Raw genomic sequence first — 113,624 nt, forward strand, 5'->3', positions numbered from 1 at the left:
CGGATTTTTACTATACACCAGAAATCGCAGGGCGCGTGAGCGATTTAGTCGCAGCGTATCGCCTCTGCGGTCGCAACCATGCTTCAGCCTGCCGTGCATGACACTTCCTGGCGGACGAGGGTCAGCCGGCTTCAGGCTTTTCCTTGGCCAGCTGGATGTAATCGAGCGGCAGCTGGGTTGTGTACTTGATCTGCTCCATGGCAAACGACGAAGACACGTCCCGGATTTCGATCTTGGCGATCAGCCGCTTGTAAAACGCATCGTAGGCGGCAATATCGGGCACCACCACGCGCAAAAGGTAATCGACGTCACCGCTCATCCGGTAGAATTCCACCACCTCCGGAAACTCGGTAATCACCTCGGAAAACCGCTTGAGCCACTCATTCGAGTGGGAGTTGGTGCGGATCGACACGAACACCGTCACCTTGGCGTTGATCGCCGCTGGATCGAGCAGCGCCACGCGGCGCTTGATGACACCGTCTTCCTCCAGCTTCTGGATCCGCCGCCAGCACGGCGTTGTCGAAAGACCGACCTTCTTGGCGATTTCGGCCACCGCCAGGGTGGCGTCTTCCTGCAGCAGGCGTAGTATCTTGCGATCAAGGCGATCCATGGAAATCTCCGGAAACTGGATTGATCTCCCTGATATCGCGTCGCCAGCGCCTTCACAAAGAAAATTTTACCCCGAAAAGACAAATCGATGGTTTGTCATTTCTCTTTAGGGGGAGATTTCCCGTTTCACGATCCGTTTGAGTTCCGGCAGCAGCTCCGCCTCGAACCATGGGTTCTTGCGGATCCAGCCGCTGTTGCGCCAGGACGGGTGCGGCAACGGCATCACCGGACAGGATGTCTCGCTGCTCGCGAGGATGGATTTCCAGTTGCGCACGGTGTCGGTCAGCGACTTCTGCCTGAGTTTGCCCAGGTGCCAGGCATGCGCATATTGCCCGATCACCAGCACCAGCTTCAGCTGCGGCATGTGTTCCATCACCCGGGCCCGCCAGGCGGGCGCGCATTCACGCCGCGGCGGCAGGTCGCCGCCCTTTGCATCCAGGCCCGGGAAACAGAACCCCATCGGCACAATTGCGAACTTGGCCGGATCGTAGAACTGCGCTTCGTCCACCCCGAGCCAGTCCCGCAGCCGGTCGCCGGACGGATCGGTGAACGGCCTGCCGCTCTGGTGCACCCGCGTCCCCGGCGCCTGGCCTGCGATCAGGATCGAGGCACTGGACGAGGCAACACAGACCGGACGCGGCTCGTGCGGCAGCGCATTGGCCGGGCCACCGAGCGGTGCATCCCGGCAGATCCGGCAGGCCGCGATATCGGCCAGCAGCGCCGAAAGCGTTTGATCCGGATCACGGGCATCACCGGTGGCCACGCTCATCTGCCTGTCACACCTTCGCGCTCGGCCGCGACGAGACTGCCTGATACCAGCGCATCACGTTCGTCAGGTGCTCGGGACGCTCGATCCGCGCCGGCTTCATGAAGTCGATCCCGATCATGCCGGTGATATCGGCAATCGTGTAGCGGTCGCCCGCGATGAACTCGCGATCCGCCAGCTCCTTGTCCAGCATTTCCAGGAATTTCAACGCCTTGGGCCGGTTGATCTCACCCCATTCGGGAAGTTGCGGCACTTCCCATTCCTTCATCGCCGGATGGGTGTGGCGGAAAGCATTGGCAACAGCACTGAGAAAGATCAACTCCACCCGGCGGTTCCACATCTCCACAATGGCCTTGTCCTTGGCATCCGTGCCCATCAGCGGCGGTTCGGGATGAAGTTCCTCGAAGTAACGGCAGATCGCCACCGTTTCCGAGATCGCCGTGCCGTCATCGAGCACCAGCACCGGCAGCCGCTGCAGCGGGTTGAGCCGGGTGATTTCCTCCGACTTGTGGCCCAGCTGCCCCATGTCCACCGGCACCTTGTCCACCTCAATGCCCTTCTCGGCCAGGAACACGGTCACCCGGCGTGGATTGGGCGCGCGTCCGCCATCATAGAGTTTCATGCGATTTCCTCTCCCAAATAAATCCGATCAGACACCAAACAGCCGCCGCAGGAAAGCCGTCAGCCCCGACAAACCGGCATGCAGATCCTCGTCGAGCCCGCCGTGAACGGCGCGCCATTGCTTTGGCGCTTCGAAATCGCCGGCCCACAGCCCTGCCCGGTCCGATCTCGCCTCGGCTTCAGCAAGGGTGTAGTCGCCAAAGGCAATGGCATGACCCGATCGCACCATCGCCGCGTTGAGATCGACATTGCCCGCCCGGCAGCGCACCAGGTCCCGGCCATAGCGGTCAATACCCTCGCCCTTGCAGACAACCTCGGCGCCACCGATCAGACCTCTGAGATAGGAGGCGGATTCGGTTCCGCAACCATAGTCAAAGCCGTCCTTGCGGCAGCGTTGCGCGAGTTCCGGGGCATCGATCCCCTTGAGCCGCAGCCGCCGCTTGCCGAGCGCCAGGCTGTCGCCATCGACAACGCGCACCCGGCCGGAGATGTCCGTTGCCGTAAAATGGTCCATGCGCGCGGCAACCAGCGCGGCGCCGGCAACGAGCGTCACAGCGACGCAGATATCGACTATTTTGCGCCAGCGCGGGCGCCTTGATCTTGCTCGCCGTTTCGGGAATCTCATCGCCGCAGATGATCCTATTCATCCATTGGATTCAAGACGATTGATCCGGTTAGAGGTGAAAATGCAAACAGCTTCTTAAACTTTGGCGACTAGATTTTCAGTCCGAACCGGAGATATCGGAAGCACTGTGTCGACGCCCCAGACCATGACCGACAAAAACATTGTCGATCGTTCGCGCACCCACAAGAACGCGGCGGTCATGAAAGCCGTGCGTGCCACCCGCGAGCAATTGCAGCACGGGCGGGAAATTTCCCCGGCTTTCGACACCGAAATGCTCCGCCTGCACATCAATGCCGTACTGCAGGGCGCCGCCGCCCCGGCGGTTCTGGTGATCCTGGCCGCCGTGGGCGGACTGTGGTTCGACGATGCGCTGTGGCTGCTGGGCTGGGCGCTGCTGACCCTGGTGGTCTATGCCGGGCAGATCCTTATCGCCCGGCGCGCCTCGCGCGGGCACTGCAACGAGGAAACCGCGGGCATCTGGCGCAAGCGGTTCCTCGCTGCCTACGCGGTAATCGGCCTGACCTGGGCTCTGTTTGCCTATCAGCATTGCACCACCTGCCAGGGCGACACCTTCGTCTTTTACAAGTCCGCCGTCCTGCTGATCGCTCTCGCGGCGACGGCGATGACGACGTTTGCCTTGCGCTTTGCGTTCTATTTCGCGGCCGTTCCCGCCATCCTGGCGCTTGCGGCCCGCGCCTCCATCAGCCGCGATGTGGCCGATTTTTCCGCCTTCGCCATGATCTCGGCAGCGGCGCTGTTCTTTGCCTTCATGTCGCAACGGCTCTACAGCACCAACCTGAAGATGCTGAGCTACCAGACCGAGAAGGACGACCTGATCGCCGAACTCGAGGTCGCCAATTCGGTCTCGGACGAGGCACGCCGTCGCGCCGAGGAATCCAATCTCGCCAAGTCCCGCTTCCTGGCCTCCATGAGCCATGAGCTCAGAACCCCGCTCAACGCCATCCTCGGGTTTTCCGAAGTCATGTCGGGCGAGGTGCTCGGCCCCATGGAGAACCCGAGCTACAAGGAATATGTTGGCGACATCCACCGTTCCGGCCAGCATCTTCTCAATCTGATCAACGAGATCCTCGACCTGTCGCGCATCGAGGCGGGCCGATATGAGCTCAATGAGAATGCGCTTTCGCTTGCCGATATCGCCGAGGATTGCATCGGTCTTGTGCAGCTCAAGGCGCGCAGCAAGAACATCCGCATCATCGAGGCCTTCGAGGAAAACCTGCCGATGGTCTGGGCAGACGAGAAATCGATGCGCCAGGTGGTGCTCAATCTGCTGTCGAACGCGGTCAAGTTCACCCCGTCGGGCGGCGAAATCCGCGTCAAGCTCGGCTGGACCGCCGGCGGCGGGCAGTATCTCGCGATCAAGGACAATGGTCCCGGCATAGCCGAGGAGGAAATCCCGGTGGTGCTGTCAGCCTTCGGCCAGGGCTCTGTCGCCATCAAGAGCGCCGAACAGGGCACCGGGCTCGGCCTGCCCATCGTCCAGGCAATCCTGGCCAAGCACGGCGGCGAATTCGTGCTGAAGTCGAAATTGCGCGAGGGCACCGAGGGCATCGCCATTCTGCCGCGCAACCGCGTCCTCGAAAGCATGGCGCCGGTCGAAGGCGTATCGGGCGGCGCGGTCAGGAAGAAGCGGGCCTTCGCCTGAACGCAGATCCCGCCTCGGGCTGACCGGGTTTCATTCCTTGCCGGCAACACCTGCCTGGGCAAAGGTCGCCATGCCGGTATGGCATTGCGCCGCAGCCTTGACGATGCCGGCTGCCAGCGCCGCACCCGTGCCTTCGCCAAGCCGCATGCCGAGCGCCAGCAACGGTGTCTTGCCGAGCTTCTCGATGGCAGCCATGTGGCCGGGTTCGGCCGAAACATGGCCTATCAGGCAATGATCCAGCGCCGAAGGATTGGCCGCATGCAGCACCGCCGCCGCCGCCGTTGCCACATAGCCGTCGATCAGAACCGGGATTCGTTCCATCCGCGCGGCGAGAATTGCGCCGGCCATGGCCGCTATCTCGCGCCCGCCCAGACGCCGCAGCAATTCGAGCGGATCATCGAGGTGCGCCTTGTGCAGCGCCACGGACGTTTCGACGGCGGCAATCTTGCGCGCCAGCACTTCGCCTTCCGATCCGGTGCCGGGACCGACCCAGTCGACCGCCGAGCCGCCGTAAAGCCCGTAGAAGATTGCCGCCGCGATCGTGGTGTTGCCGATGCCCATTTCGCCGATGCACAACAGGTCGGTGCCGCCGGCGATCGCCTCCATGCCGAACGCCATCGTCGCCGCACAGGTGCGTTCGTCCATCGCCGCCTCGACGGAGATATCGCCCGTCGGCACTTCCAGCGCCAGGTCGAAGATCTTCAGCCCCAGGTCGTTGGCGACGCAAATCTGGTTGATGGCGGCACCTCCGGCGGCAAAATTCTCCACCATCTGTGCCGTCACCGAAGGCGGGAACGGTGACACGCCTTGCGCCGTCACGCCGTGGTTTCCGGCAAAGATCGCCACCAGCGGCCGCGTGACCTGCGGCGAGCGCCCGGTCCAGGCCGCCAGCCAGAAGGCGATCTCCTCAAGCCGCCCGAGTGCGCCTGCGGGTTTGGTCAGTTGCGAATCGCGCTCGCGCGCCACGGCGAGCGCCGACGTATCAGGCCCGGGCAGATTGCGCAGGAGTTCGCGAAAATCATCAAAAGGCAAACCGCTGGCACTCATTTTCTTCTCCAAAACTCTTCTGCGCATGACGCGCGACGTGGCCCGGTGTAATTGTCAAATCGCCCAAGGACAATAACGTTCGCGACATCGCGGGTCTTGACCCGAATAATGCCGCCGGCCGGAGACCGAAATGCAGATCAGCGATTATCTCGACGACATCGCCCGCGCCGCAGGCTTTCTCAGCCGCTTGCCGATGCCGGCGCGGCATTTCGAAGATCATGACGGCTCGCTGACCCGGGCCTCGGGCATGTTTCCAGCCGCGGGGTTGATCATAGGACTGTGCCCGGGTCTGGCCATCCTGATCCTGTCGGCGGTCAACGCCAATGCGGCGCTGGCCGCACTGCTGGCGCTGACGATTCTGATCGGCGTCACCGGCGCACTGCACGAGGACGGGCTGGCCGATTCCGCCGATTCTTTCGGCGCCCTCGGCGGACGCGAGCAGATGCTCGAGATCATGAAGGACAGCCGCATCGGAACCTACGGGGTTCTGGCACTGATGGTCAGTTTCGCGCTGCGCGCCCTCGCGCTGACCATCATCATCTCGGTGATCGGCGGATGGGGCGCCTTTCTGATGCTTCTTGGCGTTGCGGCGGCCTCCCGCGCAGCCATGGTCTGGCACTGGAGCGCCCTGCCCCCTGCCCGCCAGAACGGCGTCGCCGCCTCGGTCGGCGCCCCGGACGAAAGGGCGCGGAACCTGGCCCTCATCTCGGGCGCCATCATATACATGCTGTTTGTGACACTCGCGTCGGGTCTGATAACCGCAGCGCTTGGCCTTGCGCTCCTGGCAGCTGTAGCCCGCCAATGGACATCGATGGTGCGATCGAGACTGGGCGGCCACACCGGCGACACCATTGGCGCCACCCAGCAGGTCGGCGAGACTGTCTGCCTCACCGCCCTTGCCCTTTTGCTGTGAACGACCGATATAAAACGGCAAAGATGTCAGAAACCGAGCAAGATCGTCCATGAGCATAGAATCGCCCTGCATCCTGGTATGCTCGATCGACATGAAGACCGGATTTTGTTTCGGCTGCGGCCGAACCCGCGACGAGATCGCCGGCTGGATGGGCTACACGCCGGAGACACGACGCCGGCTCATGGCCGAGTTGCCCGAACGTCTCGAAACCGTGGAACGCAAGCCCCGGCGCGAGACCAGGCGGCAGCGCATGGCGCGCGAACGCCAGGATAGCTGAGAAATATGGTCTTCGTCCTCGCGCTGATCGGCGCCGCCCTCGCCGTCCTGATCTTCAATCACGAAACCGGCTTCAGTTTCGGCCTGCCCAACGACGATCTCGCGAGCCTCGTCTATCTCGGGCTGATTGGTGCCGTTGTCGGCGCCGGCGTGGTCGGCGCGCATCGCAACATCGGCGAAATGGTCCGGAACCTGATGATCTGGGTGGTGATGATCCTCGGCCTTGCCACCGGCTGGCTTTACCAGGACCAGGCCAGGGACATGGTCCTGCGCGTGGCCGGCGGGCTGGCGCCCGGGCGCCCCGTCACCGTATCGGACGAAAACGGTCAGGCCGTCCTGATCCGCAAATCGCTCAACGGGCATTTTCAGGCCGCCGGTGATGTCAATGGCCAGCCGGTGAACTTCCTCATCGACACCGGCGCCACCTCGATTGCGCTCTCGCATGACGATGCACTGCGCATCGGCTTCACCGATGCCGAGCTGAGCTACACGCTGATCATCAACACCGCCAACGGCCAGGCCCGCGCCGCACCGGTCCGGCTCGACACCGTGACAGTTGGCTCGGTGGTGCGGCGTGGACTGCGCGCCATGGTGGCCGAGCCGCAGCGCCTTGATCAAAGCCTGTTGGGAATGAACTTTATCTCTTCCTTAACCGCATTCGAGATGCGGCGGGACGAAGTCATTCTCCGCGACTAGTATTCCCCGAACTCAAAACCTGTTCGCAGCACGACGTCAGCAATTCAATTGCGGAAAGCCTCGGGCAAGCACGCCATGACAGATTCTCGGAAATTCCATCTTCATGAGGTGGATTCTCGTCAGTTTAACGGTTGTTTCGTTTGCTTTCCCGATCACAGGTTACATCATGATTAGCAGCTTTCAGTCCTATAATTTTTACACAAAAGACATCAACGAGACGCTCAGTCGCAAGGCTGCCGATCCGGTGATCAGCAGGGAACTGCAGTATTACCGCGACACGATCGGATCGATCACCAGCATCGACGAATTCCTTGCCAATGACAGGGTCTATGCCTACGCGATGAAAGCCTACGGGCTGGAGGAAATGAGCTATGCGAAAGCCTTCATCCGCAAGGTTCTGGAAAGCGATCTGAAGGATTCCGGCAGTTTCGCAAATCTTCTCACCGACACCAGGTACAAGACGCTTGCCGCGGCCTATGACTTCGGCAACACGAAAACATCCGAGATTGTTCAGACCCCCACCCAGATCGACAACCTGATCGGCACCTATGAGCAGACGATCGCGGACAACGACAGCCAGTTGAAGGCGGAGACCGCCTATTTCACTGCCGTGGCCCAGACCTTTACCAACGTCGACGACCTGTTCAAGAACACCCGTGCTCGCGATTACGTCTTCACCACGTTCGGCATTGACCCGGATACGTTCGATTACAACACGCTGAGAAGCGTGATCACCAGCGATATTGCTGATGCAGGCAGCTACATCAATTCCGTGATCGCTCCACAAGTCAACGACTGGATAACCCTTGTCGACGACCTCAACACACAGCTTGCCGACCCGACCAAAACGGCAGCCGAAAAGCAAAAGATCAACTATCTGATCACGCAGTATTCGAAGTCGATCGCCAAGGCCGACAACTTCTACAATCTGGCCGCATCGTTCAACTTCAATGCGGACGGTACGCTGGATCCCGGTGTCGAGCCGATGACCACCGCGCAGATGAAGCTGGTCACGGAATCCTATGTACTGTCGCAGCCAAGGCTCACATCCGCCGGAGCGCTGCTCAACAAGGAGTATTATGAAGACACGATTTCCAGCATCACCACGATCGATGAGCTTCTGGACAACACCCGCCTGAGCATCATGATGCTGACGGCCTACGGAATTCCGCTGACCACCAGCCGCGCCGATGTCAAATGGGCTCTGCAGCAGGACACATCCGATCTCAATGGGGAAATTTACACCAAGAGCGAAGAGATGATCGCGCTCGCCAAGGCCTTCAATTTTGAAAGCGATGGCACGATCACACCCGGCCTGGACATTCAGGACAGCGATCAGCTCTTCTTGACAACGGCCAATTACATCGACAGGTACAACGATGCCGACGATGAGGCCGATGCAGCGGCATTTGCGAAATACAAGCGCTATATCGGCCTTACCAGCAATCTCGACGATTTCCTGTCGGCCCAGCCTGCTGCGATCACCATCCGAGAGTTCGCATTGAAGGCTTTCAACATCTCACCCGACGAGGTCTCCATCTACAAGCTCAAGCAGGTGTTCACCAGCGATCCCTATGACCCGAAGAGCTATGTCAACACGATGAAGGATGACCGGTTCGTGAAACTGGCAAAGGCCTACAACTTTGCCGCCGACGGCAGCATCGGCCCGCCGCGCTATGCACAGTCGGAAAACGAGATCACACGAATCACCAAGGCTTACTACACCGCGGTGACCCGGCTGGATTCGAGCGAATCGTCCAAGGCCGCCGCCGAAGCTGAGGCTGTCTACTATCGCGACAAGTTGCAGACGCTTGAAACCGTCGACCAACTGCTGTCCGATGTGCGGCTGAAAAACGTGCTGCTTGTCGCCGAAGGCCTCAGGCCGGTCGATGTGAGTTCCGAAATGCTCAAGGCCGTGCTGATCTCGGACCTCGATGATCCTGATAGCTTTGCCAACCAGCAGACCGAGATCGGCTTCCAGAAGATTGCCGGGTCGTTCAATTTCGACGCAGACGGTTTCATCCGGACCAACTCCAGCCGGAGCGTGCAGAACGAGCGCGGACTGGTGGAAACCCAGCGCCTCTACCTGACCCAGGCGATCGAGGAAGAAGCCGGGACGGAAAGTCTGGGAGCCCGCCTCGCACTCTACTTCGAGCGGATGGCGCCGACGATCACCAGCAACTTCGACATCCTTGCCGACGACGCCCTGGCGCAATTCGTCCGCATAGCCTTCTCGATTTCCGCGGAAACGGCGAGCAGCGACATCGACAAGCAAAAGCAGATGCTCGACAGGTATCTGGACGTTGACGATCTGCTGGATCCGGAAAAAGTGGACACCCTGGTCCGGCGTTTCCTGGCTCTCTATGACATCGACAATGCCGCTCCCGATCCAATGCTGACGCTGATCAGCGGCAACACGTCGATCAGTTTCGAAACCGTGGCAACATTGGCGCAGCTTCGTACCAGCTTGTGACCCGACCGGGTGGCTGGGCCTGATCGGTCCGCTGACCATGCAGCAAAGAGCGTGTCTCCGGCCAATGCCGGGGACGCCGGTGCATGAGCATCATGTCAGACTGTAGAAGAATCTCACGGCGACGGACAGCATGAAGCAGCCGAACCCGATCTCCAGCTGCCGTTTGTCGAGCGCATGGGCGAAACGTACCCCCAGCGGCGCGATGAGGAGCGTGATCGGGATGATCAGCGCGACCACAAGCCAGTCGATATACCCGGTCGAATAAGGCGGGAGACCATCTGCCCCCCACCCTGCCCACATATAGCCGAACAGTCCCGGGATCGCGATCAGCACACCGACGCCCGCAGATGTCGCCACCGCCTGGTGCACCGGGCGGTCGTAGAGCGTCATGAAGGTGTTGTTGAGCACACCCCCGCCAATCCCCATCAACCCGGAGAGAAGCCCGATCAGCCAGCCGACGGTCGCTCTGACCGGATTTCCCGGCAACACGCTGCCCAGGCGCCAGCTCTGCCGGTTCAACAGCATTCGCAGACCAACCAGGATGGCGATGACCGCAAAGATGGCGCGCAGGCCGGCACTGGAGACCGAAGCCGCCACCACCGATGCGGAGACCACGCCCAGCGGCACTGGCAGGATCCAGCTGCGCAGCAACTGCTGATCCACAGCACCGCGTTTTCTGTGCGCCATGAAAGAACGGATCGAAGTCGGCACGATGATGGCGAGCGAGGTGCCGACCGACAGGTGCATCCGCACCGCGTCATCGATGTGAAGCAGGCCAAAGAGCTGATAGAACACCGGAACAAGGATCGCCCCGCCACCGATGCCGAACAGGCCCGCAAGAATCCCGGCCACGGCCCCGGCGCCGGCAAGGGCTGCCGCAAACCAGATCAAGTCCCCCATTGGTGGCATTCAAGCAATCCCTGTCCGGCGTTCCGCCGCCTGCCGGAACAAATTCCCTGATGCCTTTAGCTTATCCGGCAGACGTCATCAAACAGAGACATTCTTCGGGCAATGTCGAGACACGGCAGGGAGGCAATCATCCGGCCGTGTGGACTCCATGGGCCGGCTCCCCCCGCTTGTACGCCGGCCGCGTCGGGAGTTCTCCCGCTCCGGGTTGACGCCCCATCCCCCGGCAACGGGTTGAAGGCTGGCTTGTCCAGCCTTCTTTTTTTGTTCAGTCGCAATGCCTGTAGCCGGTCTTGCGCGCTCTCAGGTCAAAATGGAAATGATCCTTGTGATGAACGTCGCTGCCGGGCCCGAGAACGGTGGTGAAATATTTGCAGCTGTCGCTACGGATCGTCTTAAGCAGGCTTTTCTCGCGGAAGGAAAAGAACCCGGGCTTGCGCACCGAGATCGCCTGGCCGTTGTCGAGCGTGATCTTGCCGACATCGATGGCGTTGCCGGTTGCATGCTCGGACATCGGCGCACCGCGTTTGGAGTTCATCGTCCGGCAGGAATAGGATGACAGCTGGTTGATCGAGCTCACGCCGGAGAGGTAGCGAAGCCTCGCGGCAGGCGCCAGTTCGTTCTTCACCCACTGGGCGAACGCATCGGTGACCTGGCAGTTGAGCTTGGCCGCCGGCTTGATCCTGATGCCGCCCGAAAGCTCGGTCACTTCGACCGGATACGGGATCGAACAGCCCTTGCCGCTGTTGACCGCCGGAAGGTCGCGGTAGGTCACTCCAAGCCTTTTGAGCCGGTTGCGGCAGGCCTTCTCCGCCGCCGGCATGCCACCGGCCCACTGCGGCGCGCTCATCGGATTGCCGACCCGCGGCATCAGCCCGGCAACCTGCACCTGGGCGTCATCGGTGCGGTTGTCCTGAAACTGCCCGTCGGTACCAATCACCATTCCGTCTGATCCGCCATCGAGCGGATTGCCGGATGTCCCGGCAAGCTGCGGATTGTCGGTGCCGATCCCGGTCACGACCGGCTGCTCCATCCTGCCCTCGGGCAACGCCGACGTCATCTCGTTCATGTCCACCCCTGCCGAGACCGGGTAGGCAAGCACGTTCTGCATCGGCGCATCCGGACTGTTGGGAACGGTAGAATCGGATACATCGGCGAACATGGCCGGAGCAATCGGCGCGCTGGACATGATCACCGGCGCGGAAGGCTCGCTGCGGATCATCGGTGCCGCGGGCTCGATCGCCAGCAGATCCCCGGGAGGCGACATGTCGCCCGAACATCCGCCGGCGACGAGCGCGGTTGTCAGCGCCAGTCCGGCCATCGACGGCCGGCGGCGGCGGATTCTGGATACGGGAGGCAACATGGATTTCTCCGGGGATACGCAAAACTGACCCCGAGAATCTCACATAACGGTAAAGGAAGACTGATGTTGCGCGTTAACGTCTGGGGCAATATTGCGGCAAATGCAGTGCGGCGCGCCACCGGGCCTGGCCACTGCAGGCCGCATCGGGACGGTCATTCCGCCGTCATCCCCACATTCTCGCCGCCGCTCCCTTCAAAACAGTCCGGCGCCGGGGTAAACCTGACATCCCAATCAGGAGACGACGATGATCAGCCCGACCGGTGAATTGACTTTGCGGACACTGGCCATGCCGGCCGACGCCAACGCCGCCGGCGACATTTTCGGCGGCTGGGTGATGGCGCAGATGGACCTTGCCTGCGGCATCCGCGCCGCCGAGCGCGCCCGCGGCCGCGTGGTCACCGCAGCCGTCAACGAGATGTCGTTCGCCATGCCGGTCAAGATCGGCGACACGCTGTGCATCTACACCGACATCGTCAAGGTCGGCCGCACCTCGATGACGCTTCTGGTCGAGGCCTGGGCGCAGCGCTATCTCTCGCCGCAGATGGACAAGGTGACCAATGCCCTGTTCGTCATGGTGGCGCTTGATGCCAACAACAGGCCGACGCCGCTGCCGGCCGAGTGATCGCAGGAGCCAGATCACCTCAAGGCCAGCCTGAATCGGCTTTTCAGCTGCCCGATTCAATCCGGCAGCACCCGCGCTCAACCCACTGGGAAAAAACGACAAAAGCCAACCTGAAGAAGATCGGGACCTGATCCGGAAGGACCGTCAGCCGGCTTCACCAGAAGCCGCCTCGTCAGAAGCGGAGTCCAGCTGGTTCATTTCGTAAAGATAGAGCCGCGTCTTGCGCCGGTCGGCAAGCTCCCAGATCTCGGTAGCGTCGACACCCGGCACGGCAAAGCTGTTGGAGACCAGCAGGCTGCCAGGCTTCATCTCCCGCCTGACCTTCTCATAGAGCTGCGGCATCGGCTCGGGCGAGAGGAATGCGTAGACGATATCGTCATCCGAAATGTCGGCGGACCAGATATCCTGCCGCAGGATCTGGCCCCGTCGCTCAATTTTCGACAGCACAAAGGAAACAAACCAGACCATCGGCGCCGACTCCACGCCCCTCGCCTGCCTGCCCTCGCCGTCGAGCGCCCGGACGACGCCGCCAAGCCCCGAACCGAGATCAACGAAGCGATTGGCGCCGCGTTGCTGCATCAGCGACAACAGCGCCCCGGTCGTCAGCCGGTTTGTCAGATACAACGGCACCCGCTCGCGCGCGGTGTTGGAGAAAACCAGATAGAGCACGACAAACCCGATCCCGAACGGCCAGGCAGGCAGATCGCCTGCGTTGAGCGCAAGCATCAGCGCCCCAGGAAAGCAAAGACTGATCCAGACCCACCAGACCGGCAACCCGAGCAGCTTCGTCACAGCTGCGGCGACACCGCTCTGAACGATCAACCCACCCCAGAACAGACCGACTGCGTCGAGCCTGCCGGCCAGCATGGCACTCAACGCAAACACCACCACCCCTGCGGCAAGCTGCGCAAGGACGGCGCCGATGATCGGATAGGAGCGAATCGGGTTCATGCCGGGTCCTGTCGAGTGGCCTTGCGGCCATGGTTTCACATCAGGCGGCGGCCGTCAGATCGGTCGGATCGATAGCCTCAAAGGCAGCGGCGATCACCTCCGGGCCAGCACCCGGCCGCACCGCATCCGCCGACAGGATCTGCCGGAAACGCCGCGCGCCGCGAACCCCCTGGAACAATCCGATCATGTGCCGGGTGACGTGGATCAGACGACCGCCGGAAGCCAGGTGCGCTTCGGCATGGTCCATCATCGCCGCACAAACCGCGAGCCAGTCCACCTCGGCAACATCCATCCCGTAGATCTGCCTGTCGACGCCGGCAAGAAGAGAAGTGTTGTGGTAGGCGGCCCGGCCGAGCATGACGCCGTCGACATGATTCAGATGTTCAACGGCCTGATTCAGATCCGCAATACCGCCGTTTATCCCGATGAAAAGTTTAGGATAATCCTGCTTGAGACGATAGACCCGATCATAGTCGAGCGGCGGGATGTCGCGGTTTTCCTTGGGTGAAAGCCCCTCGAGCCAGGCCTTGCGGGCATGCACCCAGAGCGCATCCACCCCGGCATCCACGACCCGTGCCGCGAGATCCGAAAGGGCAATTTCCGGGTCCTGCTCGTCGACGCCGATCCGGCATTTGACGGTCACCGGCGTATCCGTCACGGCCTTCATCGCCGCCACGCACCGCGCCACCAGATCCGGCTCGCGCATCAGGCAGGCACCGAAAGCCCCCGACTGCACCCGGTCGGACGGACAGCCGACATTGAGGTTGATCTCGTCATAGCCGAAATCTGCCGCGATCCGCACCGCCTCGGCAAGCTTGTCCGGCTCCGATCCGCCAAGCTGCAAAGCCACCGGGTGCTCGCACGCGCCATAGCCGAGCAGCCGCTCCCGGTCACCATGGATGATCCCGTCGGCAACCACCATTTCGGTATAGAGCAGCGCATGCCGCGTGAGCTGACGATGCAGGAACCGGCAATGCCGGTCCGTCCAGTCGATCATAGGTGCGACGGCGAAACGCCGAGACGCGTCAATCTGAGATTTTCCTTCTTTTCTCACTACTTAGTCCACATCTCTCAAATTTACCCATGGCTCGTTTCGGCTCATTTCGCACCTTTTATCCGGAAAATACAACAAATGCTGTACCGATATGGGCACCATCGCAGAGCATTGACGCCAGGACGGGTCTGTAGCATGGCGCGCGCAAATTGTCATAAAGCGCGGCGGTAAGGCCGTCTGGCGTGAGCACAAGATCTTCAAGCTCCGGTCGACGGCCAACGCCTGGCTCAGCCAACGCGAAGATCGGCCCGGTCAGCCTGGCGCGCTTGAAGCCGCGCTCAAATCCAGGTCGAGTGGGAACCAGGACCCGACTCTCTCCAACGCGATGGATCTCTATCTCCGCGAAAGCAACAAGAAGATCGGCCGCACGAAAGCGCAAGCGCTCGGGAGCATCAAGGATTTCGATATCGCCGACAAAACATCTGCCTCGATCACAAGCGCCGATATTGTCGCGTTCGCGCGCGAGAAACTCGAGAGCGGAGTTCAGCCGCCAGACCGTCGTCAATTCCGATGCATCGGATCATTGCCTTCGCCATATTCCCACCCGCCGGCAGGAAGAGATCATCCGGATCACCAGGAAAGACCCAGCATTGATTTCCATTGAGAACTGCCCCGTTCCTTACTCGTTCGGTTTCGGTCACTTTTCAACCGGAAGAAGCACTCATAAAGCGATCACGACTACAGGCGTAGCGCAGCGTCGGACGAGGTTCTGGATGGTGCGAGGCCAGGCTAACACCAATGGCGCAGTTGGCGACAGCCTCCTCGTCCGCGGCCCTTACGGCGCGACACATCGAAGACGAGACCAGGCGCCAGGCGGCGCCTCGGCCGACATGAGCGCTATCGCCCGAGACGATCGGCAGGTGGCGAACGCGGTGACCTCTCTTCGTGCCGGCGTCGCACGAGACATCATAACGCACGTTTGGGCAGGGTATGCGCGTAAACGTCCGTGGCCAGCATGTGATCGTCCGCGCGCTGCAAGGCACGCACCGAAGCCGCCTTGTCACGATTGGCCAGCAGGCCGCAGAGCACCTCCGATATCGCGAGCGCGGGGGTGAGCGTGTGGAAAAAGCTGCCGTTCTCGACCGGGCACAGCAGGGCGGTGTCGCTAACGTTGACCAGTGGCGACACCGCGCTGTCGGTGACCGAGATCACCGACATGCCCTTGTCGCGCGCGACCTGCGCCAGCTTGAGCGTCTGCACCACATAGGGATTCAGGGAGACCACAAGGAGCGCGTCCTCCTCGGTCGCCCAGATCAGCGCATCACCGGCAGTATGGGCGGTCCCGTCGAGCAGCACCGCTTTGTCGCCGAGGAGCGAGAGCACATAGTGGAAGTGCCAGGCTACCGAATGGCTGGACCGCAGGCCGAGGACATAGATCCGTCGCGCCGCACTTAGCCGCTCGGCGGCCTCGGTGATCCGACCCAACATGTCGCCGACCGAAAGCTGAAGCAATTCCTGGCCCAGCCGTTCCAGCATGTCACGCGCCAGCGCGCTGGCTTCGAGATCGTCGCCCGTCTGCGCGGAAGCGCGGGCACGGGCGGCGAAACCGTCGTTGGGCTTGCGCATCGCATTGGCATGGTCGTCGCGGATCGCGTTGAAGCCGTCGTAGCCGAGGAACTTGGACAGGCGGGTCATCGTCGAAGGCTGGACCCCGGCCTTCGCCGCCAGCTCCCGCATCGAACTCAGCGCCACTTCACGCGGGTGATCGAGGATATGGCGCGCGGCTATCTGCAACTTGCCCGGCATGGAATCGAAACGGGCGATAATTCGGTCTCTGGCGCTTTCGTGTTGCAACAAACGTTTTACCCTCTCGTGCAGCCTCTGCGCAACTTAGCACCGGTTACGTCGATATCAACTGATTTTGCACATTTCATGGACAGACGATGAAAATTCGTTCGTTCTATGAACGACAATAATGAAACAGTGGACAAAATTAACATGACATATAGAACAAGTGTTGCACTCCCTCCAGAAGCGCTCTAATGATAGCTCAACAAGCCGCCACCGCGCACAAACGACAGGACCCGCTGTGACCCGCCTTCTCCATCGCTCGACCAAGACGACACCCCCCGTCGCCGTTTCCGGCCAAGGGATCTACATCACCGATGCCGAGGGACGCGACTACATCGACGGTTCCGGGGGCGCGGCGGTCAGTTGCCTCGGGCACGGCCACCCCGCCATCGCCGCCGCGATCCATGCCCAGGTCGACAAGCTTGCCTATGCCCACACCTCCTTCTTCACCACCGAGGCGGCCGAGCGATTGGGCCAGCGGCTCTCCGACCTGGCGCCCGGATCGCTCGATTACGCCTACCTCGTCTCCGGCGGGTCCGAGGCGGTGGAGGCGGCGCTGAAAATGGCGCGACAGTACTACGTCGAGACCGGCCAGCCGCAGCGGCGCCACATCGTCGCCCGCCGCCAGAGCTATCACGGCAATACCCTCGGGGCGCTGGCCACCGGCGGCAACGAATGGCGGCGAGCGCAGTTCCGTCCGCTCCTGCCCGAGACGCATCATGTCTCCCCATGCTACGCCTACCGCGACCGCGAGCCCGATGAGACCGAGATCGAGTATGGCACCCGCCTTGCCGCCGAACTCGAGAACAAGATCCGCGAACTCGGCGCGGAGGAGGTCATGGCCTTCGTCATGGAGCCCGTGGTCGGCGCCACCCTCGGCGCAGTGCCGCCGGTCGAGGGCTATATGCGCGCTATCCGCGAGGTCTGCGACCGTTACGGCGTGCTGCTGATCGCCGACGAGGTGATGTGCGGCATGGGCCGGACCGGCTCGCTCTTCGCGGTCGAGACCGAGGGCGTGGTGCCCGACCTCATCGCAGTCGCGAAGGGGCTGGGCGGCGGCTACCAGCCGATCGGCGCAGTGCTGCTCTCCGACAGGATCTACCGCGCCTTCGAACAGGGCAGCGGCACGTTCCAGCACGGTCACACCTATATCGGGCACCCGGTCGCCGCCGCGGCGGCGAACGCGGTGCTGGACGAGATCACTCGCCCGGAGATGATGCCGCATGTCGCCGAGATGGGTCGGCGGCTGCAAGGTGCGCTGGAGCAGCGCCTGGCCCAGTCGCCCCACGTGGGCGACATTCGCGGCCGCGGCCTGTTCCGCGGCATCGAGCTAGTCGCCGACCGCGATACCAAGGCCCCCTTCGACCCCTCGCGAAAGATGCATGCCCGGGTCAAGCGCGCCGCCATGGAACGCGGGCTCTTGTGCTACCCGATGCCGGGCACGATCGACGGCCAGCGCGGCGACCATATACTGCTCGCCCCCCCCTTCATCATCGCACCCGACGAGATCGACATGATCGTCGATCGCCTCGGCGAGGCGATCGACGCCGCCACTGCCGAATAACGAGCCGATCAAGGAGAACCGCCATGTCCTTCCGCGTTGCCTATGCCGGCTTCATGCTTGAATCGGTCAGCGCTGTGCCGGTGATCAGCACGAAAGACGATTTCATCCGCAACACCACTCGCGGCGAGGCCATGGCCAAGGCGTTTGCCGGCACCAACACGGTCGCCGGCGGCTGTCTCGACACGCTCGACGCCGCACCGGACGCCGTCGCCGTCCCTCTCGTGCAGACGGTCATTGGCGCACTCGGCCCGGCTTCCGACGAGGCGATCGCCTGGCTAACCGGCGAAACCCTTTCCCTGCTGGCCAGAGCAGCCCCGCTCGACGGAATCGTTCTCTTCCTTCACGGCGCCTCCTGGGCGCCCGGATACGAAGATATCGAGCGCCATGTCATCAGCAAGGTCCGAAATGCGCACCCGGACGTGCCAATCTCGGTTGCGCTGGATTATCACGGCAATGTCGACAGCCGCACCTTCGCCGAGTGCGACGTGGCCGTGGCCTATCGGCATTCGCCTCATACCGACATGGGCCAGACCGGCGCACGCGCCACCGAGGCGTTGCTGCGTATCCTGCGCGAGGGCCGCAAGCCGGGGCTGGCGGTCTGCAAGCCCGGGGTCGTGATCCCATCGATCCTCTCGGCCACCGCGCTCGAGCCGTTGGCGACGGTGATCGCCGAGGCCCGCGCGCTGGAAGCCGCAGGCGATTGCGATATCTCTGTCATGGCCGGCTTCGCATACGCGGATTCTCCCAACACCGGCATGTCGGTGGTCGCGGTCGACTGGGACGGGCAAGAAGCGGCCGCAACCAAGGCGCGCCAGTTGGCCGAACGACTGCAGGCGCTACGCCGCGAGATTTCATCCGCGATCCCTGTCGCCGACGTGTCCGGGGCGCTGGCCGACCTGGAGGCGAGGCCGGGCGCGGGCAAGCCGGTGGTCCTGCTGGAACACGCCGACCGGATGAACGACAGCACCTACCTCTTGCGCGCGTTGATGGATCGCGAGGTGGGCCGTGTTAGCGTACCCTTCATGTTCGACCCCGAGACCGCCGAACAGGCGTTGGCCGCCGGCGCAGGCGCCGAGATCGACCTAATGCTTGGCGGCAAGACCTCGCCCGAAAGCGGCGGGCCGATCGCGCTACGCGCCAAGGTGCTCTGGGCCGGCCACAAGACCTATACGGTCACCGGCCAGATGCAGACTGGCGCCACGATCGACCTCGGCACCACCGCGCTCATCGAATTCGGCCATATCCGGGTCTCGGTCGTGTCAAACTTCGCTTTCGCCATCGACGGCGACCCGTTCTACATCTTCGACGAACGCCCCGAGGATTACGACGTGATCGTGCTGCGCTCGAAGACCCATTTCCGGGCGTTCTACGAGCCGGCCTCGGACCGGATCATCGTCGTCGACACCCCCGACCTGGGACCGGCCGACGTGAAACTGATCCCCTTCACCCAACTCGACACTGCACAGAAGTTTCCCTGGAAGGAAACCCCGGTTCTGACCTGCTAGCAACCACCACCGACAGGAGATAAACACAATGACACTTAGCCTTCGTTCCTGCCTCTTGGCCACGGCCTGCGTGGCGTCTATGCTGGCCCTGCCCGGCTTCACCCGCGCCGATGACCTGAACGTCGTCCTAAGCGCGCCCCTGCGCAGCCTCGACGCGACCACCAGCACCGCGCGCATCACCCGGACCCACGGTTTCATGGTCTACGACACGCTGCTCGGCCTCGACGGCGACATGAAGGTGCAGCCCGAAATGGCCTCCTACGCCGTCTCCGACGACAACCTTGTCTACACCTTCACCCTGCGCGATGGCCTCACGTTCCACGACGGCACCCCGGTGACTGCCGCGGATTGCATCGCCTCGCTGAAACGCTGGGCTGACCATGACGGCGCAGGCGGCAAGATGATGGGCTTTGTCAAGAGCATGGACGCCAGCTCGGACAAGGAGTTCACTATCACCCTGTCCGCTCCGTTTGGTCAACTGCCCGACCTCCTGGCCAAACCGTCGCCGATTCCCGCCTTCATTCTGCCCAAACGGCTTGCGGAGACCCCGAAGGGCGAGCAGATCACCGATATGACCGGCTCGGGGCCCTTCATGTTCGTGGCAGACGAATTCCAGCCCGGCGTGCGCGCGGTCTACGAGAAATTTGACGGTTATGTTCCCCGCGACGAGCCCGCCTCCGGCAATGCCGGTGGCAAGGTCGTGCATTTCGACCGCGTGATCTGGGAAGTCATGCCCGACATCCAGACCGCGATCAACGCACTGCGGGCGGGTGACGTGGATTATCTCGAATCCCTGCCGACCGATCTCGTGCCGCTGGTCGAGATGAGCGACACGATCGACTACGGCGTGATAAAGCCGGTCGGCTCGCAGGTCACCGGCCAGTTCAACCACCTGCTCCCGCCCTTCGACGATGTCGATGTGCGCCGCGCCGCAATGTATGCGCTCGACCAGGAGCAGATCCTGATGACGGCAATCGGCAACCCCAAGTATTTTACCCTTTGCGCCTCGATCTACGGCTGCTCGGTGCCTCTCGCCTCGGAAGCCGGGTCGGAATATCTCAACGGCAGCGCCGACGAGCGTATGGCCAAGGCTAAAGAGATCCTCGCGGCGAGCGACTATGACGGCACCCCGGTGCTGATGCTCCAGCCAACCGACATCGCGGTGTTGCAGGCACCGCCGATCGTGGCAGCCGAACGCCTGCGCGAAGCCGGGTTCAACGTCGAGGTCGCCTCGATGGACTGGGCCACTCTCAGCTCGCGCCGCACCAGCATGGAGCCGGTAGCTGACGGCGGATGGAACATGTTCTTCACTTTTTGGGGGGTCGAAGGCATCTGGAACCCGCTCTCCAGCGTTCTGATCGACGGCACCGGCGACCCGAGCGCCTGGTCCGGCTGGCGCAAGAGCGACGAGGTCGAAGCGCTGCGCGCGGCCTATGTCGCCGCCCCGACCTTCGAGGAGCAAAAGGCGGCCGCGACGCAGATCCAGCAACTTGTCTACGACCAGGCCTTCTACTTCAACGGCGGCGAGTTTATGAGCCTCTCGGCCTGGAGCGCTGATCTTGACGGCATCGTTCCCGGCATGGTGAACCAGTTCTGGGGCATACATCGCTGATCCCCTGAGGCAACGGCGGGCCGACCGGCTCGCCGTTGCCTCCCAAGCCAAACGGCCCCCGGAGAGGCAGAGCGGAGCCCCTGCATGATTCACTATTTCGTCAAACGACTGCTCATGGCCATTCCGGTGATGTTCTTCGTCGCCGTCTTCGTCTTCCTGCTCCTGCGGCTGACGCCCGGCGATCCGGCGATCATCATCGCGGGCGATCAGGCGACCCAGGCCCAGCTTGAGACCATCCGTGAAAACCTTGGGCTGGACGAGCCGTTGCTGGGGCAATTCGTGACCTGGATGGGCAACCTCATGCGCGGCGACTTCGGCGTCTCGCTGATTTCGCAGAAGCCGGTTCTGACCCTTATCGGCCAGCGCATCGGTCCTACGCTTTCGCTCGCGCTCGCGGCGATGTCACTGACGCTGTTCTTCGCCCTGCCGCTTGGGGTAATGGCCGCATGGCGCCATGGCAAGCTGCTCGACCGGGCGGTGATGATCTTCTCGGTACTTGGGTTTTCAGTGCCCGTCTTCGTGACCGGCTATGTGCTGATCTCGGTCTTCGCAGTGAACCTGCAATTGCTGCCGGTACAGGGCTATCGTCCGCTGTCCGAGGGGCTGGTGCCCTTTCTGCAGCGCATCTTCCTGCCGGCCCTGGCACTGGCCTCGATCTATATCGCGCTGGTGTCGCGAATGACCCGCGCCTCGATGCTCGAGATCCTGCAGGAAGATTATGTCCGCACCGCCCGCGCCAAGGGGCTGAACGAAAGCGTGGTGCTGTTCCGCCACGCCCTGCGCAATGCCGCGATCCCGATCCTCACGATTGTCGGCACCGGCTTCGCCATGCTGATCTCGGGCGTGGTCGTGACCGAAAGCGTCTTCAACATCCCCGGGTTGGGGCGGCTCGTTGTAGATGCCGTGCTGGCGCGCGACTACCCGCTGATTCAGGCGATCATCCTGCTGACAGCCGGCATCTACGTGCTGATCAACCTGCTGATAGACCTTTCCTATGCCCTGACCGACCCGCGAGTGCGCTACCAATGACCGACATGATCTCTGTCCGCGCCGCCCGCGCGCGCCGCCTTCTTGCCCTGCCCCGGCCAGGCTGGTTGACCGTGGCGGCGATCGTCGTGCTCGCCCTGATAGTGCTGGCAGGCGCCTTTGCCCCGCTCCTCGCGCCCTTCGAGCCAACCGAACTGAACTCGATGATGCGGCTCAAGCCCGCCGATGCCACCCATTGGATGGGCACCGACAGCTATGGCCGCGACCTGTTTTCGCGCGTGCTCTATGGCGCCCGGATCTCGATGATCGTGGGCTTCAGCACCGCGCTGGGCTCGCTCGCAATCGGCCTGCCGCTGGGGCTGATCGCTGGGTGGTTTCCCTTGGCCGACGGGGTGCTGATGCGGATCATGGACGGCCTGATGGCAATCCCCGGCATCCTCCTGGCGATCGCCGTGGTGGCCCTGACCAAGGCCGGGCTGGTGACTGTGATCATCGCCATCATGCTGCCCGAGATCCCGCAGGTCGTGCGCCTCGTGCGCGCCCGCGTCATTTCGGTGCGCAACGAGGCCTATGTCGAAGCGGCGAGGTTGCTAGGCACCTCATCGACCCGGATCATCTGGCGCCACCTGCTGCCGGCGACCTTCGGCCCGATGATCGTGCAGGGCACCTATATTTACGCAGCCGCCATCCTCACCGAAGCGGCGCTGTCGTTTCTCGGGGTCGGGATCGGAACTGAGACGCCGACCTGGGGGAACATCATGGCCGAGGGACGGCTCTATTTCGCACTGACCCCCTCGCTGGTGTTTTGGCCCGCCGTCGTCCTGTCGTTCTGCATCCTGTCGATCAACATTCTCGGCGACGCCCTGCGGGATAGCCTGGACCCCAAGATGAAAGCCAGAGGCTGATGACGGACCTGAAGGAGCTGCCCCGATGAAAGCTGCACTCACGCCCGCCCTCTCGGTGCGCAACCTTCATGTCGCCACCACCGGCACGAATCCGACCGAGATCCTGAAGGGGATCAGCTTCGACGTGAACCCGGGCGAAATTGTCTGTCTCGTCGGCGAGAGCGGATCGGGCAAGTCCGTGACATCGCTGGTCGCGATGGACCTTTTGCCAAAGCAGGAGATCCGCCCCACCGGCGGCGCGGTCCTGTTGAACGGCGAAGACATCCTGACCGCAACGCCGGCGCGCACCAAAGCACTGCGCGGAGCCGAGATGGCGATGGTCTTCCAGGAGCCTATGACGGCGCTGAACCCGGTTCTGCGCATCGGACTGCAGATGGAGGAGGTCTTTCTCGCCCACCGCAAGATGACCGGGCCCGACCGGCGCCAGGCGGTGTTCGAGGCCTTCGAGGCGGTACAGCTTCCAAATCCGCCGCGCATCTACGACAGCTTCCCGCACCAGCTTTCGGGCGGCCAGCGGCAGCGGGTGATGATCGCGATGGCACTAGCCCTGAAGCCGCGCCTGCTGATTGCCGACGAACCCACTACCGCCCTCGACGTGACGACGCAAAAGCAGATCCTGACTCTGATCCGCCAGCTTCAGGAGGAAAACGGTACGGCTGTCCTTTTCATTACCCACGACATGGGCGTGGTGGTTGATATCGCTGACCGCGTCTGCGTCATGCGCAACGGCGAGGTGATGGAAACCGGCCCGGTGCACGAGCTGCTGGCCGCACCAAAGACCGACTATACGCGCAGCCTGCTGGCCGCGATCCCCTCGCTGACGCCGCCAGAGCCTGCCGGAGAAGAACGGGGCGATATCGTGCTCGAAGTCAGCGCTCTGTCCAAGGAGTTCCGGCTGGGCAATCCCCTCGCCCGGCTGATTGGAAAGCCCGATCACGTGGTGAAGGCGGTGGACGAGGTGTCGTTCTGCCTCCGCCGCGGTCGCACCCTCGGCATCGTCGGCGAAAGCGGATCGGGCAAGTCGACCGTGGCGCGCTGCGTGATGCGTCTCGAAGATCCCAGCTCCGGCGCAATCCTTCTGGACGGGCACGACATCTCTACGGTGCAGGGCGGCGCCCTGATGCGGGCGCGCAAGCGGCTCCAGATGGTGTTCCAGGACCCGAACCGGTCGCTCAACCCGCGCATCCCGATCCTCGAAAGCCTCAGCGAAGGGCCCATGAACTACGGCGAGGACCGGACTTCGATCCATGCCCGTGCCGCCGAGGTCATGGAGATTGTGGGGCTCGACCCCACGGGGCTCTTGCGTTACCCGCACCAATTCTCGGGCGGTCAGCGGCAGCGGATCGCAATCGCCCGCGCGCTGCTGATGGAGCCCGAAATCATCGTGGCGGACGAGGCGGTTTCGGCGCTCGATGTTTCGGTGCAGGCGCAGGTCCTCGACCTGCTCGATCAGATCCGGCGCGAACGCAACCTTTCGATGCTCTTCATCACCCACGATTTGCGGGTCGCAGCGCAGATTTGCGACGAGGTGATGGTGATGCGGAACGGCCGAGTGGTCGAGATGGGGCCGGCCTCCGAGGTGCTCGCCAATCCGAAACACCCCTATACAGCGGCGCTGATCGACGCAGCGCCAGGCCGGTCGTGGGATTTCGTGGCGGGGCAACCGGTCGGGATTCCGGTACCGTCATGATCCGGGCCTCTCTTATGCAGATGGATGCGGTGCCGCTGGCGCCGAAGGCGAATTTCGACAAGATGTTCGGCCTGCTCGAAACCGAAGCGGCGACGGGGGCGGATCTGGTGATCTTCCCCGAGCTCGCCAACACCGGCTATGTCGAGCCGCTCGTCCCCGGCGGCCCCTTCGTGACCGAGACGCCCGACTACGGCGCGGCCCTGGTCGCGGCCTGTGCCGAGATCGACGGGCCCGAGATCGCCCGGGTGGCCGAGATCTGCCGGGAGCGAGCGGTTACCGCCATCCTCGGACTGGGCCTGCGCGACCCGGTAAACGCCGGCGTCATCCGCAACGTCGCCCTGCTGGTGACGCCCGAGGGCGTGGCGGGCCATTATGCCAAGGTCCATCGCTGGCACAACGAGAAGCTCTATTTCACGCCCGGCCGGCGGATAGAGCCGTTCGCGACACTGGGGACCCGCATAGGAATGCAGATTTGCTATGATATCCGCTTTCCCGAGATCACCCGGGTGCTCGCCTTGAAGGGCGCCACCCTCATCGCCTCGATCTGGGCCTCGTTCGGACCCGAGGGCGCGCCGGTGACCGACGAGGATCTCTTCGTCCACCGCTGTTACACGCGCGCCATAGAGAACGGCGTCTTCGTGCTATCGTGCAACCGCGCCGGGCGCCATGGTACTGCCCGCTTCTTCGGGCGCTCCTGCGCGGTGGCCCCCGATGGAAAGCTACTCGGCCGCCTGGACCATGACGGCGAGGACGTGATGCGCGTCGAGATCGACCTCGGCGAAGTCACCCGCTACCGCGCCGCCACCGGCATCTGGACCGACCGCGCACCCGAGATCTACGCCAACGCCCTGAAAGACATCGAATGACACGGCCCTCCTCCCCCTGCCCACCGATCTCCGACGAAGCCTGGCCCGATAGGCTGGCCGACATGAAGGGTGGGTTCGCGACCGGGTTGAACGTCTATCGCACCATGGCCCATCACCCCGCGCTGCTGCGCGCATGGGCGCCGCTTCGCCAGCATATCGTGAAGGAAAACGCCCTTGGGCCGGAGCGCCTCGAAGTGGTCATCCTGCGCGCGGCCTATCGGCTCGGTTCCGACTACGAATGGTCGCAACATGTGGACCGCGCCCGCAAGTTGGGGTTTGAAAGCGACCGGATCGAGGCGATACGCAGCGGCGCCGAGGGCCATGACCTCCTGCTGGTGCGTGCCGTTGACGCCCTTCTCGACGACAGGCGGCTGACATCGGCGCAGGAGGCCGAACTGGCAGGCATTTTTGGACGTGACGCCGTGATCGACCTGATAGCAACCGTGGGGTTCTACTCAACCCTCGGCTACCTGCTCATGACCTACGAGACACCGCTCGACGATGACATCGGCTATCACCCCTCACAGATTGAGTAGACATTGGTGGCTTTCCCCTGCTGCATCGGCGCTGACGAGGGGAGGAAGCACCAGCGCGCTCGTGCAAGCTGATCGCATCGGTCGTCACGACGTGGGTGCACCCAATGCAAGACCACACAGGACCATCGCAACCACCTCGACCACACATTGTCGCCGCTTGGCGGGGATTTTTGCCAGTCGCGCGAGGATGGAAAACGCAGTCTGTCGCCAGTATTTTGCATTGATGTCCGGGCAGGGCCGGTTCGCGGCGGAGTTCATCCCCCGTTTCGATGAGCCGGACGATTAACTGTCTGCAACTCGCGTTTCAAAAATCGTCCAACCATCTGACAGAATGTGCCCAATACCACGGGTCATAGCATTTGACCGATACAGGCTCATTTGCGTGATCCAATGGAGGTGCTCGCGCAAGGATTTGCGATCAGTTTTCGCCAGGCTTCACAAGCGGCATCAAGGATTGCCTCGCAGTACCCGAATACGCAGTCTGGGAGCCAGTTGGCGAGCATGTACTGCCAGGCGTTCTTGAGCGGGTTCCGCTCAGGTGTTCGAGACGGAAGGAAGATCAACGTACTGTTGTCGAGGATTTTCAGCTTTTCATCCGATCGGTGGCTCGACCTCCCGGTTTATGGATATTCCGAATGACGAACATTGCGATCAGCTTTGAGAGCTCCACGCCGATCACAACAAAAGTCCAACAATCAGAATATGGGAGCCGTAACTAAATGATTTTCCGCACTTTTTTCAGAATGCCCGTCCAATCCATCATGGGAGCGATAGCAAATCGATGTGGTGGATCGCTGCTCATCGGGTTTTTTCACTGGTTTACCGGGCACCGGGTTTTCACCCGGCCAGCCTGACCTGCATATCGCTCAATTCTCACCGGCGCGAAACTCCCGCCTGCCCTCCGGCCTGCTTGTAGTCGGCCCGGACCGGATGGAACCAGTTTCGGCATTCGTGCGTTGATGACGAAACCGCAGCGGAGGCCTTCATGCCGATAGAAAAGACCAGTTCGAACGTCGATCCCGTTGACGCCCAGGTGGGTGGCGACGCTGACATCGACGGCATCGCCCAGACGCTGACCGCCGACGATATCAACGCAGTGCTGATGTCGCAGCAGCCGACCGAGCAGCGGCTCGAGACCCTGAAGGCGATGCGCGCCGAAGTCGAGGCGCGGTCCCATGCCGATTTCGGCAACGACATGGCCCCGTTGCTCGGCGAAATCGACGCAGCCATTTCCCAACTCGCAACCCGGGTCTGAAAACGATCCCGACCAACCCCGCAGGAAAGAGGGCAAAGCCATGGCCAGCAGCAGACATGGACCTTCGGTCAAGAACAGCGACACCTACGAAGCCTTACGCAACGACGGCGCCTCCAAAGAGAAGGCCGCCCGCATTGCCAACGCCCAGGCCAATGACAGTCAGCACCCCTCGTCGAAGGGCGGCAAGGCCCCGCCCTATAAGGAGTGGACCAGGGACGAACTCTACCAGCGTGCTCGGGAACTCGACATCGATGGCCGTTCGTCGATGAGCAAGAACCAACTGATCACTGCCCTTCGCGACACCTGATACCCCATGGCCCGCACCTGCGAGCCGGAAAACCCCGCCCGGATTACCCCCTCCGCGCGGGGTTTTCGAATTGTCTGTCTGGAACCCGATCAGATTTTCAGGCTTGCCACCTGCGCCACGGCATCCGCCGCCTCGCGGCCCTTCTGGACGAAATGCGTGGTGAAGAACGCCTCGTGCTCGCCCTTGGGCTGGAAATGATGCGGCGTCAGCGACACAGAGAACACCGGTACTTCTGTCTTCAGCTGGACATCCATCAGCCCGGTCACCACCGCCTGGGCGACGAAATCATGCCGGTAGATGCCGCCGTCGACCACCAGCGCCGCGGCAACGACCGCGTCGTAGTCACCGGTCTTGGCGAGTTTCTGTGCCAGCAGCGGCATTTCGAAAGCACCTGGAACGTCGAATGCCCTGACTTCGGCATCGAGCCCCAGTTCCGACAACCGCTGCTCGAAACCGACAAGCGCCTGGTTGACGATATCGGCATGCCAGCGCGCCTTGATGAAAGCAATTTTGAGGGATTTTGTCATTGCTCGGATCCTTTCAATAATGACAAGATCCCAGAGCGCACAAGCGCCCGCAGCAGGTTTTCAATCCTGCTGCATCACGCCCATTCTCTACCATCCGGACTCTAACCGTCGGCCCTGGAATTCCACCAGTGTCTGCTGACCCACCCGAGGGTGGCGCTCGCGGGCTGTAACCGCCGGTGGGGAATTTCACCCCGCCCTGAGAATAGGCCGGTGGTAATTCGTCATTCGGCGGCTGTCAATTTGTTCCGCGCGTCACGGCACGCGCGGAAACCCGTGACACTGCGTTCACTGGCCCGATTGCGGTTTCTTGGAAAACTTCGGAACTCTGCGCGGGCGCTGACGTTGGCACCCTGTAAGTTTCATCACCAGGGAGCAAATCATGCCCACAATGGAAAACTCCAAGATTCTCATCATGTCGACACACGGTTTCGAGCAGTCAGAGCTCGAATATCCGCTCGATCAGCTCCGGAAGGCCGGCGCCACCGTTCACGTTGCCACCCTCGACGGCAAGCCGATCAAGGGCTGGGACAACAAGGACTGGGGCGGCACCGTCGAAGCCGACCTGAAGATTTCCGACGTCAAGGTCGATGACTACATCGCGCTTGTGCTGCCCGGCGGCCAGATCAATCCCGATCTCCTCAGGGTCGAGGAGAATGCCGTCCAACTGGTTCGCAATTTCGTCACCAGCAACAAGATCGTCGCCGCCATCTGCCATGCGCCCTGGCTGCTGATCGAGGCGGACGTCATCAAGGGCCGCGAGGCGACGTCCTACCATTCGATCCGCACGGACATGCAGAATGCCGGCGCGAAATGGATCGACAGCGAGATCGCCATCGACAACGGCATCATCACCAGCCGTTCACCCAAGGATCTCGAAGCCTTCGTCAACAAGATCATCGAGGAAGTCCGCGAAGGCGAGCATAAACGCCAGGCCGCATGATCCCGGTTTGGGCAGTCGCATCGGCGGCTGCCCCCCGAGGGCCACTTTTGGCTGGCATCATGCTCAAGCCAAACCTTCACCAGATAATCAGCCGGGAGACTTCATGTCACATCTACCTGTTCCTCACCAAACCCTGATCGTCGTCGGCACGGGAGAAGGCGCTCAATTCTACCGCAATGCCGGCAAGAGCGGCGAACTCAGATTGCACCACGCCAAGGATCTCGAGCCCGGCGACCTTGCCGATCAAGGCCCATCGGGCAAACAGCCGCCCGACATGACCGACAAGGAATCGATGGAAGCCACCTTCGCCAAGATCCTGGCAAATCATCTCTACGGCATGGCCCAGGCGCACAAGTTCGACAATCTGATTCTCGTGCTTGACCCGGAGACACTCGGCGAGACGCGTCCGAGCCTGCATGTCAGCGTGACCGACAAGATCATGCTGGAATTGCCAAAGACCCTGGTCAACAGTCCCACCGACCAGATCGAGAAGTCGATTCTGGCTGCACTCTGAGCGCAGTCCCGGACATGCGCGACGGCCGGGCTTCATGCCCGGGCGTTCGCCTGATCATGCCAGACCAAAACCCCGCGGACGCCAGCCATCCCGCTTTTTCACACCGATTGGGGAGTTGCCTCATGGCGTTCTGCGTGCGAAACCCGAAGCGCATTTACGTTCAGGGGGGATCATGACCGTCAGCTTCACAACCGACCGCATGCTGCATTTCGGCGACTGCGACATTTCCGGCACCGCCTATTATCCATCCTACCTCAACCTGCTCAATGGCGTGAACGAGGAATTCTGGTCTGCGATCGGCTTTCCCTGGCACGAAATCATCTGGAAGGAACGCTGGGGTACGCCGACGGTGCACCTGAGCTGCGATTTCTCCAAGCCGTCCTTTTTCGGCGACAAGCTGACATTCGAACTCACCGTCACCAAGGTCGGCCGGTCATCAATGACGGTGGAGCACACCGTGCTGTGCGGCGAGGAGAAGCGCTGGACCTCAAGGCAGGTGCTGGCGGCGAGCCATCTTGACGAGCACACATCCATGCCCTGGCCCGACGCCGTCCGCGCCAAGCTGCTCTCCTTCCTGCCAGCCGATCCCGCGGAATAATCCGCGGGCCTCTGATGGCCCGTTCAGTCCGATCTGATCTTCGGTGATTTCTCCGGGATCAGCCCGGAGCGGAACTTCTGCAGCACGAACTGCAAGAGCAGCCCGACCAGCAGCATGCGGATATAGGACGACCGCGTGATCCATTCCGGCGGCAACCGACTGGTGAGGATCTCTGTCCCCGACCAGATGAACCAGATCGCCAGCGCGCCGACGATCGCGCCCTTGTTGTTGCCCGATCCGCCGGCCATCAGCATCACCCAGACCAGGAAGGTCACCAGCAGCGGTTCGGTCGCCGATGGCGACAGGAACTTGAAGTAATGCGCCGACAAGGCGCCGGCGAGGCCCATGATGGCGCAGCCGATGACGAAGGTCTGCAGCCGGAACCAGTCGACATCCTTGCCCGCCGCGCGCGCAGAATCCTCGTTGTCGCGGATCGCACGAAGTGTCCGCCCCCAGGGGCTGACATAGAGCCGCTGGCACAGGATGTAGACGGCAAGTACGCACAGCCACACCATCGCCAGGTAGAGAAGGTCGGCTTCCCTGCCCTGCACCAGATCGCCGAATGGACGGGGGACGCCGGCAATACCGAGGCTGCCATTGGTGAGCCAGGACTCGTTGACAATCACCAGCCGCAGGATCTCGGCAATGCCGACCGAGGCCATCGCCAGATAGTCGCTCTTCAGCCGCACGCAGATCTTGGCAACCACCCAGCCGGTCACCCCGGCGATGAGCATCGCAGCCGCGAGCCCGAACGGGATCGGCAGTTCGAAACCGCCCAGATGCTTGGAGGAGACGGCCGTGGTCACGATCGCCGAAGTATAGGCGCCGACCGCGAAGAACCCGGCGATGCCGGCATTGAACAGGCCGCCCATGCCCCATTGCACGTTGAGCGCAAGGCAGAGCACGGCGTAGATGCCGCCGGCGATCAGCACGCTGACCAGATAGAAGAACAGGCCGGTGAGTTCCATTACAGAAGCCTCCCCTTGAACAGGCCTTGCGGCCGGAACAGCAGCAGCGCCACCATGATGAAGAAGGCCACGGCGGATTTGTAGGAGGGTGAAATCAGCGGCTCGTCGCTGAGCCAGGTAAAGGTCGCGGTTTCCTCGGCGATACCGATGATCAGCCCGCCGGCAATGGCGCCCATCGGCTTGCCGATACCGCCAAGCACGGCTGCCGCGAACATCGCCAGCAGCAGGTTCCAGCCCAGGTTCGGATGCATCGAGGTATCCATCCCGGCAAAAACACCCGCAGTGGCCGCCATTGACGCGCCGATCACCCATGTCCAGCGGATAACGCGCTCGGTGTCGAGCCCCGCAACCGCTGCAAGTTCCGGCTCGTCGGAAACGGCCCGCATGGCGCGGCCGAGTTTCGAGCGGGTCAGGAAGAAGTGAAGCGCAATTGCGATGATCAGGGTGAGCACGATGACCTGCATGTGCAGCTCGGAAATCCGGAACGTGTCGAACAGCACCACCGGCATGCGGACGCCCGAGGTGAACACCTGGTTGCCCGAACTCCAGAACAATTGCGCCAGCGAGCGGAAGATCAGCGCCACGCCGAAGGAGGCGATCACCGTGTAGATGGTCGGCAGCCTTCTCAACGGCTTGTAGAAGAACTGGTCCACCGCCAACGCCGAGACAATCGCCAGCGCAATGCCGAACGGCAACAGCAGCAGCGGATGGATGGGAATGAACCAGACCGCCGTCAGCACGCCATAGCCGCCGATGGTCATCAGGTCGCCATGGGCGAAATGCGCGAAACGCAGGATGCCGAAGATCATCGAAATGCCGACCGCGCCCAGCGCATAGACGCTGCCGATAGTCAGTCCCGGAACCAGATAGAGGTTGATGAAGTCGATCACGCTGCTGCACCTCCGAGGAAGGAGCGGCGCACCGCATCGTCATTGAGCAGCGCCTCCCCCGTTCCCGATATGAAATTCTTGCCGCTGACCAGAACATGGCCGTTGTCGGCGATCCTGAGCGCCTGTTTGGCGTTCTGCTCGACCATCAGAATGGTCACGCCACGCTTGCGGACGTCGAGCAGCAGGTCGAAGATGATCTCGAGATAGGCCGGCGACAGCCCCGCGGTCGGCTCATCGAGCAGCAACAGCTTCGGCTCGCTCATCAGTGCCCGGCCCATCGCCACCATCTGCCGCTGGCCGCCCGAAAGTTCGCCGGCGGCCTGGCCGAGCTTGCCCTTGAGATCGGGAAACAGCGACAGCACGTTCTCGCGCACCTTTTCCTTGTCTTTCGGCGGAGCCGCATATGTGCCGACATCGAGGTTCTCGTCGACGGTGAGCGTCGGGAATACGTTGCGGCTCTGCGGCACCATGGAAATGCCCAAGGGCACCAGTTGCGCCGTCTTCAGGCCGGAAATCTCCTTTCCGGCGAAAGTGATCTCGCCCTCGGAACGCGCGGTCAGCGCGAAGATGGTCTTGAGCAGGGTCGACTTGCCCGCACCGTTCGGCCCGATGATGACGGAGATTTCATGCTCGGCCACGTCGAGATTGACGCCCTCAATGATCGGCACGCCGCCATAGCCGGCAGTGAGCCCCTTGACCGACAGCAGCGCGCTCATGACCGGGCCTCGTATTTTCCGCCGCCGAAATAGGCTTCGATGACGCGGGCATCCTGGCGAACGGCATCGACCGTGCCGCGCATCAGCAGGGTTCCCTGCGCCATCACGATGACCTCGTCGCACAGCTTGGAGACATAATCGAGATCGTGCTCGATCAGACAGAATGTCAGTCCCTGCTCCTTGTTCAGAAGCAGGATCTTGTCGGAGATCTTGGCCAGCAGCGTGCGGTTGATGCCGGCGCCGATCTCGTCGAGCAGGATGATCTTGGGCTTGCGCATCAGCGCCCGGCCAAGTTCCAGCAGTTTCTTCTGGCCACCCGACAGGTTGCCGGCCTTCTCGTCCTTGACCTGGTCGATCTCTAGAAACGCCACCATGTCGCGTGCGGCACGGTAGGTCGCCTCCTCTTCCGCGGCAAAGCGGCCACGGCGGAAGAGGACGTTGAAGACGTTCTCACCGATCGGCGTGGCGGCAGCCGCCATGAAATTCTCGATCACGGTCAGCTGCGAGAACTCGTGCGGGATCTGGAAGGTGCGCGCCAGCCCGCGTTCGGCGCGCTGATGCGGCTTGAGCCCGGTGATGTCCTTGCCCTCAAGCAGGATACGGCCGCCCGCGAGCGAAACATGGCCGGCGATTGCATTGAACATCGTGGTCTTGCCGGCGCCGTTTGGCCCGATAAGACCGGTAATCCGCCCGGCCGGAATGTCGAAGCTGACGTCATCGACGACATTGGGGCCGCCGTAACTCACCTTCACGTGCTCAACTGATATCATTTGCGCCCCATGATGCGGTTTTGTTCAACCGCCGGCGATGCCTTTCCGAGCAGGCCTTTGCCCGACGGATGGCTCGCGCTTTGTTTATGCCCCTCCCCGCTGGTCGCAGGGAGGGGCTGAATTTCAGGCCAGTTCAGGCCAGTTCAGGCAGGATCACTCGACGATGGCGACCTGCTTGTAGACAGTGCCGTCAACCACGAACTTGCCGATATAGCCGGCCACGTCGCCGTTCTCATCGAAGTCGTAGCTGCCGCCGGCACCATCATAATCGATGTCCTTGCCTTCGGCGATCAGCGCCTTGGCCTTGGCCCATTCGCCCGGACCGACCTTTTCGCCCGGAGCCGAGGCAACGGCGCGCAACGCTTCAGCCATCTTGGCACGGTCGGCGGAGCCAGCCTGCTCGACCGCGAGCAGCGCCAGGAAGGTGGCGTCATAGGTCTGGTCGACGAATGGCTTGTCGGCAGGCTCGTTGTAGGCTGCGGTGTAGAGTTCGTGCAGCTTGGCCTGGTTCGGGTTGTCGGCCGGCGAGGTAGGCGCCGAGAAGAACGAGGTCGCTAGCGCTTCCGCGCCGATATCGGCGATCAGCGCTTCGTCGCGCAGGCCATCGGTGCCGATGAACTTGGTGAACAAGCCGCCTTCGATCGCCTGCTTGACGATCTTGCCGCCGGAATCGCCGGCATAAGCGACCACCACCAGCGCGTCGCCACCGGCTTTCGACAGTGTCGCCAGTTCGGAGCGGTAGGAGTTTTTCTTTTCCTCGTGCTTGACTTCGGCCACCACTTCGCCGCCGAGCGCCTTGTAAGCTTCGACGAAGGTGCCGCCGATACCGACGCCGTAGTCGTTGTTCACGAAAGTCACGGCCACCTTCTTGATGCCCTCGTCGAGCACCATCTTGGCCAGCACCTGGCCCTGGAAGTTGTCCGAGGGCACGATGCGGTAGAGAAGGTCGTTGTCCTTGATGTCGGTCATCGCAGGCGACGTCGCGGTTGGCGAAATCTGCACCACGCCGGCCGGAATGCCAGCGGCTTCGGCCGCAGCGATGGTGGTGCCCGACATCAGCGCGCCCATGATGATCGGCACGTTCTCGACGTTGATCAGCTTGCCGGCGGCGTCGACCGCGCCCTGCGACGAACCGGTGGTGTCGCCGTAGACCGGGACAGCCTGACCGTCGAGCAGGCCACCCTGTTCATTGACCTGCTGAACCGCCAGATTGGCCGCATTCTGCAATGGCGGAATGAAGCTTGCGATCGGGCCGGTGATGTCCATCAGCAGGCCGATCTTGGTGTCGGCGGCCAGCGCCGTCGCGCTGGACGCGAGCAGCGCCGCGACCGCCAGTGCATATGTTGTTTTTTTCATTGTTTTGCTCCCATTGAATTAGTGTGCCCTGTGCCACGTGAGCGTCTCGCGGGCCTTGATCAAAACGCTCAGATGTCTTCCGCAACCTTTGTTTCGAACGATCCGGGAAGCGAAACCTCCAGCAGTTGGAGATCGCCGCTGGGGTCACTGTAGCGCGTTGCCATCCGCGGTGGAATGACAAAAGCGTCGCCTTTTTCAAGACGATAAGGCTCCTTGCCCTCGCCTTCCAGCGTCATGCTTCCCGACATGACGAAATTGAACAGAATATCACCCTCATGCCGGGTCCAGACCGGTGCATGTCCGCCTGAAGGACGCGCCACCATGACGGAGGCCACACCCTTGGTGTTCTCATTGATCGTCGTGTCGCGCGCTTCGAAACCGGGAATCCGGAACGGCTTGAAGACGCCGTCCCTGGCCAGGCTGTGGACGAAGCGCTGGCCGTCCCATTCCCGGTCCGGCCGTTCGTGCGGCGTCGGCAGCTCCATCGCGTGATCGATCTCGGTGACATGCTCTGCCGGCACCCCGATCTCGATGACCTCGATCCCGTCTGCCGCATGCAGCACCTTGTGGCGGATCTGCGGCGGCTGGATGAAGCAGTCGCCGGCGTGCAGCCGACGGGTTCCGCCCTGGTCTTCATAGAGCACATCCACCCAGCCATTGATGCAGAAGATCAGCTGGAAGCCGACCTTGTGAAAATGCACCATGTCGGGCACTGGTCCGTCCGGCACCCGGATATGCGAGGCGATCATCGCGCCGCCAAGCCGCGAGGGCACCAGGTCACGATACTCCATGCCGGCGCGGCCGATGATCCACGGCGCCTGGTCGGCCAGCCTGCGGACCACGAAGGCGTGCTCGGTGCGGGGCAAAACCATCGGCGGATTGAGTTCGTCGATCTCGATGCGGGTGCCGTTCGGCGCCACCAGTTCGCGCCTGCCATCGGCGAAGCTGTCGGGATCCTCGGTCAGGATGCGCAACGTCCCCGGCGCTTCCTTGGCCCCCTTCTCGATCCGGATCCTCAGACCATGCCCCGAGAGAACGGCAACTTCAGGGTTGTCCGCCGGATAGATCATGTCGAGGCGCATCTTCAGCGTCTTGGTGTAGAACGGCAGGTCGTCCCTGAGTTCCGATGTCGGCAACCTGATTTCCGCGCGCGTGTCCAACCTGCTCTCCCCTTCCAGCCAAACTGTCATGTCCGTCCCGGTATAAAAGGCCGAATACCCGCACCAGACGGCAATCAGAGACTATCGAACCGAATAGTTATTTCAAGGCTGAAATATCTGACCCGGCGGACCGGAACAGCCTCTACAATTCGGTGCGCACGCGCCAGAGTTCGGGGAAAAGCTCCACATCGAGCATTCGCTTGAGATAGCTCGTGCCACCGGTGCCGCCGGTGCCTCGCTTGAGTCCGATCACCCGCTCCACCGTCGTGACATGGTTGAAGCGCCAGCGCCGGAAATAGTCCTCCAGATCCACCAGCTTCTCGGCAACCTCGTAGAGCGCCCAGTGCTCTTCGGGCGCCTCGTAGATCACCTTCCAGCCTTCGGTTACGCCGTCATGCAGCGCGTGGGTCTGCCGCACGTCGCGGGACAGAACTTCCTCGGGCATGGCGATGCCGCGCCGTGCCGCGAGCCGGATCGCCTCGTCGTAGAGGCTCGGCTCGCTCAGTTCCGTCTCGAGCTTCGCATGGACCCCTGGCACATGCGCATGCGGCCGCATCATCGCATGATTGCGGTTGCCGAGCGCGAACTCGATCATCCGGTACTGGTAGGACTGGAAACCGGAAGACTGTCCCAGCTTGCGGCGGAAATGGGTGTAGTCGCTCGGCGTCATCGTCCGGAGCACGTCCCAGGCCGAATTGAGCTGTTCGAAGATCCGCGATACCCGCGCCAGCGTCTTCATTGCCGGCTGCAGCTGGTCCGCCCGGATCGCTGCCCGCGCCGCAACAATCTCGTGGATCGCAAGCCGCATCCACAATTCCGAGGTTTGGTGCTGGACGATGAACAGCATCTCGTCATGCGCATCGGTCCGCGGCTTCTGCGCCGAGAGAACCTGGTCCAGGCACAGGTAGTCGCCATAGGACATACGGCCGTCGAAATTCATCTCCGCGCCTTCGGCGGAAGGATCGTAGTCGCGGGGCTCACTCATGTGACGGCTTTCCGCTGCTTGAATTCAGGGCGGTCCCATTCGCCGCTGGCGATGATGTCGCAAAGCACCGCAGCCGCGTGGCTCACGTCTCCGGCCGTGTTGTAGAGCGGGCAGAAACCGAACCGCATGATGTCGGGCGCCCGGAAGTCGCCGATGATGCCGCGCGCGATCAGCGCCTGCATCGCCGCATAACCCTCGTGAAAGCGGAACGAGACCTGGCTTCCCCGTGCCTGCGGGTCGCGCGGGCTGGCAAGCGCCACATCCTTGCAGCCGGCCTCGACCTCCGCAATGAACTGCTCTGAAAGTTTGATCGAGCGGGCGCGGATGTCTGCCATGTCGACGCCGTCAAAGGCATCGAGCGCCGCGTCGAGCACTGCCATTTGGATCACCGGCGGGGTGCCGACCCGCATCCGGCTGATGCCCTCGCCCGGGCGATAGTCGAGGTCGAAGGCAAACGGCGCCTGGTGCCCGAGCCAGCCCGACAGCGCCGGACGCACCTGGTCGATCAGGTCGGGACGGACATGGATGAAGCCGGGTGCACCGGGACCGCCATTGAGATATTTATAGGTGCAGCCGACCGCGATATCGGCATTGCAGCCGGTGAGATCGACCGGCAGCGCGCCGGCGGAATGGGCCAGATCCCAGATCATGATGGCGCCCGCGGCATGTGCCTTGTCGGTGATCGCCTTCATGTCGTGCACCCGCCCGGTGCGGTAGTCGACATGGGTCAGCATGACCGCCGCCACCTCCTCGGTGATGTTGTCGGCCACCGCTTCCGGATCGACGACCTTGAGCTCGTGACCCTGTTTCAGGCTCTTGAGCAGTCCGTCGGCCATGTAGAGGTCGGACGGGAAGTTGCCGTTGTCGGACAGCACGATCTTGCGGCCCGGGCGCATTTCCACCGCCGAGGCCACCGCCTGGTAGACCTTGATCGACAGCGTGTCGCCGACAACCGTGCTGCCAGCCGGCGCGCCGATCAACCGGCCGATCCTGTCGCCCAGACGCCCGGGCAGATCCATCCACCTTGCCTTGTTCCAGCCGGTGATCAGCATTGGCCCCCATTCCTCGGCCATCGTCGCGCGGGCGCGCGCGACCGCCGACTTCGGCAAGGGGCCGAGCGAATTGCCGTCGAGATAGGTGATCCCCTCCGGCAGGTCGAACAGATCCCGCCGCGTCTGGAAGCTGCTCATGGTCTCACCCGTCTTTCACCGATTTGCCGATTTCCGCCGTCGCTTCGATCTCGACCATCGCCGCGTCCTCGATCAGCCCGGCAACGACAATCACCGACATCGAAGGAAAATGCCGCCCCATGACCTTGCGATAGGCCGCGCCAACGTCCTTCTGGCGGGCCATGTACTCTTTCTTGTCGGTGATGAACCAGGTCAGCCGCACGATGTCGGTGATTTCGCCGCCGGCCGCCCGCACGATCGCAACAATATTGGCCAGCGTCTGCTCGAGCTGGCCGACGAAATCGTGGTGCTCGAACACCTGGTCCTTGTTCCAGCCGATCTGGCCGCCGGTGTAAAGCCGGGTGCCGTCGACCAGCATGCCGTTCGCGTAGCCCTTGGGTATTTCCCAATCCGGCGGATTGATGGCTTCTATCATGATGCAAGTCCTCGTTTATGTCTTGGGAAAGCCAGGCTCAGGCGTCGCCGGTGCGCAGCCTGAAGCGCTGGATCTTGCCGGTCTGGGTCTTGGGCAATGTGCCGGTGAAGACGATCGACCGGGGATACTTGTAGGGCGCAATCACCGCCTTGACGTGATCCTGCAGCCGCTTGGTGGTCATCTCGTCCGCGGCAATGCCGGCTTTGAGCACCACATGCGCCTGAACGATCTGCCCCCGCGCCTCGTCGGGAACGCCGATTACCGCGCACTCGGCGACATCCGCATGCGCCAGCAGCGCTGCCTCAACCTCGGGCCCGGCAATGTTGTAACCGGCGGAAATGATCATGTCATCGCTGCGCGCGGCGAAATGGAAGAAGCCGGCGGCGTCCTGCGTGAAGGAATCGCCCGTCAGGTTCCATCCGTCGCGGACATATTTCTGCTGCTGCTCGGGGTCGGCAAGGTAGCGGCATCCGGTCGGGCCGCGCACCGCCAGCCGTCCCACTTGGCCGCGCGGCACTTCGTTCATGTCGCCGTCGACAATCCGCGCCTGGTAGCCTGAAACCGGAAGCCCGGTGCAGGCAGGCTGCGAGTTCTCGAACCGGTTGGAGATGAAGATGTGCAGCATCTCGGTGGCGCCGATACCGTCAAGCATCGGCTTGCCGGTCTTGGCCATCCATTGCTCATAGACCGGCCCCGGCAGAGTTTCGCCCGCCGATACCGCTGCCCGCAGCGAACTTAGGTCAGCCCCCTCTTCCATCGCCGCCAGCATGGCGCGGTAGGCCGTGGGTGCGGTGAAGCAGACGGTTGCCTTGTGGGTCTGGATGATCTCGACCATGTTGGCCGGAGTCGCCTGCTCGAGCAGGGCTGCTGCCGCACCGAAGCGCAACGGAAACACCGCCAGGCCGCCGAGCCCGAAGGTAAAGGCCAGCGGCGGCGAGCCGATGAACACATCCTCGGGCGTGACGCCGAGCACTTCCTTGGCATAGCCGTCGGCAATGATCAGCATGTCGCGGTGGAAATGCATTGTCGCCTTCGGCATGCCCGTCGTGCCGGAGGTGAAGCCCAGAAGCGCCACGTCGTCGCGGCCGGTCTTCACCGTCTCGAAGCGGACCGGCTTGGACAATGCCAGCCGGTCGAGTTCGGCATCGTGATTGGCGGTGCCGTCGAAGCCGACTACCTTGTTGAGGAACCTGTTGTCCTTGGCGCAGGCGACCATCTCGTCCATCAGCCTTGTGTCGCACAGCGCCAGCGAGATTTCCGCCTTGTCGGCGATCTTGCCGAGTTCAGCCGCGCGCAGCATCGGCATGGTATTGACGACCACGGCGCCGGCCTTGGTCGCCGCCAGCCAGACCGCCACCATCGCCGGATTGTTGGCCGAGCGGATGAGGACGCGGTTGCCCGGCTTGACGCCGTAATCCTCAACCAGCACGTGGGCGATGCGGTTGGTCCAGTCGGTCAGTTCCTTGTAGGTCCGGATACGGCCATTGCCGATCAGCGCGGTGTGGTCGCCAAAGCCCCTGGCCACCATCGCATCGGTCAGCTCGTAGCCGCAATTGAGCCATTCGGGATATTCGAAACCGTCAAGCAGCAAGTCCGGCCACTGATCGGCCGGCGGCAGGTTGTCGCGTGTGAAGGTGTCGATATGGCCCGATGGTCCCAGCACGTTACACTCCCTTGGAATTTGCCAGTGTCTGCCGCGCTATCACGACCTTCTGAACGTCCGATGCGCCCTCGTAGATCCTCAGTGCCCGGATCTCGCGATAGAGGCTTTCGACGATGTGGCCCTTGCGCACGCCGTCTCCGCCGTGCAGCTGCACCGCCTTGTCGATTACGTCCTGGGCGTGGTCGGTGGCGTAAAGCTTCGCCATCGCCGCCTCGCGACTGACCCGCGGCGCACCCTGGTCCTTGAGCCAGGCCGCCCGGTAGACCAGCAGCGCCGAGGCATCGACATCGAGCGCCATGTCGGCGATGTGGCCCTGCACCATCTGCAGATCGCTCATCGGCGCGCCGAACAATTCACGCTCGCTGACACGGTTGAGGCTCTCATCAAGCGCCCGGCGGGCAAAGCCGAGTGCGGCTGCAGCAACCGTCGAACGGAACACGTCGAGCACCGACATGGCGATGCGGAAGCCGTCGCCCGGATTGCCGATGATCGCCGATGCGGGGATACGGCAATCGTTGAAGGCGAGCCGCGCCAGCGGATGCGGCGCCACCACATCCAGCCGTTCGGCGATTTCCAGTCCCGGCGTATCGGCAGGCACGATGAAGACTGAAAGCCCCTTGGCGCCCGGCGCCTCGCCGGTGCGTGCGAAGACGCAGTAAACATCGGCAATACCGCCGTTGGAGATCCAGGTCTTCTCGCCGTTGAGAACATAATCGTCGCCATCGCGGATTGCGGTCATCGCCATGTTGGCGACATCCGATCCCGAAGCCGGTTCAGACAACGCGAAAGCCGAAAGCGCCTTGCCGGCACGGGTTTTGGTCAGCCACTCGGTCTTCTGGTCGGGCCGTCCGAACAGCGAAATGCATCCGGTTCCCAGCCCCTGCATGGCAAAGGCGAAATCGGCCAGCCCGTCATGCCGGGCCAACGTCTCGCGCATGATGCACAGGCTGCGCACATCGATTTTCGAGGCATCGTCAGCCGGGTCGACCGCGGAGAGCTTGAGCCAACCGGCCTCGCCCAATGCCCGGACCAGCGCCTTGCAGGTCTCGTCGACATTGGAATGGTCGAGATCGGCAAGTTCCCTCACCGCCCACGCATCGACACGATCGGCCAGGTCACGGTGGGCCTCATCGAAGAACGGCCACTTGAGAAAGCTGCGGTCAGACATCAGTTGCCCTCGAATACGGGTTTCTGTTTCGCGGCAAAGGCTTCATAGGCGCGGCGGAAATCCTGGGTCTGCATGCAGATCGCCTGCGCCTGCGCCTCGGCCTCGATCGCCTGTTCGATGCCCATGTTCCATTCCTGCGCCAGCATGGTCTTGGTCATCATGTTGGCGAATGTCGGCCCGTCGGCGATCCGCTTTGCCAGCTTGCGCGCCTCGTCCTCGATCTCGGACGCGGCCACCACGCGGTTATAAAAGCCCCAGCGTTCGCCTTCCTCGGCGCTCATGGCGCGGCCGGTGTAAAGAAGATCTGCGGCCCGGCCCTGACCGATGATCCGCGGCAGGATCGCGCAGGCGCCCATGTCGCAGCCCGCAAGCCCGACCCGGTTGAACAGGAACGCGGTCTTGGCCTCGGGCGTGGCCATGCGCAGGTCGGAGCACATGGCGATGATCGCGCCGGCCCCGGCGCAGACACCGTCAACTGCTGCAATCACCGGCTTGCCGCAGCCGATGATCGCCTTGACCAGATCGCCGGTCATGCGGGTGAACTCCATGAGTCCCTTCATGTCCTTGTCGAGCAAAGGCCCAATGATTTCGAACACATCACCGCCCGAGCAGAAATTGCCGCCGTTCGAACCGAAGATCACCACCTTGACATCGTCCCGGTAGACCAGCCCGCGAAACCAGTCGCGCAGTTCGGCATAACTTTCGAACGTCAGCGGGTTCTTCTTCTCCGGCCGGTCCAGCGAGACTTCGGCGATGCCGTCGGTCAGTGTCAGTCGGAAATTGACGGGGGCGTCTGTCGGCATGGGTTCAGTCCTCTCCCTTGGTGCTCTTGCGGGCGATGCATTCGAGTTGCTCCGACAGGTGCTGGACCTCGGAGACATTGATGCCATCGAGAAGCGTGTCGATCCACGCTTCGTGGCTTGCAGCCATCGCCTCGAACTGCTCGCGGCCCGCCTTGGTCAGCCGCACCGTTGTTGCGCGCCTGTCATTGTCCACCGGTATCCGGACGAGAATTCCGTCATCGACCAGCCGGTCGACAATGCCGGTGACGTTGCCGTTCGATACGCGGAGCACGCTCGACAACTCGCTCATCTTCAGGCCCTGTTCGATGCGGTACAGCGCCGCCATCACGTCGAAGCGCGGCAGCGTCGTGTCAAAACCGGTGCGGAAGTTCTCACGCAGCTCGGCCTCGACATGCTTGGTCGCCTTGAGCAGTTTCAGCCATAGCCGCAGCCTTGCCTTCGAAGCCGCCGCATCCTTGATGCCGGTGCCGGTCATGCCCGGCTGCGCCGCCAGTTTGTCGCTCATGTTTCTCCCCCCGATAGCGAGATCGCCTGACCGGTCACCGATGCGGCAGCATCGCTGCAAAGCCACAAGACCGTTCCGGCGATTTCCTCCGGCTGTATGAAGCGCCCCTGCGGATTCACGTCCCGCAGCGATGCTTCCGCCTCGTCGCGCGATCGTCCTGTTTTTTCGACGATGTTGTCAATCGATCGATGCAGCATCGGCGTGTCCGTGAAACCGGGACAGATGGCATTGACCGTCACTCCGGTCCTGGCGAGTTCCTGCGCCAGGCTGCGCACCAGGCCGACCACGCCGTGCTTGGCCGCGCAATAGGCACTGACATAGGCGTACCCCTTCAATCCGGCGGTCGAAGCGATGGCGATCATGCGGCCCGGCTGGGCCCGATTCATCTTCACAAACGCTGCCTGGAAAGTGTTGAAAACACCGGTCAAATTCACATCCAGCGTGGCGCGGAACAAGGCCGCGTCGGTGCGCTGGAAAGGCGCGCTTTCCGCCGATCCGGCATTGGCGACGACAATCGTCGGCGCGCCGTTCCTTTCGACCGCTTCCGCAATCGCTGACGCCATGGCGTCAGCGTCGGTGACATCGGCGGAAATGGCGATGATGCGGTCATCCTGCGCCGCAAGCGCTTCGAGCGGCGCCAGCCGCCGGCCGATCGCGGTGACCCGCGCGCCCTTGCCCGCCAGCGCCAGTGCGATGGCTTCGCCGGCGCCCGATCCGGCGCCGGTCACAATTGCGTGATGTCCCATCAGTTCCGGCATGGTCAGACCTTGCCGAGCGTAGTGTCGGCCCGTTCCGCCAGCCGCCACATCTGGTCGCGTCCGGGATGATAGGGATCCGGCCATTTCGCATCATGGTCACCGAGCGCACTCGCCGCGTGCAGCGTCCAGTAGGGATTGGCGAGATGCGGACGGGCAAGACAGACGAGATCCGCACGCCCAGCCATCAGGATCGAATTCACATGGTCGGGCTCGTAGATGTTGCCCACGGCCATGGTTGCCATGTGCGCCTCGTTGCGGATCCGGTCGGCAAACGGCGTCTGGAACATGCGTCCGTAGATCGGCCTTGCCTGCTTCGAGGTCTGCCCCGCCGACACGTCGCAGATGTCCACGCCCGCGTCCTTGAGCATGCGGGCGATCTCGACCGCGTCAGCTGGGGTGACACCGTCGCCCTCAACCCAGTCATTGGCCGAGATGCGCACCGAGATCGGCTTGTGCTGCGGCCAGGCCTCACGCACCGCGCGGTAAACTTCGAGCGGATAACGCATCCGATTCTCGAGGCTACCGCCATACTCGTCATTGCGCCGGTTGGTCAGCGGCGTGATGAAGGAGGAGAGCAGGTAGCCGTGCGCCATGTGCAACTCGATCATGTCGAACCCGGCGCGCTCGGCCATCTCGGCGGCAGCGACAAACTGGTCGCGGACCTGATCCATATCTTCGCGGCTCATTGCCTTGGGTGTCTGGTTGTCGGACGACCAGGCGACATCTGAAGCCGACATCAGCGGCCAGTTGCCCTCTTTGAGCGGCGCGTCCATGATCTCCCAGCCGAGCTGGGTCGATCCCTTTGCCCCGGAATGGCCGATCTGCATGCAGACCTTGGCCTCGCTTTCGGCATGGATGAAATCGGCGATCCGCTTCCAGGCAGCTTCATGTTCCGGCGCGTAGAGCCCCGGACAGCCCGGCGTGATCCGGCCTTCCGGCGAGACGCAGATCATCTCGGTATAGACAAGGCCGGCGCCACCCTTGGCGCGCTCGCCGTAGTGGACCAGGTGCCAGTCGGTCGGACACCCGTCGACGGCCTTGTACTGGGCCATCGGCGAAACCACGATACGGTTCTTGAGTTCCATGTCGCGCAACTTGTAGGGCGCAAACATCGGCCGCCGGACCGGCGCCCCTTCAGCCACCCCGGCCTGGGTCTGGAACCAGCGCTCGGCGCCTTCCAGCCATTCCGGATCGCGCAGCCGCAGATTCTCGTGACTGATGCGCTGCGAACGGGTGAGCAGCGAGTAGTTGAACTGAACCGGATCGAGATCGAGATAGCGCTCGACTTCCTCGAACCACTCCAGGCTGTTGCGCGCCGCCGACTGCAGCCGCAGCACCTCGATGCGGCGCTCTTCCTGATAGCGTTCGAAGGCGCGCTCCATCGTCGGTTCGGAATGCAGATAATCGGCAAGCGCGATGGCGCTGTCGAAGGCCAGCCGCGAACCCGAGCCGATGGAAAAATGCCCCGTCGCCGCCGCGTCGCCCATCAGAACGACGTTCTCGTGGTACCATTTCTCGCAAATCACCCGCGGGAACTGCATCCACACCGCCGAACCCCTGAGATGCGCCGCGTTGGACATCAGCTCATGCCCGCCCAGATGCTTCTCGAAGATCTTGCGGCAGGTCTCGACAGTTTCCTCCTTCGACATCTGCTCGAAGCCCCAGCGGTCCCAGGTTTCGGGCAGGCATTCGACGATGAAGGTCGCCGTGTTGTCGTCGAACTGGTAGACATGCGCCCAGACCCAGCCGTGCTCCGTCTTCTCGAAAATGAAGGTGAAGGCGTCGTCGAAGCGCTGATGCGTGCCGAGCCAGACGAACTTGCACTTGCGCGTGTCGATGTCGGGCTTGAACACATCGACATATTCGTTGCGCACCAGCGAGTTGATGCCGTCGGTGGCCACGACGAGGTCATATTCCTTGCGGTATTGCTCAGCCGTCTTGAACTCGGTCTCGAAACGCATGTCCACGCCAAGCTCACGGGCGCGCTCCTGCAACAGGATCAGCATCTGCTTGCGCCCGATCCCGGCAAAGCCGTGCCCGCCGGAGACGGTGCGATGCCCCTGCTGCACCACCGCGATGTCGTCCCAATAGGCAAAGTGACTGCGGATCGCCTCGGTCGACTTGGGGTCGTTTTCCTGCATCTGCGTGAGCGCATCGTCAGACAGCACCACGCCCCAGCCGAACGTATCGTTGGCCTTGTTGCGCTCGATCACCACGACCTCGTGCGAGGGATCGCGCAGCTTCATCGAGATCGCAAAATAGAGACCAGCGGGTCCGCCACCCAGACAAACGATTCTCATATTCTGCACCTCCGGACTGATTTCGACTGGCTTCGATCCTACGCCCGAACGAATATATTTCAAGCATAAAATTTTTATGCCACAATAAATTCGCCAGACCTAATGGGCCGGGCACCGGGATCGGATTTTCTCGGCGAAACAACGCACGGGAGCGCCCAGGAAACGGACCCCGTCTCACGCCGGGACAATGCATCCCGGATCAAGGCCGTACACCCAGCCAAGGACAGCGGGTAGCGCCGGAAATCCCGGCGTCTCAGCCGCCGGTCAGAACGCTTGCCAGCCGGTCAATGCCGGCCCGGGTGGTCATGAAACCCGGCGAACACCGCAGGATCGGGCCGCGCGCATCGGCAAACACCGAGACATCCCGCAGTTTCGAAAGCAGCGTCTGGGCGTGGTCCGCGTCAGTCAGGCGCACCATGACGCTGCCGCCGCGCTGTGCCGGATCCCGGGGTGAAGCCAGCTCGAATCCGGCCGCATCGGAGGCCGCGATGATCGCCTCGCTCAGGCTGCGGTTCTTGGCAAGCTGTGCGCCCCAGTCCTGCGCCGCATGCCACTCCAGCGCCGGCACCGTGGCGACGCAGGCCATCACCGACGGCGTGCCGTTGTCGAACCGCCGGATATCAGGCGCGTAGGCGAATGCGTTGATATCCCACGAGAAGATATTGTCCTGGCTGAACCAGCCCCTCAGGCTAGGCTGGCAGCGCGCAATCACGTCGGGCATCACCTGCAGGATGCCGCCGCCGGGCGATCCGCACATCCACTTCAGGCTGGTCGAGATCGCGAAATCCGCGGCCACCGCCATGCAATCGTAGTCGAACAGTCCGGCGGCCTGGGTGATATCGACTCCGATCAGCGAGCCCTGTTTGCGACCATGCGCGACTAACGCCTCGAGAACGCAGCGGTGCGACGATGTGGAGCTGACCCAGGTCAGGAGCGCCAGCCCCACTTCGGGACCCCAGGCGGTGATCACGTCCTCGTCCTCGACCCAGTGCGCGCCGTCGCGAAGCGGCACCGTGCGCAATGTAAAACCATACCGGTCGGCAAGACCGGTCAGCAGGAAATGCAGGCTCGGAAAGCAGTCGCCCGCCACCAGCACCACCCTGCCCTCGAGATCCTCGCGCGGCAGCGCCATGATCAGCGCCGCCAGCGCCGAGGTCACGTTCTCGGTCGTTGTCAGTGACGCCGACGGCGCGTTGAGCAGCTGGCTCCACAGATCGATGAACCGCTGCCGCTGCCCCAGCGCATAGCCCCATTGTTCGTCATTGGCAGCACCCCAGCATTCGGCAAATGCCGTCAATGAGGCGGCCATGTCCCGAGCCTTGCCGGGATACTGCCCGATCGAATGATAGAGCATGTAGCCGTCGCCCTCGGCTTGCGCGTCGCTTGTGCGGCCTGTCTGGTCTGTCATCTCGATCTCCCCCGGACCACGCCGTATCAGCGTTCCCTGGCCCTTCACCATGGTTCAGTTCCGGCCCGGCTACCAGCCTGCCTGCTGCGGATCGGGCAAGGGAATGGCATCCAGCAATTCGCGCGTGTAGGCCGCCTGCGGCGCATCGAACACGTGGTCTACATCGCCATACTCGACGATGTTGCCCCGTTGCAGCACCATCACATGATCGCACAGCCGCCGGATCACCGACAGGTCGTGGCTGATGAAGGCCAGCGTCAGCCCCAGCTCCTTGACCAGCTCTGCCAGCACATTGAGCACCTGCGCCTGCGATGACACATCAAGCCCCGAGACGATCTCGTCGGCCAGGATGAATTCGGGTTTCAGCGCGATGGCGCGGGCGATCCCGACCCTCTGGCGCTGCCCGCCGGAAAGCTCGTGCGGGTAACGGTTGCGAAATCCGCGCGGAAGCCCGACATGATCGAGCGCATCGTCTATCCGCCCGCCAATATTGTCAAACCCGTGCATCTGCAGCGGGTCGGCGATGATCGCGCCCACACGCCGGCGCGGATTGAGTGACGACATAGGGTCCTGGAAGATCATCTGCATGCGCCGCCGTATGGGCCTCAGCGCATCCTCGTTCAGGTGGGTGATGTCGCGTCCATCAAACAGGATGGTCCCCGCCGTCGGCTCGATCAGCCTGATGAGCGCCCGCCCCAGCGTCGACTTGCCGGACCCCGAGCCGCCGACGATGCCGAGCACCGAACCCCGGCTGATGTCGAGGTCGATGCCGTTGAGGATGCGGATCAGCGGGGCCTTGCCGAACAGCGGCTTGGCCGCCATGTCCGGCAGCGCCACCTCGAGCGACCGGGCTGAAAACAGGATGTCGTCCTTTGGAGCAACCGCCCCCGCGCCGTTCTTATCCGCCATGACGCCACTCCTTGTCGGATGCCAGCACCTCGGCCGCCACCGCCTCGATCACCGCCTCGTCGACCGGCAGCAGCGACGCATCCGGATCGGTGTATTTCGGCGTCGCCGCCAGCAGCGCCCGGGAATAGGCATGTTTCGGGCCGGTGAAGAAATCGGGGACACTCGAGTTTTCCACGATCTTGCCGCCGTAAAGCACCGACAGCCGCTGGCAGACTTTCGAGACCACCCCGAGATCGTGGGTGACGAAGACCATGGCGGTCGAATGGCGTTCCTGCAGCTCCCGGATCAGCCTGAGAATCTGCTTTTGCACCGTCACGTCCAGCGCCGTGGTCGGCTCGTCGGCAATGACCAGCTTCGGGTTGGCGGCGAAGGCCGAGGCGATCAGCACACGCTGACGCATGCCGCCCGACAACTCGTGCGGATAGCTGCCCATCACCCGTTCGGGATTGTCGATATGCACCTCGTTGAGCAGTTCCAGCGCCCGTACCCGCGCATCCGTCTTGCCCCAGCCTAGAATGTCGACCAGCCGGTTGGTGATCTGCGGCTCGATCCGCCGCGACGGATTGAGCGCCGTCAGCGGATCCTGCGGGATCAGCGCCGCCGTGGCGCCGATCAAGCGGCGGCGGTCGGCGGGCTTCATCTTTTGCAGATCCTGCCCGTCAAGCAGGATCTCGCCCTCGATGATCTCGATGGCCGATGGCAGGATGCCGAGGACCGCCTTGCCGATCATGCTCTTGCCGGCGCCGCTTTCGCCCACCAGGCCGAGCACCTCGCCGGTATCGATGGAGAAAGACACGGAACGCAGCACCCGCTGGTCGTAGCCGTGCAGCGCCGCGGACAGGTTGTTGACGGTCAGAAACGCGCTCATCGCAGCACCGGATCGAAGCGGTCCTTGAGCCCTTCGCCGAACTGGCTGAAGGAAAGGACGGTCAGGAACAGGACGGCCAGCGGGAACGCCAGCACCCACCAGGCCTGGTAGATCGAGGTGCGGCCCTCGGCAATCATCCCGCCCCAGGTCGGCGCGTCGGTGGAGATCGACAGATTGACGAAGGACAGGATCGCCTCGACGATCACCGCAATGCCCATTTCCAGCGTCGACAGCGCGACAATCGTCGGCAGCACGTTGGGCAGGATCTCCCGCCACAGGATGTCGCGCCGCGGCCGGCCCGCGACAATGGCGCTCGAGACATAATCCATTGCCGACTGGTTCATCGCTTCCGCCCGCACCACCCGGCAGAACCGGGTCCAGTCGATGACCACGATGGCGATGATGATCGAGGTGAGCCCGGTGCCGAGCACGGCGATCAGCAGGATCGCGAACAGCACCGGCGGAAACGCCATCCAGATATCCACCAGCCGCGAGATCACCACGTCGACCCAGCCGCGCATGTAGCCGGCAAGCAGTCCGAGCAGCGATCCGACGATCGCCGTGGCAAGCCCGGCGATCAGCGCGACGGAAAAGGCGATCCGGGCGCCATGGATCAGCCGCGACAGCACGTCCCGGCCGAGGCTGTCGGTCCCAAGCAAATAGGCCGGATCCGACCCGCTTGCCCAGAACGGCGGCAGGCGCCCGGCAAAGAGATCCTGCGCCAGCGGGTCGTGCGGGCTGATGAGCGGTGCGAACAGCGCCAAGAGCGCCATGACGCCGAGCCAGGTGCCCGACAGCCACAGCCGTGCGCCCAGGCGCCGCTTGATGGAACCGCGACCGTCAAGCATGACGCAGCCTCGGATTGAGAAGGGCATAGGTCATGTCGACAACCAGGTTGATGATGGTGAACAGCAGCGCGAAGACGATGACGATGCCCTGGATCAGCGGCAGGTCGCGGTTGATCACCGCATCGATCGCCATGTTGCCGAGCCCCTCGTAGGAAAACAGCCGCTCGATAATCACAGTGCCGCCGATCAGGAAGGTGAACTGGACACCGATCAGCGTCAGCGTCGGCAGCACCGCGTTGGGCAGCGCCTCGGACAGGATCACGTGGTTCTCGCTGTAGCCCTTGGTGCGCGACAGTGTGACGTAGTCAAGATGCATGGTTTCCTTGAGCGACTGCTTCAGCAACTGGCTGATGATCGCCGCCAGCGGGATCGCCAGCGCGAGCGCCGGCATGAACATGTGCTTGAGCAGGTCCCACCACAGATCGAAGCGCAGCCGCGCGATGCTCTCGAAGACATAGAATTGCGTGACGAACGGCAGGTCCAGCGACGGCGAGATCCGGCCAGAGATGTGAAACACCGGCATCAACACGCCAAACAGCACGATCAGGATCAGCGCCCAGAGAAAGTCGGGGATCGACAGCCCGACGCCATTGGCCACATCGACGGCCGTTTCGGTACGCGTCTCGCGGTGCCGGACGCCGGTCAGCGCCATCGCGCCGCCGATCACCACCGCAATGACGAGCGCGAAGATCGCCAGTTCCAGCGTCGCCGGCAACCGCCCGAGCACCAGCGGCATCACCGGCTGGCGCAGGGAGATCGAGGTACCGAAATCTCCGTGAAAGACCCCGGTCAGCCAGATCCAGAATTGCTCTAAGATGGTCTTGTCGAGCCCGTAATGAGCGGTGAGACGGGCAATGTCCTCTTCCGACGCGCCGGGCGGCAGCATCATGGCGATCGGGTTTCCCGGAACCACGCGGATGACGAAGAACACCACCACCGCCGCCCCGATCAAGGTGACCGACATGGTCGCAAGGCGTAGGAGAATTGCGCGCAACAGTTTCAAGAGAAGGTGTCCTGCAAAAAGGGACCGCCACCGTGAGGCGGCGGCCCGTGTATCTGAACGAAGCTTACGCCCGCTTCATCAGGTGCGGCAGCAGCGCGCCGGACGCATGCGGCGTCACCGCCACGCCATTGGCATGAAGGATCGGCTGCACATACTGCAAGAGCGGGATCACCAGTGCGTTGTCGGCAATGTACTTGTCGACGGCCTTCCAGCCTTCGATGCGCTTTTCCTCGTCGCCCTCGCCCCAGAGCGGCCCGATCATGTCGATCAGGTCCTGGCCGTCCCACACCGAGTGCGGCGACGGGCCGAACATGGCGAAACCGGTCGAGGTGGTCGGATCGCCCACCGAGTTGCCCCAGTTGTAGAACGCGGCAGGTGCCAACTGGTCGGCGGCGCGCAGTTCGTAGTGCTTGGCGATCTCGTAGACCTCGATCTCCGCCTCGATACCGATCTTGCGCCACAGGCCGACGATCGCCTGGACCATCTCGTAATCCTTGGGCTTGAAGCCGCGTGTGGTCTGGATCTTGAACTTGACCGGGTTTTCCGGCGAGTAGCCGGATGCCGCCAGCAGTTCCTTGGCCTTTTCCGGGTCGTATGGAACCTTGATCGAGGCGTCATAGGCCGAATACTCGGGCGTCTGCAGCGTGTCGATGGCAACGCCATAGCCGGACAGCAACCGGTCGATGATGAGCTGCTTGTCGATCGACATTGCAGCCGCCTTGCGCACGTTCGGATCGAGCATCACATCAATGTCGTTGAGGAAGATCATGCCAATATCGGAAATCGGCGCGGCGGTGCCTGCGATGCCATTGCCGCCCTTGAGTCGGTCATATTCCTCGTAGGGCATTTCCAGCGTCACATGTGCATTGCCCGACTCGATCTCCGCGACACGCGACGCAGCGTCGGTCACGAACTTGATGGTCACGGTCTCGAAGTCGGGCTTGCCGCCCCAGTAATTCGGGTTGGCCTTCAGCCGCACGAACGCATTGCGCTCGAACTTGTCGACCATGTAGGGGCCGGTTCCAATCGGAGCGGCTTCAAAGCCTTCCGCGCCAACCTTCTCGTAATAGGCCTTGGGCAGCACGTAGCCGGTCAGGAAGTACATCCACTTGAAGATCGTCGGCTCGAAGCGGGCCACATCGGCGGTCACCACATTGCCTTCGGCCTTGATGTTGGCGAGCGTCGACCAGATGAACTGGATCGGGTTGCCGGTCTTCTCGTCAGCGGCGCGGGTGAGCGACCAGGCGACGTCCTCGGCGGTGAACGGCGAACCGTCATGCCAGGTCACGCCTTCGCGCACCGTCATCATGACCTTGGTCTTGTCGTCGTTCCAGCCCCATTCGGTCAGCAGGCCGGGCGCGGGCGACAGGTCGGGCTTCTGCAGGATGAACTGGTCGAACACCGACTGGTAGATCCCCTGGATCGTCGGATTGACCGCCGACGGTCCGACGGTCGGATCCCAGGACGGCAGGTTGACGTTGTAGGCGATGACAAGTTCATCAATGCCCTGGGCAAAGGCCGGTCCGGCAAAGGCGCTGATCGCCATTGCCGCTGCCGAACCCTTGAGCACTGTGCGGCGCGAAATCTGTTTCATGCTGTTCTCCCTGTTATTTTGGGTGTTCATTTCCCGCCCAGTTTCTGGGCGAGCATATAGCCTGCACCCGCCCCGGTGCCCGCACCTGGCCAGACGCTGGCGCCGGTGATGTGCAGACCCTCGACGGGGGTTTTTCCCGTGGCATGACCGAGAGCCGGTCGGAACAGGAAATTCTGTGAAAGATGATGACTGCCGGCCACCTGGTCGCCGCCGACCAGGTTCGGGTTGTCGGCTTCGAGATCGAGCGGAGACACCACTGCCCGGCCGATGATCTTCTGACGAATGCCCGGCGCATGCCGTTCGATGATATCGAGCGCCCGCTCTGCATAGATCTCCTTGACCTGCGCCCAGTCGGTTACCGATATCTTGCCGGCCGCATCGCCACGGATTTCACCCGGCACCATGCGCACCTGGACCCACAGCACGTGCTTGCCCTCGGGCGCCCGGCTCGGATCGACCACCGTCGGCTGCCCGACCACGAGAACCGGTTCGTCCGGCAAAAGTCCCGCAACGGCCTGCTGATAGGTGCGCGCCATCTGGTCGAGCGACGGCGCGATGTGCACATAGGCGAATGCCTTGAGCTCTTCGCTCGCGGTCCAGTCCGGCAGGCCATCGAGCGCCAGGTGGATCATCATGGTGCCCGGCGCATGGACGAAGCCGGTCATCTTGCGGTCAAACCCTGCATCGCCGGACTGGCCCTCGAGCAGCGACATCAGCCCACTTGGCGCGACATTGGCGATCACCGCCTTGCTGGCATTGATTCTTGAACCGTCGGCAAGCTCGACACCGGTCGCCTTGCCGCCATCGCGGATGATCCGGGCCACCCGCTTGCCGCAATGGACCTCGCCGCCCGACGCCTCGATCTTCGACACCAGCGCCCGGGTAACGGTGTCCGCCCCACCCTTGCCGATGACCATTCCGAAATTCTGGTTGGCCATCGATTCAAGATACGGAAACACCGCGCCGCCAGCCATGTCGGGCGCGAAGTCGAGATGCATGCCCCAAGCGGCCAACGTCGTCCGCACATGCTCGGACTCGAAGGTCTCCGTCAGCCACTTGCGCGGCGACGACAGCAGCATGCGCACCAGATCCGCGGTCCAGGCGAAGCCCTTGCGGAACAACGCCTTTGCCAGAAGCCTGCCTTGTATATGCATTTGCATGGGATTTCCGAGCAAGGCGAAGACATATTCGGCCGTGCCGGGAAATTCTGCGCAAAGCCTGTCCCAGGCTTTGGCGTCGGCTTCGGAGAATGTTGCGATCCGGGCCCGGGTTTCGCCCGCTCCGGTGCTCACACCCATCCATTTGCCATCATCGAAAACGCTGGCAAAACAATGCGAAGCGGGCGCGAACTCCAGCCCGCGGCCAATCAGGTCCGCGCCATAGGCCTTGAAAAACACGGAACCCGCAAACAGGCTCAAATTCATTGCGGCCCAGTCATGACGAAAGCCCGGCGCCGTCAGCTCGAGCGTCTTGACCGCCCCGCCCGGCGTGCCAGCCTGCTCGAACACGCCGACACGCCAGCCTTTGGCGCCCAGATGCACCGCGCAGGCCAGGCTGTTCACGCCGGCGCCAACAATTATCGCGTCATACTCGTTCTGCACCGCGCCAAATCCCCATTCGAGATTTATAATTGCAAATGCATATTATTTTGTCTAGCATCTATTTATCGCAGAACGCTGGCCCATAATCTGGGTCGCAACCGGAAACACAACAGGCCCCGCCAGAGGAGGATCACTCATGAATGCTGCAGAAACACTGGGCAATCTCGCCGCAATGCTGCTTGAGGGAAAAGTCGAGGTCGTCGACCTCTCCGGATCGCTGGGCCCGGATACGCCTCTTCTCAAGCTGCCGCCTGAATTCGCCAAGGACACCCCGAAGATCGAGGTCCACAGGATTTCCGAATATGACAATGACGGTCCGTTCTGGGCCTGGAACTGGCTCAAGATCGGCGAGCACTCCGGCACCCATTTCGATGCACCGCATCACTGGATCACCGGCAAGGACTATGCCGACGGCTACACCGACACCATTCCGCCGCAGAACTTCGTTGCGCCCGTCAACGTCATCGACTGCTCCGCGGAAGTCGCCAAGAATCCCGACTTCCTGCTCGACGCCGCGGGCGTCAAGGCCTGGGAAGCCAAGCACGGCGAGATCAAGCCCGGCGAATGGGTGGTGATGCGCACCGACTGGGACGCGCGCGCCGGTGACGAGAATGCCTACCTCAACGCCGACGAAACCGGGCCGCATTCGCCTGGCCCCACCGTCGACTGCATCCAGTATATCCTCTCCAAGGGCGCCGTCGGCTGGGGCACACAGTGCATCGGCACCGATGCCGGCCAGGCCGGCGGCATGGAACCGCCGTTTCCGGCGCACAACCTGCTGCACGCGGCCAACAAATACGGCCTCGCCTCGCTCGCCAATCTGAGCAAGCTGCCGCCCAAGGGCGCGGTCCTGATTGCCGCCCCGCTGAAGCTGGTCAACGGCACAGGCAGCCCGATCCGCGCCATGGCGCTGGTTGCACGCAGCTAAGGCGCGAGATCGCCAGGGACCAGGACGATGGCAGATTATGACCACATCATCGTGGGCAGCGGCATCAACGCGCTCATTGCCGCGGCCATGCTTTCCTCGAAAGGGAAACGCGTGCTGGTTCTCGAACGCAGCGACCGCTTCGGCGGTTGCATGCGCACCGAGGAAATCACCCTGCCGGGGTTCCACCATGACGTCATGGCGGCAACCTTCGTGCTCTTCCTCACCTCCCCCGCCCATGCCGCGCTCGGACCTGATCTGGCGCGGCATGGACTGGAGTTCTGCCATACGCCGCACCCGACTGCCGTGCTGAGGCCCGACGGCTCCTCGCTGGTCCTGACCACCGACCGGGCGGCCAATATCAAGACTTTCAACGCGCTCTCGGCAGGCGATGGCGACCGTCACGGCGCCGATGTCGGCGCGATCGAGGCCGATGCGCCCTTTCTGTTTGCCCTGCTCGGCGGCGAATTGTGGAGCTGGCCAACCGCCAAGCTGCTGATCCAGCAGGCCTGGAAGCGCGGTCTCCGCGGCCTCGCCGCCTGGATGGGAGAGGCCCTGCGCCCGATCCGGGCCTGGCTCGAACCAAATTACACCTCCGGCCTCGTTCAGGCGCTCTGGGCGCCCTGGGCGCTGCACACCGGACTGACGACCGAATCCGCCTATGGCGGCCAGATGGGCAAGGTCATTGCCTTCGCGCTCGAAGCCGCCGGCGCGCCGGTGGTCAAGGGCGGCGCCGGTCAGGCCGTCGAAGCCTTCAAACGTCTGATCGAGGAAAAGGGCGGCGAACTGCGCAGCGGCGCCGATGTCGACAAGATACTGGTGCAGAACGGCAAGGCAACAGGCGTCCGGCTCGCCGACGGCTCCGACATCGCCGCATCGCATGTTATCTGCTCGGTCGCGCCGGGACAGCTCTACAACAGGCTTCTGCGCGAAGAGACGGCAAAGCTGCCGCAGGAAGTTAAATCGGGCCTGAGCCAATTCCGCCACGGCCGCGGCAATTTCCAGCTGCATTACGCCATCGACGGACCGATCCGCTGGAAAACCCAGGGCCTTGAAGACGTCGCTCTGATCCACCTGGCCGAGAGCATCGATTCCGTATCCAAATCCTCCAACGAGGCCGAGCGCGGCATGCTGCCGGTGACGCCGACCATCTGCGTCGGCCAGCCGCACCGGCTTGATCCGTCCCGCTGCCCGGAGGGCAAGTCGATCCTCTGGCTGCAGATCCCGGATGCGCCCCGCGCCATCAAGGGCGACGCCGCCGGCGAGATCGCGACCGATGGCGTCTGGAGCGAGGCCACGCGCGAAGCCTTCGCCGACCGCATCGAAGCGATTCTCGCCGCCCATATCGAGGGTTTCGGCGACAGCGTCCTCGCCCGCAAGGCCTATTCGCCGGCTGATCTCGAAACCATGAACATCAATCTGGTTGGCGGCGACCCCTATGGCGGCTCCTGTGCGCTCGACCAGTTCTTCATCTGGCGGCCCTTCTCCCAGTCGGTGAACAATGCGACCGCGCTTCCCAACCTGCATCATATCGGTGCCTCGACGCATCCGGGTCCCGGACTCGGCGGCGGTTCGGGCTTCCTTCTGGCAAAGAGGTTGGGCGGATGAACGAGGCCAAAGCCCCGGAGACTGAAAAGTCCGAACCGATTCAGCGGCTGGGCGAGATCGGTCTGTCCAATTTCGCGCCTTACCTGATGAACCGGATCATGGGCCGCTACAATGCCGATCTGCGGCAGGAAATGACCGGTCTCGGGCTGACCACGCCAAAGATGCGCGCGCTTGCGGTTCTCTCGGTTATCGATGACCTGCCGATCAGCGACCTTGCGGTCTATGCCGTGGTTGAACAGTCGACACTGAGCCGCGCCCTCGATCAGCTTGCATCCGACGGTCTTGTCCGGCGCGGACCCGATCCCAATGACAGCCGGGTGACACGTATCGGCATCACCGGGACGGGTCGCGCGGCACTCGACCAGCTCTGGCCCTCGATGGCCCGGGTCTATGCGCAGATGTTCAAGGACATCCCGGACGAAGAGCGCCAGGCCTTCGTCACCACCTTGCAGAAAATGCTCAAGAACATCCGCAAGCACGATTTCTAATGACGGGAAAGACACAGCATGGCTGAACGCTCATTCGCCAAGGAAGTCCAGAAACTCAAGGTCGGGGAAGGTGAAACCTTTTCCGGCGAGGGCATTCTGGCGCTGACAAAAGCGCTTCTGGAAGCCGGCGTCGGCTATGTCGGCGGCTATCAGGGCGCGCCGATCAGCCACCTGATGGACGTGCTCGCCGATGCCGAGGAAATCCTCACAGAACTCGGCGTGCGCTACGAGGCCAATGCCTCCGAAGCGGCAGCCGCAGCGATGCTGGCGGCCTCCGTGCATTACCCGATCCGCGGCGCGGTCACCTTCAAGGGACCGGTCGGTGTCAATGTCGCCTCCGATGCGCTGGCCAACCTCTCTTCTTCTGGCGTCACCGGCGGCGCTCTGGTGATCATCGGCGAGGATTACGGCGAAGGCTCCTCGATCATGCAGGAGCGCAGCCATGCCTTCGCCATGAAATCGCAGATGTGGCTGCTCGATCCGCGGCCCAACCTGCCCTCCATCGTCCAGTCCGTGCACCAGGGGTTCGAGCTCTCGGAAGCCACCAACACCCCTGTCATGCTGATGGTCCGCATCCGCTCCTGCCATGTCACCGGCAGTTTTGCGGCCAAGGACAACAAGCGTCCGCCCTTTACCGTCAAGGATGCGCTGGCCAATCCGCGTAGCGACTATGCCCGCGTCGTGCTGCCGCCGATGTCCTACATGCAGGAACACGACAAGATCAACAACCGCTGGCCGGCGGCGCAGAAGTTCATCGTCGAGCACAAGCTCAACGAGATGTTCGGCCCGAAGGAAGCCCCCGTCGGTATCGTGCTGCAGGGCGGCATGTACAATGGCGTGATCCGCGCGCTGCAGCGCCTCGGTCTCGCCGACATCCATGGCGATACCGAGATCCCGCTCTACGTGCTCAATGTCACCTACCCGCTGGTCAATGACGAGTTCTTCGAATTCTGCGAAGGCAAGTCCTCGGTGCTGGTGGTCGAGGAAGGTCAGCCGGAATTCATCGAGCAGGCCCTGGGATCAGCGCTTTACCGCGCCGGAAAGAGCATCAGCCTGCACGGCAAGGACATGCTGCCGATGGCCGGCGAATACACCGGCCAGATCATGCTCGACGGCATCGAGGCCTTCCTGAAAAAGGCTGCCCCCGAATTGCTGCCGGCCCGCCTGCGCGCACCCAACTCCGAAGAGAAGCCGGCGCTGCCCGACCTTTCCAAGACGGTCCCGATCCGTCCGCCCGGGTTCTGCACCGGCTGCCCGGAGCGCCCGATCTTCGCCGCCCTGAAAATGACCGAGCAGGAATTCGGCAAGCACCAGATCGCCGGCGACATCGGCTGCCACCTGTTCGCCAGCCTTCCGCCTTTCGAAATCGGCGGCTCGACCATGGGCTACGGCCTCGGCCCGGCCTCCAACGCCGCCTTCGACGGCGGCGGCGACAAGCGCTCTATCTCGATCCTTGGCGATGGAGGTTTCTGGCACAACGGCCTGTCGTCATCGATCGGCAACGCGGTCTACAACAAGTCCGACGGCGTCATCGTCATCGTCGACAATTTCTATTCCGCCGCCACCGGTGGCCAGGACATTCTTTCCTCGCGCGCCGACAACCCCAGCAAGGCCACCGGCCACCCGATCGCAGATGCTGTTAAAGGCGTGGGCGTCAAATGGGTCCGCCAGATCGACCGCACCTATGATGTGCCGAAGATGCGCGAGATCCTGAAAGAGGCGCTGACCACCGACCATGTCGGACCCAAGGTCATCGTCGCCTCGTCGGAATGCATGCTCAACAAGCAGCGCCGCGAAAAGCCGCTGATGAACAAGGCGATCAAGGAAGGTCGCCGGGTCGAAAAGCCGCGCTTTGGCGTCGACGAGGACATCTGCACCGGCGATCACGCCTGCATCCGGCTGTCGGGCTGTCCGTCGCTGTCGCTCAAGAAACTCGACGATCCGCTGAGGGACGACCCGGTCGCCAGCATCGACCAGAGCTGCGTCGGCTGCGGCAATTGTGGCGAAGTCGCAGATGCCGCGGTGCTGTGCCCGTCCTTCTTCCGTGCCGATGTCGTGCACAATCCGGGCTGGCTCGAACGCACGCTCGGCTCATTCACCAGCCGCACCATCGCCTGGCTGCAAAACCGCCGCTCCCGCGGCCGCATCGAATTCGTCCGGACCTGATTAATGGCAAGCAAGACCCAAACAGCACTGCAATCCAAGGCCCACGACCCGGCGCTGGATCAGATCATCAAGCTGGCGATCATGGCCGTCGGCGGTCAGGGCGGCGGCGTTCTCACCAACTGGATCGAGGATTGTGCCCACCGTAATGGTTATGTGGTGCAGGCGACCTCGGTGGCGGGTGTCGCCCAGCGCACAGGCGCCACGATCTATTACATGGAAATGGCGCCGGCGCAGGAACGCGCTCCAGTATTTTCTCTTCTGCCGGCCGCAGGCGACGTCGACATTCTGGTCGCCGCCGAGATGATGGAGGCCGGCCGCGCCATCATGCGCGGTTTCGTCACCCCCGACCGCACGACATTGATCGCGTCTTCGCACCGGGCTCTCGCGGTCTCGGAAAAGACCGTGCCCGGCGACGGCATCGCCGATTCCGAGGAAGTGATCGCCGCAGCTGAAATCGCCGCACAGCGCTTCATCGCCTTCGACATGGAGAAGATGGCGGTCGACGCCGGCTCGATGATTTCAGCCAGCCTGTTCGGCGCGCTTGCCGGTTCCGGCGCGCTGCCTTTCGAGCGCGAAAGTTTCGAAGCCGCGATCAAGGCGTCCGGGCGCGGCGTTGAGGCCAGTCTTCGCGCTTTCGCAGCCAGCTTCGACGCCGCCACCGGCGGCAAGATCGAACGACCACAGTCCGGCCAGGCCAAGCTCCCCGCTGCCAATACGCCGGCGGGACCGAAGCATCTGGTCGAACATTGGTCAAAGCTCGAAGCCCGTGCCGCGGCCATGCCCGAGGCGGCCCGCGACATGGCGCTCACCGGGCTTCGCGCGGTGGTTGACTTCCAGGACCTCGACTATGGCGCGGAATATCTCGACCGGCTTGAACAGGTGCTCGCCCAGGATGACCCGGCCAAGGGATACGAACTGACCCGCGAAGCCGCCAAATATATCGCCAAGGCGATGGCCTATGACGACGTCTTCCGCGTCGCAGACCTCAAGACCCGCGGCAGCCGCTTTGCCCGCGTTCGCTCAGAGATCGGCCCGGCCAAGGGCGCGCAGATGAAGCTGACCGAATTCATGCATCCCCGCGCCGAGGAAATCGTCGGCATGATGCCCTCGAGCCTCGGCCGCAGGCTTTCGAAGAGCGAGAGCAGCATGCGGCTGATCGATCGCTTGTTCAACAAGGGTCGCAGGCTCAGGACCGACCGCCTTCTTCCCTTCGCCCAACTCTATGTGCTTGGCGGACTGCGCAAGTACCGGCGCGGCACCTTACGTCACGCCATCGAGAAGCAGCACATGGAAGCCTGGCTCGACAAGGCCATGACCTACCGCAAGATCGGCTATGCGCTCGGCGTCGAAACCCTGCGCAACCGCCGCCTGGTCAAGGGGTACTCCGACACCCATGCGCGCGGCCTGTCGAAGTTTGATCGGGTCATGGATGGCGTCGCCCTGCTCGCTGGCCGGGACGATGCAGCGCACTGGTGCAAGCTTTTGCGCGAGGCCGCACTGGCCGACGAAAAGGGCGACCAGCTGGAAGGCGCGCTCAAGACCGTGCGGTCCTTTGCCGAACCGCGTGAAACCGCGCTTCCCAACTGATCCCGTGGCCGGAATGCGTCGCGGATCATCGTCCGCAGTCGACAGTCGGAAAGGAGCATCTGCGCCTGAATGGTTCAGGAAGGGCGGCACGACTGCCCTTGCAACTCCTAACCGATCTGGAGAACGTGTGAGAGGCCTGCCAATGCGGCCGCATGGGGGACTGCAACCGGGACAGCCCGTCCAACCGCGAGTCGTCGTGATCTGAACAGGCCGGATCGGAAATCCGTGCTACGGCACGGTCAACGACCTGTGCGTCGTCTGTGACTTCGTTGCTGGATAAAGAGATCAGGCATGAGCCGAAAATTGCCGCCACTCAACTGGCTCCGCGCCTTTGAAGCTTCCGCGCGGCGCTTGAGCTTCACCCAGGCCGCAGTCGAGCTGAACCTGACGCAGGCGGCGATATCCAAGCAGGTGAAGCTGCTTGAACTCTATCTGCGCGAACAATTGTTCATCAGAAACCCCCGCAGCCTCGAACTGACCAAGACGGGCGAGGCCTATCTTCCCAAGGTTCGCGACAGTTTTGACCGGCTTGCTGCTGGCACCAACGAAGTGTTCGGCCGCCGCCGCAGCGAGATGCTGACAATCCGCTGCCTGGTCGGATTTTCGATCAACTGGCTGGCGCCAAGGCTGCCCAGGTTCATGGCGCGCCACCCCGGAGTGACCATCCGGATCATTTCCAGTGTCTGGGGCGATGAATTCGAAAAGGAGCAATTCGATTTCGACATCCGCTATGGCGCGGGCAACTGGCCCGGCCTGAACGCCGAGCGCCTGACCTGGGAGACGATCACGCCGGTGTGCAGCCCCGCCTTGCTTGAAGGTGAAAACCCCATCCGCAAGCCGGAGGATCTGGCAAATCACGCGCTGCTGCACGTGCTCGGCTATGAGGAGGGCTGGGGATTGTGGCTCAACGCGGCAGGCGTGGGCGTCGAGATCGACAAGGGCCTCGGCCTGCATTTCGACACATCGCTGATTGCCTTCGAGGTCGCTGCGAAAGGCGCAGGCGTTGCCTTGGGCCGCTCATCGATGACTGAAGAGGACCTAGCATCGGGCCGCCTGATCGCGCCTTTCGACCTGGCTGTCCCGGTCGACGAGGCGTTCCACCTGATTGCAAACTACGACGAGACCGCCCACCCCGACGCCGGACTGTTCCGCGACTGGCTGCTAGAAGAAGCCGGTCTTGCCAGGCACCCACATTTCCGTTCATAACCCTGTCAAGCGAGGACGACCTCCCCCATCCGGGAAAATTGTGGCCGGGACGACCCGACGAGGAGCTGGGGATCTCCATGCGAACCACAAAAGACAGAATCCGCCACGCGCTGAGTTTCGAAATCATCGCGCTGCTTCTGGTCACGCCGCTTGGCGCCTGGGCCTTCGACATGCCTGCCGGCCATGTCGGGGTTGTCGCCGTGGTCGGCGCCACGATCGCCACCGGCTGGAACTATCTCTACAATCTTCTGTTCGACCACGCCCTGCTGCGGATTGCCGGGCATGTCAGCAAGAGCATCGCCGTCAGGATTCTCCATGCCTTCCTCTTTGAAGGCGGATTGCTTCTGATCCTGCTGCCGTTCATCGCCTGGTATCTCGGCGTCAGCCTGATCGAGGCTTTCCTGATGGACGTGTCGTTTGCGGCATTCTACCTGGTCTACACATTCGCGTTCAATTGGCTCTACGACCTGGTCTTCCCCATACCGGCAGCGTCTCAACCGTAGAGCCGCCGCACCGCGGCGACGCGGCCGGGGCCGGTCTGGAAACGGGAACGGCCGCGGATCACTCCGCGGCCGTCTCTTGGCAAATCTGTGCCTAGGATCAGGCGAACCACCAGCGCTCGGCGACCTTGTTGCCATCGCTCTGCCAGTTGGCGGCAACCTTGTCGTCATGCACAAGCGCCTTGGAATGGGCATGGATGAAGTTCGCCCACATGCCGACAATGGCGCCGCCATCGTCCTGCAACAGCCGCTGCGCTTCCCAGTACTGGTCCTTGCGCTTGGCGTCGTCGGTTTCGGATCGAGCCATGACAACAAGCTCGTTGAACTTTTCGGCGGCCGCACCTTCCTTCCAGGCAGTGTCGTTCCACTCGGTGTCGTTCGTGTAGGCGGACGAATACATCCAGTCCTGGGTCGGACGGCCACCCCAGTAGCATGCCGACCAGGCCTTCTTGTTCCACACGTTCGACCAGTAGCCGTCGGAGGGTTCGCGCACGATCTCGATATCGATCCCGGCTTCCTTGGCCGATGCCGCGATCAACTGCACGGCGTCCATGGCGCCGGCAAAGGCTGCATCGGAAGCCGACAGCTGGATCGGGCCGGAATGGCCGGACTTCTTGTAGTGTTCGGCTGCCTTTTCCGGATTGAACTCATGCACCGGCAGTTCGGTGTTGAAATACGGCATCGACTCATTGACCGGCACGTCGTTGCCGGCCTTGCCGTGGCCGAGAAGGATCTTGTCGACCAGTTCCTGCCGCTTGATGGCGTATTTGAGCGCCATGCGCAGGTCGTAATTGTCGAACGGCGCCATGTTGACCCGCATCGGGAAGGTGAAATGCTGTGTACCGGTGGTCTCGAAGATCTGAACAGTCGGCACACGGCCGAGCAGCGCCACGGTCTTCGGATCGACGTTGTCGATGAAATCGACGTCGCCGTTCATGACTGCGTTCTGGCGTGCGGTGGTGTCGAGCAGCGTGATGAACTCGCATTCATCGAAATGCGCGCGGCCTTCCTTGAAGAAGTTCGGGTTGCGCTTGGCCGTCGTGCGGACCCCCGGCTCGAATGTTTCGATGATGTATCCGCCGGTGCCGACCGGGCTGTTCGGGTCCTCGATCTTGCCGTTGGTCGAGGGCATGATCATGATGTGGTAGTCCGACACGATGAACGGGAAGTCGGCATTGCCGCCGCTCAGTTCGAAGATCACGCGGTTGTCGCCGTCCTTCTTGATATCGGTGACGCCGCCCAGCAGGCCCTTGGCTGCGGACTTCGAATTCTCGTCGCGGTGGTAATTGAAGGTGGCGATCACGTCATCGGCGGTCATGGTCTTGCCGTTGTGGAATTCCACGCCCTTGCGCAGGTCGAAGATCCAGGTCTTGGCGCCGTTCGCCGGCTCGAAGCTCTCGGCCAGTTCGGGAACCAGAACGCCCTCGTTGCTGATTTCGGTAAGCTGGTTGCCGCGCGCGTAGTTGATCGCCTGCGTCATGCCGTGTTCCGAGGTGCCTGCGTCAAGCGTGTCGGTGGTCGATCCATAGGACGAACCGAGGCGAAGCTTTCCGCCCTTCTTTGGCGTCGCCGCAAGCACATCGGTCGCAAGCGTCAATGCCGATGGCACGGCGAGGCCGGCCGCAATGGCGGCCTTGATGAACTGGCGGCGATCGATCTGGCCTTCGCTGAGCCAGCGCGCCTGCTTCTTCAGATATTCGTCTCTCATATTAGCCTCCGTTGGGTTCCCTGATTGTGCTTTATTAGCGCTGCGCACCGCGCAACATTTTGGAATTTCAGTCTATTCTGTCGTCTTGACGCCAGTTGTCAACCGTTTCACCGGATCGAATGATACTGCGAGCTTTGCCCCGCCAAGACCAATAAATGTAGGGCCAATGCATGCCTGTCAGTTATGCCAGACGATGTTTGATAAGGTTTTTCGCCACCCTGGATTGAAACGGGTGAACGCAGAACATCCGCCGCCTTGCCTTGTCTCCGTAAAATCCAGCCGCCCGGTTTACAAATCCCATCCAAGCGGCCAACAATACAGCACCTGCCAACGGGCCGGCATTCGCCGGTCCGAAGCAATCTGAAAAGATGGCGCCAAGACCATCCGATCACGAGGGGAGTGCCGGTTGAACGCTGTGCTGGCGACAATACTGAAACGCCTGGGGCTTGGCTTTGCCACGCTTGTCGTTGTTTCGGCCATCATCTTCAGTTCCGTATCGATGCTCCCTGGCGACTTCGGCCAGGCAGTGCTCGGGCAGTCGGCAACCGAGGAGACCGTGGCGGCCTTCCGCAAGGAGCTCGGCTTGGACAAGCCAGCGCCAGTCAGGTATTTCGAGTGGGCCGCGTCGGTTTTGCAGGGCGATCTCGGAACCTCGTTTTCGGGCCGCAACGCATCCGGCCAGGATCGCTCGCGTCAGGTCGTGGACCTTGTGATGCCGCGGCTGTGGAACACCCTGTTTCTGGCCGGCGTGACCGCACTGATTGCCGTACCGCTGGCGCTTTTCCTGGGGCTGACCGCGGCACTCTATCGCAATTCCGCCTATGACCGGGCGGTCAATGCGGCGACGTTGACCACCATCTCGACACCGGAATTCTTCGTCGCCTACATCCTGATCCTGTTCCTGGCCTCGCTTTGGCCGGTGTTCCCGTCGCTTGCCAACATCGATGCTTCCACCGCGCTCGGCGAAAGGCTCTATCGGGTGGCCCTGCCCGCGCTCACCCTGACCCTGGTGATCGTGGCGCACATGATGCGCATGACCCGCGCCGCCATCATCAACCTGCTCGCCAGCCCCTATATCGAGATGGCGCGCCTGAAGGGCGCCTCGCAGTCGGAGATCATCCTCAAGCACGCGCTGCCGAACGCCTGGGCGCCGATCGCCACCGTGATCGCCTTCAACCTCGCCTACCTGGTGGTTGGCGTCGTCGTGGTCGAAGTGGTGTTCGTCTATCCCGGCATCGGGCAATTGATGGTCGATGCGGTGACCAGCCGTGACATCCCCGTCGTTCAGGCCTGCGCGCTGATTTTCGCTGCCACCTACATCCTGCTCAACCTGACCGCCGACATCATCGGCATTGTCACCAACCCGCGATTGCTGCACCCGAGATGACCCAACAGCCCGAAACCTACGCCGCAGCAGCGGAAGTCGGCGCGGTCCGGAAGCGCCGGACCCGCCTCGAGCGGTTTGGCCTCCTGATGAAATCGGCCCCGCCGAGCGCCTGGTTCGGCATGATCGTGGTCACCCTCTATATTCTGGTGGCGATCTTCGCCGATGTCATCGCCCCCTATGGCGAGGCCGAGATCCATCCGGTCCCGTTCGCGCCCTGGAGCGACGAGTTCATCTTCGGCACCGACCAGATCGGCCGCGATGTGCTGACCCGGCTGATCTACGGCGCCCGCAACACCATGGGCATCGCGCTCGCCACCACGCTTCTGTCGTTCCTGATCGGCGGCGGTCTCGGCCTGGTGGCGGCGATCAACCGCAGCTGGATCGACCAGGCATTGAGCCGACTTGTCGATGTCCTGATGGCGATCCCGAGCCTGATCTTCGCTCTGATGCTGCTGTCGATCTTCGGATCGACCATCACCAGCCTGATCATGATCATCGCCGTGCTCGATTCCACCCGCGTGTTCCGACTGACCCGGTCCGTCGCGGTCAATGTCGCGGTGATGGATTATGTCGAGGCGGCGAAACTGCGCGGCGAGGGTCTCGGCTGGATCATGCGGCGGGAAATCCTGCCCAACATCATGCCGCCGCTGGTCGCCGAATTCGGGCTCAGGTTCTGTTTCGTGTTCCTGACCATTGCGGCGCTGTCGTTCCTCGGGGTCGGCATCCAACCGCCAACCGCCGACTGGGGTTCCATGGTCCGCGCCAACGCCTCGCTGATCCAGTTCGCCAAGTACGACATGACAGCCGCAATCACCCCGCTGCTGCCGGCGGCGGCGATTGCGCTTCTGACCGTCGCGGTGAATTTTATCGTCGACTGGTTCCTCCAAAAGACAAGCGGACTTCGCGATGACAAATGAGCCCGGCGACCGCAACGAGATCCTGCTGGAGATGCGCGACATCCGCATTGACGGCTTTTCCGACGAGCAATGGCACCCGATCATCAAGGGCGTCGACCTGACCCTGCGCCGCGGCGAGATCATGGGGCTGATCGGCGAATCGGGCGCGGGCAAATCCACCCTTGGCAAGGCGGCCATGGGCTACACCCAACCGGGCTGTAAGCTGACCGGCGGTTCGATCCTGTTCGACGGCATCGATCTGGCAAGAGCCCGCGACCGGGAAAAGCGCAGGCTCTGGGGCACCCGCATTGCCTATGTGGCCCAATCCGCTGCAGCCTCCTTCAATCCCGCGCACCGTTTGATCGACCAGACGGTGGAGGCCGCCAACCGGCGTGGACTGAGGCCCGATGCCGAATCCCGGGCTGACGCGGTGGAACTGTTCAAGGCACTGCAACTGCCCAACCCGGAAACCATCGGCAGCCGCTATCCGCATCAGGTGTCCGGCGGACAGCTGCAGCGGATCATGACGGCCATGGCCATGTCGCCGCGTCCCGACCTGATCATCTTCGACGAGCCCACCACCGCACTTGACGTCACCACCCAGGTCGAAGTGCTCTCGGCGATGCGCAACATTGTCGAGGAGTTCAACACAGCGGCGATCTACATCACCCATGACCTCGCCGTGGTTGCCCAGATGGCCGATTTCATCAAGGTGCTGCGCTATGGCGAGGAGGTGGAGCAGGCCCCTACCCGGCAGATGCTGACCAGGCCGGAGCAGCCCTACACCAAGTCGCTATGGTCTGTCCGGGCGCTGGAAAAGCCGGAGGTCAAGGGCGAGGACATTGTTCTTTCCATTGATCATGTCGACGCGGCCTACGGCCCGATCAAGGTGCTGCACGACGTCAACATTTCCATACCGCGGGGCCGGACCGTCGCCGTGGTCGGCGAATCCGGATCGGGAAAATCGACGACCGCGCGGGTGATCACCGGGCTTCTGCCGCCGCTCAGCGGCAGCGTCAGCTTCAACGGCGAGCCGCTGCCGGCCGCACTCAAGGATCGCAGCAAGGACCAGCTGCAGAAGATCCAGATGATCTACCAGATGGCCGATACGGCGATGAACCCGCGCCAGACGGTGGAGGAGATCATCGGGCGGCCGCTCGAATTCTATCTCGGGCTGACCGGCAAGGCGCGTGAAGCCCGGGTGATCAAGCTGCTGGAGATGATCGAGCTCGACGAGAGTTTCATGGACCGGTTGCCGTCCGAGCTCTCCGGCGGCCAGAAACAACGCATCTGCATCGCCCGCGCGCTTGCCGCAAACCCGGAAGTCATCATCTGCGACGAGGTGACCTCGGCGCTGGACCAGATCGTCCAGGAAGGCATCCTGCAACTTCTGTTGCGGCTGCAGAAAGAGTACAACATCACCTATCTCTTCATCACCCATGACATCGCCACGGTGAAGGCGATTTCCGACGAGATCGTGGTGATGCTCCAGGGCAAGGTCGTCGAACAGGGATTGAAGAGCGAGATCCTCTCACCGCCCTTCCCCGACTACACCAAGCTGCTTTTGTCTTCGGTCCCGGAAATGGATCCCGACTGGCTCACCAATCTGCTGGCCGCCCGCAACAGCTGACAACCCAGCGGCTGCTATCGCTAAGCAAGAAGCGCCGGCAGGTCCGCCACCGATCCGATCAGCACATCGGCGAGTTCCGCGAGCGTGCGGTGCGAGCCGGTTCCCGACAGCACGCCGATCGCGGCGCCCGCGCCCGAAGCCCGGGCCATCTCCATGTCGTGCCTGTTGTCGCCCACCATGGCGACCTGGCTGGGAGCCAGTCCCAGATGCGCTGCATAGGCGTGCAGCATGCCGGGCTCGGGTTTCGGGCCATGGCCGCTGTCGTAGCCCGCGATGAAGCTGACATGAGTCTCGATCCCGAGGACCTCGACCGTGCGCCGGATGCTGGCTTCCCCGTCACTCGAGGCGATCCCGATGGAAAGCTCCGCCCCGATGAGGGTCCGCATCAGCATGTCCAGATCGCAGATCGGCCAGGGCGTATCGGCACCCTCGATGAAGGCCTGATCGAGCAGCCGCGCCAACCTTTGGGCCTCGACCGGACTGCCGTGTGCCACCATGTGCGCCGCAATCTCGTTGGCGTTGGCGGCGGCAAACATGCTGTCCGCCCGTGTCTTGCCGGTCAGCGGGTCCATGCCGCACTCGAACAGCAGGATGTCGGCAAGCACCGCGTCGCCGTCCGCGGCAAGCAGCGCCGCCTTTCGGTTCGTATGAGCCCATGTCTTGTCGAAATCGACCAGTGTGCCATCCTTGTCGAACAGGATTGCCTTGATCTCGCTACCCAATTTCCAGGTCATGATGTTTTTCCGGTTTGACAGAAGCTGTGCCTCGCGATTGCATGGGCGTCAACATCAATATCTCGAACCGGAAGGACACGCCGTTGCGCCCTGCCCCCTACGACACCCTGCTCGACGAAGAAACCTGGGCGTTCATCGACAAGTCTGTCTCCTTCTACCCCGAAACCGCGACCAGCCTGGATTATCAGGGCCAACGCCAGGTCTACGACGACCTTTGCCGGGCGTTCGACGCCGGCCGTCCCGCAGGCGTCTCGGCCCGCGATTACACCATCCCCGGCCCTGTCACGCCAATCCCGGTGCGCGAATACAGGACCGGATCCGGAGCGCCTGCGGCAACCGTACTTTATCTACATGGCGGCGGCTTCATCCTTGGCGGGCTGGAAAGCCACGACAGCATCTGCGCCGAAATCTGCGACCGGACCGGGTTCGAAGTCGTTGCCATCGACTACCGCCTTGCGCCCGAACACTTGCATCCGGCCCAGTTTGACGACGCGCTTGCGGCGTTCCGCTTCATTGCCGGCGATCGCGGACATCCGGTCATCCTTGCTGGCGACAGCGCCGGCGGCAATCTCGCCGCAGCGGTCTCATGGACGACACGCGGCGAAAAGCGGGTTCCCGCGGGACAGCTGCTGATCTATCCGGCACTTGGCGCGGACACCTCCCAAGGCAGCTTTGTCGACCACGCCAACGCGCCCATGCTCACCACCGCCGACATGCTCTATTATGACGTACTCCGCTCGGGTGGCACGTCTCCGACCGCAGATCCCCGCTTCACCCCGCTCGCCGCGACCGATTTCACCGGCATGCCGCCGACCGTGATCTTCACAGCGGAATGCGACCCGCTGGCAAGCGACGGCCCCGACTATTGCCAGAGGATGATGGACGCTGGCGGACAGGCGGTCTGCTTTGACGAAAAGGGGCTCGTGCACGGCTATCTGCGCGCCCGGCACTCGGTCGCCCGCGCCCGTGACAGTTTTGACCGGATGATAGCGGGCTTCAAGGCGCTCGGCGCGGGCGAATGGCCCTATTGAGCCATGCCCGGGGATCTGCCGGGTTCAGACAAACCGGCGCGCGATCCGTTCGTCCCATTCCTTGTCGAACATCACGGTGTCGTTCTCCGTCGCCACCAGCTTGCCCGTGACATAGAACCAGTCCTTGTCGCAACGCATCTCCATCTCCGCGACCGTCTCTGTCCACCAGCTGTCACGCCCGCCAGTCTGCTCCCATCGTATATGCGCCGTTGCCGACAGCGGATCATCCGGATGGATCGACCAGCGCTCGCGCGTCGTGCTGCCCGAAACCAGACCATGGTCGAGATCACGGTTCTCGCCGGCATCGTTGAAGATCGACGTGGTTACAAGGCCGGTTTCAGGGTCAGTCTCGGTCGCTCGCGTCGAGGCGGACGGCCTGAGGTTCTCATGTCGCCAGGGTTCCGCGCCGACCGGTTTTTCAAAGCTGCATTCATCGCTGTCGGCGAGCACGGCGCGGCACGGGAGATCAAGCCGACCGGCTTCGAGCGTCACCGTGGCCCGCTCCGGCGCAGGCCAGATGAACGGCCAGTAGCAGGTCGAAATCGCAACCCGCAGCCGATGCCCCGCCGGAATCCGGTAGGCGATTTGGTCTAACGTGACGACCGCCTCGAAAACCTCACCCGGCGTCAATCGTTCCGGCGCCTCGGCGGAGTTCCGGTGGCACAGGTTGAGAACACCCATGGTGATCAGCGCCGAGGTTCCATCCGGGCGCAGGTCGCAAAGCCGCACGGCCAGTTGCGCCATCGGCTTGTCGGAACCGGCCCTGATCCGGACTCGCGGCGCACCGACGATGTCGAGCGGTTCGGCGAGCACGGCACCATCGAAACACGCGGATCTCCGATCATCCGGCGTTTGCTCGTCAGGCAGTTCGGGGCCGTAGGCGAACGGAAAATACTCACCCGTCTGCGTACCGCAATCGGCCGGCGAACACACCGCTACCGGTGCGCTGATCGGTCCCTGACCGAGAGTGCCGTCACCCAGATCAAACCCTTTCGAGACGATCCCGGCTGCCGGCCATTCGGCTTCCGTAATCCACCGGCCCGGTCGCTCGTCCACCCAGCGATGCGGCACGATGCTGTCCATCAGCCACGCCCGGTAGGCCGGCAGGCCATCTGCGCCATTGTCGATGCCCTTGAGCCAGCGGTCCCACCAGCGCCGGGCCTCCTGCAGGAATCCGATCCGCGGCTCGGGTCCGGCATAGTGTGGATATTTGTGGATCCATGGCCCGACGATGCCCTTGACCGGGGCTGCGAGGTTCTCGACCAGGTTTGAAATCGTGTTGCGATAGCCGTCGTGCCAGCCGCCGATCGACAGCACCGCCGCTTCGATCGCATCGTAATCCTCGCAGACCGACCCGTGCTTCCAGTAGTCGTCCCGCGCCTGCCGCGAGATCCATTCGCGCGCCAGGAACGGCATTTCCCGCAACCGGTTGAGCCACAGTTCGCGCCATCCGGGGCCCATCAGCAATGGATCCGGCGGACGCGACGAATAGGACAGCATGTTCGCCGCCCAGCCGAAATTCTCGCCCAGCAGGCAGCCGCCCTTGAAATGGATGTCGTCGGCAAAGCGGTCGGCGGTCGAGCAGATGGTGATGATGGCCTTCAGCGCCGGCGGCCTGAGTGCTGCCACCTGCAGCGAATTGAACCCGCCCCAGGAAATCCCCATCATGCCGGCCGTTCCCGAACACCAGGGCTGGCTCACCGCCCAGGCGATCACATCGCAGGCATCCTGCAATTCCTGCGCCGTGTACTCGTCTTCCATCAGGCCTTCGGAATCGCCGTTGCCGCGCATGTCGACCCGGATGCAGGCGTAGCCCTGCCCCGCCATCCACGGATGGGTCAGGCTGTCGCGCACGATCGTGCCGTCGCGTTTCCGGTAGGGCAGATGTTCCAGGATGACCGGCACGGGGTTTTCGACCGCATCCTGCGGCATCCAGATCCGTGCCGACAGCCGGCAGCCGTCGGGCATCTCGATCGGCTGGTCCTCGATCTCGACGATCTCGCGGGCAAACGCGGTCTCGGTTTCCGGCATGAATGACGCCATGGCATGTCTCCCCGGCTGCTGTTCCGCACGGACCCTCTCATGCCGGAACAGGGACACGCAATGGTCCAGGGGACAAGTTTTCCAAACGGAGCCAATCTCTTGGGGGATCGGGCGGACGATCCGGACGAGATCAGCCGCCGGCTTGGTTCACCCAGTCAATTCTAGACCGCGTGCAGCGTGGCCAGAAGTCCGCGGGGACCTTTTCCGCGCGGGGAAAGCGCTGCTCCGGGAATGCACGATACGATCTCGACACCATGTTGCTCGAGTACGCGAAAACCCGCTTCATGTTCCTCGAACGCGATGATCCGCCCCGGCGACAGCACGATCGGTGAAAGCGTCGCAAGCGCGTCCGCCACCGGCCTGGGATGCTGCCCGATATCGATAAGATGCAACTCGGTCATCTCCATGCGCCGGGCCAGATCCTGGACGAATGAAGATCCGCAAGGCTCGATCCCCAGGACGGCGCCCCGGTGATTGGCGCGCACCCCGAAAGCGCTGGCCGTTTCAAGCAGCGCCATGTCGACAAGCAGGCAATCACGGCTGAGCGGCAGGAAGCAGTCGTCGAGGCACTCGCACCCGGTGCCTGTCAGGTCCAGCCAGAACATGCTGCTGACCCGGTTGTGGCGAAACAGCGATGCGGCCAGCAGGGACAGCGCCTGGACACTTGTGTTGCGCGTTATCGCCCCGACGCAGACCCTCTCGCTCGGCATGGCGATGTCGTTTCCGGCGACCGGCGGAGAAGATCGGTCGGCGCCGTCGGCGGTCAGCCAGAACTCGAAGCGTGACTGATCGAACAACGGCGCGAAATTCAGGACCGTCGCAGCGGTGATCGCCGCTGCACGGCTTTGCCGCTGTTCGGGCTGGGAAAGCAGAACGCCGCCATCAATGACCCGGAGCCGTGGGCGCGGATGCATCGCATCGCCGAGCGGTGCGATCAGCCAGCCCTCACCAATGGCAGCTTCATGGGCCGCACCGCGCAGTCCGGCAGGCAGGTCGGTGATCTGCATTCCCTCCATCAGGAAGCGTGTCAATACTTCGGCCGGCTGCTCGCTTAGCCAGAAAATGATGCCGCCGGCCGAGCTCGTCTCGATTTCAACTTCGGCAAGCCGCCGTTCGAGTATCCAGTCGCGCGCATCGGCAAACCCGAGTGCGGAATGAAGCAGTGCATCAACATGCCGGACGGTCACACCGAATTTTTCGAGCGCCCGCACCAGACGCCTGTGTTGGCTGGCCGCTTCCTCAACCTCGCGTCCGGGGCTCTCGGTGCGGACCCCGAGAGGATCGCATACCGGTCCCTGAACCAGGGCATCCCGCAAGACGCCAACATCATCGGAAACCGAGATTACTGTGCCGGATCTCACCATGTTTTCCCCATTTCCCAAGGCGGTCAGCCAAGGTGCTCGGGGACCATGCTCGACCCAAAACCGGGCCCGCACATTGATGTTCGTCAATGTCCAGGTATCTCGACTGGCGATGCCGTCGAAAGATGAAAACCGCCGCTCCCGGACTTGCCTGGCAGGCTTCGGCTTATTGCAGGCCGATGCTCAGCGGGCAGCGATCCTTTCGAGATCCTCGCGCGACTCGCCTGAATGCCTGACCAGCTCACTAGCGTTGAGAAGTTCGAAATGCTTGGCATTGATGATCCGGATCACCTTTGCCCGTGCCAGAGTCTGAATATTGCGGCTGAGCGTCTCGGGGGTTGTGCCCAGATAGTCAGCGATGTCGCGGCGGCTGAGCGGAACATGTACGACTGGATTAGAAGACTGATCCCCTGGCTCCCTGCGCTGGTTCCTCGACCGCAGCGAGAACACGAAGAGCAACGTTGCCACACGTTGCATGGTGGTATGGCCATTGGTGATTGCCGCCCATTCCCTGACCGCATCCAGCTCATCGAGCTTGGCCTTGAGCATTTCGTGTTCGACCTCCGGATGATCGATCAGGAAACGTTCGAAGCCGGATTTGTTCATCGCGCACAGCGTCACGTCGGTGACCGCCTCGTAGGCAAACCGGGATTCCTCGGCAAACAACCGACCAAAAAAATCCGACGGAAACAAAAGGCCGACGATGTGATCGTCGCCATTCGCCGATGCGCTGGAAAGCTTGACCACGCCCTCGATGATATTGCCGACAATGTCGCTGGCCTCACCCTGCCCCTGGATGACCGTGCCGCGCGCAAACTTCCGGATATGGGAAATACGGTTGAGCTGCGCCATCGCCTCAGGCGATGCGACATGGCAGACGGAGCGATTGAAGATCACGCAACTCGTGCACTTCCCGCACAGACAGGCAGGATCAGCAGCATTGCTCATAAGGACACCCCTGCACGATCGGGGCTCAGGACCACCTGATGGCCGAGCACATCACGATACATCTGAGCCACCTGTTCCAAGCGGCAGTCAATCGCACCGATGATGACGCGTCAAGGACAAAGGCATGCGACCTTCGATTGAAATCAATTCGTTGGGTGCGCGGCTCATGGCTTAGGCCTTGATCGCGACTGTGCCTTATCTGCCTCGCCCCCCGGATTACGGCCTGGTCGGAAACACCGGAATGAGCACCGATAGCTTTGCTCATTTGCGCGCCCGCACCGGTTGTTTGAGAGCTTCGATCGCCGCAGGCAGCTCGAGCAGGCTCGAAATCACCCGGTCGGCGCCAAGCTCGTCGGCAGGTACGGTGGTATAGCCGCCGCGCACCGCGACATTGGCCATGAACGCCGCCTTGGCCGCGCCGATATCCGCGGGGCTGTCGCCAACCATCAACGCGCGGCCTGCCGATAACCCCATGGCCGCAAGCGCATGATGCAGCATGTCGGGCGCCGGCTTGCGGGCCGGGCCGGTATCGCCGCCAACCACGACATCCACCTGCCCGTCGATGCCGAAATGCTTCAGGATCTCGCGGGTGAAGGCTTCCGGCTTGTTGGTTACAACACCGATCTTGACGCGGGCGCCGTGATAGGCGGCAACCATCTCCATGGCGCCTGGCATGGCAACCGTGTCCCGGGTAAGATGCTTGCCGTAGATGCCCATCATCCGGTCGGTCGCCTGATCCAATCCGTCGGCTTCGACCGGTTTGCCGGATGCAGCACAGGCCCGCTCGACCAGTTTCCTGACCCCGTTTCCGATCATGCCCCGCACCGCATCCACCGACAGCGGCGGCAGCCCGTCCTGGGCGAGCAATTCATTCACCGCAGCCGCGATATCCGGCGCGGAATCAATCAGCGTTCCATCCAGGTCGAACAGGATTGCCTGTGGCCAGCCGCAGCGATCCCCGTCATTGGCGAAAATTCCGGTCACACAGCATCCTTCCATTTGATCGAACACCCCATCGAGGCGATCTGGTCTTGAGGACCCTTGCCGGTCCCGGCCACCTGGCGCATCGCCTCGTAAAGGTCCCGCCTGAGATCCACAGGTCCGGTTTCCCGCCGCGATGCGTCAAGCCGGCCGCGATACTGCAGCTCCATCTGCGCGTTGAAGCCGAAGAAATCCGGCGTGCACACCGCACCCCAGGCCCGCGCCACCGACTGGTCTTCATCATACAGATACGGGAACGGAAACCGATGCTGATCGGCAAAGAGTCTCATGTTTTCAAACGAATCTTCGGGATAGGCGTCCACATCGTTCGAAGAGATCGCCACGAAGCCGACGCCAATATCCGCCAGATCGCCCGCATCCCGCACGATGCGGTCGATCACCGCCTTGACGTAGGGGCAATGGTTGCAGATGAACGCCACCACCAGACCGTTTTCGCCGGCTTGATCAAGAATATTACGGGCCTGTCCGTCGACGCCGATCAAGCGAGCGTCACTCGGTTTCCATCCAAAATCACACAAGGGGGGAATTGCGGCCATTGGAGGTCTCCTCGATCAGTTCCGGTAACAAGTCTTAGCGCAGCGCGCCATCGGATGCCGCGCGAAGTGCATCGATATTGGTCTTATACGCTGTTTGTGTCCCTCCTTTGAACACCGCCGAACCGGCGACCAGCACATTGGCGCCGGCGGCAGCCACCAGCGGCGCGGTTTCGGGCGTCACGCCGCCGTCGATTTCGATGTCGATCGGCCGGTCGCCGATCATGCTCTTCACCCGCGCCACCTTGTCGACCACCGCCGGGATGAATTTCTGCCCGCCGAAACCCGGGTTGACCGTCATCAACAGGATCAGGTCGAGCCGGTCGAGCACGTATTCGATGACGCTTTCGGGCGTCGACGGGTTGAGCGACACGCCCGCCTTCTTGCCCAGGTCGCGGATCGCCTGCAGCGACCGGTCGAGATGTTTTGTCGCCTCGGCATGCACGGTGATGATGTCGCAGCCCGCATCGGCGAAGGCTGCAAGGAACGGATCGCACGGCTCGATCATCAAGTGGCAATCGAAGACCTTGTCGGTGCGGTTGCGCACCGCCTTGATGATCGGCGGGCCGAAGGTGATGTTGGGCACAAAATGCCCGTCCATCACGTCGAGATGGATCCAGTCGGCGCCGGCTTCGACCACGGCCTCGATCTCCTCGCCGAGGCGGGAAAAATCAGCCGACAGCACCGAGGGCGCGATGATGGTCTTTTTCATGCCCTCTCCTCCGCAGCACCATCCGGGATGCCCATGGTGAACACCCGGCTGACCTTCAGGTCCTCCGCCGTGATGGTCGACAGGTCTTCCGCCGTCACCGGTCCGGTGGCGGTCGAAAACAGCCGGTTGGCCTGCCTCAGCCGCGCCCGGTCGAGCGCGTTGCGGATCGAGCGCGCATTGGCGAAATGCGGCTGCTGCCGCCTGAGCCTGATATAGCGCTGCATCAGCTCGTGGGCTTCCTCGTCAAAATGATAGGTCTGCTGCTTGAGCATGCCGTCGGCGATCTGCAGAAGTTCGCCTTCGCTGTAGTCGGGAAACTCGATGTGATGGGCGATGCGCGACCGGAAGCCGGGGTTGCTTTCGAAGAACTTGTCCATCCTGTCGGCATAGCCGGCGAGGATCACCACCAGGTCCTCGCGGTTGTTTTCCATCACCTGCAACAGGATCTCGATCGCTTCCTGGCCGTAGTCACGTTCGTTATCCGGCCGGTAGAGGTAATAGGCCTCGTCGATGAACAGCACCCCGCCCATCGCCTTCTTCAGGATTTCCTTGGTCTTGGGCGCGGTGTGGCCGATATATTGACCGACCAGGTCGTCGCGCGTCACCGACACCAGATGGCCTTTGCGGACATAGCCCAGCCGGTGCAGGATATTGGCCATCCGCATCGCCACGGTGGTCTTGCCGGTGCCGGGATTTCCGGCGAAATTCATGTGCAGCGTCGGCGTTTCGTGGCTCAGCCCCATAGCCTTGCGCGCCCGCTCGACGATCAGCATCGCCGCGATCTCGCGGATCCGCTGCTTGACCGGCTTGAGCCCGATCAGTTCCCGGTCGAGTTCGTCCAGTACCTCGGCGACGCCGGATTTGTTGTATTCCTCGCGCAGGTCGATCGCAGTCGGCAAGGCCTCTGCTTCATCAGGCGCAATCATGTCAGCGGCGTCGGCCATCATCGTCTCCTCAACGATTGCCGCCGGCCCAGCGATTTGGGCCGGCGGATGCTTTCAGATCAGCGCCGCGCCGCGTCCCAGGAATAGGTCTGGCTGCGCGAGCGCACATCGGTGCGGGTCATCTGCAGTTTCGGCTCTTCCTTTGGCCGGTTGACGATGAAGCTCATCATCACCGTCTCGAAACCGCGCGAGGAATCGAACGCGTTGATCCTTATGTAGCTGTCGCCATGCGCCTTGCGGCAGTCGTCGAGCTCCATCATTGCGCCCTTGGGATCCTTCAGATCGAACATCGGGTGGCCCCACATCTCCCAGTAGGTGTTCCTGGGGTGCGGATCGTCGGTGTACTCGATGCCGACCGCCCATTCGCGCGACAGGCAATACTCGATCTGGGCGGAAATCTGCTCGTCGGTCAGGTCGGGCAGAAAGGAAAAGCAGCCTTGGGTGATACGCATGTCCGTGTCCTCTTCAATCGGGCTTACATGGAGACCGACGCGGTCGGCACGAAGTCCGACGTGTCTGTCGATGTGTAGTTGAAGGTGATGTTGCCCCAGGTCTCGAGCGCGGCTTCCAGCGGCTTGCACCAGCGGGCGGCGGCACGCAGGATCTCGGGCCCCTCATTGGCAATGTCCCTGCCCTCGTTGCGGGCCAGAACCATCGCCTCGAGCGCAACCCGGTTGGCCGTGGCCCCGGCCTGGATCCCCATCGGGTGGCCAATGGTGCCGCCGCCGAACTGCAGCACCACGTCGTCGCCGAACAGGTCCAGCAACTGGTGCATCTGCCCGGCATGGATGCCGCCGGAGGCCACCGGCATGACCTTCTTGATGTCGGCCCAGTCCTGCTCGAAGAAGATGCCGCGCTGCAGGTCGACCTCGTTGCGGGTCTCGCGGCAGACATTGTAGTAGCCCTGCACGGTCAGCGGATCGCCCTCGAGCTTACCCACCGCGGTGCCACAATGCAGGTGGTCGACACCGGCGAGCCGCAACCACTTGGCGATCACCCTAAACGAGATGCCGTGGTTCTTCTGCCGCGTGTAGGTGCCATGGCCGGCGCGGTGCATGTGCAGGATCATGTCGTTCTGCCGGCACCATTCCGAGATCGACTGGATCGCGGTCCAGCCGATGATGAGGTCGACCATGACGATGACCGACCCCAGCTCCTTGGCGAATTCGGCCCGGCGGTACATCTCTTCCATCGTGCCGGCGGTGATGTTGAGATAATGGCCCTTGATCTCGCCGGTTTCGGCGGTCGCCTTGTTGACCGCTTCCATGCAGTAGAGGAACCGGTCGCGCCAGTGCATGAAGGGCTGCGAGTTGATGTTCTCGTCATCCTTCATGAAGTCGAGCCCGCCCTTGAGCCCCTCGTAGACCACGCGGCCATAGTTCTTGCCCGACAGACCGAGCTTCGGCTTGGTGGTGGCGCCGAGCAGCGGCTTGCCGAACTTGTCGAGCCGCTCGCGCTCGACCACGATGCCGGTAGGCGGGCCCTTGAAGGTCTTGCAGTAGGCGACCGGGAACCGCATGTCCTCGAGCCGCGCCGCCTTCAGCGGCTTGAACGAGAACACGTTGCCGATGATCGACGCCGTCAAATTGGCGATCGAGCCCTCCTCGAACAGGATCAGGTCATAGGCGACGTAACAGAAATACTGGCCCGGCGTGCCGGGAACCGGATCCACCCGGTAGGCCTTGGCGCGGTACTGGTCGCAGGCCGTCAGCCGGTCGGTCCAGACCACGGTCCAGGTAGCCGTCGAGCTTTCACCGGCGACCGCGGCGGCCGCCTCGATCGGATCGACGCCCTCCTGCGGCGTGATCCGGAACAGGGCGATCAGATCGGTGTCCTTGGGTTCGTAGTCGCCGTCCCAGTAGCCCATCTGCGCATATTTGAGCACGCCGGCCTTATAGCGTTCCTTGCCCTTGATCTCGGTTTTTGCGTCCGTATTCATGGCGTTGACCTCTCTTCTTGAATCTCTCCGTCAGGAGCTTGAATCGGTTTCTCAGGCAGCCTTGGCTGTGGTGGTTTGCGGATCGAGCGTGCCGCTGGCATAGCGTGCCGCCATGTCGTCCATGGCGATCACCCGGATTTTCGATGCCTGCCCGGCGGTCCCAAAAGCTTCAAAGCGGTCGCGGCACAGGTCCCGCATCGCGTCCATCGCCGGCTTGAGGAACTTGCGCGGATCGAACTCGCTGGCCTTGGAAGTGGCGATCTTGCGGAACTGGCCGGTCATCGCCATCCGGCAATCGGTGTCAATGTTGACCTTGCGCACGCCGTGCCGGATGCCGCGGACGATCTCCTCGACCGGAACGCCGAAGGTCTGCGGCATCTCGCCGCCGAACTCGTTGATGATGTCCTGCAGCTCCTGCGGCACCGAGGAGGAACCGTGCATGACCAGATGGGTGTTGGGGATCTTGCGGTGGATCGCCTCGATCACGTTCATCGCCAGGATGTCGCCATCGGGCTTGCGCGAGAACTTGTAGGCGCCGTGCGAGGTGCCGCAGGCGATGGCCAGCGCGTCGACCTTGGTGCGAAGCACGAAATCAAGCGCCTGGTCCGGATCGGTCAGCAGCTGGTCGTGCGAGAGCTTTCCCTCGGCGCCGGAGCCGTCCTCGGCTTCCGCCTCGCCGGTCTCGAGCGAGCCGAGCACGCCAAGTTCCCCTTCCACAGATGCCCCGACCCAGTGCGCCATCCGCGCCACCCGTTCGGTGATGGTCACGTTGTAATCGTAGGACGCCGGCGTCTTCATGTCGGCTTCCAGCGACCCGTCCATCATCACCGAGGTGAAGCCGTGGCGGATCGCGCTCATGCAGGTGGCCTCGTTGTTGCCGTGGTCCTGGTGCATACAGATCGGGATGTCCGGATACATCTCGGTCAGCGCGTCGATCATCTTCGACAGCATGATGTCGCCGGCATAGGATCGCGCTCCGCGCGATGCCTGCATGATCACCGGGGCATTGCACGCCTTGGCCGCCTGCATGATGGCGAGCCCCTGCTCCATGTTGTTGATGTTGAAGGCCGGCACGCCGTAGCCTTGTTCGGCGGCGTGATCGAGCAGTTGACGAAGGGTGATGCGGGCCATTGGGATCTCCTGTCAGGCTGAAGGGGCGAAAGTCGGCGTCGGTTCGGGCAGCAGTTTCGCAAGCTCCCTGATCCAGACGGATGCGGTCTCGGGCATGCCGCCCGGCACTGCGAAATAGTCGCCGAGCGCGCTCAGGCGGATGGCGAAAGTCCGGCTGCGGCGCTGGGCTTCGGGATGGAATCGCAGGTTCTCGAGAAGCGCGATCGCCCCGGCGGGCGTCGCGGCAAGGCCGGATTCCGCCACCGGACCGACACAGTCTCCGACGAAATGCACCGGCAGTCCGGTCAGTTGCTTAAGCGGCTCAATCAGATGACGGAGCGACAGGGTCGGGTTCACGTCGCCGCCCGGATTGTCATATCCGGCGATCACCGCCACCCGCGCGCCGCGACCGACAAGATCGCGCAGGCCGACGGCGAAATCCGCATCGAGGCCCTCGCTCAGGTCGCACCGGACCAGCACGGTCCGGTCCTGAAGATCGGTTGCACCACTCATGATCCGGCCCTGCCTGTCAGGTCGAGCGCCAGCCCGGCAACCCGTTCGGCCGTGATGCCGAAATGCTCGTAGAGTTCGGCAGCCGGCGCGGACGCGCCGAAGCCGTCCATGCCGACGAAGGCGCCCTCCGGTCCGATCCAGCGGTCCCAGCCCATCCGGGCCGCGGCTTCGACCGCAATGCGCGGGGCGGTTCCGAGCACCTCGTCGCGGTAGCTCTGATCCTGCGCCGCGAACTTTTCCCAGCACGGCATCGAGACGACTGCAGCGCTGACCCCGTGCAGATCGAGGAGCTGCTCCGCTGCCTTGCGGGCGATCTCGACTTCCGATCCGGTCGCAAGCAGGGTGACATCGCGCGCCCGCTTCGGCTGATGCAGCACATAGGCGCCCCGCGCCGACAGGTTCTCGGCCGATCCGGTCTCGCGCAGCATCGGCAGGCCCTGGCGCGATAGCGCCAGCACGCTCGGCGTCGACCGGTCCTTGAGCGCCAGTTCCCAGCATTCCGCCGTCTCGACGATATCGGCAGGCCGGTAGACGTTCATGTTCGGCGTGGCCCGAAGCATGGCCAGATGCTCGACCGGCTGATGCGTCGGCCCGTCCTCGCCAAGCCCGATGGAATCGTGCGTCAGCACGTAGATCACGCCCTGCTCCATCAGCGCCGACAGCCGCATGCCGCCGCGGGCGTAATCGGAAAACACCAGGAAGGTGCCGCCATAGGGAAAGAAGCCGCCATGCAGCGACAACCCGTTCATCGCCGCCGCCATGGCATGTTCGCGGATGCCGTAATGGATGTAACGGCCCTTGAATTGCCTTGGGCCGATCGATTGCGTCTGCGAGGTCTGGGTCAGGTTGGAACCGGTCAGATCGGCCGATCCGCCGATCGTCAGAGTGGTCGCACCATTGATCACCTCGAGCGTCATCTGCGAAGCCTGGCGCGTGGCGACCTTGGTTGCCTTCTGCTGATGCTCCTTGCGGAAGGCCGCCAGCTTGCGGAACACGCTCTCGGGTACGTCGCCCGCCAGCGCGCGGTCAAAGGCTGCCGCGTTGCGTGCCGCGGCATGCCGCTCCTGCCATTGCCTGCGGGCGGTCAGGCCGCGTTCGGCCACCGACTCCCAGGCCGATTTGATAGCGGCGGGAATAGTGAACGGCTCATAGGGCCAGTTCAGCGCTTCGCGGGCCCTTGCGATTTCCTCCTTGCCCAGCGGCGCGCCATGGGTCTTGTGCGACCCTTCCATTGTCGGCGCGCCCTTGCCGATGGTCGTCCGGCAGGCAATCAGCGAGGGCTTGGAGCTCTTGCGCGCCTTCTCGATGGCGGCAGCCACGGCCTCGGGGTCATGGCCGTCGACCTTCTGAACATCCCAGCCCGCGGCCTTGAACCGCATGGGCTGGTTCATCGACGTGGAGAGGGAGGTGGCTCCGTCGATGGAGATTTCGTTGTCGTCCCACAGCACGATCAGTTTTTTCAGCTTCAGATGGCCGGCGAGATCGATCGCCTCGTGGCTGATGCCCTCCTGCAGGCAGCCGTCGCCGGCGATCACATAGGTGAAATGGTCGACGAGCTTGCGGCCGAACCGCGCCGCCATCATTTCCTCGCCGAGCGCCATGCCGACAGCCGTGGTGATCCCCTGCCCCAGCGGTCCGGTGGTGGTCTCGACGCCCAGCGTGTGGCCATATTCCGGATGACCGGGGGTTTTCGAACCCCACTGCCGGAAGTTCCGCAACTGCTCCATCGTCATGTCAGAATAGCCGATCAGATGATTGATCGCGTAGATCAGCATCGACCCGTGGCCGGCCGAGAGCACGAAGCGGTCGCAGTCAGCCCAGTTCGGCATCGACGGATCGATCCTGAAGAAGCGGTTGAACAGCACGGTGGCGACATCGGCCATGCCCATCGGCATGCCGGGATGGCCGGAATTGGCCGCCTGGACGGCGTCCATGGCGAGGAAGCGGATGGCATTGGCCATGTCCCGTTCGCTCATGCTGTCGGAGGCGGCTATGGCTTGGGAAATGTTCATGACGGTCTCCTCAGGACATGCGGCGCTTGCGCTCGACCAGCTTGTGGATCAGCGGCGTGAAGATGAGCTGCATGGCGAGATCGAGCTTGTCGCCCGGCACGACGATGGAATTGGCGCGCGACATGTAGCTGTTCTGGATCATCGACAGCAGGTAGGGAAAATCGATGCCGCGCGGATTGGCGAAGCGGATCACCAGGATCGATTCCGCCGGCGTCGGGATCCAGCGCGCGATGAACGGATTGGAGGTATCGACGATCGGCACCCGCTGGAAATTGATATCGGTCAGCGAGAATTGCGGGCAGATGTAGTGCACGTAGTCCGGCATCCGCCGCAGGATGGTGTCGGTGACGGCTTCGGTGGAATAGCCGCGCGCCGCCTTGTCGCGGTGGATCTTCTGGATCCATTCGAGATTGATCACCGGCACCACGCCGATCTTAAGGTCGCAATGCTGCGCCAGGTTGACATCGTCGGTGACCACGCAGCCGTGCAGGCCCTCGTAGAACAGCACGTCGCTGTCGCCAAATTCCTCCCACTCGGTGAAGGTGCCCGGCGCCGCGCCATAGCGCTCGGCCTCCTCGTCATCGTGGATGTAATGCCGGGTGCGCCCCTTGCCGCGCCGGCCATATTCCTCGAACACGCTCTCGAGGATTTTGAGTTCATTGGCTTCGGCGTTGAAATGGGTGAAGTCGCGGCCCTGTGCCTTTTCTTCAGTGATCTTGTCCTTCATCGCCTGGCGGTCGAAGCGGTGAAATGCATCGCCTTCGATGAAGGAGGCTGTGACCTTTTCGCGGGCGAAGATTTTCTTGAAGGTCTGCTCGACCGTCGTGGTGCCCGCGCCCGACGAGCCTGTAATGGATATGATGGGAAATTTAGCTGACATGATGGATCAAACCCTGAAAAGACCGCGGTTACCGAACAAGGGCGAGCGCTCGCTGATCATCTCCGGATCGACGTGATAGCGGGCGACCCGCTCGACCTTGGATTTCGAGCCGAAGACCAGCGGAATGCGCTGGTGCAGGCTGGTGGGCTGGATATCGAGGATACGGTTGACCGAATCGGTCGCCGCGCCGTCGGCCTGCTCGACCAGAAAGGCGATCGGATTGGCCTCGTAGACCAGCCGGATCCGCCCCGAGCCGTAGCCCTTGCGCTTGTCGGCCGGATAGAGAAACACGCCGCCGCGGATGAGAATCCGGTAGCAATCGGCTACCAGCGACGCAATCCAGCGCATGTTGAAGTCCTTCTCGCGCGGGCCCTCGCTGCCGGCGAAACAATCGTCGACATAAAGCCGGATCGGCTCTTCCCAATGCCGGTAGTTCGACACGTTGATGGCAAATTCAGAGGCATTCTTCGGGATCGCGACGGAATCATAGGCCTCGATGAAATCGCCGAACTTGCTCGAGTGAATGAAGATCCGCGTGCCGGTGCCGACGGTCAGGACCAGCGCCAGTTGCGGCCCGTAGATGAAGAAGCCGGCGGCCAGCTGTGTCGTACCGGGCTGCAGAAAGGACTTCTCCGGATCGGATTTCGGATCGCCGGTTACCGGCAGGATGGAAAAGATCGTGCCGATCGAGACATTGGTCTCGATGTTGGAAGAGCCGTCGAGCGGATCGATCGCCAGCGCCAGCGGCTTGGCCGGATCGATCAGGATCGCCCCGGTGTTTTCCTCCGAGCCGTAGAGCGCCACCGGCACCTCCCGGATGGCCTGCAGGAAGATGCCGTCGGCCACGACATCAAGATCCTTCTGGATGTCGCCGTCGGTGTTTTCGCTGCCACGCGAGGCTGCAAAGCCCGCATTGAGCGCGCCCTGCGTTGTCAGCTTGCGGACCTCGAGAGCGGCCTTGGCCAATGCGCCGATGGTTGCCGAGACGGCTTCACTGTGCGGCTTCTGGGTAAATGACCCTGAACGCAAGAATGCGAGTAACGATTGCCCTGACATTGCGGTTCTCCTCCCGAACCACAATGAATAGGCGTTTCGCTATATTTGTAAATTTTAACTTATTGACAGTTTATATAAGATTTTTTAACATTTGAAAAATGCTCAACATATCCATCCGCCAGATGCACACGCTGCTCGCCATTCAAAAGCACGGCAAGATCTCCGCCGCGGCGCGGGCGCTCGGGCTGACCTCTCCGGCCGTGACGCTGCAATTGCAGCAACTGGAACAGGAGCTTGGCTGCCAGCTGTTCCTGCGCTCCAAATCCGGCGCGCAACCGACCGAGATCGGCGAGATCGCCATTGAAACGGCTCATCGCATTGTCAACGAGGTGACCTCGCTTGAGGAAACCGTCCAGGCGCACAAGGGCGTTGCCGCGGGCACGATTCGTCTGGGCGTCGTCTCGACCGGCAAGTATTTCGCGCCGCGCGTCATCGCCGCCTTCACGGCGCTGCATCCCGGCATATCGATGACACTGGTCGCGGCCAACCGCTCCGAAATCATTCAGAAGCTGCATGATCATGACATCGACATCGCCCTGATGGGCCGTCCGCCGACATCGTTCAGGGTCAACGCCACCCTGTTCGGCGACCATCCGCTGGTCTTCATCGCCAGCCCCGATCATCAGCTGGTCGGCAAGCTCGACATCAGCAGGGAAGAACTGGCCGAGCAGAAGTTCATCGTGCGGGAGAGAGGCTCAGGCACGCGCTCATCGTTCGAGTTTTTCATGGCCGACACGATCGAGGGCATGCGCACGGTCCCGACGGAAATGGATTCCAACGAGACCATCAAGCAGGCGGTGATCGCCGGACTGGGCATAGCCTTCATCTCCGGCCACACCATCGAGCAGGAATGCCGGGCCGGCAGCATCGCCATTCTCGATGTTGTCGAAACCCCGATCAGGCGGCAATGGTATGCGATCCGGCACGCCGGCCGGTCGCCCACCCCGGCGCTGCAGGCGCTTGACGATTTCCTCAGGCTGCGCGGACCAAGCCTGCTGCCGGTCCTGAGCAAGCCCTATCAGGAGCCCCCGCTCAAAGCCTAGACCGTTCCATCGCGTGCAGTCGGCTAGGCGATCACCTCGCTCCGCCCGACCTGGCGTCCCGAGAAGATGCAGCCGCCGAGGAAGCTGCCCTCGAGCGCGTTGTAGCCGTGATAGCCGCCACCGCCGAAACCGCTGACCTCTCCGGCGGCGAACAGCCCTTCGATCCGCTCGCCCTGCGCATTGAGCACCTGGCCGTTGAGATCGGTTTCAAAGCCGCCGAGCGTCTTGCGGGTGATGATGTGCAGCTTGACCGCGATCAGCGGTCCGTTCTCCGGATCGAGGAAACGGTGCGGCCTGGCCGTGCGCATCAGCCTGTCGCCGCGGTAGTTGCGCGCCGCATGCACCGCCATCAGCTGCGCGTCCTTGGTGAACGGGTTGGCCACCTGGCTGTCCCGCGCCACAATCTGCGCCCTGATCTTCTCGAGGTCGACGAGGCCGCCGCCCTTCCGGTTCATCCCCTCGACCAGTTCCTCCAACGTGTTGGCAACAATGAAATCCTCGCCATGCTGTTTGAACGCTTCGACGGCCGGTATGGCCTGCTTGTTGAGGATCCGCTGCCGGATCACCTTGAGCCAGCTTTTCGAGGCGAAATCCGGGTTCTGTTCAGAGCCCGACAGCGCCACCTCCTTCTTAAGGATCTTCTGGGTCATGATGAACCAGGAATAGTCATGCCCCGTCGACAGGATCTCCCTGAGGGTGGACAAGGTGTCGAAGCCAGGCATGCAGGGCGGCCTCAGCCGGTTGCCTTCGGCATCGAACCACATCGACGAGGGACCGGGCAGGATGCGGATTCCGTGATTGGGCCAGATCGGGTTCCAGTTCTTCACGCCTTCGGTGTAGTGCCACATCCGGTCGGCATTGATCACCCGGCCGCCGGCTGCTTCGGTGATCGCGACCATCCGCCCGTCGACATGGGCCGGCACCCCGGAAATCATCTCGCGCGGCGGTTCGCCCAGCCGGTCACGCGGCCAGACCTTGCGCACCAGATCGAAGTTTCCGCCGATCCCGCCCGACGTCACCAGCACGCTCGGCGCCCGGATTTCGAACTCACCGCGGATCTCGCGGCTGGTCGATTGTCCGCGTTCCTTGACGTCATCGACAAGGATCTCGCCGGACACGCCCTTCACCGCATTGTTCTCGGTAATGATGGTCGAGCAGCGATGCCGGAACCTGAGCTCGATCAGGCCGGATTTCACATGAGCCCGCACCCGCTTCTCGAACGGCTCGACAATCCCGGGCCCGACACCCCAGGTGATGTGGAACCGCGGAACCGAATTGCCGTGACCGTCGGCGAAGGATCCACCGCGTTCCGCCCATCCGACGACAGGGAACCAGCGCATGCCCATCGCGTGCAGCCAGGGCCGCATTTCGCCGGCGGCAAAATCCACATAGGCCTCCGCCCATTTGCGCGGCCAGTAGTCTTCCTTGCGGTCGAACTGGGCCGAGCCCATCCAGTCACCGAGCGCCAGCTCCCGGCTGTCCTTGATGCCCATCCGCCGCTGCTCCGGCGTGTCGACCAGAAACAGGCCGCCGAGCGACCAGAACGCCTGCCCGCCCAGGAAATTCTCGGGCTCCTGGTCTATGATGATGACCCGCTTGCCCCTGTCAGCCAGTTCGGTCGCGGCAACAAGCCCGGCAAGCCCGCCACCCACCACAATCACATCACAGCTGTCCATCTGACCTCGTCCCGATCCCTGTCTGCCTGCCCCGCCCCGGTCGATCCGGGCCGGGCAAGGCTTCAAGTATCAATAAACCATCTGCCCGCAGCGGCAACAACCTGGACGATGCCTAGAAACTCTTGAGCACCTGGTTGGCGGAAAACGCGGCCCGGTAGAAGCCCGTCTTCAAACCCCTCAACGCCTCCGGCTTCACCCCGGTCACCGGCATCGGCAGGTCCGCCTCGCTTCCGCCGGCAATCAGCTCGGCCATGGCCTTGCCGAACACCGTACCCGGCGCGATGCCCCGGCCGTTGTAGCCAATCGGCGTGTAGAGCCCCTCGTCGAGCCGGTGAATGCGTGGCAGGTGGTCACCCGTCATGGCGATCTGACCGTGCCAGCTTTTCTCGAACTCAACCGGCCCGAGACCCGGAAAGAGACGTTTGAGCTTGCGCGCCGCCCAGCGTTCCGAAAGCCCCTTTTCGCCGCCGATCACTGCGCCCATCGAGCCGATGATCAGCCTGTCCGCCGCATCGCGCCGGAGCGAGAACATGATCTGCCCGGTGTCCCAAATCCCCTGCCGCTCGGGCAGGATGTCTTCAACCCGGGCGCCGAGCGGAACGGTCGCCACCTGGAAATAGTGGATCGGAACGAAACTCGATTTCAGCCCCGGCCAGAGATCGTCGGAATAGGCGTTGGTCGCCAGCACCACCGATTTCGCCCGGACCACACCCGCCCCGGTTTCAAGCAGCCAGCCCCCCGGCTGCTTGACCAGTCTCGTCACTGCTGCACCGGTGTGGATGCGCGCGCCCGCGGCGCGGGCGGCACGCGCCAGGCCGCGCACATAGCCCATCGGGTTGATCGTTCCGGCACGGGCGTCGAGCAGTCCGCCATGAAACGCGCTGGAGCCAATCTTCTCCGCCGCCTCCGGCCGCGACAGAAGCCGCACCGGCGCGCCGAGCCGGGTCCATTCCTCGGCCCGTCGCGACAGATCCTTGAACCCGGCAGCGGAATGGGCCGCGTGAATGGTGCCCGAACGGGTCAGTTCACAGCGGATCTGGTGCCGTTCGATCAGCGACATCACGCAGTTCGGCCCGTCGCCCAGGAGATCCACCAGCCGCGCGCCGCGCTCGCCGCCGAGCTTTGCCCGCACGTCCTGCGGCGGCAGCCACAACCCGGCATTGACCAGCCCGACATTCCGTCCCGACCCGCCGTAACCGATTTGTTGAGCCTCCAGAACGCAAGTCTCAAGGCCTTTCTCTGCCGCATGCAGCGCGGTCGAAAGCCCGGTGTACCCGCCGCCGACAATGGCCAGATCGGTTGTCACGTCCGCCGCCATCGGCGACGCCTCAAAGATCTCTTCCGATGTCTCGTCCCACAACGACACTGCCGACGACCCTGGCATCACTTGACTGTCCTTCACCCTGGAACACACCTGCCGGCGAACACAAATCCTGATCCGTCGGCTTCAGGACTGTTGAACCAAGCGCCGTGTTGCGTCAATCATGCAGGCAATTCCGACACATGTTTGAACAGGTATCCCCATGGTCAAGTCCATCACCCCGATAGCCGATCTGGTCGCGGCCGCCCGCGCCCGCATCGAAGAGATCGAAACCGCGGACGCCATCGCCATGGTCGATGACCCTGAAGTGGTCATTGTCGATCTGCGCGATATCCGCGAACGCCAGCGCTCGGGCTTCATCCCCGGCAGCTTCCACTGCCCGCGCGGCATGGTCGAGTTCTGGGTCGATCCGCAAAGCCCCTATTACAAGGAGGTTTTCGGCCAGGACAAGAAATTCGTATTCCATTGCGCCTCGGGCTGGCGCTCTGCGCTGACCACGGCAACGCTCAACGACATGGGCTTTGTCGCCGCCCACCTGAAGGAAGGCTTCTCGACCTGGGAAGCACAGGGTGGGCCCGTGGCGTTCCCGCCCGAGCACAAATCCTGACATCACCCGGCCCTGATATCACCGGGGCGCACTGTCCCGGCAGCGAACCTCAGTGCTGGCTGAAATCCGCATCGATCCGCCACTTGACCTTGTCAGCGTCGAGGAAATCGACCGAATGCACCACGGTGCTGTTTTCATGCAGGAAACAGACATTGTAGTTCGGCGCCAGATCGCCATAGCCCATCCGGCTGATATCGCCCGAGAAATCCGGCCAGCAGGCATGATTGGTCGAGCGCGGGGCCGAATAGGGAATGCCGCAGACCGCGCCGCTCAAGGTGTAATGGCAATGGCCGAAGAACAGGTGCGCGACGGTGTCGTTGTACTCGGCGAGCAGTGCCTGCAGCGCTCGCTCGTCGATGATCCCGATGATATCGGCATTGGCCACGTGTACGCGCACTGGATTGTGATGCATGAACAGGTAGGCCCGCTGGTCTTTGGCCCGTGCGCCATCGAGCACGGCCCTGAGCCAGTTCATCCGCTTCTCGCAATAGCGGCCGCTGTGCTTTCCCTGATCGACCGTGTCCATGTAGACAAACAATCCGGCCGGCGTGTCCTCCGTCCACTGCACGAAGCCCGCCTCGTCACGGTTTGTGCCCGCAAACATCGACGCAAACGTCTCGCGGTTGTCGTGATTGCCGATCATCAGCCGCGGCTCGAGCCTGTCCTTGAGCGAGCTGGCAGCCAGGATGGCCTGCAGTTCGCGGTAGCTCTCCTCCTGCCCGTAATGGGTCAGGTCGCCGGTGATCACCACCCGATCGGCGTCGTGGTCATACGCCTCGACATAGGCCAGGCATTTCTTGAAATTGGCGATTGAATCGAGGTCCAGGATCGGCTCGGGATTGATGTGGATGTCGGAGATATGCACAAGTTTCATGACGGCCTCCTCTGTGGCTCTGGAGTGACTATCCGGAATGTGTTGCCACTCCGTGACAGCCGCCTTGGACACCATCGACCACGCCGCAAAACGCCGCGCAAGCCCTCTCCGTACCCAACCCGGAATTTTGCCTTTCAGGCAGAGCCCGACGCTGCGGCTGGAGTACCATGGTCTTGACGCGCTCAAACGCACAACGCCGCGCCTTTCACCCGGAACGGGAAGGAAAAGCGCGGCGTCGGATTGTGCCTCGGATGCTCCCGGCCGTCGATGGCGACCGGCGGGCCTCTTACAGCATGTCGAGGTTGATACCGACGGTGATCGCACCGATCGGTTCACCGGTTTCCGGATCGGAAATTGTCACGCTGGCCTGGGACTGCAGCGCCTGGGTGGATTCGTCTTCCTCGACACCGTCGACAAACATCGCACCGGCGCCGGCGGCATAGGACTTCTGCCACTTGGCTTCGTCACCCTGCCAGTAGTCGGAGGTGACATCGCTCTGGCCGACATTGAGGCCCTTGGCGTCCATCACGAACATTTCCGTGATCATGCCCTGACTGCTTTCCTTCTTGGCCATCAGGAACTTGGAGATTTCGCGCGCCAGAACCTCGTTGACGAAGGGCTTGTCCGCTGCAGTTGCCTGTGCGCGCCACTCCTTGTCGAGCTTGTCGATTGCCGCATCGTCGAGGCCGGCGGTCTTTGCGTTCTGTTCCTTGATCGCGCCGACAACGACCGGATCGGTCAGCCAGGCTTCAACGTTCTGGCTGATGAATTCCTTGACCGGGGCAACATGTGCTTCCTCGGCCTGTACGGTAGCCGGTGCAAACGCGATTGTTGCGGCAGCAAACATGGCAGATGCAAAAAGCTTGGTCTTCATTGGGTACTTCTCCTCGTTTTGAAGTGGATTGCGATCACCTCTGATCGCTATTGGCTTTGGTACGCGGGCTTAAAACTCTTCCCAGTTCTCCGTGCTCTGGGCGAGCGCGGCGTTGCCCTGGGTCTTGTACTGGCGTTGGGCGGCCGGCTTCGGTGCAGCCGCTGTTCGGACGGGCGCCGGCGCCGGTTTCGGCGTGTCCGCCATTCGCGAATGACCGGACGCACCGGTCAGTTTGAAGGACCGGACGACGTCGGCGAGGCGTTCGCATTCACCGGCCAGTTTCTGCGAAGACGTGTTGCTGTCCTGAACCATCGCCGCGTTCTTCTGGGTCATGGTATCCATCTCGTTGATGGCCATGTTGACCTGCGACAGCCCGGTCGCCTGCTCCCTGGAAGCGCGCGAGATTGCATCGATCTTTTCGGCGACGGCAGTGATCTGCTGTTCGATCTGCTCCATGGAGCGTCCGGTCTTGTTGACGAGATCGACACCATTGCTCACCTGGGCGCCGCTTTCTTCAATCAGGTCCTTGATTTCCTTGGCGGCGTTGGCAGAACGCCCCGCGAGATCCCGGACTTCCTGCGCGACCACGGCAAATCCCTTGCCGGCTTCACCGGCACGAGCAGCTTCAACCCCGGCATTCAGCGCCAGCAGGTTGGTCTGGAAGGCGATATCGTCGATCACCTTGAGGATTTGCGCGATGCGTGACGAGGATTCCTCGATACCGCCCATGGCCTTGATTGCCGAGCGCACGATCTCCGACGATGACGTCGCTGCTTGCCGGGTTGATCCGACAAGATCACCCGCTTCGGTCGCTTGTTCGGACGAGGCTTTGACGGTCGAAGTGATTTCATCCAGCGCCGCCGCGGTCTGTTCCAGCGCTGCCGCCTGCTGTTCCGTCCGGCGGGCCAGTTCATCGGTGGAACCGCCGAGGCTGTCGGAAGCCTGCTTGACCGCATGCTGCGCGCTGTCGATGGTGCCGACCGTCGCCTCAAGCGCCGAAAGCGCCCTGTTGAAATTGTCCTGCAATGCGGCGAATTCGCCGCCAAGATCGGGAACGCGTGCGGTCAGATCGCCGGCGGCGAGCTTTTCGAGCGCGGTGCCGAGTTCCTCGACCACCCTGCGCTGGGCCTGTGAGGAGCGCTCGGTCTCGCTCATGTTGGCCTGGCGCTCCGCATCAAGCTGCTCGCGCTGACGCACCATCTCGGCATCCGCTTCGAGCTTCTGGCGCGCCGCATCGCAGAATTCGGTCAGGGCACGCGCTACGACACCGATCTCGTCGCCTTTTTCCGCATGCGGAACCGGGGCGGTGATGTCGCCTGCCTGCAACTCGCCGATACGCCGGTTGACATCGGCCAGAGGCCGTCCAACGAACTTGCGCATGGCAAACAGCAGGATGGCGACCGCGATGACCAGCACCGCAATCTGGGATGCCATTGCCTTGAAGGCAAAATCCCGCGCAGACTTTGTGATATCGTCTGTCGACCAGACAGTCTTGATCTGCCCCAGCGACACGCCATCCTTGCCGGCGGGCAACGGCGCCGAAACGATAACCGAAGCATCACCTTCCTCGACAACGGATTGCTTCATTTCACCGGGATTGGAGTTCAGCACCTGCGACAGGGACGCGTCGGGCGATTCCGAGCGCGTCCAGACATCAACCTGGTCGCCGGCCTGGTTGAAGGCCGTGAACCCGACAAGAGCGAGCTTCGGATCATTCTGGAAAATTTCGTAGGCCGAGCGGATCGCCTCGGTCTTGCCCCACTTCACGCCGCCTGCGGCCTGAGCGCCTATCTGGGTGGTGTCCTTGATCCAGTTGCGTTCGGCCATCGCCATCTGGCTTGCGCCGGACATCTGCGAGATCGCGAAACTGGTGACGACAAGTCCAAGCAAATTGACCAGAATGACGGTAATCGCGATTTTCTGCGTTATGCTTCGCGCTGACCCCTTGGCCTTGGCAGCCAGGCCCTTCGTCGCATTGAACCCCATGAAACCCCCACAACAATTGCAGACACTATTCCCAAAGATGCAATCATTGCGGGCCGCCGGGCTTCATATCCGACGTTTGGCCGTAGTGTTTAAGGTTCTTACTGTCGGTTGAACTGGTTTAAGTACCCTTAATTATTAGGGGGTCATTATTTGCTAAAATGGCTCGTTTTCGTGCGGTTTGTCGCTTTCTCTTGTATCTGCCGCTCGATCCCAGCGCGCCCGAAGCCCGCGATGCGCCGTTTCATACGCCAATCCCTACCGGACAGACGCAGCAGTTGTTTGTGACAATGGCTATCTTTACTGATCGACGGAGAACGTTGAACCGGCCGAAACCGCGGGAGGCGCAAATGCCTAAAAAGAAGATCCGGAAGATATACGACGCCCTCGTCGAAGGGGCCTATCAAGGCCTGTCGGATGTCGAGTTGCATGACTATGTCGTCGAGCATTGCCCCAAGGCCACCAGCAAGCGGCTGGTTCGCGCCGCCCTGCTGGCGCTCAGCGACCCGGAAATCCAGGACCGCAATGTTCTCAACGTAATTTACGCGCTGGCAATCAAGCACCGGCTGGACGGCGGCCCGGACAGCGACGAGGACGATGACTGAACGGACCGGTCCGCCATCGCGCCGCCCCGCGTGAGCCGCAGGACCAGTGGCCGGAGCGGTTTGAGGATCTGATCCCTCCGCTGCTCAGCCAAGCGCGACCGCGGCCGCCATCGCTTGCGCCATGTAGGCGACCAATGAGGATCCGGCTTTCTCCGGTGGGCCGGAATTGTCGATGACGACATCCGCCTCGAAGCCGGCCTCCAGCGCTGCGGCACGGGCCAGGCGCGCCTCGATTTCAGCCGCACTCTCCCGGCCTCTTGATTGAAGCCGTTGCGCCAGAATGCCCGGATCCACTCTTATTTCCACGGCCACAGCGCTCGGGAACACCTGCTGAATCACAGCCCAGGCGCCCCGCGACCCGTTGACCACGGCGAGCCTCCCCTCAGCCAGATGCGTTTCGATGGCGCGCGGCAGACCGTAGCGCAGCCCGTTGGCTGTCCAGGTCAGGGAAAACCGTCCCTCGTCGATTGCTGCGTCGAACTCGGCTTCGGTCATGGCAATATGGTCTTCGCTTCCGGCATCCGCGGGCCGGGTGATTGCGCGCCGGACAAACAACACGTCCGGGCGCTCGCCGAGCTTGTTCCGGGCATAGGACATCAGCGTGTCCTTGCCAGAACCGCTCGGCCCGAGCACCACGATCAATGGCCCCTGAGAGGTGCCCGTGAGGGTCCGGGAAGCCTGCATCAGGCCACCCGGTCGCCCTGCCGCCAGACCGATCGCACCACCGGAACGCCGCTCTCACGGCGCACTCGAACCATGTCCGCCCGTTTCCCGGTCGCAAGACTGCCACGGTCATCGAGCCCGACGGTTCTGGCAGGCGTTGCTGTCACCAGCCGGATCGCGGCCGGCAGATCGAGATCGTCGATCTCGTCGGCCAGCACGAACGGTGCATGGATCAGACTGAACGGCACGTAGTCCGACGAAAGCACGTCAAGCACACCGGACCGGGCAAGATCCGTGGCCGCGATGTTGCCCGAGTGAGATCCGCCGCGCACCACGTTCGGCGCCCCCATCAGCACGCTCATGCCGGCCTTGTGCGATGCCTTGGCCGCTTCGATGCTGGTCGGAAACTCGGCGAGCCGGACACCGAAGCCGACCGCTTCATCGACGTGTTCGAGCGTCGCATCATCATGGCTCGCGATCGTGATGCCGCGTTCCGTGCACGCGCTTGCAATCGCCTTGCGGTGCGCGTCGGAATACTTGGCCGAACATTCCTGCCGCCGGGTGACGAAATGGGCGAACGCCTCGTCGGACAGGCCGCGCTTGGTCTTGTAGTAGAGCGTGTACTGCTCCATCGTCTGGAACTGCCGCTGACCCGGCGCATGGTCCATCAACGAGGCCAGCCGCACCTGAGTGTCGGTCGCAAAATCGGCGAAATGATCGAGCACGTCCGAGGCCGACACCTCGCAACGCAGATGGATCAGGTGGTCCGCGCGCAACCGGTTCTCGGCCCGCGCGGAGGCGATCGCGTCGGCGATCGCCCGCATCTCCCCTACCCTGAAACCGTCATCCTCGTCGGAACCGAGCCGCAGGCAATCGAACACCGTGGTGATGCCGGAGGAGGCAATCTGCGCGTCATGCGACTGGATCGCCGATGTCGCATTCCAGCGCACGCCGGGGCGCGGCGAATAATGCGCCTCCAGGTGATCGGTATGCAGCTCCACGAGGCCGGGGAGAATGTAGTCACCCTCCATGTCCACGCCGCTTGCCGAATTGCCTTCGGAGATCTCGGCAATCACGCCATCGCGGAAAACCAGGCTGCCGGGAACGATCCGGTCCTCGAGAACGAGCCGGGCATTGGTCAATACGGTTTCGGTGGTCATTCAGGCAGTCTTTCTTTGCTGTCCGGACGCAAGCATTGCCCGGCTGTGGATCAGAAATGGTGCGCCCGGTTCGGGCTCGACAAACAGGGTGAGTGCCCGCACCGCCACCGGCCGGGCAAGAACCGGTGCGAAATGGGCCCTGGCGGCGGCCTCGACCCGGCTGGTCAGCGGTTCAGACAGGCGTGTGCTGAGCGTCATGTGAAAGCGGAAGTGATCGAAAACGTAAGGGTACCCCCACCGCATCAGGTTCCTCAACTCGCCTGAAGTCAGCGATTCAGGATTGCGGCGCTCGATCTCCCGGTCGGTCAATGTTGCCCTGAGCGGCTCGAAGGCTTCGACGACCGAATTGGCAAACGCGTTGAGCGCCGGTGCGGAGCCTTCCGGCACCAGCGCCAGAAACCCTTCAAGACGGCCGACCATCAACGATGGAATCTCGAAAACGCTGCTGCGTGCGGAAAAGGCCTCCATCGCATCGACCAGGTCTGTTTCGCTCACGCCCGCGGCCAGACGGAATGGCGCCTTCAGCGTCGCGTGAAAACCGTAGCGGCGGGCGGGTCCGGTAATCTCGGCCAGTTCGCTTGCGCCGAGGCCGGCAAGATCGGGGTGCTCAACCGCATGGCCGGAGGCGGTATCCCGGCCCAGCCAGCTGGCTCCCAGATCATGAAACGCATCGTCAGCACTCGGAGCGAAATAAAGCCCGTACCGCATCACACCTGTCCCTTGCCAATCAGCAGCCCGCGCAGCCGCGAGGAAATCGTGTCGAAAACGTAGACGACGAGCAGGATGAGTAAAACCATGTAGGCAACATTCTCCCAGTCCGCATTTGTCCGCATTGCCTCCCACAGCTTGAGCCCGATGCCGCCGGCGCCAACCGCACCTATGATTGTCGCCGAGCGGGTGTTGGATTCCCAGAAATAGAGCGACTGACTGACAAAAACCGGCAAGACCTGCGGCACGACACCGAAGCGCTGCACCAGTACCGGATTCGCGCCAAGCGAGCGTACACCCTCGCGCTGTTTTTCGTCGATATTTTCAAGCGCCTCGGAATAGAGTTTTCCAAGCGTCCCCGTATCGGTGAAGAAAATGGCGGAAATACCGGCCAGCGGCCCGGGGCCAAAAGCGCGGGTGAAAAACAGCGCCCAGATCAGCATGTCGACCGACCGCAGGAAATCGAACAGCCGCTTGGTCACCTGGTTCGTCAGGAAACTCGGCGTGATGTTGCGCGCCGCCATAAAGGACAGCGGAAACGCGATGGCGGTGGCAAACAGCGTGCCGACGAAAGCCATGACAATGGTCTGGCCGAGCTTTACGTAGACATCGCCGTGCTGCCATTCGGCATTGTTGAGGAAATTGTCGATCGCCAGCGACAGGTTCGACTGCTCCGGCTTGATCCGCTCGCCCCAGAGGATCGTTGCGGCGACATCGCCGAAGCTCCGGTTCCAGAACGCCGAGGACGGATCGAAGACGAAGTTCTCCCAGCCAAGGAAGCGCTGGCGAATCTTGACCTCGTCCTCCTCCACCTCGACCCGGCCGTCAAAGCCGAAATAGGCGACAATCTTCTCACCTTCACGGCGCTGGACCGCCCATTCCGGAAGCTCGCGGTCGGCCCGGACGATGCCGTCCGAACCGGCGGTCACGACAAGGCTTTCCGCCCCGCGCGTGAGCGTCACGCGGTAAGGTTCGACTAGAACGGTGCCCGATCCCATGTCGACATCCGCCCGGACCGGCAGCACCTTGCGCTCCGATGTCGTCACGGGTTGGGTTGCGCCCTCGCCCGCTTGTGGAGCCGAGCCTCCGGTTGCAGCCCCCGGCGCCATGAAACCCGTCGAAGTTCCCTTGGCGCCCGGAACGAGGAAGCCGGTGGCGGCAGGCGCTTGAGCTGCGGCCGGAGACGTTTCGGTCGTCGTCACAACCGTAACTTCGGCCTGTTCCGTGACCAGCCAGTCCGGTTTGGGATCGTTCCCCAGCGGCGAGAAGCGCGGGAATTCAACCTCAAGATAGCCATCCTGGTAGGCGATATCCGGACGCACTTCGTAGGAGACCCAGTCCGCGAGATAACTGCCGGCGATATCCCAATTGCCGCGCTGGAATACCTGGCCGATGGCAAACAGGTTCCAGGCAAACACCAGGTAGACCGCCACCGCGGCGACGGCGAGGCTCTTGCCATGGCGCGCCAGGAACGACCGGTTGAACACTTCGGGGTAGCGTCCGACGAGATCGTCGATCTGCTCGGCGGTCATTGCGCTCATGACACGGCTCCCTGGACACGGGTAAAGGCCTGCTCGCCAACCACGCGTTTGCGCAGCCATGCGGACAGCTGGTCGACCGCGATCACCGTGGTCAGCAGCAGCAGGATGATGGCGATGGTCTTGGCCTCGTGGCCGCGGCTGATCGACAGCCGCAAGGCTTCGCCGATGCCACCGCCGCCGACCGCGCCTATGATGGTCGAGGCGCGGACGTTGATTTCCAGCCTGAGCAGCGTGTAGCTGAGAAAGTTCGGCAGCACCTGCGGCACCATGCCGTACCGCACCCGTTCGACCCAGTTGCCGCCGGACGCCCGCAGCCCCTCGTCAGGCTTCATGTCGGCATTTTCGACAACTTCGAAGAACATTTTGCCAAGCGATCCGATGGTGTGGATCGCCACGGCGATGATTGCAGGCACCGGACCGAGCGAGAGAATCGCGGCGAAAAAGCCGGCAATCACGATCTCGGGGAAAGCCCGGAGGATTTCTAGGAACCGGCGCACGAAGCCGCGCAGCCAGCCGCGCGTGGTCAGGTTCGATGCCGCCAGGAAGCACAAGAGGAAACCGAAGAAGAAACCGACCAGCGTCGAGACGATCGCGATGTTGATGGTCTCGATCATCTTGAAGACGTACTCGGGCATGTAAATATTCTCGGTCAGGTAGACCCGGCCCACCGGATAGTCATATTTCAGCGACCCATCCGCATAGGGACTCTCCAGATCGAACATCGCCCGCCAGATCTCCCACCCGTCGCGCGGAATCATGTCGCCGAAGAAATCGAAGAAATGCGGCAGCCGGTCCCAGAACTTGCCCGCATTGGTCTCGTTGGCGAACCACAACGAGCCGGCCAGCGCCATCGCAAGAAGCAAGAGCCCCAGACCGGTATAGAGCCGCCGCTGACGGGCAAGCGCCTGCCAGTGCCGCTCGGTCTCGGTCACCATCGGGGAGTATCGGGGCGTTGTCATGGGAAGATCCTGTTGCGACAGGGAAAGCCGCGGCCCCTCGCAAGAGGAGCCGCGGCGATCTGGTGTTGATGAAGCTTAGGAACCGATCTTGGCTTTGCGAGCGTCAATGATCGCCTGGTAGAACGAGGCGTCGACTTCGGTGTAGCCCTTGTAATCGCCGCCCTGGATGGCGGAGAAGCAGGCCGGATCGCTCTCCGGCAGCGCCATCATGAAGTCCTTGAACTTGGTCTTCATGTCAGCGTTCATCGACGAGCGGACCACGATCGGGCCGTTCGGGATCAGCGGCGACTTCCAGAGTTCAACCAGGTCACCCATGTCGACGATGCCCTTGTCGACCATCTTCTTCAGGTTGCCGGATGTGTAGCCGTCCTTGAATTCGCCAACGCCCGAAGCCCAGGTGGTGCCGGCGTCGAAATTGCCCTTGACCACTTCGAGAACCAGGTTCTCGTGACCGCCGCCGAAGCCGGTTTCACCAAAGAACTCGGCGATCGGCATGCCGATAGCGGCAGGCAGCGTCACCGAGGGAACCAGGAAGCCGGAGGTGGAGTCCGGATCGGCAAAACCGAGCTTCTTGCCCTTGAGGTCCTCGAGCTTGGTGATGCCCGAATCCTTGCGTGCGACCATGACCGAGTAGTAGCCGGTTGCGCCGTCGGTCTGGATCGTGGTCAGGATCGGCTCGACGGCCTTCGGGTCTTCGAGATAGACCTTGGCGTAGCCCGATGCACCGAGCTCGGCATAGTCGAGCGTGCCGCCGAGCAGGCCCTGGATCACGCCGTCATAGTCGGCGGCCGGAAACAGCGAGACCTTTTCGACGCCGAGAACGGCGGGCAGCTTCTCGGTCATGCACTGGAAGTTGCGCAGGCGGTCGGCTTCGTTTTCTCCGCCGAGAATGCCGATGCGGAAGTCCTTGAGGTCTTCGGCACCTGCGGGCTGGACTGCGAGGATGGCAGCGAACGAGGCTGCTGCGAGAAGGGCTTTCTTGATCATGGATCTGCTCCTGGTTCGAACCGGCGGCATGCCGGCAATTCCGTGGGTTGAGCCTGTCACGCGGGCAAGGCGACCCCGGCGACTGCAGGCTTGGCGCGAAGCGCCGGCTGCAGCGGACCGGTGGATTTCGGTTTGGCCGGAACGACTGGGCGTCCGGCGGAAATCGATGTCGAGGTGATGCTCTCGGAGATTTCGGTGCCGTCGCCCGAGGCCCCGTAGATCATCCGCACGGCTTCCGTCGTCAGCTCTTCGGGCGGACCGTCGAACACCACCTTGCCGCCAGCCATGCCGATGACGCGCTCGCAATAGGCCCGTGCGGTGTCGAGTGTGTGCAGGTTGGTGATCACCGTGATGCCTTCGCGCTCGTTGATGTCCTTGAGCGCGTCCATGACGATCTGGGCATTGAGCGGATCGAGCGAGGCAATCGGCTCGTCGGCCAGGATCATCGACGGCGACTGCATCAGCGCCCTGGCGATGGCCACGCGCTGCTGCTGGCCGCCCGACAGGGTGCCCGCCATTTGCAACGCCGTCTGGGCAATGCCAAGCCGCTCCAACGCGGAAAGAGCGCTTGCGCGCTCTTCGATCGTAAAGACATTGAGGATATTGAGAAGCGTGGAGCGGTGGTTGAGACGACCGAGAAGAACGTTGGTCAGCACATCGAGCCGGGGCACCAGATTGAACTGCTGGAAGATCATGGCGCAGTCGCGGTGCCAGTTGCGCAGCTCGCCGCCGCTCAGGCCCGACACCGTCTTGCCCTTGAACCGGATCTCGCCGCTGCTGGACGGCGTCAGCCGGTTGATCATGCGCAGCAGCGTCGACTTGCCCGCCCCGGAACGGCCGATGACGCCGACCATCTGACCTTCCGGTATGGACAGCGTGACGGCGTCCACGGCGACGTTGGTCCCAAATCGGCGGGTCACATCGGTCAGTTCAAGCATCGGCAAATCCCCTTGGTTCACGTTAGGTCTCGTGATTTTCGAGGATTGGACTAGCGGAGCCGTATGAAACCGCGATGTCGGTTTGATGTCAGTTTTGTTACGATTCACAGATGTCGGGCCGGATGCGCGAGAACCCGCAGTTTTCCGCCATTTTCGCGCTTGCACTGTGGCCCATGGCATGTCCCTATGGGCTGGTCTGGTGCCCGCGCAAGCGGGAGAATCGGGAATCCGGTGACACTCCGGAACGTGCCCAACGCTGTGACGGTGATGGCCTGCGCAAGATGCCACTGGGGGATCCCCGGGAAGGCGCGCAAGCCAAATGATCCGAAGTCAGAAGACCGGCCAGATGCGATAGCCTTGCCGCGCATGGACAGCGCTGCGGGGTTTCAAGGATTGTTGGGGATCAAACAATGCCGAAGACATCTGAGCTGGCGCCAGCCGGACCATTTCCACCTGCCGAACGCGAGGCCGTTTACAAGGCCATCTTCAGCCGCCGCGACGTGCGCGACCAGTTTCTGCCGGACCCCGTTCCCGACGACGTCACGCAACGTCTGCTGGAAGCCGCCCACAGCGCGCCGTCGGTCGGCCTGATGCAGCCGTGGAACTTCATCACCATCCGCGACGCGTCGACCCGCGGCCGCATCGCCGATGCATTCGGCGTCGCCAACGATGAAGCGGCCGCCATGTTTCCGGCGGAACGCCAGTCGAAATACAGATCGTTGAAGCTCGAAGGCATCCGCAAGGCGCCGCTCAACATCTGCGTCACCTGCGACCGGACACGCGGCGGCGAAATTGTCCTGGGACGGACCCACAATGCGAGCATGGACCTCTACAGCACCGTCTGCGCCGTGCAGAACCTGTGGCTTGCGGCCCGGGCCGAAGGCATCGGCATGGGCTGGGTCAGCATCTTTCGCGATGCCGACCTCAAATCCATCCTCGGCATTCCCGACCGGATAGAGATCGTCGCCTATCTCTGCCTCGGCTATGTCGACGAGCTCTATGAGCGGCCCGAACTCGAGGTCAAGGGCTGGAACCGGAGGCTACCGCTCGACGAGATGATCTTCGAGGAAAGATGGCAGGGCGATATCTAGCCGCCGTGGCGCTCGAGAAATTCCTCGGCCGGAAGCGACCGGAAATCCTTGAGTGCCGCGTGCAGCTTCTCGTGCTCCCAATCCCACCAGGCGAGTGCATCGATCCGGCTGGCAACATCATCAGAAAAACGCTGCCGGATGGTTCGCGCCGGCACACCGACGGCGATGGCAAAATCGGCCACGTCCTTCGTCACAACGGCATTGGCGCCGATGCTGGCACCATTGCCGATGGTCACGCCCGGCATGATGACCGCACCGTGCCCGATCCAGGTATCGTGTCCGATGGTGATCCCCTGGCCGGTACGCCAGTCGAAGAAATCCTGGTCGTCGCTCTCGCCCTCGAAGTACCAGGCCGAGCGATAGGTGAAATGATGCAGCGACGCCCGTTCCATCGGATGCATGCTGGCATAGATCCGCACATGCGAAGCGATGTTGGAAAATTTCCCGATCGTCGCATAGGCGATCTGGGTGTTTTCGACGCAGTAGGAATAGTCCCCCATGCTCGAATGCGCGACGGTGCAATGCGCACCGACCTCGGTGTAACGCCCGAGCGTCGAGTTCACGATCTTCGCGGTCGGATCGACCAGCGGCGTGTCTGAGAGCCGGGTCATGCGGCGGACTTTCCGGCAGCGAAGGCCGAGACGTCGATGACGTCGTCGGCCACCGCGGTGCGGACATCCTGGTCGTGGAAAATGCCGAGCAGCGCCGCACCTTCCGCCTTCTTGCGGGCGATCAGGCTGATCACCACCTCGCGGTTGGCGGCATCGAGCGACGCCGTCGGCTCATCGAGCAGCAGGATCGGGTGATCGGTGATGAAGCCGCGGGCGATATTGACCCGCTGCTGCTCGCCGCCTGAAAAGGTTGCCGGCGGCAACGACCAGAGTTTTTCCGGCAGGTTGAGCTCGGCAAACAGCTCCCGCGCCCGCTCATGCGCGGTCTCCTGGGCGACGCCGCGGATCAGCAGTGGCTCGGCAGCTACGTCGAGTGCCGACACCCGCGGCACGGCGCGCAGGAACTGGCTGACATAGCCGATCGTGTCGCGCCGGATTTCGAGCACGGTGCGAGGGGATGCGCTGGCGACATCGATGTGGCGGCCATGGTGTTGCACCAGGATCTGGCCGCTGTCGGTGCCGTAGTTGCCATAGAGCATCTTCAGGATCGAGCTCTTGCCGACGCCCGACGGCCCGCCCAGGACCGCGCAGGAGCCGGCCTTGAGCGAAAACGAGACATTGGCGACCACGGGCAGTTCGACGCCGCCGCGCATGTGCATGATGAAAGTTTTCTTCACTTCCGAAGCAACAAGGAGGGTGTTCATGGCCTAGACCTGCAGGATGGAGGAAACGAGAAGCTGCGTGTAGGGCGCGCGCGGATCGTCGAGCACCCGGTCGGTCAGGCCGGCCTCGATCACCCTGCCCTCCTTCATCACGATCATCCTGTCCGACAGCAGCCGGGCGACGGCGAGATCGTGGGTGACGACGATGACGGCGAGGCCGAGATCGGAGACCAGCCCGCGCAACAGATCGAGCAGCCGCGCCTGCACCGAGACGTCAAGTCCGCCGGTGGGTTCGTCCATGAACACCAGCCGTGGTTCGGTCACCAGGTTGCGGGCGATCTGCAGCCGCTGCCGCATGCCGCCCGAGAAGGTCCGGGGCTGATCGTCGACCCGGTCTTCATCGATCTCCACCCGCGACAGCCATTCGATCGCGGTGTTGCGGATATTGCCGTAATGCCGGTTGCCCACCGCCATCAGCCGTTCGCCGACATTGGCGCCGGCCGAGACGGTCATCCGCAATCCGTCGATCGGGTTCTGGTGCACGAAGCCCCAGTCGGTGCGCATCAGGTAGCGGCGCTCGGCTTCCGCCATCTTGTAGAAGTCGGCGCTTGCGCCATCGCGCATGCGGTAGTGAACAGTGCCGCAGGTTGGCGTCAGCCGCGACGAAATGCAGTTGAGCAGCGTCGTCTTGCCGGAACCGGATTCGCCGACGATCGCCAGCACCTCGCCCGGCCAGAGATCGAAACTCACATCGGCACAGCCGATGCGCTTGCCGTAGACCCGGGTCAGGCCCTCGACGCTGAGCAATGGCTTGACCGGCGCCGGAATGCCGGCTGCGGCAAGTGCTTCAAGTGTATCGGAATGGCTCATCGCGTTGCCTCCTTGCCGGTACTTGCGTCATCGCCCAGTAGAGCGCCGCGGTGGCCTTCGGCCTGGCGGCTTTCGCAGTGATGGGTGTCCGAGCAGACGAACATCCGCCCGCCCTTGTCGTCGAGCACCACCTCGTCGAGATAGACCTGCTCTGCGCCGCACATGGCGCAAGGCTGATCGAAATGCTGGATCTCGAACGGATGGTCCTCGAAGTCGAGGCTGACCACCTCGGTGTGCGGCGGGATGGCGTAGATCCGTTTTTCCCGGCCGGCACCGAACAGCTGCAGCGCCTCGGACTGGTGCATCTTCGGATTGTCGAATTTCGGCGTCGGAGACGGATCCATCACGTAGCGTCCCTCGACCTTGACCGGATACGCATAGGTTGTGGCGATGTGGCCGTTGCGGGCGATGTCCTCGTAGAGCTTGACATGCATGAGGCCGTATTCCTCGAGCGCATGCATCTTGCGGGTCTCGGTCTCGCGCGGCTCGAGGAAGCGCAGAGGCTCCGGGATCGGCACCTGGTAGACCAGCACCTGACCCGCAGTCAGCGGCGTTTCCGGAATGCGGTGGCGGGTCTGGATGATCGTCGCATCCGGCGTCGCGGTTGTGGTCGCCACTCCGGCCGTCTTGGCGAAGAAGGCACGGATCGAGACCGCGTTGGTGGTGTCGTCCGCACCCTGGTCGATCACCTTGAGCACATCCTCGGATCCGATGATCGCCGCCGTTACCTGCACGCCGCCAGTCCCCCAACCATAGGGCATCGGCATTTCGCGGGAAGCGAACGGCACCTGGTATCCCGGCACCGCGATCCCCTTGAGGATTGCCCGGCGGATCATCCGCTTGGTCTGCTCGTCAAGATAGGCGAAATTGTAGGTGGCGAGGTTCTGCGAAACCTCGTTTGTTACAGGCGCGTTCATTCCGCGGCCTCCCTATTTGCGTCTGTCGCGGATGCTTCGTCCTCTGCCCGTGCGGCGTTGGCAAAATGCTCGGCCCGCATCCGCCGCACCAGGTCGAGTTCGGCCTGGAAGTCGACGTAATGCGGCAGCTTGAGATGCTCGACAAAGCCCGTCGCCTGCACATTGTCGCAATGCGACAGCACGAATTCCTCGTCCTGGGCGGGGGCAACGATGTCCTCGCCGAGTTCGCTCGCCCTGAGCGCCCGGTCGCACAGCGACATCGCCATCGCCTTGCGCTCGGCCTGGCCAAACACCAGGCCATAGCCACGAGTGAACTGCGGCGGCACCTTGGCCGATCCCTGGAACTGGTTGACCATCTGGCATTCGGTCAGCTTCACCCGCCCGATCACCACCGTGAAGCCGAGTTCGGGGATCATCACATCGACATCGACCTCGCCGATGCGGATTTCACCGACAAACGGGTGGCTGCGCGCATAGCCGCGCTGGGTCGAATAGGCGAGTGCGAGCAGGAACCCTTCGTCACCGCGCGCCAGCGTCTGCAGCCGTGCATCGCGGCCCATCGGATATTCGGTCGGGGTGCGCGTGATATCGGCAACGGGCCGCGAGGCGTCGGTCACCGGATCGTCCTCGATCAGCCCTTCGTCCCCGAGAATGTCGGAGACACGCATCACCCGTTCGTTGCTGTCCTCTCCCGTCTCGGGCGCATCGACGGGTGCGTCGCCGGCCAGCGCAGGATCGAGCAGCCGATGAGTGTAATCGAAGGTCGGCCCCAGCAACTGGCCGCCGGGCAGATCCTTGTAGATCGCCGAGATCCGCCGCTCGACCAGCATCCGGCCAGTGTCCATTGGAAGCGAATGGCCAAACCTCGGCAGCGTGGTCCGGTAGGCGCGGAGCAGGAACACCGCCTCGATCAGGTCGCCGCGGGCCTGCTTGACCGCAAGTGCTGCCAGTTCCGGATCGTAGAGCGAGCCCTCGCCCATCACCCGGTCGACGGCAAGCGACAATTGCCCGGCGATCTGCTCGAGCGTCAGGCCCGGTACATTGGCGTCGCCGCGGCGGCGCGCCGCGAGCAGGCGGTGGGCGTTGGCGATGGCGGCTTCGCCGCCCTTGACTGCAACATACATCGTCTACGCCTCCCTGCTGACAAGACGGGTGCTGCGCGGCAATGCTGCCACACAGCCCGGAGCGGCGAGGATCAAATCGACGCCGCGCGGAAACGCCGCCCGGTTGGCCCGCCACTGGTTTTCGAAATGCTGCGGCAACGGATCCGGCGCGACCCGGGCCTGCCCCTTGATCCCGGGACCTTCCAGCGTCAGCGGGGCGCCATCCGAAAGTGTCGAGACCTGCAGGATGATCGTCGTCGAGCGGTCCGGAAACTCCTGGGTGCCGAGCGAGAAGCCGTTCAGCGCCGAGAGGTTCTGCGGCGCAGCCACCAGCGCAAAGGCGGCATCGGACGGGTTGCTCACCACCGGCGCGCCGGTGTGAAAGACGATCCAGTCCTTGACGGCGGAGACCTTGGTCAGCGCCGCATCGAGCCAGACCGGCGTGTCGGCATCGGCAAGCGTTGCGATCAGCGCCGAGGCCGAGGCCGACAATGGCGCCGGAGGCACGGTCACATCCGACAGCGCCTGCACCGAGCCCGGCCGCGCCATGGCGTCCATCAGCGCCCGGAAGACCGTCTGCGACGCCCACACCGGATCGGCAAAACCGCCTTCGTAGACAGTGTTTGTTTGCGGGATGGCAGTCATCAGTCTTCGCCTCGCACCATGGTGAAAAAATTGACCCGTGTGGCCGCGGTTTCCCGGCGGACTTTTGCGTCGGCCTCGTCGCCAAGCTGTTCGAGCGGCGCAACGATCTCGCGCTCGACCAGATCGGCATGGGCGGGATCCTGCGCCAGCGCGTCGATAACGGCGACCAGTTGCGCCTTACGGGTGTCGCGGCCGCTGATCATGGCGTGCCCCACCTGCCCCGACCCGATCCGGACGGTCACGCGGGTGGCCGAGACCTCGCCGACATGGAAAGGTTGGCCGGTGCCGCCGGCGCGCCCCTGAAGCGCGACGAGCCCCGATTCCGGCCCGCGCAGCAGTTCGACTTCGGGATCGAGACCGGTCTGCTTCCAGCACTTCAAGAGCTCATTGCCCGGCGCCCTGGCAAGCACCGACAATAGCCTCTGCCGCCTGGCGACTTCCCGGACGGTCGCGTCGTCCGTCGTTCCATCCAGCTCATTTCCTGCGAGCGCCATCGAGATCTCCTTATTTGTCTATTTATCTAGACAACCATATCAATTACGATACACTTAAACCGCTCATGTGACGAGCCTGTGACATTACGAAAGGAAACCCGGGTGAAAGCACTGCAACGACGGACCGGGATTGCGCTCTGGCGGCAGGTTGCAGACCAGATCCGTCAGACCGTTCTCCCCGGACTGGCGGCCAACGACCGGCTGCCGGCGGAGGCGGAACTGGCGATCCGCTTCGGGGTCAACCGGCACACCGTCCGCTCGGCAATCGCCGCACTCGAGAAGGAAGGCATCCTGCGCGCCGAGCAGGGCCGCGGCACCTTTCTCAATGACCGCAGGCGCCTGCGCTACCCGATCGGCCGCCGCACCCGCTTTTCCTCGGGCCTCGAGGATCAGGCCCGGACCCGGTCCGGAAGGCTGCTGTCAAGCGAGACCATGCCCGCCCCGCCCCATGTCGCCGCCGCCCTGTCGCTGCCCGCCGGAGCACCGGTCATTCAGCTCTCGACGCTCTCCACCGCCGACGCGGTTCCGATCTCCGCAGCAACCTCCTGGTTTGACGCCGGTCGGTTCTCCAAGATCGCGGAACTCTATGCAGAGACCGGCTCGATCACCGCCTCGCTGGCGCGCCTCGGGGTCGACGACTACACCCGCAAGACCACCGCAGTTGAAGCCCGCCATGCCAGCAGCGAGGATCTCGATCTGCTCGCGCTCTCGCCCGGCGCCATCGTGCTGCTGACCCGCGGGATAGACATCGATTCGGACGGCCGGCCGGTGCTTTACGGCGAGTCGCGCTTTGCCGCCGACCGCGTCGAGCTCATCATCGACAACCAGGCCGCCGAAACTCCGGTCTGATCCACCCCAACCCCGCGCCAAATGGACCGTCACAAAACTGAGAACTGAATCGTGTTTAAGCCTGCCAGCAGAACGATAGCTCCAAGTTCAGGCGGGCCCCGTGACCACAAATTACCGGACCATTTTCCTTTCCGACATTCATCTGGGCACGCCCGATTGCCAGGCAGAGATCCTGATCGATTTCCTGCGCGAGCATGATGCCCCGACCATCTATCTGGTGGGCGACATCGTCGATTGCTGGCGCATGAAGCGCAAGGGTTTCTACTGGCCGCAATCCCACAATGACGTGGTCCAGAAGCTGCTTCGCAAGGCCCGAAAGGGCACCCGCATCATCTACGTCCCGGGCAATCATGACGAAATGCTGCGCGAATACCAGGGCGTTCATTTCGGCGGCATCGAGGTGGTCGAGCGCGACGTGTTCGAGACCGCCGACGGCAAGCGCCTGCTGGTCATCCATGGCGACGAGTTCGACATGGTGGTGATGAACCACCGCTGGCTGGCGCATCTCGGCGACATCGCCTATGGCCTGGCGATGTGGGCTAACAAGTGGCACAACCGCAGCCGCAAGCTCTTGGGCCTGCGCTACTGGTCGTTCTCGCGCTGGGCCAAGCTGAAGGTCAAGAGCGCGGTCAATTTCATCTCCGATTTCGAGGAAGTGTTGGCCGAGGAAGCCCGCAAGCACGGCGCCGACGGTGTCATCTGCGGCCACATCCACCACGCCGCCAACGAGATGCGCGGCGGCGTCCGCTACATCAACACCGGCGACTGGGTGGAAAGCTGCACGGCCGTGGTCGAACATTCCGATGGCCGCATGGAGATCATCGACTGGTCACGCCGCATTTCCGAAAAGGCCGGGCAGCCGGCGAAAATCAGACAGCTCAAGCCGTCCGTTGACGCACAGGGCGAAGCGGCATGACCGCCCTCGCCACCTTCTCTCCCCCGGAGTCCTGAAAATGACCATGATCGAATCCACCGCAGTCGGCGCCCGCATCGACGGCGCGGTCGTCCGCAACACGGCACTCACCGCCACCGGCATCCTCGAGCGGGTGTTCTCCGCCGCCTTCCGCGGACTGGTCTATCCGCAGATCTGGGAAGACCCGCTGATCGACATGGAAGCGCTGGCGCTTCAGCCCACAGACACGTTGGTCACCATCGCGTCGGGATCCTGCAACGTCATGTCCTACCTGACCGCCAACCCGGCCGAGATCATCGCCGTCGACCTGTCGCCCGCCCATGTTGCCCTTGGCAAGCTCAAGCTCGCCGCGGCCACGCACTTGCCCGGCCACACGGCGTTCTCCAACATGTTCCGCCACGCCAATTTGAAGACCAATCTGGCGCTCTACGATCGCTACATCCAGCCGCATCTTGATGACGAGACCCGTCGCTACTGGGACGGACGGGAAATCAACGGCCGCCGCCGGATCAGCCGCTTCACCCGCGGCTTCTACACCACCGGCCTGCTCGGCCGTTTCATCTCGGCCGCCCATGTTCTGGGCAAGCTCTACGGCGTCGACCCGCGCGAACTTCTGCGCATGGAGAGCGTCGAAAAGCAGCGCGAGTTCTTCAACACCCGCATCGCCCCGGTGTTCGACAGCCGCAGCTTCAAGACCCTGACCTCGCTGCGCGCCTCGCTGTTCGGCCTCGGCATTCCGCCCGCCCAGTATGAAGCTCTCGCCGGCGATTCGACCGACGGCATGACCGGCGCCCTGCGCATCCGCACCGAGCGCCTCGCCTGCGGCTTTCCGCTCAAGGACAACTACTTCGCCTGGCAGGCTTTCGGACGCGGCTACCAGCCGGGTGAGACAGCCAGCCTACCACCCTACCTCGAAGCGAAGAACTTCGAGACCGTGCGCCGCAATGCCGGCCGCGTGAACATCGTCAACGAGAGCATCACCACCCTGCTCGCCGCCCGGCCCGCCGCCTCGGTCGACGCCTTCGTGCTGCTTGACGCCCAGGACTGGATGACCGACGCCCAGCTCTGCGAACTCTGGGCCGAGATCACCCGCACCGCCAGACCCGGCGCGCGCGTCATCTACCGCACCGCCGCGGCGGCCTCCCCGCTGCCCGGCCGGGTGCCCGACGGCATTCTCGACAAATGGGATTACCGCATCGACGAAAGCCGGGAGATGGGCGCGCGTGACCGCTCGGCCATCTATGGCGGCTTCCATCTGCATGTGAAGCGCGACCAGGCAGCATGAGCACGGTCTCCGCCAACGCCTCGATGATGGACGGCATCTATCGCCACCAGCGCCATATCTACGATCTCACCCGCCGCTACTACCTGCTCGGCCGCAATGACCTGATCGCAGCCCTGAAACCTCCGGCCGGCGGCACGGTGCTGGAGATCGGCTGCGGCACCGCGCGCAACCTGCTGCTGGCGGCCCGTCGCTACCCCGATGCGCAGCTGTTCGGCATCGATATCTCGGCGGAAATGCTCAAGTCCGCCGAAGCCACCATCGCGAAGAACCGGATCGGCGACCGCGTCAGGCTGGCCCAGGCCGACGCCACCCGGTTCGATGCCGGCGACCTGTTCGGAGTGGCCCGATTTGACCGGGTGTTCTTTTCCTACAGCCTGTCGATGATCCCCGGCTGGGAAGCGGCACTTTACCAGGCCATCGAGGCGGTGGCGCCAGGCGGCGAGCTTCACGTCGTCGATTTCGGCCAGCAGACCGCCCTGCCCGGCTGGTTCGGCAAGGGCCTGAAGGCCTGGCTCGCCCGCTTCCACGTCACCCCAAGGGCAAGCCTTGGCGACGCCATGGCCGCAATTGCCGAGGACCACCACGCCGAACTGAGCTTCTCGACACTCTACCGGGATTATGCCCGGATCGCCGCCATCCGGCTGCCTGCGGACTGATCCTCAGCCGGCTCCGCCAACCTCCGACTGAGCCACGGCGACCGACTTGAGCACTGCGAAACAGGCTGCTCCCGGCGCGAGCTCCAGTGCCAGCGCGGACCGCCGGGTGATCCGTGCCAGTAACAGGTCGTCCCCGGCCCTGAGCTGAATGATTGCCCCCGGCCCTTCGCCGAGCCGCACCGCCATCACCGTCGCCGGCAATATGTTGAGCGCCGACAGGCCTTCGGGCCGGGTTCGCGACAGGATCACGTCCTGCGCCAGGATACGGATCGACAGACGCGCCCCGAGCGACGCGTCGACATGCGGCAGGAACAGCGGCCCCGCCGATGCCTCGAGCCGTGTCAGGCCATCCTCTGCCTGCGCGGCCACGATAGCCTGCAACGAAGCGCCGGCGGCGCGAATTCCAAGCGCCGGAACGTTTTCCGGATCCGACAGCACCTCGTGGGCCGGGCCGGACCGGATCACCTGCCCCTTGTCCATCAGCACCAGCGTCGTCGCCAGCCGCGCCACTTCCGCCATCGAGTGGCTGACGTAGAGAATTGGAATGTCGGTTTCGCCCCTGAGCCGCTCGAGATAGGGCAGGATCTCGGCCTTGCGCTCTTCGTCGAGTGCGGCGAGCGGTTCGTCCATCAGCAACAGCCGCGGATTTGCCAGCAGCGCCCGGCCGATCGCCACACGCTGTTTCTCGCCGCCGGACAATCCGCCCGGCCTGCGCTCGAGCAGCCCGTCGATGCCGAGCATGCCGACAACGTGATCGAAACTCTCTCCGGGGCTGCGCGGCGCGAACCAGCGGCCATAATTGAGGTTTTGCCGTACACTCAGATGCGGGAACAGCCGCCCCTCCTGGAACACGTAGCCCAGCCGGCGCCGATGCACCGGCACGGAGATCCGGCGCTCAGCATCGAACAGTACTGTCTCGCCAAGCTGAATGCGGCCCGCATCCGGCCTGATCAGGCCGGCGACGGCGTTGATCACCGAGGTCTTGCCCGACCCCGAGCGGCCGGACAGGGCGGTGACGCCGGCCGGCGCCTGGAACGCCACGTCGAGGGAGAAATCGCCGAAGCGATGGGCGAAGCGGACGGTGAGACTCATGATCCGGCAATCCTGCGCGCCACGGCCCTGCCGATCCATTCGGAAAGCAACAGCGCCAGCAGCGCGATCGCCACCGCGATCAGCACCAGCCGCGCCGCCTGGGCATCGCCGCCCGGAACCTGCAGGAAACTGTAGATCGCCGAGGGCAGCGTCTGCGTCTGGCCCGGGATATTGGAAACGAAGGTGATGGTGGCGCCGAACTCGCCCATCGCCTTGGCAAACGCCAGGATCGCCCCGGCGATCACGCCCGGCAGGATCAGCGGCAGGGTGACTGTGGCGAACACCCAGGCCCGCGACGCGCCGAGCGTGGAGGCAGCCTGCTCCAGCTTCGGATCGACCGCCTCGATGGCGAGCCGGATCGCCCGCACCATCAGCGGAAACGCCATCACTGCAGCCGCCAGTGCGGCTCCGGTCCAGCGGAATGCCAGCACGATCCCGAGATACTGGTCGAGCAGCCCGCCCACGAAACCCTTGCGCCCGAAGGTCATGAGCAGGATGTAACCGGTCACCACCGGAGGCAGGATCAGCGGCAGATGCACCAGGCCGTTCAGCGCCTGCTTGCCCCAGAACTCGTAGCGCGCCAGCACATATGCCACAGCAACGCCGAACGGCAGGCTGACCAGCGTCGCCCAGACCGAAACTTTGAGCGACAGGGCCACTGCGCGCCATTCGTCCGGCGTAAGGGTGAAAGTCAGGCCTCCCGGCAATCCATCCAGCATCCGGCTACTTCTTCAAGACTTGGAATCCCTGGCCTTCGAAGGCCGCCCGAGCCTTAGCACCGGAGAGATAGATCAGGAAAGCCTCTGCATCCGGCTTGCCGGTTTCCGCCATCACTGCGGCGGGGTAGATGATGGCCGGATGGCTGCCGGCGGGAAAGGTGCCGACAACGCTCACGCCCGGCTCGGCTGCCGCATCGGTGGCATAGACAATGCCCAGGGGCGCTTCGCCTGCCGCCACCAGCGCCAGCGCCGCGCGCACATTGTCGGCCTGTGCGACCTTCGGCTCGACCGCATCCCAGACCCCGAGACTGGTCAGCGCCGCCTTGCCGTAAACCCCCGCAGGCACCGAATCCACCAGCGCCATCGCCAGCCTGTTCTCGCCCAGCATGCCGGCAAGATCGAAACCCGGCGCGATCTGCACCGGAGCCGCACCGGCGCCATGAGCCACAAGCACAATGCTGTTGCCCAAGAGATCGACGCGCGTCTCCGGCTTGATCAGGCCGTCCTGCTGCAGCGTATCCATCCAGTTGACGGCCGCCGAGATGAACAGGTCGGCGGGTGCGCCGCCCTGGATTTGCCGGGCCAGCGCCGAGCTGCCCGCATAGGAGACGACGGCGGTGTTGCCGGTCTCCGCGTTCCAGGCGGTGACGACCTCATCGAGCGCGGTCTTCATGCTGGCCGCGGCAAAAATGGTGATGTCCCCGGCCAACGCCGCGGCAGGAACAGCAAGCGCGGCAGTGAACGAAACAGCTGCGGCAAGCGCAAGGCGGCGGGTGATGGCAAACATGCGGTCGGTCTC

The 113,624-nt window shown here is 63.0% G+C and carries 110 protein-coding genes and 2 riboswitches; of the genes, 38 read left to right on the top strand and 72 right to left on the bottom strand.

The features are described from left to right. Nucleotides 1–121: 121 nt before the first annotated feature. The 4 genes from O4H62_RS08075 to O4H62_RS08090 form a co-directional block, all read right to left on the bottom strand. On the bottom strand, nt 122–610 hold the full coding sequence (locus tag O4H62_RS08075) for an Lrp/AsnC family transcriptional regulator (protein WP_269386884.1): 489 nt from the start codon (nt 608–610) through the stop codon (nt 122–124). A gap of 105 nt (nt 611–715) precedes the next feature. Beyond that, complete coding sequence (locus O4H62_RS08080) at nt 716–1,378, bottom strand: uracil-DNA glycosylase family protein (RefSeq protein WP_269386886.1); 663 nt, start codon at nt 1,376–1,378, stop codon at nt 716–718. A gap of 7 nt (nt 1,379–1,385) precedes the next feature. Then, nucleotides 1,386–1,997, bottom strand: a complete 612-nt coding sequence (locus O4H62_RS08085) for a glutathione S-transferase (protein ID WP_269386888.1) — start codon at nt 1,995–1,997, stop codon at nt 1,386–1,388. Between the two features lie 27 nt (nt 1,998–2,024). Continuing rightward, complete coding sequence (locus O4H62_RS08090; protein ID WP_269386889.1) at nt 2,025–2,621, bottom strand: thermonuclease family protein; 597 nt, start codon at nt 2,619–2,621, stop codon at nt 2,025–2,027. A 145-nt stretch (nt 2,622–2,766) separates the two neighbouring features. Between O4H62_RS08090 and O4H62_RS08095 the strand changes: the two genes are divergently transcribed. Beyond that, nucleotides 2,767–4,284, top strand: coding sequence for a sensor histidine kinase (locus tag O4H62_RS08095; RefSeq protein WP_430538394.1), 1,518 nt, complete (start codon nt 2,767–2,769; stop codon nt 4,282–4,284). Between the two features lie 30 nt (nt 4,285–4,314). Here O4H62_RS08095 and cobT read toward each other — a convergent pair whose 3' ends face one another. Continuing rightward, nucleotides 4,315–5,331 carry a nicotinate-nucleotide--dimethylbenzimidazole phosphoribosyltransferase gene (gene cobT, locus O4H62_RS08100; protein ID WP_269386892.1) on the bottom strand — a complete coding sequence of 339 codons (1,017 nt, stop codon included), beginning with the start codon at nt 5,329–5,331 and terminating at the stop codon, nt 4,315–4,317. A 130-nt stretch (nt 5,332–5,461) separates the two neighbouring features. Between cobT and cobS the strand changes: the two genes are divergently transcribed. From cobS to O4H62_RS08120, 4 genes are all read left to right on the top strand, one after another. Continuing rightward, the gene (cobS, locus tag O4H62_RS08105; protein WP_269386893.1) at nt 5,462–6,244 is read left to right on the top strand and encodes an adenosylcobinamide-GDP ribazoletransferase; all 783 of its coding nucleotides are present in this window, start codon (nt 5,462–5,464) and stop codon (nt 6,242–6,244) included. Between the two features lie 49 nt (nt 6,245–6,293). Continuing rightward, nucleotides 6,294–6,521 carry a DUF1289 domain-containing protein gene (locus O4H62_RS08110; RefSeq protein WP_269386895.1) on the top strand — a complete coding sequence of 76 codons (228 nt, stop codon included), beginning with the start codon at nt 6,294–6,296 and terminating at the stop codon, nt 6,519–6,521. 5 nt (nt 6,522–6,526) lie between these two features. Further along, complete coding sequence (locus O4H62_RS08115) at nt 6,527–7,216, top strand: TIGR02281 family clan AA aspartic protease (RefSeq protein ID WP_269386897.1); 690 nt, start codon at nt 6,527–6,529, stop codon at nt 7,214–7,216. A 166-nt stretch (nt 7,217–7,382) separates the two neighbouring features. Beyond that, nucleotides 7,383–9,689: a DUF1217 domain-containing protein gene (locus O4H62_RS08120; protein WP_269386898.1), complete on the top strand. Its 2,307-nt coding sequence runs from the start codon at nt 7,383–7,385 to the stop codon at nt 9,687–9,689. Between the two features lie 90 nt (nt 9,690–9,779). Here the strand turns inward: O4H62_RS08120 and O4H62_RS08125 are convergent, their stop codons facing one another. Continuing rightward, a complete protein-coding gene (locus O4H62_RS08125; protein WP_269386899.1) occupies nt 9,780–10,598 on the bottom strand; it encodes a sulfite exporter TauE/SafE family protein in 819 nt (272 codons plus the stop codon). Nucleotides 10,599–10,863: 265 nt separating this feature from the next. After that, nucleotides 10,864–11,958, bottom strand: a complete 1,095-nt coding sequence (locus O4H62_RS08130; protein WP_269386901.1) for an extensin family protein — start codon at nt 11,956–11,958, stop codon at nt 10,864–10,866. A gap of 244 nt (nt 11,959–12,202) precedes the next feature. On the opposite strand from O4H62_RS08130, the gene O4H62_RS08135 reads away from it, so the two are divergent. Continuing rightward, on the top strand, nt 12,203–12,580 hold the full coding sequence (locus tag O4H62_RS08135; protein WP_269386902.1) for an acyl-CoA thioesterase: 378 nt from the start codon (nt 12,203–12,205) through the stop codon (nt 12,578–12,580). Between the two features lie 144 nt (nt 12,581–12,724). On the opposite strand, the gene O4H62_RS08140 is transcribed toward O4H62_RS08135, so the two are convergent. The 4 genes from O4H62_RS08140 to O4H62_RS08155 all read right to left on the bottom strand — a co-directional run bounded on the left by O4H62_RS08140 (nt 12,725) and on the right by O4H62_RS08155 (nt 16,379). Continuing rightward, nucleotides 12,725–13,531, bottom strand: coding sequence for a hypothetical protein (locus tag O4H62_RS08140; protein ID WP_269386903.1), 807 nt, complete (start codon nt 13,529–13,531; stop codon nt 12,725–12,727). Between the two features lie 40 nt (nt 13,532–13,571). Then, complete coding sequence (dusA, locus tag O4H62_RS08145) at nt 13,572–14,528, bottom strand: tRNA dihydrouridine(20/20a) synthase DusA (protein ID WP_430538395.1); 957 nt, start codon at nt 14,526–14,528, stop codon at nt 13,572–13,574. Between the two features lie 115 nt (nt 14,529–14,643). Further along, entirely contained in the window at nt 14,644–15,090 is a 447-nt protein-coding gene (locus tag O4H62_RS08150) for a hypothetical protein (RefSeq protein WP_269386904.1), read from the bottom strand. Between the two features lie 401 nt (nt 15,091–15,491). Continuing rightward, the gene (locus O4H62_RS08155; RefSeq protein ID WP_269386906.1) at nt 15,492–16,379 is read right to left on the bottom strand and encodes a MurR/RpiR family transcriptional regulator; all 888 of its coding nucleotides are present in this window, start codon (nt 16,377–16,379) and stop codon (nt 15,492–15,494) included. 235 nt (nt 16,380–16,614) lie between these two features. Between O4H62_RS08155 and O4H62_RS08160 the strand changes: the two genes are divergently transcribed. From O4H62_RS08160 to O4H62_RS08205, 10 genes are all read left to right on the top strand, one after another. Next, entirely contained in the window at nt 16,615–17,940 is a 1,326-nt protein-coding gene (locus O4H62_RS08160) for an aspartate aminotransferase family protein (RefSeq protein WP_269386907.1), read from the top strand. A 23-nt stretch (nt 17,941–17,963) separates the two neighbouring features. Beyond that, the gene (locus tag O4H62_RS08165; protein ID WP_269386909.1) at nt 17,964–19,445 is read left to right on the top strand and encodes a M81 family metallopeptidase; all 1,482 of its coding nucleotides are present in this window, start codon (nt 17,964–17,966) and stop codon (nt 19,443–19,445) included. A 28-nt stretch (nt 19,446–19,473) separates the two neighbouring features. Continuing rightward, nucleotides 19,474–21,057 (top strand): ABC transporter substrate-binding protein, encoded by a 1,584-nt coding sequence (locus tag O4H62_RS08170; protein ID WP_269386911.1) that lies wholly within the window; start codon nt 19,474–19,476, stop codon nt 21,055–21,057. 84 nt (nt 21,058–21,141) lie between these two features. After that, nucleotides 21,142–22,086 (top strand): ABC transporter permease, encoded by a 945-nt coding sequence (locus O4H62_RS08175; RefSeq protein WP_269386912.1) that lies wholly within the window; start codon nt 21,142–21,144, stop codon nt 22,084–22,086. Then, complete coding sequence (locus O4H62_RS08180; protein ID WP_269386914.1) at nt 22,083–22,949, top strand: ABC transporter permease; 867 nt, start codon at nt 22,083–22,085, stop codon at nt 22,947–22,949. Before O4H62_RS08175 ends, O4H62_RS08180 begins: the two co-directional genes overlap by 4 nt. Nucleotides 22,950–22,974: 25 nt before the next feature. Further along, the gene (locus tag O4H62_RS08185; RefSeq protein WP_269386915.1) at nt 22,975–24,639 is read left to right on the top strand and encodes an ABC transporter ATP-binding protein; all 1,665 of its coding nucleotides are present in this window, start codon (nt 22,975–22,977) and stop codon (nt 24,637–24,639) included. Continuing rightward, complete coding sequence (locus O4H62_RS08190; RefSeq protein WP_269386916.1) at nt 24,636–25,505, top strand: carbon-nitrogen hydrolase family protein; 870 nt, start codon at nt 24,636–24,638, stop codon at nt 25,503–25,505. Before O4H62_RS08185 ends, O4H62_RS08190 begins: the two co-directional genes overlap by 4 nt. Before the next feature lie 62 nt (nt 25,506–25,567). Beyond that, nucleotides 25,568–26,041, top strand: coding sequence for a carboxymuconolactone decarboxylase family protein (locus O4H62_RS08195; protein ID WP_269386917.1), 474 nt, complete (start codon nt 25,568–25,570; stop codon nt 26,039–26,041). A gap of 985 nt (nt 26,042–27,026) precedes the next feature. Continuing rightward, nucleotides 27,027–27,296 (top strand): hypothetical protein, encoded by a 270-nt coding sequence (locus O4H62_RS08200; protein ID WP_269386918.1) that lies wholly within the window; start codon nt 27,027–27,029, stop codon nt 27,294–27,296. A gap of 40 nt (nt 27,297–27,336) precedes the next feature. Beyond that, nucleotides 27,337–27,603 carry a DUF7218 family protein gene (locus O4H62_RS08205; RefSeq protein WP_269386919.1) on the top strand — a complete coding sequence of 89 codons (267 nt, stop codon included), beginning with the start codon at nt 27,337–27,339 and terminating at the stop codon, nt 27,601–27,603. An 89-nt stretch (nt 27,604–27,692) separates the two neighbouring features. Here the strand turns inward: O4H62_RS08205 and O4H62_RS08210 are convergent, their stop codons facing one another. Continuing rightward, nucleotides 27,693–28,130, bottom strand: a complete 438-nt coding sequence (locus O4H62_RS08210) for a 6,7-dimethyl-8-ribityllumazine synthase (RefSeq protein WP_269386920.1) — start codon at nt 28,128–28,130, stop codon at nt 27,693–27,695. 78 nt (nt 28,131–28,208) lie between these two features. Beyond that, nucleotides 28,209–28,338: riboswitch (FMN riboswitch) on the bottom strand. Nucleotides 28,339–28,509: 171 nt separating this feature from the next. On the opposite strand from O4H62_RS08210, the gene O4H62_RS08215 reads away from it, so the two are divergent. The 3 genes from O4H62_RS08215 (at nt 28,510) to O4H62_RS08225 (ending at nt 30,182) form a co-directional block, all read left to right on the top strand. Continuing rightward, a complete protein-coding gene (locus O4H62_RS08215; protein ID WP_269386921.1) occupies nt 28,510–29,070 on the top strand; it encodes a type 1 glutamine amidotransferase domain-containing protein in 561 nt (186 codons plus the stop codon). Between the two features lie 103 nt (nt 29,071–29,173). Next, nucleotides 29,174–29,584 carry a host attachment family protein gene (locus O4H62_RS08220; RefSeq protein ID WP_269386923.1) on the top strand — a complete coding sequence of 137 codons (411 nt, stop codon included), beginning with the start codon at nt 29,174–29,176 and terminating at the stop codon, nt 29,582–29,584. Between the two features lie 172 nt (nt 29,585–29,756). Next, the gene (locus O4H62_RS08225; protein WP_269386924.1) at nt 29,757–30,182 is read left to right on the top strand and encodes an acyl-CoA thioesterase; all 426 of its coding nucleotides are present in this window, start codon (nt 29,757–29,759) and stop codon (nt 30,180–30,182) included. A 23-nt stretch (nt 30,183–30,205) separates the two neighbouring features. Here O4H62_RS08225 and O4H62_RS08230 read toward each other — a convergent pair whose 3' ends face one another. From O4H62_RS08230 to O4H62_RS08335, 22 genes are all read right to left on the bottom strand, one after another. Beyond that, nucleotides 30,206–31,150: a branched-chain amino acid ABC transporter permease gene (locus O4H62_RS08230; protein WP_269386925.1), complete on the bottom strand. Its 945-nt coding sequence runs from the start codon at nt 31,148–31,150 to the stop codon at nt 30,206–30,208. After that, nucleotides 31,150–32,040 (bottom strand): branched-chain amino acid ABC transporter permease, encoded by an 891-nt coding sequence (locus tag O4H62_RS08235; protein ID WP_269386926.1) that lies wholly within the window; start codon nt 32,038–32,040, stop codon nt 31,150–31,152. The genes O4H62_RS08230 and O4H62_RS08235 overlap by 1 nt, the downstream gene beginning before the upstream one ends. Continuing rightward, nucleotides 32,037–32,756 (bottom strand): ABC transporter ATP-binding protein, encoded by a 720-nt coding sequence (locus O4H62_RS08240; protein ID WP_269386927.1) that lies wholly within the window; start codon nt 32,754–32,756, stop codon nt 32,037–32,039. The genes O4H62_RS08235 and O4H62_RS08240 overlap by 4 nt, the downstream gene beginning before the upstream one ends. After that, nucleotides 32,753–33,526, bottom strand: coding sequence for an ABC transporter ATP-binding protein (locus O4H62_RS08245; protein ID WP_269386928.1), 774 nt, complete (start codon nt 33,524–33,526; stop codon nt 32,753–32,755). Before O4H62_RS08245 ends, O4H62_RS08240 begins: the two co-directional genes overlap by 4 nt. A 153-nt stretch (nt 33,527–33,679) precedes the next feature. Next, a complete protein-coding gene (locus O4H62_RS08250; protein WP_269386929.1) occupies nt 33,680–34,882 on the bottom strand; it encodes an ABC transporter substrate-binding protein in 1,203 nt (400 codons plus the stop codon). Nucleotides 34,883–34,950: 68 nt separating this feature from the next. Further along, nucleotides 34,951–36,042 carry a cupin domain-containing protein gene (locus tag O4H62_RS08255; RefSeq protein ID WP_269386930.1) on the bottom strand — a complete coding sequence of 364 codons (1,092 nt, stop codon included), beginning with the start codon at nt 36,040–36,042 and terminating at the stop codon, nt 34,951–34,953. A 142-nt stretch (nt 36,043–36,184) separates the two neighbouring features. Beyond that, nucleotides 36,185–37,027: a tryptophan 2,3-dioxygenase gene (gene kynA / locus O4H62_RS08260; RefSeq protein WP_269386931.1), complete on the bottom strand. Its 843-nt coding sequence runs from the start codon at nt 37,025–37,027 to the stop codon at nt 36,185–36,187. Then, nucleotides 37,024–38,217 carry a kynureninase gene (gene kynU, locus O4H62_RS08265; RefSeq protein WP_269386932.1) on the bottom strand — a complete coding sequence of 398 codons (1,194 nt, stop codon included), beginning with the start codon at nt 38,215–38,217 and terminating at the stop codon, nt 37,024–37,026. The genes kynA and kynU overlap by 4 nt, the downstream gene beginning before the upstream one ends. 4 nt (nt 38,218–38,221) lie before the next feature. Continuing rightward, nucleotides 38,222–38,632 (bottom strand): RidA family protein, encoded by a 411-nt coding sequence (locus tag O4H62_RS08270; protein ID WP_269386933.1) that lies wholly within the window; start codon nt 38,630–38,632, stop codon nt 38,222–38,224. Between the two features lie 37 nt (nt 38,633–38,669). Then, the gene (locus O4H62_RS08275; protein WP_269386934.1) at nt 38,670–40,295 is read right to left on the bottom strand and encodes an AMP-binding protein; all 1,626 of its coding nucleotides are present in this window, start codon (nt 40,293–40,295) and stop codon (nt 38,670–38,672) included. Between the two features lies 1 nt (nt 40,296). Further along, nucleotides 40,297–41,463: an acyl-CoA dehydrogenase family protein gene (locus O4H62_RS08280; protein ID WP_269386936.1), complete on the bottom strand. Its 1,167-nt coding sequence runs from the start codon at nt 41,461–41,463 to the stop codon at nt 40,297–40,299. Next, on the bottom strand, nt 41,463–42,266 hold the full coding sequence (locus O4H62_RS08285; protein ID WP_269386937.1) for an enoyl-CoA hydratase family protein: 804 nt from the start codon (nt 42,264–42,266) through the stop codon (nt 41,463–41,465). Before O4H62_RS08285 ends, O4H62_RS08280 begins: the two co-directional genes overlap by 1 nt. 4 nt (nt 42,267–42,270) lie before the next feature. After that, entirely contained in the window at nt 42,271–42,771 is a 501-nt protein-coding gene (locus O4H62_RS08290; RefSeq protein ID WP_269386939.1) for a MarR family winged helix-turn-helix transcriptional regulator, read from the bottom strand. Continuing rightward, entirely contained in the window at nt 42,768–43,529 is a 762-nt protein-coding gene (locus O4H62_RS08295; protein WP_269386940.1) for an SDR family NAD(P)-dependent oxidoreductase, read from the bottom strand. Before O4H62_RS08295 ends, O4H62_RS08290 begins: the two co-directional genes overlap by 4 nt. A 2-nt stretch (nt 43,530–43,531) precedes the next feature. After that, a complete protein-coding gene (locus O4H62_RS08300) occupies nt 43,532–45,829 on the bottom strand; it encodes a bifunctional salicylyl-CoA 5-hydroxylase/oxidoreductase (RefSeq protein ID WP_269386942.1) in 2,298 nt (765 codons plus the stop codon). A 253-nt stretch (nt 45,830–46,082) separates the two neighbouring features. Then, entirely contained in the window at nt 46,083–47,237 is a 1,155-nt protein-coding gene (locus O4H62_RS08305; RefSeq protein WP_269386943.1) for an aminotransferase class V-fold PLP-dependent enzyme, read from the bottom strand. 69 nt (nt 47,238–47,306) lie between these two features. Next, nucleotides 47,307–48,146 (bottom strand): ATP-binding cassette domain-containing protein, encoded by an 840-nt coding sequence (locus O4H62_RS08310; RefSeq protein WP_269386945.1) that lies wholly within the window; start codon nt 48,144–48,146, stop codon nt 47,307–47,309. Then, nucleotides 48,136–49,014 carry an ABC transporter ATP-binding protein gene (locus tag O4H62_RS08315; protein WP_269386946.1) on the bottom strand — a complete coding sequence of 293 codons (879 nt, stop codon included), beginning with the start codon at nt 49,012–49,014 and terminating at the stop codon, nt 48,136–48,138. Before O4H62_RS08315 ends, O4H62_RS08310 begins: the two co-directional genes overlap by 11 nt. Further along, nucleotides 49,011–49,862, bottom strand: a complete 852-nt coding sequence (locus O4H62_RS08320; protein ID WP_269386947.1) for an ABC transporter permease — start codon at nt 49,860–49,862, stop codon at nt 49,011–49,013. The genes O4H62_RS08315 and O4H62_RS08320 overlap by 4 nt, the downstream gene beginning before the upstream one ends. Then, complete coding sequence (locus tag O4H62_RS08325; protein ID WP_269386948.1) at nt 49,855–50,865, bottom strand: ABC transporter permease; 1,011 nt, start codon at nt 50,863–50,865, stop codon at nt 49,855–49,857. Before O4H62_RS08325 ends, O4H62_RS08320 begins: the two co-directional genes overlap by 8 nt. 64 nt (nt 50,866–50,929) lie before the next feature. Next, nucleotides 50,930–52,459, bottom strand: a complete 1,530-nt coding sequence (locus tag O4H62_RS08330) for an ABC transporter substrate-binding protein (RefSeq protein WP_269386949.1) — start codon at nt 52,457–52,459, stop codon at nt 50,930–50,932. A 26-nt stretch (nt 52,460–52,485) separates the two neighbouring features. Next, entirely contained in the window at nt 52,486–54,060 is a 1,575-nt protein-coding gene (locus tag O4H62_RS08335; protein ID WP_269386951.1) for a phytoene desaturase family protein, read from the bottom strand. Between the two features lie 136 nt (nt 54,061–54,196). Between O4H62_RS08335 and O4H62_RS08340 the strand changes: the two genes are divergently transcribed. The 7 genes from O4H62_RS08340 (at nt 54,197) to O4H62_RS08370 (ending at nt 62,543) form a co-directional block, all read left to right on the top strand. Further along, nucleotides 54,197–54,988 (top strand): cyclase family protein, encoded by a 792-nt coding sequence (locus O4H62_RS08340; protein WP_269386953.1) that lies wholly within the window; start codon nt 54,197–54,199, stop codon nt 54,986–54,988. 27 nt (nt 54,989–55,015) lie between these two features. Next, nucleotides 55,016–56,593: a phytoene desaturase family protein gene (locus O4H62_RS08345; RefSeq protein ID WP_269386954.1), complete on the top strand. Its 1,578-nt coding sequence runs from the start codon at nt 55,016–55,018 to the stop codon at nt 56,591–56,593. Next, nucleotides 56,590–57,081 carry a MarR family winged helix-turn-helix transcriptional regulator gene (locus O4H62_RS08350; protein ID WP_269386956.1) on the top strand — a complete coding sequence of 164 codons (492 nt, stop codon included), beginning with the start codon at nt 56,590–56,592 and terminating at the stop codon, nt 57,079–57,081. The genes O4H62_RS08345 and O4H62_RS08350 overlap by 4 nt, the downstream gene beginning before the upstream one ends. 18 nt (nt 57,082–57,099) lie before the next feature. Then, the gene (locus O4H62_RS08355) at nt 57,100–59,247 is read left to right on the top strand and encodes an indolepyruvate ferredoxin oxidoreductase subunit alpha (protein WP_269386957.1); all 2,148 of its coding nucleotides are present in this window, start codon (nt 57,100–57,102) and stop codon (nt 59,245–59,247) included. Between the two features lie 3 nt (nt 59,248–59,250). Beyond that, nucleotides 59,251–60,834 carry an indolepyruvate oxidoreductase subunit beta family protein gene (locus O4H62_RS08360; RefSeq protein ID WP_269386959.1) on the top strand — a complete coding sequence of 528 codons (1,584 nt, stop codon included), beginning with the start codon at nt 59,251–59,253 and terminating at the stop codon, nt 60,832–60,834. Nucleotides 60,835–61,125: 291 nt separating this feature from the next. Continuing rightward, entirely contained in the window at nt 61,126–62,040 is a 915-nt protein-coding gene (gene gcvA, locus O4H62_RS08365; protein ID WP_269386960.1) for a transcriptional regulator GcvA, read from the top strand. A gap of 77 nt (nt 62,041–62,117) precedes the next feature. Beyond that, on the top strand, nt 62,118–62,543 hold the full coding sequence (locus tag O4H62_RS08370) for a PACE efflux transporter (protein ID WP_269386962.1): 426 nt from the start codon (nt 62,118–62,120) through the stop codon (nt 62,541–62,543). A 97-nt stretch (nt 62,544–62,640) separates the two neighbouring features. On the opposite strand, the gene O4H62_RS08375 is transcribed toward O4H62_RS08370, so the two are convergent. Further along, nucleotides 62,641–64,248 (bottom strand): ABC transporter substrate-binding protein, encoded by a 1,608-nt coding sequence (locus O4H62_RS08375; protein WP_269386963.1) that lies wholly within the window; start codon nt 64,246–64,248, stop codon nt 62,641–62,643. A gap of 406 nt (nt 64,249–64,654) precedes the next feature. Between O4H62_RS08375 and O4H62_RS08380 the strand changes: the two genes are divergently transcribed. Genes O4H62_RS08380 through O4H62_RS08390 form a run of 3 tightly spaced genes read left to right on the top strand, consistent with a single transcriptional unit; the run spans nt 64,655 to nt 68,161 of the window. Next, nucleotides 64,655–65,635, top strand: coding sequence for an ABC transporter permease (locus tag O4H62_RS08380; protein ID WP_269386965.1), 981 nt, complete (start codon nt 64,655–64,657; stop codon nt 65,633–65,635). Beyond that, complete coding sequence (locus O4H62_RS08385) at nt 65,632–66,552, top strand: ABC transporter permease (RefSeq protein WP_269386967.1); 921 nt, start codon at nt 65,632–65,634, stop codon at nt 66,550–66,552. Before O4H62_RS08380 ends, O4H62_RS08385 begins: the two co-directional genes overlap by 4 nt. Continuing rightward, entirely contained in the window at nt 66,542–68,161 is a 1,620-nt protein-coding gene (locus O4H62_RS08390; protein WP_269386969.1) for an ABC transporter ATP-binding protein, read from the top strand. The genes O4H62_RS08385 and O4H62_RS08390 overlap by 11 nt, the downstream gene beginning before the upstream one ends. A gap of 20 nt (nt 68,162–68,181) precedes the next feature. Here the strand turns inward: O4H62_RS08390 and O4H62_RS08395 are convergent, their stop codons facing one another. Then, nucleotides 68,182–68,895 carry an HAD family hydrolase gene (locus O4H62_RS08395; RefSeq protein ID WP_269386971.1) on the bottom strand — a complete coding sequence of 238 codons (714 nt, stop codon included), beginning with the start codon at nt 68,893–68,895 and terminating at the stop codon, nt 68,182–68,184. Between the two features lie 41 nt (nt 68,896–68,936). Between O4H62_RS08395 and O4H62_RS08400 the strand changes: the two genes are divergently transcribed. Beyond that, on the top strand, nt 68,937–69,926 hold the full coding sequence (locus O4H62_RS08400; protein WP_269386973.1) for an alpha/beta hydrolase: 990 nt from the start codon (nt 68,937–68,939) through the stop codon (nt 69,924–69,926). Nucleotides 69,927–69,950: 24 nt separating this feature from the next. Here O4H62_RS08400 and O4H62_RS08405 read toward each other — a convergent pair whose 3' ends face one another. From O4H62_RS08405 to O4H62_RS08470, 14 genes are all read right to left on the bottom strand, one after another. Beyond that, entirely contained in the window at nt 69,951–71,969 is a 2,019-nt protein-coding gene (locus tag O4H62_RS08405; protein ID WP_269386974.1) for a CocE/NonD family hydrolase, read from the bottom strand. A gap of 161 nt (nt 71,970–72,130) precedes the next feature. Then, the gene (locus O4H62_RS08410) at nt 72,131–73,333 is read right to left on the bottom strand and encodes an arginine deiminase family protein (protein WP_269386976.1); all 1,203 of its coding nucleotides are present in this window, start codon (nt 73,331–73,333) and stop codon (nt 72,131–72,133) included. Between the two features lie 180 nt (nt 73,334–73,513). Beyond that, the gene (locus O4H62_RS08415; protein WP_269386978.1) at nt 73,514–74,227 is read right to left on the bottom strand and encodes a Crp/Fnr family transcriptional regulator; all 714 of its coding nucleotides are present in this window, start codon (nt 74,225–74,227) and stop codon (nt 73,514–73,516) included. 312 nt (nt 74,228–74,539) lie between these two features. Next, nucleotides 74,540–75,262 (bottom strand): phosphoglycolate phosphatase, encoded by a 723-nt coding sequence (gph, locus tag O4H62_RS08420; protein ID WP_331284451.1) that lies wholly within the window; start codon nt 75,260–75,262, stop codon nt 74,540–74,542. Further along, nucleotides 75,259–75,816 (bottom strand): thioredoxin family protein, encoded by a 558-nt coding sequence (locus O4H62_RS08425; RefSeq protein WP_269386981.1) that lies wholly within the window; start codon nt 75,814–75,816, stop codon nt 75,259–75,261. Before O4H62_RS08425 ends, gph begins: the two co-directional genes overlap by 4 nt. A gap of 34 nt (nt 75,817–75,850) precedes the next feature. Continuing rightward, nucleotides 75,851–76,525: a ribulose-phosphate 3-epimerase gene (gene rpe, locus O4H62_RS08430; protein WP_269386983.1), complete on the bottom strand. Its 675-nt coding sequence runs from the start codon at nt 76,523–76,525 to the stop codon at nt 75,851–75,853. Next, nucleotides 76,522–77,469, bottom strand: coding sequence for a CbbX protein (gene cbbX, locus O4H62_RS08435; protein WP_269386985.1), 948 nt, complete (start codon nt 77,467–77,469; stop codon nt 76,522–76,524). Before cbbX ends, rpe begins: the two co-directional genes overlap by 4 nt. Nucleotides 77,470–77,528: 59 nt before the next feature. Continuing rightward, complete coding sequence (locus O4H62_RS08440) at nt 77,529–77,921, bottom strand: ribulose bisphosphate carboxylase small subunit (protein ID WP_269386986.1); 393 nt, start codon at nt 77,919–77,921, stop codon at nt 77,529–77,531. A gap of 23 nt (nt 77,922–77,944) precedes the next feature. After that, a complete protein-coding gene (locus O4H62_RS08445; RefSeq protein ID WP_269386988.1) occupies nt 77,945–79,408 on the bottom strand; it encodes a form I ribulose bisphosphate carboxylase large subunit in 1,464 nt (487 codons plus the stop codon). 51 nt (nt 79,409–79,459) lie between these two features. After that, nucleotides 79,460–80,539 (bottom strand): class II fructose-bisphosphate aldolase, encoded by a 1,080-nt coding sequence (gene fba, locus O4H62_RS08450; protein ID WP_269386990.1) that lies wholly within the window; start codon nt 80,537–80,539, stop codon nt 79,460–79,462. 12 nt (nt 80,540–80,551) lie between these two features. Then, nucleotides 80,552–81,031: a phosphoglycerate kinase gene (gene pgk / locus O4H62_RS08455; protein ID WP_269386992.1), complete on the bottom strand. Its 480-nt coding sequence runs from the start codon at nt 81,029–81,031 to the stop codon at nt 80,552–80,554. Further along, the gene (gene tkt, locus O4H62_RS08460; protein ID WP_269386994.1) at nt 81,028–83,043 is read right to left on the bottom strand and encodes a transketolase; all 2,016 of its coding nucleotides are present in this window, start codon (nt 83,041–83,043) and stop codon (nt 81,028–81,030) included. Before tkt ends, pgk begins: the two co-directional genes overlap by 4 nt. Nucleotides 83,044–83,053: 10 nt before the next feature. After that, the gene (locus tag O4H62_RS08465) at nt 83,054–83,923 is read right to left on the bottom strand and encodes a phosphoribulokinase (protein WP_269386995.1); all 870 of its coding nucleotides are present in this window, start codon (nt 83,921–83,923) and stop codon (nt 83,054–83,056) included. A gap of 6 nt (nt 83,924–83,929) precedes the next feature. Further along, a complete protein-coding gene (locus O4H62_RS08470) occupies nt 83,930–84,979 on the bottom strand; it encodes a class 1 fructose-bisphosphatase (protein ID WP_269386997.1) in 1,050 nt (349 codons plus the stop codon). 98 nt (nt 84,980–85,077) lie between these two features. Here O4H62_RS08470 and O4H62_RS08475 point away from each other — a divergent pair, with 98 nt between their 5' ends. Beyond that, nucleotides 85,078–86,022: a LysR substrate-binding domain-containing protein gene (locus tag O4H62_RS08475; protein WP_269386998.1), complete on the top strand. Its 945-nt coding sequence runs from the start codon at nt 85,078–85,080 to the stop codon at nt 86,020–86,022. Nucleotides 86,023–86,045: 23 nt separating this feature from the next. Here O4H62_RS08475 and O4H62_RS08480 read toward each other — a convergent pair whose 3' ends face one another. Both O4H62_RS08480 and O4H62_RS08485 read right to left on the bottom strand, forming a co-directional pair. Then, complete coding sequence (locus O4H62_RS08480; protein ID WP_269387000.1) at nt 86,046–87,698, bottom strand: FAD-binding dehydrogenase; 1,653 nt, start codon at nt 87,696–87,698, stop codon at nt 86,046–86,048. Between the two features lie 112 nt (nt 87,699–87,810). Continuing rightward, entirely contained in the window at nt 87,811–89,082 is a 1,272-nt protein-coding gene (locus O4H62_RS08485; RefSeq protein ID WP_269387002.1) for an NAD(P)/FAD-dependent oxidoreductase, read from the bottom strand. Between the two features lie 139 nt (nt 89,083–89,221). Between O4H62_RS08485 and O4H62_RS08490 the strand changes: the two genes are divergently transcribed. After that, a complete protein-coding gene (locus O4H62_RS08490) occupies nt 89,222–89,626 on the top strand; it encodes a rhodanese-like domain-containing protein (RefSeq protein WP_269387004.1) in 405 nt (134 codons plus the stop codon). A gap of 49 nt (nt 89,627–89,675) precedes the next feature. On the opposite strand, the gene O4H62_RS08495 is transcribed toward O4H62_RS08490, so the two are convergent. The 3 genes from O4H62_RS08495 to O4H62_RS08505 form a co-directional block, all read right to left on the bottom strand. Then, nucleotides 89,676–90,500, bottom strand: coding sequence for a metallophosphoesterase (locus O4H62_RS08495; RefSeq protein ID WP_269387005.1), 825 nt, complete (start codon nt 90,498–90,500; stop codon nt 89,676–89,678). Between the two features lie 286 nt (nt 90,501–90,786). After that, nucleotides 90,787–91,374 (bottom strand): hypothetical protein, encoded by a 588-nt coding sequence (locus O4H62_RS08500; protein ID WP_269387006.1) that lies wholly within the window; start codon nt 91,372–91,374, stop codon nt 90,787–90,789. Nucleotides 91,375–91,443: 69 nt separating this feature from the next. Next, on the bottom strand, nt 91,444–93,360 hold the full coding sequence (locus O4H62_RS08505) for a methyl-accepting chemotaxis protein (protein ID WP_269387008.1): 1,917 nt from the start codon (nt 93,358–93,360) through the stop codon (nt 91,444–91,446). Between the two features lie 347 nt (nt 93,361–93,707). Here O4H62_RS08505 and O4H62_RS08510 point away from each other — a divergent pair, with 347 nt between their 5' ends. Continuing rightward, nucleotides 93,708–93,962 carry a hypothetical protein gene (locus O4H62_RS08510; RefSeq protein ID WP_269387010.1) on the top strand — a complete coding sequence of 85 codons (255 nt, stop codon included), beginning with the start codon at nt 93,708–93,710 and terminating at the stop codon, nt 93,960–93,962. A gap of 84 nt (nt 93,963–94,046) precedes the next feature. Here O4H62_RS08510 and phnN read toward each other — a convergent pair whose 3' ends face one another. The 7 genes from phnN to phnC form a co-directional block, all read right to left on the bottom strand. Further along, nucleotides 94,047–94,646, bottom strand: a complete 600-nt coding sequence (gene phnN / locus O4H62_RS08515; RefSeq protein ID WP_269387012.1) for a phosphonate metabolism protein/1,5-bisphosphokinase (PRPP-forming) PhnN — start codon at nt 94,644–94,646, stop codon at nt 94,047–94,049. Further along, entirely contained in the window at nt 94,646–95,785 is a 1,140-nt protein-coding gene (locus tag O4H62_RS08520; RefSeq protein WP_269387015.1) for an alpha-D-ribose 1-methylphosphonate 5-triphosphate diphosphatase, read from the bottom strand. The genes phnN and O4H62_RS08520 overlap by 1 nt, the downstream gene beginning before the upstream one ends. After that, entirely contained in the window at nt 95,786–96,493 is a 708-nt protein-coding gene (locus O4H62_RS08525) for a DUF1045 domain-containing protein (RefSeq protein WP_269387016.1), read from the bottom strand. Further along, nucleotides 96,493–98,025, bottom strand: coding sequence for a phosphonate ABC transporter, permease protein PhnE (phnE, locus tag O4H62_RS08530; protein ID WP_269387563.1), 1,533 nt, complete (start codon nt 98,023–98,025; stop codon nt 96,493–96,495). Before phnE (O4H62_RS08530) ends, O4H62_RS08525 begins: the two co-directional genes overlap by 1 nt. Before the next feature lie 5 nt (nt 98,026–98,030). After that, a complete protein-coding gene (phnE, locus tag O4H62_RS08535) occupies nt 98,031–98,993 on the bottom strand; it encodes a phosphonate ABC transporter, permease protein PhnE (protein WP_269387017.1) in 963 nt (320 codons plus the stop codon). Nucleotides 98,994–99,068: 75 nt separating this feature from the next. After that, nucleotides 99,069–99,980 (bottom strand): phosphonate ABC transporter substrate-binding protein, encoded by a 912-nt coding sequence (gene phnD, locus O4H62_RS08540; RefSeq protein ID WP_269387018.1) that lies wholly within the window; start codon nt 99,978–99,980, stop codon nt 99,069–99,071. 56 nt (nt 99,981–100,036) lie between these two features. Beyond that, the gene (gene phnC / locus O4H62_RS08545; RefSeq protein WP_269387020.1) at nt 100,037–100,918 is read right to left on the bottom strand and encodes a phosphonate ABC transporter ATP-binding protein; all 882 of its coding nucleotides are present in this window, start codon (nt 100,916–100,918) and stop codon (nt 100,037–100,039) included. A 180-nt stretch (nt 100,919–101,098) separates the two neighbouring features. After that, a riboswitch (cobalamin riboswitch) is annotated at nt 101,099–101,279 on the top strand. 49 nt (nt 101,280–101,328) lie between these two features. Here phnC and bluB point away from each other — a divergent pair. After that, nucleotides 101,329–102,009, top strand: a complete 681-nt coding sequence (bluB, locus tag O4H62_RS08550; protein WP_269387021.1) for a 5,6-dimethylbenzimidazole synthase — start codon at nt 101,329–101,331, stop codon at nt 102,007–102,009. Here the strand turns inward: bluB and O4H62_RS08555 are convergent. From O4H62_RS08555 to phnG, 7 genes are read right to left on the bottom strand one after another with little or no spacing between them, the layout of a single operon-like run. Next, entirely contained in the window at nt 102,006–102,620 is a 615-nt protein-coding gene (locus O4H62_RS08555) for a DapH/DapD/GlmU-related protein (RefSeq protein WP_269387022.1), read from the bottom strand. The two genes, bluB and O4H62_RS08555, sit on opposite strands and share 4 nt — an antisense overlap. After that, complete coding sequence (phnL, locus tag O4H62_RS08560; RefSeq protein ID WP_269387024.1) at nt 102,617–103,324, bottom strand: phosphonate C-P lyase system protein PhnL; 708 nt, start codon at nt 103,322–103,324, stop codon at nt 102,617–102,619. Before phnL ends, O4H62_RS08555 begins: the two co-directional genes overlap by 4 nt. Before the next feature lie 3 nt (nt 103,325–103,327). After that, a complete protein-coding gene (phnK, locus tag O4H62_RS08565) occupies nt 103,328–104,152 on the bottom strand; it encodes a phosphonate C-P lyase system protein PhnK (RefSeq protein WP_269387026.1) in 825 nt (274 codons plus the stop codon). Continuing rightward, nucleotides 104,149–105,069 carry an alpha-D-ribose 1-methylphosphonate 5-phosphate C-P-lyase PhnJ gene (locus tag O4H62_RS08570; RefSeq protein WP_269387028.1) on the bottom strand — a complete coding sequence of 307 codons (921 nt, stop codon included), beginning with the start codon at nt 105,067–105,069 and terminating at the stop codon, nt 104,149–104,151. The genes phnK and O4H62_RS08570 overlap by 4 nt, the downstream gene beginning before the upstream one ends. Then, nucleotides 105,066–106,193 (bottom strand): carbon-phosphorus lyase complex subunit PhnI, encoded by a 1,128-nt coding sequence (locus tag O4H62_RS08575; protein WP_269387030.1) that lies wholly within the window; start codon nt 106,191–106,193, stop codon nt 105,066–105,068. Before O4H62_RS08575 ends, O4H62_RS08570 begins: the two co-directional genes overlap by 4 nt. Before the next feature lie 3 nt (nt 106,194–106,196). Beyond that, entirely contained in the window at nt 106,197–106,817 is a 621-nt protein-coding gene (gene phnH, locus O4H62_RS08580) for a phosphonate C-P lyase system protein PhnH (protein WP_269387032.1), read from the bottom strand. Beyond that, a complete protein-coding gene (gene phnG / locus O4H62_RS08585) occupies nt 106,817–107,311 on the bottom strand; it encodes a phosphonate C-P lyase system protein PhnG (protein ID WP_269387034.1) in 495 nt (164 codons plus the stop codon). The genes phnH and phnG overlap by 1 nt, the downstream gene beginning before the upstream one ends. A 102-nt stretch (nt 107,312–107,413) precedes the next feature. Between phnG and phnF the strand changes: the two genes are divergently transcribed. The 4 genes from phnF (at nt 107,414) to O4H62_RS08605 (ending at nt 111,014) form a co-directional block, all read left to right on the top strand. Continuing rightward, nucleotides 107,414–108,160 carry a phosphonate metabolism transcriptional regulator PhnF gene (phnF, locus tag O4H62_RS08590; RefSeq protein WP_269387035.1) on the top strand — a complete coding sequence of 249 codons (747 nt, stop codon included), beginning with the start codon at nt 107,414–107,416 and terminating at the stop codon, nt 108,158–108,160. Between the two features lie 100 nt (nt 108,161–108,260). Beyond that, nucleotides 108,261–109,076, top strand: a complete 816-nt coding sequence (locus O4H62_RS08595; protein ID WP_269387037.1) for a UDP-2,3-diacylglucosamine diphosphatase — start codon at nt 108,261–108,263, stop codon at nt 109,074–109,076. 37 nt (nt 109,077–109,113) lie between these two features. After that, nucleotides 109,114–110,358: a DUF3419 family protein gene (locus O4H62_RS08600; protein WP_269387038.1), complete on the top strand. Its 1,245-nt coding sequence runs from the start codon at nt 109,114–109,116 to the stop codon at nt 110,356–110,358. Then, nucleotides 110,355–111,014, top strand: coding sequence for a class I SAM-dependent methyltransferase (locus O4H62_RS08605; RefSeq protein WP_269387039.1), 660 nt, complete (start codon nt 110,355–110,357; stop codon nt 111,012–111,014). Before O4H62_RS08600 ends, O4H62_RS08605 begins: the two co-directional genes overlap by 4 nt. Nucleotides 111,015–111,017: 3 nt before the next feature. Here O4H62_RS08605 and modC read toward each other — a convergent pair whose 3' ends face one another. Genes modC through modA form a run of 3 tightly spaced genes read right to left on the bottom strand, consistent with a single transcriptional unit; the run spans nt 111,018 to nt 113,612 of the window. Continuing rightward, complete coding sequence (gene modC, locus O4H62_RS08610) at nt 111,018–112,106, bottom strand: molybdenum ABC transporter ATP-binding protein (RefSeq protein ID WP_269387041.1); 1,089 nt, start codon at nt 112,104–112,106, stop codon at nt 111,018–111,020. Continuing rightward, complete coding sequence (modB, locus tag O4H62_RS08615; RefSeq protein ID WP_269387042.1) at nt 112,103–112,825, bottom strand: molybdate ABC transporter permease subunit; 723 nt, start codon at nt 112,823–112,825, stop codon at nt 112,103–112,105. The genes modC and modB overlap by 4 nt, the downstream gene beginning before the upstream one ends. 4 nt (nt 112,826–112,829) lie before the next feature. After that, entirely contained in the window at nt 112,830–113,612 is a 783-nt protein-coding gene (modA, locus tag O4H62_RS08620; RefSeq protein ID WP_269387043.1) for a molybdate ABC transporter substrate-binding protein, read from the bottom strand. Nucleotides 113,613–113,624: the final 12 nt, after the last annotated feature.

It is taken from the genome of Parahoeflea alexandrii (genome assembly GCF_027214025.1).
Lineage (GTDB): Bacteria > Pseudomonadota > Alphaproteobacteria > Rhizobiales > Rhizobiaceae > Hoeflea > Hoeflea alexandrii_A.

Coding starts and splice junctions, on each gene's coding strand:
- O4H62_RS08245 (WP_269386928.1), bottom strand. CDS start 33,526: ATGATATCAGTTGAGCACGTGAAGGTGAGTTACGGCGGCCCCAATGTC.
- phnE (WP_269387563.1), bottom strand. CDS start 98,025: ATGACCGCCGAGCAGATCGACGATCTCGTCGGACGCTACCCCGAAGTG.
- O4H62_RS08385 (WP_269386967.1), top strand. CDS start 65,632: ATGACCCAACAGCCCGAAACCTACGCCGCAGCAGCGGAAGTCGGCGCG.
- O4H62_RS08200 (WP_269386918.1), top strand. CDS start 27,027: ATGCCGATAGAAAAGACCAGTTCGAACGTCGATCCCGTTGACGCCCAG.
- O4H62_RS08280 (WP_269386936.1), bottom strand. CDS start 41,463: ATGTCTGACCGCAGCTTTCTCAAGTGGCCGTTCTTCGATGAGGCCCAC.
- O4H62_RS08575 (WP_269387030.1), bottom strand. CDS start 106,193: ATGTATGTTGCAGTCAAGGGCGGCGAAGCCGCCATCGCCAACGCCCAC.
- cobS (WP_269386893.1), top strand. CDS start 5,462: ATGCAGATCAGCGATTATCTCGACGACATCGCCCGCGCCGCAGGCTTT.
- O4H62_RS08175 (WP_269386912.1), top strand. CDS start 21,142: ATGATTCACTATTTCGTCAAACGACTGCTCATGGCCATTCCGGTGATG.
- O4H62_RS08390 (WP_269386969.1), top strand. CDS start 66,542: ATGACAAATGAGCCCGGCGACCGCAACGAGATCCTGCTGGAGATGCGC.
- O4H62_RS08605 (WP_269387039.1), top strand. CDS start 110,355: ATGAGCACGGTCTCCGCCAACGCCTCGATGATGGACGGCATCTATCGC.
- phnD (WP_269387018.1), bottom strand. CDS start 99,980: ATGATCAAGAAAGCCCTTCTCGCAGCAGCCTCGTTCGCTGCCATCCTC.
- O4H62_RS08355 (WP_269386957.1), top strand. CDS start 57,100: ATGGCTGAACGCTCATTCGCCAAGGAAGTCCAGAAACTCAAGGTCGGG.
- O4H62_RS08485 (WP_269387002.1), bottom strand. CDS start 89,082: ATGCCAGGGTCGTCGGCAGTGTCGTTGTGGGACGAGACATCGGAAGAG.
- O4H62_RS08130 (WP_269386901.1), bottom strand. CDS start 11,958: ATGTTGCCTCCCGTATCCAGAATCCGCCGCCGCCGGCCGTCGATGGCC.
- modC (WP_269387041.1), bottom strand. CDS start 112,106: ATGAGTCTCACCGTCCGCTTCGCCCATCGCTTCGGCGATTTCTCCCTC.
- O4H62_RS08140 (WP_269386903.1), bottom strand. CDS start 13,531: ATGAACCCGATTCGCTCCTATCCGATCATCGGCGCCGTCCTTGCGCAG.
- O4H62_RS08215 (WP_269386921.1), top strand. CDS start 28,510: ATGCCCACAATGGAAAACTCCAAGATTCTCATCATGTCGACACACGGT.
- O4H62_RS08315 (WP_269386946.1), bottom strand. CDS start 49,014: ATGAGCGCGTTTCTGACCGTCAACAACCTGTCCGCGGCGCTGCACGGC.
- O4H62_RS08445 (WP_269386988.1), bottom strand. CDS start 79,408: ATGAATACGGACGCAAAAACCGAGATCAAGGGCAAGGAACGCTATAAG.
- O4H62_RS08220 (WP_269386923.1), top strand. CDS start 29,174: ATGTCACATCTACCTGTTCCTCACCAAACCCTGATCGTCGTCGGCACG.
- O4H62_RS08075 (WP_269386884.1), bottom strand. CDS start 610: ATGGATCGCCTTGATCGCAAGATACTACGCCTGCTGCAGGAAGACGCC.
- O4H62_RS08345 (WP_269386954.1), top strand. CDS start 55,016: ATGGCAGATTATGACCACATCATCGTGGGCAGCGGCATCAACGCGCTC.
- O4H62_RS08090 (WP_269386889.1), bottom strand. CDS start 2,621: ATGAGATTCCCGAAACGGCGAGCAAGATCAAGGCGCCCGCGCTGGCGC.
- O4H62_RS08135 (WP_269386902.1), top strand. CDS start 12,203: ATGATCAGCCCGACCGGTGAATTGACTTTGCGGACACTGGCCATGCCG.
- O4H62_RS08320 (WP_269386947.1), bottom strand. CDS start 49,862: ATGCTTGACGGTCGCGGTTCCATCAAGCGGCGCCTGGGCGCACGGCTG.
- O4H62_RS08185 (WP_269386915.1), top strand. CDS start 22,975: ATGAAAGCTGCACTCACGCCCGCCCTCTCGGTGCGCAACCTTCATGTC.
- dusA (WP_430538395.1), bottom strand. CDS start 14,528: ATGATCGACTGGACGGACCGGCATTGCCGGTTCCTGCATCGTCAGCTC.
- O4H62_RS08525 (WP_269387016.1), bottom strand. CDS start 96,493: ATGCGGTACGGGCTTTATTTCGCTCCGAGTGCTGACGATGCGTTTCAT.
- O4H62_RS08340 (WP_269386953.1), top strand. CDS start 54,197: ATGAATGCTGCAGAAACACTGGGCAATCTCGCCGCAATGCTGCTTGAG.
- phnN (WP_269387012.1), bottom strand. CDS start 94,646: ATGCAGGCTTCCCGGACCCTCACGGGCACCTCTCAGGGGCCATTGATC.
- O4H62_RS08555 (WP_269387022.1), bottom strand. CDS start 102,620: ATGACCCGGCTCTCAGACACGCCGCTGGTCGATCCGACCGCGAAGATC.
- O4H62_RS08305 (WP_269386943.1), bottom strand. CDS start 47,237: ATGACAGACCAGACAGGCCGCACAAGCGACGCGCAAGCCGAGGGCGAC.
- O4H62_RS08125 (WP_269386899.1), bottom strand. CDS start 10,598: ATGCCACCAATGGGGGACTTGATCTGGTTTGCGGCAGCCCTTGCCGGC.
- phnC (WP_269387020.1), bottom strand. CDS start 100,918: ATGCTTGAACTGACCGATGTGACCCGCCGATTTGGGACCAACGTCGCC.
- O4H62_RS08440 (WP_269386986.1), bottom strand. CDS start 77,921: ATGCGTATCACCCAAGGCTGCTTTTCCTTTCTGCCCGACCTGACCGAC.
- O4H62_RS08170 (WP_269386911.1), top strand. CDS start 19,474: ATGACACTTAGCCTTCGTTCCTGCCTCTTGGCCACGGCCTGCGTGGCG.
- O4H62_RS08470 (WP_269386997.1), bottom strand. CDS start 84,979: ATGTCAGGGCAATCGTTACTCGCATTCTTGCGTTCAGGGTCATTTACC.
- fba (WP_269386990.1), bottom strand. CDS start 80,539: ATGGCCCGCATCACCCTTCGTCAACTGCTCGATCACGCCGCCGAACAA.
- O4H62_RS08600 (WP_269387038.1), top strand. CDS start 109,114: ATGACCATGATCGAATCCACCGCAGTCGGCGCCCGCATCGACGGCGCG.
- O4H62_RS08195 (WP_269386917.1), top strand. CDS start 25,568: ATGAAGGGTGGGTTCGCGACCGGGTTGAACGTCTATCGCACCATGGCC.
- O4H62_RS08510 (WP_269387010.1), top strand. CDS start 93,708: ATGCCTAAAAAGAAGATCCGGAAGATATACGACGCCCTCGTCGAAGGG.
- O4H62_RS08180 (WP_269386914.1), top strand. CDS start 22,083: ATGACCGACATGATCTCTGTCCGCGCCGCCCGCGCGCGCCGCCTTCTT.
- O4H62_RS08300 (WP_269386942.1), bottom strand. CDS start 45,829: ATGAGAATCGTTTGTCTGGGTGGCGGACCCGCTGGTCTCTATTTTGCG.
- O4H62_RS08085 (WP_269386888.1), bottom strand. CDS start 1,997: ATGAAACTCTATGATGGCGGACGCGCGCCCAATCCACGCCGGGTGACC.
- O4H62_RS08475 (WP_269386998.1), top strand. CDS start 85,078: ATGCTCAACATATCCATCCGCCAGATGCACACGCTGCTCGCCATTCAA.
- O4H62_RS08240 (WP_269386927.1), bottom strand. CDS start 32,756: ATGAGCGCGCTGCTGTCGGTCAAGGGGCTCACTGCCGGCTATGGCGGC.
- cobT (WP_269386892.1), bottom strand. CDS start 5,331: ATGAGTGCCAGCGGTTTGCCTTTTGATGATTTTCGCGAACTCCTGCGC.
- O4H62_RS08250 (WP_269386929.1), bottom strand. CDS start 34,882: ATGAAAAAAACAACATATGCACTGGCGGTCGCGGCGCTGCTCGCGTCC.
- O4H62_RS08095 (WP_430538394.1), top strand. CDS start 2,767: ATGACCGACAAAAACATTGTCGATCGTTCGCGCACCCACAAGAACGCG.
- modB (WP_269387042.1), bottom strand. CDS start 112,825: ATGCTGGATGGATTGCCGGGAGGCCTGACTTTCACCCTTACGCCGGAC.
- kynA (WP_269386931.1), bottom strand. CDS start 37,027: ATGAGTGAGCCCCGCGACTACGATCCTTCCGCCGAAGGCGCGGAGATG.
- O4H62_RS08110 (WP_269386895.1), top strand. CDS start 6,294: ATGAGCATAGAATCGCCCTGCATCCTGGTATGCTCGATCGACATGAAG.
- O4H62_RS08350 (WP_269386956.1), top strand. CDS start 56,590: ATGAACGAGGCCAAAGCCCCGGAGACTGAAAAGTCCGAACCGATTCAG.
- O4H62_RS08270 (WP_269386933.1), bottom strand. CDS start 38,632: ATGATAGAAGCCATCAATCCGCCGGATTGGGAAATACCCAAGGGCTAC.
- phnG (WP_269387034.1), bottom strand. CDS start 107,311: ATGGCGCTCGCAGGAAATGAGCTGGATGGAACGACGGACGACGCGACC.
- O4H62_RS08425 (WP_269386981.1), bottom strand. CDS start 75,816: ATGGCCGCAATTCCCCCCTTGTGTGATTTTGGATGGAAACCGAGTGAC.
- O4H62_RS08225 (WP_269386924.1), top strand. CDS start 29,757: ATGACCGTCAGCTTCACAACCGACCGCATGCTGCATTTCGGCGACTGC.
- O4H62_RS08080 (WP_269386886.1), bottom strand. CDS start 1,378: ATGAGCGTGGCCACCGGTGATGCCCGTGATCCGGATCAAACGCTTTCG.
- O4H62_RS08295 (WP_269386940.1), bottom strand. CDS start 43,529: ATGCCGGAACTGATGGGACATCACGCAATTGTGACCGGCGCCGGATCG.
- O4H62_RS08370 (WP_269386962.1), top strand. CDS start 62,118: ATGCGAACCACAAAAGACAGAATCCGCCACGCGCTGAGTTTCGAAATC.
- O4H62_RS08120 (WP_269386898.1), top strand. CDS start 7,383: ATGATTAGCAGCTTTCAGTCCTATAATTTTTACACAAAAGACATCAAC.
- phnE (WP_269387017.1), bottom strand. CDS start 98,993: ATGACAACGCCCCGATACTCCCCGATGGTGACCGAGACCGAGCGGCAC.
- O4H62_RS08115 (WP_269386897.1), top strand. CDS start 6,527: ATGGTCTTCGTCCTCGCGCTGATCGGCGCCGCCCTCGCCGTCCTGATC.
- O4H62_RS08505 (WP_269387008.1), bottom strand. CDS start 93,360: ATGGGGTTCAATGCGACGAAGGGCCTGGCTGCCAAGGCCAAGGGGTCA.
- O4H62_RS08500 (WP_269387006.1), bottom strand. CDS start 91,374: ATGAAGACCAAGCTTTTTGCATCTGCCATGTTTGCTGCCGCAACAATC.
- pgk (WP_269386992.1), bottom strand. CDS start 81,031: ATGAGTGGTGCAACCGATCTTCAGGACCGGACCGTGCTGGTCCGGTGC.
- gcvA (WP_269386960.1), top strand. CDS start 61,126: ATGAGCCGAAAATTGCCGCCACTCAACTGGCTCCGCGCCTTTGAAGCT.
- O4H62_RS08465 (WP_269386995.1), bottom strand. CDS start 83,923: ATGTCAGCTAAATTTCCCATCATATCCATTACAGGCTCGTCGGGCGCG.
- kynU (WP_269386932.1), bottom strand. CDS start 38,217: ATGAGCAGCTTCCAGACGCGGCGGGATCTGTTCGACCTGCCGGAGGGG.
- O4H62_RS08405 (WP_269386974.1), bottom strand. CDS start 71,969: ATGGCGTCATTCATGCCGGAAACCGAGACCGCGTTTGCCCGCGAGATC.
- O4H62_RS08205 (WP_269386919.1), top strand. CDS start 27,337: ATGGCCAGCAGCAGACATGGACCTTCGGTCAAGAACAGCGACACCTAC.
- O4H62_RS08230 (WP_269386925.1), bottom strand. CDS start 31,150: ATGGAACTCACCGGCCTGTTCTTCTATCTGGTCAGCGTGCTGATCGCC.
- O4H62_RS08570 (WP_269387028.1), bottom strand. CDS start 105,069: ATGAACGCGCCTGTAACAAACGAGGTTTCGCAGAACCTCGCCACCTAC.
- modA (WP_269387043.1), bottom strand. CDS start 113,612: ATGTTTGCCATCACCCGCCGCCTTGCGCTTGCCGCAGCTGTTTCGTTC.
- O4H62_RS08495 (WP_269387005.1), bottom strand. CDS start 90,500: ATGAAACTTGTGCATATCTCCGACATCCACATCAATCCCGAGCCGATC.
- O4H62_RS08375 (WP_269386963.1), bottom strand. CDS start 64,248: ATGAGAGACGAATATCTGAAGAAGCAGGCGCGCTGGCTCAGCGAAGGC.
- O4H62_RS08165 (WP_269386909.1), top strand. CDS start 17,964: ATGTCCTTCCGCGTTGCCTATGCCGGCTTCATGCTTGAATCGGTCAGC.
- rpe (WP_269386983.1), bottom strand. CDS start 76,525: ATGAAAAAGACCATCATCGCGCCCTCGGTGCTGTCGGCTGATTTTTCC.
- bluB (WP_269387021.1), top strand. CDS start 101,329: ATGCCGAAGACATCTGAGCTGGCGCCAGCCGGACCATTTCCACCTGCC.
- O4H62_RS08190 (WP_269386916.1), top strand. CDS start 24,636: ATGATCCGGGCCTCTCTTATGCAGATGGATGCGGTGCCGCTGGCGCCG.
- O4H62_RS08290 (WP_269386939.1), bottom strand. CDS start 42,771: ATGAGCGACAAACTGGCGGCGCAGCCGGGCATGACCGGCACCGGCATC.
- O4H62_RS08360 (WP_269386959.1), top strand. CDS start 59,251: ATGGCAAGCAAGACCCAAACAGCACTGCAATCCAAGGCCCACGACCCG.
- O4H62_RS08285 (WP_269386937.1), bottom strand. CDS start 42,266: ATGCCGACAGACGCCCCCGTCAATTTCCGACTGACACTGACCGACGGC.
- O4H62_RS08480 (WP_269387000.1), bottom strand. CDS start 87,698: ATGGACAGCTGTGATGTGATTGTGGTGGGTGGCGGGCTTGCCGGGCTT.
- phnL (WP_269387024.1), bottom strand. CDS start 103,324: ATGAACACCCTCCTTGTTGCTTCGGAAGTGAAGAAAACTTTCATCATG.
- cbbX (WP_269386985.1), bottom strand. CDS start 77,469: ATGGCCGACGCCGCTGACATGATTGCGCCTGATGAAGCAGAGGCCTTG.
- O4H62_RS08520 (WP_269387015.1), bottom strand. CDS start 95,785: ATGACCACCGAAACCGTATTGACCAATGCCCGGCTCGTTCTCGAGGAC.
- O4H62_RS08330 (WP_269386949.1), bottom strand. CDS start 52,459: ATGAAACAGATTTCGCGCCGCACAGTGCTCAAGGGTTCGGCAGCGGCA.
- O4H62_RS08395 (WP_269386971.1), bottom strand. CDS start 68,895: ATGACCTGGAAATTGGGTAGCGAGATCAAGGCAATCCTGTTCGACAAG.
- O4H62_RS08490 (WP_269387004.1), top strand. CDS start 89,222: ATGGTCAAGTCCATCACCCCGATAGCCGATCTGGTCGCGGCCGCCCGC.
- O4H62_RS08310 (WP_269386945.1), bottom strand. CDS start 48,146: ATGGCGGATAAGAACGGCGCGGGGGCGGTTGCTCCAAAGGACGACATC.
- phnH (WP_269387032.1), bottom strand. CDS start 106,817: ATGACTGCCATCCCGCAAACAAACACTGTCTACGAAGGCGGTTTTGCC.
- tkt (WP_269386994.1), bottom strand. CDS start 83,043: ATGAACATTTCCCAAGCCATAGCCGCCTCCGACAGCATGAGCGAACGG.
- O4H62_RS08210 (WP_269386920.1), bottom strand. CDS start 28,130: ATGACAAAATCCCTCAAAATTGCTTTCATCAAGGCGCGCTGGCATGCC.
- O4H62_RS08410 (WP_269386976.1), bottom strand. CDS start 73,333: ATGGTGAGATCCGGCACAGTAATCTCGGTTTCCGATGATGTTGGCGTC.
- phnK (WP_269387026.1), bottom strand. CDS start 104,152: ATGAGCCATTCCGATACACTTGAAGCACTTGCCGCAGCCGGCATTCCG.
- O4H62_RS08400 (WP_269386973.1), top strand. CDS start 68,937: ATGGGCGTCAACATCAATATCTCGAACCGGAAGGACACGCCGTTGCGC.